Here is a 115343-nt window from a genome sequence, read left to right as displayed (position 1 = left end):
ACCACACGGCTTGTGACTCGCTTCGAAGCGAAAAAAGGAAGTCGAGTTTTGGTGATTCAAGATCTGTATCGCGAGTCGGACGGGGCTTTGGTCTGCTCCTCCAAATTTTTCGGTTTGTTTATGGATCTAAAAAGAATGCGTCCTTATAAGGTTTCGGAGGAAGAAGCCGCGAAACTTTCGTGAAGTTTGCGATCCTTCTCCCGTTTAAAAAAAGAATTCGTCTTTTTTCTTTTCTTGGAACGGATAATGTCGTTCTAAGAAAAGAAGAAGATGAATAACCGGGATCATTCCATTCGATTAGAACCGTCCGTTCTTGAGGATCGTAGAAGATTCTACGATTGGCTCGTTCATCCGGAATTGGTACCGTTTTTATTGGGACCGCCCTTGTTTCCGGATGCGGACATTCCGACTTGGGAGGAATTCTCCGCCGATTATCTGGATTATTTTTTTACCGGTTCGAATCCGGAACTCGGAAGATGTTACAGAATTCTAATGGATGATGTTTGTATCGGACAAATCAATTACGCGTCCGATCTGCCGAGCCCCCGTGTCGCCGAGTTGGACATTTGGATGTCGTCTCCCGAATTCTGCGGTCACGGATACGGCGTCGAAGCGATTCGAATCCTGAGCGGAATTTTGTTAAACGAATTGGGCATGGAAGAGCTTGTAATCCGCCCTTCCGCAAGAAATCCAAGAGCGGTCCGCGCATACGAAAAGGCGGGTTTTCGAAGAATCGAGATCGACCGCGAAACCGCGGCCGTATCGTACGGAAACGGAGATTATTACGACGTCGTCGTTTTGGTCCTGAGAAAAAATCCCTGAACCAATAAAAAAAATATTCCTAATATGGAATATTCTAAAAATCGAATTCCTAAAACGTGAAGCATTGGGATTCGATAAAATTCGTTTTCATTTTCGTCCTTGCACAGAAAGGCCTGGGTCATATCCGTCCTTTCCGGGAGAGGATGGGTGACTACGAGATTTCTTGTAACCGTCGTTTTTTCCGGGCAGAGAAAATTCATCGGATAGTTGTATAAGTAATTTCCGGGTTGGTCGATTGCGACGCCCATGATGGAAAAGAATACGAGAAAGATCGCCTTTGCAGGATCGGGAAATGCGGATCGTAAGGCCGACCTGGCTCCGTAAAATCCAGCGATCAAAAGGATCGCACTCGCCAAACCTTCCACATTCGATAATGCGACAATGAATAGGATCGGCAATAGGATCACGCATGCCAATCCGACAAGAATTATCAGCGCCCATCCGAATGTTCCCAACTTGAGAATTTTTTGTAAAAACGAAGTCGAACCGGTGGTCTCGGCGTTTTCACCTTTTGTGTTTCCGCATTGAATGCAGCGGTCCAGCGTAATCGGGTTTGCGTATCGGCAGTGGTGACAGATCCATTTCATAAAGTGGAATTCATTTTGTCGTTCCGGTTCAATCTGCAAGATTTTTTTCGAGATTTTGAACGAGAAGGGATCGATTCAAACGGAATCTCCTGTCCGCATGCTTCTTTTGCTCGGTCAAAAAATAATTTCGAAATCTTTTCTAATAAAATGTCAAGTTATCATACGAAGGAAATATCGAGCGGGAAGATTGTAAATATCTTATATGATACGAACCCTTTTCCTACTGATATTCCTCTCTTTGATCGTTTCCGCTTGTTCCCAAAAGGAAGAAGAAATTTCGGAACAAGAAGCGCTTTTGCTTCTGCTGGGGCTACCCGATCGCGCTGAAAACTACGATCGAGACGTTCAGATCGTGACTTACAATTCCTCTGTTCCTCCGAGCGACGGTTCGGCTTACACCTGTAACGTCAATTACTCCGCAAACGACGTGAATCATTTCCTGGAACTGGTTCGAGCCCAAATCTCGCAATATCCCCGCGGTTATCTGATTAAGGGGAAGACGGAGCGAATCGTTCTTTGTGCGAATTTGGCGGTGGGCGGCAGAGCTGCGGCGGGTTACGCGGATGTATTGGGAAGCGGCATCTATCTCAACGTGAGTCCCGGTATCGCGAACGGTGCGATGGACGAATCGATCAATCGCGCCATTCACCATGAATTTACGCATAACTTTGATTATGCGGTTCGAGGCTTTTATATGGCCGTTCATTCGGATTGGGCTTCGCTCAATACGGTCGGTTATGCGAGCAATGTCGATTGGTCCTTGCCGAACCTGCTTCAAATCGACAATCCGGTGCCCGGTTATATCACAACATACGCGACATCCAATGTGGGCGAGGATTACGCGGAAATCGGAATGGGATTGATGGGACCGGCGGTTAGTTACGCGCAGATGATCAACGTTTGCAAAACGGATTCGGTTGTTCGAGCCAAGGTGAATCTGATGATCTCCGATATGAAACGGTTTTGGCCGTTTACAGTAGGCGAGAATACGCTTTGGAAACAGAGGGTTACGGGGACTTCCTGCAATTGATTCAGAATAATTTGCTAATAAAGGAGAATTTCGTGAAAGTAAAGATTGTTCTTAGTTTTTTATTCTTATACATTCTCACAGCATGTAATCATAAAAAAGAAGATACGAATACATCCATAGAATTGTTGTTAGCTCCGCTCTTTCTGGATCGAGCGGAAAATTATGACCGGGACGTGCAGATTATTACGCGTACGATGCCGCCCTCGAACCAATGGTATACATTCGATCTAAGTTATTCTGACGCGGATCTAAATGCGTATGTTTCGCTTCTCCGCGCACAAATTGCAAAGTATCCGAGAGGATATTGGATCAAGGCAAGAGCGGAAAAAATCTATTTAGTCAAGTATATCAATGGAATCAGCGGTGGAGGAGCGAAGGGGCTTTCTCTTGCACCGGAAAACAGTATTTATCTTTCAGTAGGGGAAGGCTTAGCTATCTGTGTTAACTGCGAAGAGGATTATATCTCAACGATGCATCACGAGTTGATGCATAACGCCGATTATACACAATTCGGTCCTTACTATTCTTCAAGTGTAGATGATTGGGACAATCTAAATTCGAATGGGTTTCAATACGGGAGCGTTCCCAATTCCGGTGCGGCTGCGGCCGTTTGGACAAATATCATTCATCCGCTCGCGGGTTTTCTCAGTTATTATGGTACTGCAAATAAGTTAGAAGATCGCGCTATTTATGCCGCTGCGATTCTTGGCGGTATACAGCAAAATCAATCCGATACGTTAATCAACTTTTGTAAGGCCGATCCGATTGTTGCCGCAAAGTCCAAAAAAATTATCGCTGATATGAATCGATTTTGGTCCTTTCCCGGGGCCGAGGAAACGTTCTGGAAAAGAAGAATTACGGAAACTGCAAATGCTTGTAATTAGTTAGTAACGCTGAATATCGTCGAAGATTATACGGATGTAGAGACGGGAATTATGAGTGTTTCCGCAAATCATACTTAGTTAATAAAACTTCGTAAAACGGATTCGATTGTAGTCGCCAAGATAAACCTGATGATCTCGACATGAAAACGTTTTGGCCTTTCCCGGAAGAGAGAATCCGCTTTCGAAGCGAAAAGTTTCGGGAACAAGCTTCATTTAGGTTTTGGACCCATTATGCTATAATGGGCGGAACGTATTGTTTATGGAAAATGCATATACCATGTATGATTCAAAATTACTTTTTATCAATACGCCTCTTTGCATTCGTTTCCGGTTGCGGTTACAAAAAAGAGAATTCAACGGAAAAAGATAGAGTTCGATTCGAGATTCTCGTAATCGAAAATAACCGAACGTTCTTGCGGTCCTTACTCCGCGTTTTCAAAACGTGTCTTCGCTTCTGCAATCAATGCGTCCGCTAATTTCGATAATCCCGGACGGATCGTTTTTTTATGACAGAGATAAAATTTACGTTCCACGTACAATTCGGGAATCGGAATCACTTTGAGTTTCGAGTTTAAACTGTAGGACGATAAAAATCCTATTCCCAAATCGGATTCGATGCTTTTGATAACCGACTCCACGCTTCGAAGTTCCATCGCGATTTTCGGTTTGAATTCTTTTCCGAAGGAGCGAATCTTTTTTTCCACCGCCTTTCGGATTGCCGAAGCCGGATGAAAGAATACGAACGATTCTTCTTTGACGTCTTTGAGAATCGGCTTTTTCTTTTGAAAGATCGGATGTGTTTTTAATGCGACGGGGACGATTCTGTCGGAAAGAAATTCTCGGGAAACAAGACCGGGTTCGTCCGCAGGTCCGGTAAGGATTCCGAGATCCACTTCGTTTAACAAAATCGATTCCTTCGTTTCGAGCGAATCTCCTTCCCTTACGGATAAAACGAGATCCGGATGGTCCTTTCGTATTTTTTTGAGGATCGCAGGAAGAATCCAAGCCGACACGGTTCCTCCCGCCGAAAGGGAGAATTCTCCCGAAAGTTCCTTGCCCGGTTCTTTCATCGCGGATTTTAATTCTTCCCAGAGTTCGCGCATTCTTTGCGCGTAGCTAAAGAATACTTCTCCGTCGTATGTGAGCCTAATCTGTCTGGGGCCCCTTTCAAATAAGGAAACGCCCAATTCTTTTTCCAAAAGAAAAATTTGACGGGAAAGCGCGGGTTGCGTCAGACCTAGTTTTCCCGCGGCTCTTTGAAACGTTCCCGCATCCCTGATTTCCAGAAAGTATCGGATCTGTCTGAATTCCATAGATTCTATATCTATAACTTTTTGTTATATTGTCAATCAATCCTATTTATTTGCATTATGCTTCTGCTTCTGTTATCTTCTTTTTATCGGAGGGGATATGGCCGGAAAAACATTATACGATAAAATTTGGGAATCCAGGGTCGTTGCAAAGGACGGAGAAGAGGATATCTTCTTTGTGGACAGGCATCTTCTTCACGAAGTGACTTCTCCCCAAGCGTTTACCGCTTTGAAGGAAAAAGGAAGACCCGTTCGCAGAAGGGAAAGAACTCTTGCGATCATGGATCACAACGTCTCCACGAGAAATCGGAATTGGGACGGCGCGGGAGAAATCTCCAAAAAACAGATGGAACTTCTTTCCAAAAACTGCGCTGAATTCGGAGTCGATCTTTTGGATATCAATCACCCGGATCAGGGAGTGGTTCACGTGGTAGGTCCGGAAATGGGACTTACGTTACCCGGAACCGTAATCGCTTGCGGTGATTCTCACACATCCACACATGGGGCGTTCGGCGCGTTCGCGTTGGGAATCGGAACGAGCGAGATCGAGCACGTTCTCGCGACGCAGACGATCCGTTTGAGGAAGTCGAAAAACCTTTCCGTGCAAGTTACGGGAGAATTGGCCGCCGACGTTACGGCAAAGGATCTGGCTTTATATCTGATCGGAAAGATCGGAACGGACGGAGGACAAGGATATGTGATCGAATATTCGGGAGAAGCGATCTCCAAATTCTCCATGGAAGAACGAATGACTCTTTGTAATCTTTGTATCGAAGCCGGCGCAAGAGCCGGTATGATCGCTCCCGATCAAACCACGTTCGATTATCTTAAAGGGCGGGACTTTTCTCCCAAGGGCGAAGAGTTTATCAAAAAAACGGAATATTGGAAAACCTTAAAGTCCGATCCGGATGCGGTCTTCGATAAGACGATCGTTTTGGACGCGCGGGAAGTTTCTCCGATGGTCACTTGGGGAACCAATCCTGGACAGGTGATTCCCGTTCTTTCCACCGTACCGAATCCGGATTCGTTCGACGATCCGGAAGTCCGAGCCGCGGCGAGAAGATCCTTGGAATACATGGGTTTGAAAGCGGGAGAAGAAATGCGCTCCGTTAAGATCGATAAAGTTTTTATCGGTTCCTGCACGAATGCGCGGATCGAAGACATACGCAAAGCCGCGGCAGTCGCCGAAGGAAGAAAGGTTTCGTCTAACGTTGTCGCGATCGTGGTTCCGGGATCGGGAAGAGTAAAACGTCAAGCGGAGAGGGAAGGTCTGGATAAGATTCTTACCGAAGCCGGTTTTGAATGGAGATTGCCCGGATGTTCGATGTGTCTCGGCATGAACGACGATTATCTGTCGCCGGGAGAACGATGCGCATCCACTTCCAACCGCAACTTCGAAGGAAGACAAGGCAGAGGAGGTCGCACGCATTTGGTAAGTCCCGAAAGCGCCGTGGTCGCGGCCGTGTTGGGAAGATTCGGTACGGTTCAGGAATTACAGGAGGAAAGAGTATGAGTCGCGCTTGGACAAAACACAAAGGAATAGCCGTTCCTTTATATCGCAAGGATATCGATACGGATCAAATTCTTCCGAAACAGTTTATGAAAAAAACCGAGCGAACCGGGTTCGGAGTTCATCTGTTTCACAACTGGAGATATTTGGACGAAGACGGTAAAACTCCGAATCCGGATTTCGTTTTGAATCAAGACAGATACAAGAACGCGTCGGTTTTGATTGCGGGCGAGAATTTCGGATGCGGCTCGAGCAGGGAACACGCGCCTTGGTCTTTGGCGGATTACGGTTTTCGAGTCCTCATTGCGCCTTCATTCGCGGATATCTTTTTCGGAAATTGCGCTAAGAACGGAATCGCTTTGGTAAAACTTTCCATGGAAGAAGTGGAGGAGATTCTGGAATTCGTAACGAATCAGGAAGGAGCGGAAATTTCGGTCGATCTGGACGCGTTAGTCGTCTTTTCCGGCGAAAAGAAATACCGTTTTACGCTTTCTGAATCTCTTTTGAATCGAATCGCCAACGGGTGGGACGATGTCGATCTGACGATGAAACATCTTTCTCGGATCGAAGCCTTTGAATCGAGTCTCGCATAAACGTCGATTGTCGAATCGATATCGAATCCGATCCGCAGTTCTTTCCTCAAAGAAAGATTCTGCGGACGGAAATTCGCGCTGTATCCTGGATCGTTTTCAAACAACTCAGATCTTATTCATTCTTCATTTATATAAAAAACTCCAATTTTAAAAAATAACGAACGGTGTCCGTTTCTGTAATCTACCAAATTATAATTTAAAAAACGAGTTGAGTCCCTCTTTTGCGTAGCGAAAATTTGCTTATCATGAAAGCCAAAGATTTAGCGAAAACACTCGGAGTGGAACTTAAGGGTAACGGGGAATTGGACGTAATCGGAATCGGTGATATTGAAAACCACTCCGACGTTCGACCGGATCGAATCTATTACTTTGAAGCGAAGAAATATCTGACTTCTAATCCCAAGGCGAAACAAGTTCAACTGGCGCTCACCATACCGGCGTTAGCCGAAGAATTTCCTTCCGCATTGATCGTTCCTGAAACTCAGGCAAGATTGAAATTCATCGAAATGCTTTCCCTGTTTGAAAAGAAGCCGAAATTCTCCGCTTCGATTTCGGAGAAGGCGAGCATTCATAAATCCGCAAAGATAGGAAAGAACGTTACGATCATGGACTTTGCCGTGATCCAAGAGAACGTAGAGATCGGAGACAATTGTCAGATTTATCCGAACGTAGTGATCGAAAGCGGCGCGAAGATCGGAGAAGGAACGGTTCTTAAATCCGGCGTCGTGGTTTGTTACGATTGCGTTCTCGGAAAATACAACCTCATTCATTCAAACACGGTAATCGGAGCGGACGGTTTCGGTTTTTACGATAAGGGCGGCGTGCGTTACAAGGTTCCTCAGATCGGAAACTCGGTGATCGGCGATCACGTCGAAATGGGCGCTTGCTGCACCGTGGATCGCGCGACGATCGAAACGACGACCGTGGGAAATTATACGAAGTTCGACGATCACGTTCATATCGCTCACAACTGTAGAGTCGGTAACTATGTTTTTATCGCGGGAGGAACGGTTCTTGCCGGTTCCGTGACTTTGGAAGACGGAGTGATTATGGGCGGTCAAGCCGCGGTCGCCGAAGGGATCACGATGAAGAAAGGATCGATTTTGATGGGAATGTCCGGTCTTACAGAAGACAGCGCCGAAAAAGTAGCTTACTTCGGAATTCCTGCAAAGCCCGCGTTGGAGATGCATCGAATTCATTCCTCCATGGCGAAACTTCCGGAACTCGTCCGCGAACATAGGAACCGAACGAAACCTTAAAAGTTAGGATTGAATCTGCCTTTCCGTTCTTGAGATTGGTAAAAGAGGTTTATTCCTTTTATGCCAACGAACGCCAGCGCTAAATTCTACGTCCTTCTCGTGATCGCCATGATTTCCTGGGGTTTTGCCTGGCCTTCGGCAAAGCTCATCGTCGGCGATCAGCAACCGAACGTAATCATCTTCTGGAGATTTTTAGCGACTGCGATTTCGATTCTTCCCGTCGTGTTGTGGAGAAAGGAATCTCTCCGGCTTCCGAATAAAAAAGTTTGGATCCAGGTTGCGATCGGCGGAATTCTTTACACGATCTACAATCAATTCTTTCTGTTGGGTTTAAAGAACGGACTCGCGGGTGCGGGCGGCGTTCTCGTTACGACGATGAATCCGATCTTTACATACGTTCTCGTTCATACGTTTCAGAAGAAGTTGCCTTCCGGTCGGGAAGGAATCGGACTTTTTCTCGGTCTTGTGGGCGGTTGTATTCTGCTTCGATTGTGGGAATTGGATTTGAATTCTCTCTTTCAATCCGGAAATATTTTCTTTCTTCTTTGCGCGTTCAGCTGGGCGATCCTAAGCATGAACAGTCACAGCACGGGACAAACGATTTCCCCTCTTGTTTATAGCTTTTACGTTTTCGCGATCGGAACGGTCTTGGATTTGTTTTTGGCTCTTCCTTACGGAGTGGAGAAGGCTTTGGAAAGCGGACCGGTTTTTTGGTTTCATATCCTGTATCTTTCCGTGATCTCGACGACGTTCGGAACGACCGTGTATTTTTTCGCTTCGACCAAACTCGGTTCTCGAGTTGCGAGTTCGTTCATCTTTTTGGTTCCGGTCACTGCGTTATTTGGAAGCTGGATCTTTTTAAACGAGGTTCCGAGTTTTACGACGACGATCGGCGGAACGTTCGCGGTCCTCGCGGTGTTTATGTTAAACTCCAATCAAAACGGAGAATCGAAAGAGTCCGGTCATTGATACGGACTTTTTCTAGATCCAAAAGCGCATAACGTAATTTCCGAAGACTTCTTTCTTCGCGTAAAAAACGATCCGGCGGTTTCGGCGAACGTTCAGCCCCAACGGCTTTTGTAGTAATGTTTTCCGGAAGGAGCGATTTCAAAACCTTCCGGATGTTCCACCACGAGGCTGGATTCTTTCAGGTCTTCGAGAAACGGTCTGAGTTGATGCGCGGACTTGGCGGTGTTGAGTTCCAAATCTTCCATCGTCGTCATTCTTCCCGATTGAGAAGCCTGATAGATATCCTGAAAAATCTGAACGGTTAAGGAATTCATATCGATTGCGGGTCCTTCCTGAATCTCGAAGTTCTCAGCGTTTTCTGTCAAAGAATTTTTGTCGAGGTGACGCGAAACAGGCACTTCTGAACGATTCTTGAAAAATTACGACTCACCTTTCGTATTCATTTTTTTAAATATTCCGTCCGATCCCTCGAGAAAAAGAATGGAAAAACGTTCTTTTATAGAGGATAATCACCAGACCATGCGCAAAAAGAATCATATGCCTGAAACAAGAAATCCCGTCGAACTTGTGGAGTTCCTCTCGAAAGAAATGGAGAATCCTTCTTTTGATGAATGGCTTTCCGAACTCGCAGAGAAGGCGATCGAAAACGACAAATTCGTTTGGAGTTTTCTGTATCAAGTGATGCGTGACGCGGATTCGGGCAGACTATCCTGGGGATATCACAAAAGACTTCTTTCGGGAGCGGTTCAGATTCTTTCCAGAGTGGGCGACAGCCGCGCATATCGCGCCATCATCAATTACGTAAAATCCTTGGATCGTCAGATTCCGATCGGAGCGCTGGAACTCATCACCGATCTTCTTCCTTCCTTTGCCGAAGTGGACGCGGATGAAATTTTGAAAATCGCGGCCCATCAGGATTCTTTGAAATCCGCGTTCGGAGTTTTGGCTCTTTTTCAATTGATCGTTCAAGGAAAAATTCCGGAAGAGAAAGTCGAAGAAACCAAAACCTTTCTCAAGAGTTATAAGAACTATGTCTATTATTTGGATTCCGTCATCGAGCAGGCGCTGGATTATCTCGAAGCGGAAGAAGAACCGGACATGCTCTCCTTTTTTAACGAAATCGCCGTTTAAACGGAAGTTTTACGTCGCTTCCACTTCGTATTAGCAAGAAACGACTTTTTTCGAATTGTTTCTTCCTCCCTGTCTTCTTTTCCTTCCCGAAGGTTAGAATTCTTGAAAAAGAATTCGACCTTTGCGCGGTCTCGTTCAGAATTCAAAAAATTATTTCACTCCATTTGAGGTTTGCAATGAATCTTGTTTTTAAAGGAATTCAGTTCATCGGAAGGTTTTCGATCATTCATAGGATCGTAGGAGTCGCTGCGTGCGGTTTCGTGGTATTCGGTTTTGCCGTGCCGGATATGAGGTTTCATTCCGCGAAAAAAAACAAAACGGAATTTACGTTTTCCGAATTCGTTTCCACTCCCGCGGACCAAATTCCGAGATACATAAAGATCAAGGACGGAGTGGTTCCGGCAAACAACTACGTCATCTCCACTAAAAAGAACAGACTGCAGCACATCACGTATCCGGTCGCGACCGTAGATCAATCCGGTTCCAAAAAAGTGAAGGTGATCGTAAAGGACAGCGACGTGACTCAGGAAGAGCTCGACAACGGAACGTATTTTTCTTCGCCTACGTTTGCGATCGAAGGAAGATTCAACGATACTTCTTTGGATAGCGAATCCGAAAAAATTTATAAGGACATGGGTTATACCCTCGACGATCATCTTTACGTCATCGAAAGAGGCAGCGAACCTTTGGGATTTTTTCCGGCTCTCGCTGTCGCGGTCTTTTCTTCCCTTTTGGGACTTTTCATCGCGGGTTCTTTTATTCCGGAATCTCTTTGGAGAAAGTATTTTCCGTAAAATTTCCGACGTCTCGAAAGATCGGCAAAGCCTTGCAAACGGCTTTGAGTGAACGGGAGAATTTCGATTTCTGAAAAACGATTGAAGTGTGGACGCATTCGGATTTAAACTCTTTGAAAGAAGGTTATAATCCATGCAGTCGAAACTTTTCATTCTGTTTTTCGTTTTCGGAATTCTTTTCCCGATCGCGGGCGCGTTCGCAAAAGGGAGCTTTTACGATTTCAAAGTAAAAGATATTAAGGGAAACGACGTTTCTCTTTCCAAATACAAAGGTAAGGTCGTAATGGTGGTTAACGTGGCTTCCAAGTGCGGTTACACGTATCAATACGACAACCTCGAAAAAGTATATAAGAAATACAAGGACCAGGGATTCGTCGTAGTCGGTTTTCCGGCCAACAATTTCGGAAGTCAGGAACCGGGATCGAACCAAGAGATCGAAACGTTCTGCAGAATTCAAAAAGGCGCCAGCTTTGACATGATGTCCAAAATTTCCGTAAAAGGAAAAGACCAACATCCTTTGTATTTATATCTCGTCGAAAATTCTCCGACTCCGGGAGAAGTGGAATGGAACTTTGAAAAAATTCTCATCTCCAAAGACGGAAAGATAGAAGCTCGATACAGATCGGCGGTGGAACCGGACAGTTCCGCAGTGACTCAAAAGATCGAATCCTTGCTGAAATAACGGGGAACCTTTTTGAACGAAAGAATTCTTTTCCGGAGAGTCCGTTTGTCCGCAGTTGAGGCTTCTTTATGGAAAGCTCGGGTTCTGCCGTTGGTCGCATCCCTTTCAATTTTGTTCGGAAGTTTTGTTCCCGTTTTTTCCGAGACCGAACATCGCCCGGAAACAAATCCGTCGCCGACGGAAACGAAACCGACGCCGACAGAAAAAAAAGAAGACGATCCATCGAAAGCGGAGAAACGTTCGGAAGCGGACCCGGATGTATCATCCGAGGCGGCACAAACTCCCAAGCCCGTTTCCATCCTGAAGGGATTGACCAAGATGGCGGTCTCACCCGAAATGATTTTTGATTCATTCAAAAATTATGATGTTTTAATATTTGGCGAGGAGCACGACGACGTTTCCGGTCATAGGATCCGTCTGGATTGGTTTCAAAAAATCGCTTCGACCACGCAGGTGATTCTTTCCTTGGAAATGCTGGAACGGGATCAGCAAAAAACCTTGGACGAATATCTGAACGGTCAGATCGGCGAAAAAGCCTTTTTAAACGCGTTGAAACTTTGGCCGAATCATGTGCGAGACTATCATCCGTATCTTCAATTTGCTAAGGAGAATCGGATTCCGGTTCTTGCGTCCAACGTACCCCGAAAATACGTGAATCTGGTTTCTTCTTCCGGGATCGAAGCCTTGTTTCCGGTGCGTTCCGTATTTCTTCCTCCGAAATATCTGATCCGCAAGTTCGCTCAGGAAGGTTACGAAAACAAGATCCGAAAGATTCTGAGCGAGCATCCCGGAATGGGTTCGGATGAAAATCTGCAACGAAGATTTATCGACGCACAGTATCTCTGGGACGCGGGGATGACGGATTCGATCGCCAACGCACTCCTGACAAAGGGACGGAAGATCGTTCATATCAACGGGCGTTTTCACAGCGACGAAGGTTTCGGCGTTTCCAATCGGCTTCGGGAACTCGGGTTTCGGGTTCTCACGGTTTCGATGTTTCCCCAAAAGGAAGGGGACGAAGTTCCGACGGAGATTCTCAAGGGTTGCGATTACACCGTAATCACGGAAAGGAAAGAAAAAGGGAATTAAGTGCTTGTCCGGATTTGGAAAATCCTCCGACAATTAAGAGGATGATGGAGACCGGGATTCAGACTCTCAGAAGTTCTCGCTTTTTGTGTCCAACCTGCGGGACGACTTCTCGGTTGCCGGAGGGAGTTCCCACGGGTTCCGTCTTCCGGCTGACCTGCTATCAGTGCGGTCATAAAGCTTTGGTGAGAATGGAGGTTCCAAAACCTTCTCCTCCTCCGACGATTCCTCCCCGTGTCGAATCGATTGCGCCTACCAACGAAATTTTACCGCGTCCTCGTCCTGAACCATCGCAAGGTGTGGGAACTCCAACGCCTTCGGTTCCGCAGCGGCCTTTGCCATCGACGCCTCCGCAAAACCGAACTCCGGAACCGGCCGGGCCCGGTCTTTTCGAAAGAATTTCGGATTCTTTTTCTAAACTGCAAGTTTCGCTGAAAGAAAAAGTGTGGGAACTCACACAAAAATTCCAAAACAAACGACCCGATCGAAATCTCCGACCGGATTCTCTTTTTTCGTCGGAAGAACGACAAGCGGAACGGGATCGTTCCGATCAGGATCGCCCGCTTCTCAAACGAGAATCGATCACCTTCGAAGAAAAACCGTTCTTTGCCGTTCGCAGAGAAATTGAAAACGCAAACGAAGCAGAACAGCCTAGGATCAAAACTCTTGCGGAAAGATTGCGGGAGCAGGTTGCGGGCCGTCGACTCAAACTTCCGAACGTAGTTTTACTTTCCGCGGGCGCGGCGGTTTCTCTTTTACTCTTGGGATTGATTCTTTTCTGGGTGGGAGTGATCACAAGAGAAGCGGAACTCAAGGAGATGATCGCACTTTTTTACAATCACCAGCCTTCGGTGATCTACGATCGAGACGGGAAAAAAGTCTCCGAGATCTTCGCAAAAAAGACGAGCAATCTCGAATGGGACGCTTATCCCGAGAATCTGAAAAAGATCGTTCTTCTCGTCGAGGATCGCAAATTCTTCTCTCACAGCGGGATCAATTATTTTTCCGTATTGCGCGCGGTGTTCGTAAATATTACGAGTTTTCGTTTTAAACAGGGAGCTTCCACGATCACGCAGCAGCTCGCGAGAATTCTTCTCGACGACCGCGAAAAAAGTCTCGTCCGAAAAATCAAGGAAGCGCAGCTCGCGTTCGCACTCGAATATTCGTATGAGAAAAAGCAAATATTATTATATTATTTAAACAACGTATACCTCGGTCACGGAGCGTTCGGGTTCGCAAGCGCAGCCGAATTCTATTTTAAAAAGACGCCGGCGGAATTGACCACGGAAGAAATGATCGTGCTTGCTTCTCTCGCTTCCGCCCCGAATCGTTTTTCTCCTCTGAAAAATCCGGATCTTTCAAGACAAAGAGTCAACGCGATCATCCGTTCGTTTCAGGAAGACGAGATTCTCAAGGACAATCCGAAGACGAAACTCGACGAAATCTATTTGTCCTTTCACATGCGGTCCCCGGGCGAAACCGTTTTCGGAAACAGAAGAGACCATTCTCCATACGTGACCGAACACGTTCGTAAGTTTTTGAATTCCTTGTATCCCGATTCGAACATTTACGAAACGGGAGGTTTCTCGATTTATACTACGATCGCGGAACCGGTTCAGGCCGAACTTCCTAAAATCGTAAAGGCTTACGTGGACAACGTTCAAAAGAACGGATTGGTTCGTAAGACGAAACTCACGGACAATAAGAATTCCAGCGAGACCGCTGTGTTTCGCAGATACGTTCAGGATCTTTCGCCCGCGCTCGAACTCTTCATCGATACGGACTCGTTCAGCGGAGCGAACGAATCGGGGCTTCAAGTTGCGTTAGTCGCCGTTGATCCTGCAACCGGAGAAATTCTTCTGATGCACGGCGGTTCCGAGTTTAAAGCGGACAATCAGTTGGATCGAACGACCGCGATGAAGCGGCAAACCGGTTCTTCCATTAAACCGATTTTGTATTCCGCCGCGATCGAAACCGGACTTATCAACGCTTCTTCGAGAATTTTAGACGCGCCTCTGATTTACAGAAATCAAACCGGAAACTGGATGCCGGAAAACATCGGAAACCAATACGACGGGGATATCAGCGTTCGACAAGCCTTGGCAAAATCAAAGAATACCGCCGCAGTTCAGATCGCGGAAAAACTCGGCATCTCGAGAATTCAGGATTTCTTTCAGAAATATTTTTTCCCCGATTCGAAAGTGTTGCAATCCAGATTCAGAGGGGATCTTTCTCTTGCGTTGGGTTCTTTGGAAATTTCTCCGCTGGAAATGGCTCTTGCGTATTCCGCGTTCGCGAACGACGGAACGATCAAACGCCCTTATCTGATTCAAAAAATCACCGATCGTTTCGGCAAGGTCATCTACGAAAGAAAATCCACGGACGAGTTCGGATTAAAAGTCCCGGAAGAAAGGAAGGTATTGTCGTCGCAGGTCGCGGAGATCATGATCGATCTTCTTCATGGAAGCGCAAACTCAGCCGGAGTAAGAAACACGGGATATAAGGGAGAAGTCGCCGGTAAAACGGGAACGACGAACGACAATCGCGACAACTGGTTCGTGGGCGTGAAACCCGGTTTGTCGATGGCGATCTGGCTCGGGTACGACGATCCGAGTTACGGACTCGGCTCATCCGCGTTAGGCGGAACCGTGGCGGCACCTCTTTGGGGAACGATCGCGAAAATTTTCGAAGCCGCCGAGGATTCGGACGACGCAAAACGGAAATATCCGATTTCGGAACACGCGGTCACCGCGACCGTTTGCGAAGAATCCGGCCATCTTCCCGGACCTTCCTGCAAACACACCCGCAAGGAATTGTTCAAAAGCGGAACGGTCCCTTCCGAGGTTTGTCCGCTCAATCACGGATCGGACGCAAAACGGGAAGTCCTTCGCAATGTATTCTAAGTTATTTTACTTTATTACGATATTTTTAACCGTTTCTGCGGCCGTATATCCGGTTTCTTACGAAGACGCGTATGCGATGGAAAAGGAAGATCCTCTTTTTTCGATTCCTCTTTACGAAGAATTGCTCCGCACTTCTCAGAAAGCGGACATTCGAAAGACCGCGTCTTCCCGTCTGTTTTTTCTCTATGAGAAATACCGCAAATACATACCCGCGATTCTCATCATGAGCCGCTCGGGAAAAATCACGGATAAAAAGGGGAGATATCCTTCCATCGTTTCGGAGCTTGCGGGCGGTTTGAACGTAAGTCCTTCCGCGCTCGTATCGGTGATTTCCGCATGCAGCAGGCCGATCCCGAATCCCGATCCGTTCTTTCAGGAAACACCTCCTTCTTCGCCTAAGGAAGAATCCGAAGACACGAATGTCCCGTCGGTTTCTTCCGAAGTCGCTTCATCTCCGGCTCAAACGCAGGAGATGCCGTTTTTGTTTCGGATTCTTTCCAGAAAGGAAAACGCTTCTCTCTATAAGGCGTGTTATGCGGTGAAAATCAAAACGGGGGACTTCGACGGTTGGGAAAAGGTTCACGCCTTCGGCGAGATGAAGAACGTTCTCACGCCCGAAACTTCCTTGGCTTTGAGAATCAGCTACACGCTTCACTCGGGAAAAGGAAGCGCCTATAAACGGATTTATTCGGGTGGAAGACTCAAATCGTTAAGCGAAGAGGGCAAGTCCGATCTATTATATCTCTACGGAAAGTTTTTGCGGAACCTGGGAAAATACGATTCTTCCGCGCGGTATTTTTGGATGAGCGGTTCCTATGCGAGCAAGGAACGGAGCAGGATCGAAACCGCCAAAACTCTTTTGGTTTCCGGTCGGAAACAGGAAGCGTGTTCGTATCTTCAGAAAGGTTTCGTTCCCGGCGACGAATCCGAAGAACTCCTGTCCCGCGTTTGTCTGAAAAATTTCGAGAACAATCATCCGAGTCAGGATTTCTTAAAGGCTGTCCGAATTTTAAACAACGATACGCCCGATCCCGTGTTCGAATATTTTTTAGGAAGAAGCGGCGGTAATAAAACGGAAGAATCCGATCCCGAAGACGGAAACGAATCCGCTTCCACGTACGGAAAAATCCTGGATGAAAAATTATTCTCCGGTGAAAAGAATCCGACCCCGTTTTGGGATTACCGTAAAAAGGAAGGAACCCTTTCCTTATCGTCGACTCCTCAATTTCTCTGTAAGACCGGCCGCTCTATTCTATTTAAGAAAAATCTAATACAACCGCAGAACTGCGTTCCTTATTCCGAACTTTCGGCGGACGCGATCCTATCCGCGTCGTTGTTCACGGCGGATCAGGAAGAATGGAGTTTGCTTCTTGCCAATTCCGCTTACAATCCCGTATTAGGCCGCGCGGTGTTTACGGGAGACGGAACCGAAGAATCGATTCAAGTTTCCGGTTTGATCTATCGCCGATCTTTGAATCGTTTTTTTCTAGAAGGTTATTCCGCGGACGGAAAATACAAACTCTACTCGATCGATTGGAAAAATATGCAGATCAACGTCGCGGAAGGAAACTGAAGAATTCTCCGCTTCGAAAACGTTTTCAAAAGTTTTTTCTGAATCATTCCGGGCGCGCCCCTCGGATTTTTTTGCGAGTCGCGAAAGGATTGCAAAAAACTCGGGTCAGGCCGCTCCAGGCTCCGCTTCGCTCCGGTCGCTACGCGACCAAGCCTTGCGCGTCCTTCGCGCAGAACCTTCCGAATCCGATTCATGTTTTTTAGTTTTATAAGTAATCGTAGGATCTCCTACTTTAAAAGGACATAAAGCCGAATCGTTTTTTCGAAACTGTAGGATCTCATACAAAATCGGAGTAGAACAGACGATCCCCCAAAAAGAATTTTCTCCGAACGGAGACTTTGCCGTGAAATCCGGAGCCGTTGGAGTTCCTACATCTCTAAAAGTCCGGCATAGTTTTCTACCTTTTCAAAAGTAAGAGTTCCCACAGTTTTCATTTTACGATATAATCCTTCGAATGGAAGAATTCAGAATCGTTAAGTTGAAACATATCAAGAACGTTCATATCTTTTTTAAAAGCTTGGATCATTCGTTCTGCAACCATACGCATTTGCAGGATCATTTGATCGAACGAATGAGAACCGCGGATTCTCCGATCGGCACGATGGAAGCGGTGATCGAGTTTATGAGAGAAGGCGATGATATCTGCGGGCCGTGTCTGAGCGCGTTGCATTCGGATAAGAGGGAAGGAGTAGCGGTTTAAGGGGGATTCGCCTCCCCTTCGCTCGGGACTCCTGCCTCACTCGCGTAGGCTCGTCGCAATGCTGCTCGACTTCCTGTCTCGCATCGCTTCCTAAATTCAGTAAGTTGCTCCTTACGGGTCGCAACTTTGGATTTGCCTCTACGCAGTCTCGCATCCATGCTCGACTTGGCTCCGAGGCATCTTTCTCGTGGCTCATCCGTCCTGGATTCGCATCGCGTTTGCGACGTTCCCTATGGGTCACTGCAAACTCTCTCACTCGAAAGCTTCGAATCCTGACGAATGACCCGTAGGGAATGAGTCACTCTTATTCTTAACGATTCAGTCGCAATAGAACGTTGTTGGATTGAAAATAAAAAGAAATGAAATTGGGCAGGGAAGGATTCGCCGTTACGCAATCTCGCATCCATGCTCGATTGGACTCCACGGCGTCTTTCTCGTGCCTCGTCCATCCATGGACTCGGTTCGCGTTTGCGACGTTCCCTATGGGTCACTTGCAAACGCTTTCACTCGCAAGCTTCGAATCCTGACGAATGACCCGTAGGGAATGAGTCACTCTTATTCTTAACGATTCAGTCGCAATAGAACGTTGTTGGATTGAAAATAAAAAGAAATGAAATTGGGCAGGGAAGGATTCGCCGTTACGCAATCTCGCATCCATGCTCGATTGGACTCCACGGCGTCTTTCTCGTGCCTCGTCCATCCATGGACTCGGTTCGCGTTTGCGACGTTCCCTATGGGTCACTTGCAAACGCTTTCACTCGAAAGCTTCGAATCCTTCGATTCGTTTTTGTTTATCGGATTTTATTGTAAAAGAAGAGGAAATGAAATTGGGCAGGGAAGGATTCGAACCTTCGAAGACATAGTCAGCAGATTTACAGTCTGCCCTCGTTGGCCACTTGAGTACCTACCCGAAGAGAAACAGCTGCCTATAGGAATCGAACCCACAACCGTCTGATTACAAATCAGATGCTCTACCAATTGAGCTAAGGCAGCAATTTACTATGGAACCAGTATTTCGAGCTGATTTCCTCGGTCAAATAAAAAATCCCCTTAGGGCATTCGCCGGTTTTTGCGAACTCGTTTTTCAGTTTCTCCGAATTCTTCCCGAAAAATTTGTATCGATGAACGGGCTATGACCGAAAATGGAAGAGATGATTCTAACCCTGATTAACATTGGAATGACTCTTTCGGTTCTCTGTTTTTACACCGGTTATTATTTTCGCTTTAGAAAGAATCTTCTGCACCGGATTTTCAATCTTGCGGGAGCGTCCTTCAACTTAACGACGGCAATTTCCCTTCTCTATGTAAAATATTTGGGAGGAGGTTTGGAGAACGCCGGAATTTTACCCGCGGTCGATCGATGGATCATCGACACACATCGCGCGTTCGCGATTCTCACCTTGGTTTTGATGCTTCTGATGGTCTGGTCGGGAATAACTCGAAAAAAAGAATTCCACAGAAAGCTACACTATATTTTTCTTCCTCTATACACTGTCATTTTCCTTTCCGGGCTGGTTCTGTTTCGTTCCGCGAACTGACCTTCTTTCGGCACCTCGTTTCGAGGTTGGAAATCAGCATCTCATTCGCTTAGGAAGAATATGAACGATATCAAAGAACTCAAGAGTTTTGCTAACGAACTCAGAAAGAGCGTGATCCGAATGGTGACCGCAGCGAATTCCGGTCACCCGGGCGGACCTTTGGGTCTCGCGGATATCTACGCGGTTTTATATAAGAAAATTCTAAACCACAAACCGTCCAATCCGGATTGGGAAGAACGGGATCGTCTGATTCTTTCCAACGGTCACGTGTGTGCGATCCGTTATGCGGCCATGGCTCACTCCGGTTATTTTCCGGTCGAAGAACTCCTGACGTTCCGCAAACTCGGAAGCAAACTGCAAGGTCACCCTTCCACGCGCTATATGAACGGAATCGAAAGCGCTTCCGGTTCTTTGGGACAAGGGCTTTCCGTTTCCGTCGGTCTTGCACTCGGCGCGAGACTGAAAAAACAGAATCATAGAATCTACACTTGTATCTCCGACGGAGAATGCGGGGAAGGTATGACTTGGGAAGCGGCTCAATCCGCGGCGCATTATAAACTCGATAATCTGATCGCGTTTATGGACAAGAACGGAATTCAAATCGACGGTTTTACGAAAGACGTTATGAACCTCGAGCCTCTCAACGAGAAATTTCTTGCCTTCGGTTGGAACGTGTTGGAAGCGGACGGTCACAATATCGAACAGATCATCTCCGCATTCGAGAAGGCGCAGCAACACAAAGGTTCTCCTACGATCATTCTGTTCAATACCGTATTGGGTAAGGGTGTTTCTTTTATGGAGAATAACCCGGGCTGGCACGGAACTCCTCCAAAACCGGAAGAGGAAAAGAAAGCTCTCGAAGAATTATCCGCTCTTACCGTTTAAAAAATCTCTCCCCGCCGTCTTAGCGGGGAGCGTTTCCTTTTTTCGCAATTTTTTTCCAAACTCTTTCATTCGATTTTTTAGTTCTTCGGTCGTACGCCGTAAGACATAGTAATTTACAATTCTCGCTAAGCGCTTCGGTTCTGTCTCTTTCGCGAAAAGGTTTTATAATTCTCATTTCATTTTTTCCGATGACAAATTTCATTCTGAATTGACTCATTTTGTTTTTCGTAAAAAGATAATGTTTATGCCCTCATCCGATTCCTATCATGATTCTCTCTCTTTCCCTCCCGATAAGCTGGAAGAAAAATTCTATCAGCTTGAGTTTGCGGGAAGCGATGAAAAAATCCAAGTGATTCGGGAAATCGCGGACATGGTTCCGTGGCAATTTAAGATCAGCGAGTTCGTGGAAGAGTTTAAAGACCCCACGCTCCGCGTTTTTGCACGTTCTATCTCTTCCGTAGTTCATCTCGAGCGCATCAATTCACGTTATGCGATCCTTGCGAGCAAGGGACATGTGAATGATTATTCCGATTTGGAAGAGGCCGTCTTTCTTCTTTCGAGCGTCGGCGATCCGGACGCGTCCTATTACGAATTCAAAATCTATTTGGATCAACTCGCTCTCCGCGTCGAGGAACTCTGCGATCTCAATCCGGAATACGTTTCGGAAGAATTGAAGGTTCACTTTTTGACGAGAGTTCTTTCTTCGGAGGAGAATTTTCAGGGAAACAACGATCAGTACGACGATCCGAACAATTCTTTCGTTACCCGCATCGTTCGTACGCGCAAAGGAATTCCGATTTCCCTTTCGGCGATCTATTTACTCGTAGCCCGCAGGCTTTCCCTTCCGTTGTACGGGGTGAACATGCCTTTGCACTTCCTTCTTCATTTCGATTCTCCCGATTACGAAACCTTCATCGATCCGTTTCACGGAGGGGTTCTTTTGGACAAGTCCACTTGCATCCGTTTTTTGGAGGCGAACAGTTTTACTCCGAGTGAAAGATATTTCACGAGAGCCAGCACCCTTTCCATCATCAAACGGATGTACCGTAATTTGATCCACATATACCGTAAGGAACAGTTCCGGGATATGGAGGATATTCTCGCGCGTCAGCTGTTGATTCTCGAAAACAAACTCAAAGCCTGAACTACCCGGAAGGTTCTTGCTTGAGCCTGTACCGTTATTTTGAATACTGGCCCCACGGGAAGGGGTAGTGAAAGCGTCCGTATTCAAAGATTCTCTGGTTCGAAAATTCGACAAAAAACTCGAAGCGATCATTCGGGAAGATCTCAAAATTTTGGCCGAGATCAAATCCTATACGATCAAATCCGGGGGAAAACGGATTCGCCCGATTCTTCATTACTGCCTTTGTCAACTTTTAGGTTATCCCGGCAAACATTGGCTGGACGTCGGCGCCATCGCCGAGTTGATCCATGCCGCGAGTCTTTTGCACGACGACGTCGTGGACGAGGCTGAAACGAGAAGGGGACTTCAGAGCGTCGGGTCCAAGTTCGGAAACAAGACCGCGATCCTCGCCGGAGATTATCTTCTCGCGTGCGGAATCGATCATCTGAACGGTCTCGGTTATCCCGAGCTGATGGACATCTTCACGCAGGTCATCAAGGATCTTTCCGTTTCCGAACTCATCCAGATGGAATGGGAAAAAAATCCCAAAATCACTTTAGAAATTTATAATAGAGTCGTTTACGGTAAAACCGCTTCCTTGTTCGGCGCGGTCAGCGCTTCCGCGGGCGTTCTTTCCGAAAAGAACGAAAAGGAAAAGAAGAAGCTTCGGCAATTCGGAATCGATCTCGGTTCCTTCTTTCAGAAAAAAGACGACGCGATCGATTATTTCACTCCCGCGAGTAAAAGCGGCAAGGTTCCTCTCAAGGATTTTTACAACGGTTTGTATACGTATCCGATTCTTCTTTTATTGGAAAAGGCGGATAAGAACGACAAAAAGCTGATTCATTCCCTCTTTGCAAAAGAGGAACGTTCGCAAGGGGACGGAGTCGTGATTTTGAGTCTTCTTTCCCGCTATCAAATCCGAGAGCAGATGGACGCCGAGTTTCAAGCCATCGCAGACAACTTAATGAAATTCTTAAATAGTTTCGAGGAATCCTCCATCCGCAATCTTTTGAAGGAACAGATTCTAAAACTCCTTGAGGAATAGAATAAGTTTGCATTTCGTTCGAGCTTGACGATTCTTGTTCTCTCAATAGGAGAAAGAAGATGTCCGCTCAACTGTATCCGACCCCCGATCCGAATCTGGATCTCGTTCTTGAAAGAATCATCGACGTTCCGCGCGAACTAGTTTGGGCCGCTTGGACCCAACCGAAACATCTCGTCCATTGGTTCACTCCCCATCCTTGGAAAACGATCGACTGCGAAATCGATCTAAGACCCGGAGGAATTTTCCGTTCTACGATGCAATCTCCGGAAGGAGAGAACTTTCCTAATCTCGGTTGTATCCTCGAAGTCATCGAACATCAGAAATTTTCTTGGACCGATGCGCTTCAACCGGGCTTTCGTCCGTCGCCCGATCCGGCGCATCCTTTCGGATTTTTTACGGCGATTCTGACCTTGGAGCCGCACGGAAACGGCGGAACAAAATACAGAGCGACCGCGATTCACGGCAACGTAGTCAACCGCAAGAAGCACGAAGAGATGGGATTTCACGAAGGTTGGGGAACCGTTTTGAATCAGCTCGTAGAGTATATTAAGAAAACGAAATTTTAAAAGACCGCGTTATCGGATTGATTTCCGTTTTCGTTGCAAAAACGTAGAAGTGAATTTTAGCCGATCTCTTAAGATCGGCTTTTCGGTAAAAGGGAAAGGTGGGCTGCAACCTGCAGGCACGCGGCGACGATTCGGATTACTGAGTAGTAGTCGCGCCGCCGCTCGGAATCACGTTCTTCGCGTTACAATGAATGCTTCCCGTAATCGTTACGGACGATCCGGAAGCGGAAGCCGTGGAAACACAGGTTTGGTTATCCTGGGTAAAACACTGTTGCGTGGTCGTTACGGAAGTACAATTCACGTTGTCCGAAGTGTAACACTGATTGAGAATTCCAGTGCTGGTGGAACTGCTGAGAAGTTTTCCGGTCAGGGAAATATCGATCTCCATGTATTGAAGCGTTTGTTGTTGAGCCGCGCCGCTGCTGCTCGCATAAACTGGAATTCCGGAAGATCCCCATTCCACCTTACCTACGTTACCCGTAACCGTTTTCGCGAAAGCCCCGCCGGAATAACTGAAACCCTGTTGCGGATCGACGGATCCTTGATACTGAGCCGAATCGAATTGAAACCGGAGAACAAGGGATTCTCCGGTAGTTTTCATAATCAACTGACTTGTGACCGTATAACGGGTGTTACTTGTACCGCTGGTTCCCGTGGTCCCTGTCGTTCCCGTAGTACCGGTGGTTCCCGTGGAAGTGGTTCCGGGGACGGCGACTCCGCAAGAGGAGATTTTATCGGGATCTACTTCTCCGTTGATGAAAATTACGTTTCCGTCTGCGAGCAAAACCTTGAGGTCGACATTATTTGAATCTTTCGAATTGGCGCAGCTGAAGAGAACCATCGAAGCAAGGACGGATGTAAAGAATAAGGAATAAGAACGTTTCATGGTTTGCCTTTAGAATTCATACTGATCGAAAAGCGGATCGAGGTCAAGGATGAAATCGAAACGCCGCTTTCTGGTTTCGACCTCTTTCCTAAAAGATCGTTCCCCGAACCTCGAATTCTGAAACAAAATTTGAAAGAATGGTTTGACAGTTCGGAAAAATGGAATGAACTCCCCCGGCGATGAAAATCGGCTCTCCTTCAGAAGAATATAAACCCGGAATTCTCGAGCGATGGGGAATCGGGATTTTGAACGATCTCGCGAAAAGAGACAAAAGATCCTTGGGAAGTTGGGATTCCCAGGAATTCGGATCGGGCTCCAAGAGGATCATCCGATGGACGGTGTTCTGGTCGCTTCAGACCGGATTTTGGACGACGTTCGTGATCATTCTCGTCGAGAAATTCTTCCCCGAAAATCCCGAACTTTGGTCCTCCGTCTTTCTGGAAAAATGGACTTGGACGGGGCTCGCGCTTTTGCTCGGAACCGTTTTGGAATTTTATCTTCTCTATCGGATCGGACTTGCCTCCGTATATCAGATGACGCGGCTCGCGGGTTTGGATCTTCAAGAAGATCCGGATTTGATCACGGGAGTCACCAACCTTCTTTCGAGGCTCGCTTTGGAAATTCCCGATCCCGATCTGAAACTTTTGGGAATCGATCCGTATCGGCTCACCAACAAACAAAGTCTTTTTCTCACCACCCTTCTTTACAAAGCCAAAGTGTTTCTTTCCAATCTCGTCGCTAAGATCATCATTCGGAAAATTCTCGCGCGAAATTCCTTTCGAGTTTACGCGGATTTCGTCGCCGCTCCGATTACGGCGCTTTGGGACGCGATCGTACTTTATATTATTCTAAAGGAGTTGAGAACGCGCCTTTTGACTCGGATTATTTCCAAGGAGCTCGTCGAGGAGATTCTTTCAAGAAAGGACAAACTCAGCAAGGAAGCGATGATCGGTTGTATGACCGCGATCGGAAACTCGGTCGTGTTCACGCAGAGGTTTCATCCGAATCTCGAATACATTCTGATCAAACTTCACAAGGCGTTTCAGATAGAGGATTATCATTTTCGTTTGGATGAATGGGAATCCTTCGAAAAAATCCTGAACGGTTTGGATCAAACGGAGAAGGATTTCTGTTTAAAAATTCTGAGTATTACCTGCTGCTTTGACGGTAAGATTTCCTCCTTTGAGAGAAAACATCTTCCTCTCGTTTTCGGCAAGGACGCCGAGGAACGTTTGATTTGGGTGCAAAAATTGGCGGACGCGATCAACGACGGTGATTTGGAAAGTGCGAGAACTCTCGCAAGGCTCGATTGAGAAGATTAGAAAATGGAACCCGTCGTTGGGAATTTGGTTTACAGCCTGTCTAATGATCCTCTAATATTTTTTTTTCGATCTTCTCTTCCGCCGATCGAGGCGAATTTCGTTTCGAAAACGATTGTTTGAATGAGGTAAGAATGCTCGTTGTCATTCAGTGGCTTGAATCCATTTTCGAATCGATTCCGCTTCCGATTCTTGAAATCTGGGGGCGCACCGGATTCTTATTAGGATTCGTTTTTATGATTTCCGCCTTCTCCGGAGTGAGCGTAAGGTTCGGAGAAGGCTGGACCTTAAAACGAGAAAGACAATCCTGGAACACGCAGGCTCTGTTGAGCATTCCTTTCACCTTCGTTTTAATTTTCATTACCGGCTATTTAGGCTCCTTTATCGTTTTGGTTCCCGGGGCGCAGACGTTCGAATCCCTCAAAGATCTTTCCGTTTTTCTTTGCGTGTTGTTGTTCGGTTATCCGGCGCTGATCGCGGTTCCGTTCGCCTACGGTCTTTCCGATCTGATCGAAGGAGTTCCTCCTCATTTTCTTTTCGATTGGCTGGTGGGATACTTTATCAATCCTGCATGTTTTTGGATCGCGTATCGATTGATCGGCAGGAATCCCGATTTTACGAGATGGAAAACCTGGCTTCGTTATCTTCTTTTCGTCGCCGTCTTTATGGTCGTCGAACCGCAGTTATGGGGTTATATCTGTTCCAAACAATTCTCCCCATCGATCTCCTATCGGAACATCACGCCGGCGTTGTTCTTCACCACTTCGATCACTTGGGTCATCGCTCCGTTCGCGATGATGATCGCTCTTCCTTTGGCCCGCAAATACGGAATGTTTTGGGCGGAGATTCCCGGTCATGTCCGCGAATCCGATTTCAACTTTAAAACGTTCCGCTGGGAAAGAAAGGAAAGCCGATTTACGGACGAGACGACCGCAATCGAAGGTTTGCCGATTCGTATGCTTCTCGTCGCTCCGTTTATTCTTTTGGTATTGGTGATGGTCGGTGCGACCGCGTATTTGAATCTCAAAAGTTCCGAGATGGCCGCGGATAAACTTGCGGGAAGGCTGCATCAGGAAATTTCGGAAAACATCAATCTTCAGTTGGATCAGTTTCTCGAAAAAAAAAATCAGGAGAATGAGGTCGTTCGTCTGAGCGGAATCAACGACCTTTTGAAAACGACGAACGTAGCCGCCCATGGAAGAGCGATCATCGTGGATCGTTTCGGACAAGTGATCGGTTCCTCTAAGTCGTATCGAAAGCAGGCGATCACTCCGAGTTTGGACGATGATCCCGTGATTCGAAACGCGATTCAGAAACTGCGGAATCAATTAGGAAATTTGAATGAACTTCACAAGCCGGTTCAGTTTCAGTTCGACGTCGTGACGGCGAAACCCTTGGCGTTGGAAACGTGGATGACGCAGGCGACTCCGTACGAGGACAACAGCGGAAATCTGAATTGGATTCTGATCACCGCGATTCCTTCGGCTTATTATCTGGAAGGGGTTCGGATCGGGAGCAGTCAATCGGCGATGGTGTTCGCGGTGGCGTTGACTTCTTCGCTTTTGATCGCGGCGTTTTTAGCCGGATTCGTCACCGCTCCCATACGGAGAATTTCCAACGCCAGCCGTGCGATGGCAAGGGGAGATTTTGCACAACGAGTCCCCGCGAGCCGCTTGGAGGAATTAGGATCTCTTTCGGTAACCTTCAATCACATGGCCGAACAATTGCAGGAATCATTTCGAAGAACCAAGGCGAGCGAGGAACAGTTCCGCGATCTTGTGGACACGACGCCCGGAATCGTGTGGGAAGCGGACGCCGCCACGTTTACGTTCACGTTCGTGAGTCAGCAAGTCGTGGATATGCTCGGATATCAAACCGAGGAATGGAAACAGCCCGGATTTTGGGCGGAACATCTTCATCCGGACGATCGGGAATGGGCCGTTGAATTCTGCATCAGTTGTACGGGAAGAATGGAAGCCCACGATTTCGAATACAGATTTATGAAGAAGGACGGAAGCGTCGTTTGGCTTCGGGACATCGTGAAGGTGATCGTAAAGAACGATCAACCTAAGTGGCTTCGGGGCGTGATGGTGGACGTCACCGAAAAAAAACAGATCGAAGAAAAACTCGTCGAGCGGAATCAGTTCATCGAATCGATCCTAGACATCACTCCGGATATATTATATATTTATGATATAGAAGAAAAGAAGAACGTATACAGCAATAACGGGATCGAAGTCGTCCTCGGATATACGGTCGCGGAAATACAGTCGATGGGCGACAAACTTCTTCCCACCTTGATGCCTGCGGAGGATTTTCAGAGATACGTAACGGAGATCCTTCCCCGCTACCAAAAGGCGAGCGACAAAGATATTATAGAACATGAATATAGAATGCTTCACAGCGACGGAAAACTTCGCTGGCTCGTGTCGCGCGAACTGATCTATCAAAGAAACCGGAACGGAGGTCCGAAACAGATCTTCGGCATCATCTATGATATTACGAAGAGCAAGGAAGCGGAAGAGACGATTCTCGATCTGAACGCGAATCTGGAACGTAAGATCGATCTTAGAACGAAAGAACTCCGCAAATCCAACGCGGATCTTCGGGACGCCGTTGAAAATCTGAAACGGATCATGAAGGAATTGAAAGGCGCTCAGGATCAGCTTTTGCTTTCCGAAAAACTCGCGGCGATCGGTCAGCTTGCGGCGGGAATGACGCACGAACTCAACACACCGCTCGGAGCGATCACTTCTTCCAACCGCGCTATTTTGGAAATTCTGCGAAAGGATTTAAAGGAGGTTCCGCAGATTCTCGCGGCATTGAACAAAACGGAATCGGAGAGTTTCAATTTCCTCTTGGAGGAAAGTCTCAAAGACGCGATTCAATCCGAAGTTATCCCCGATCGAAGTTTGAAGAAACAATTCAATCAGATGTTTAAGAACGCGGGATTCAAGGATTACGAAGACGTAACCTCTACCGTTCTCGACATCGGTGTGTATCGATTGGGCGAAAGATTGGTCGAACTTCTGCAATCCGAAAAAAGGACGAGCATCTTAGCCGCCGTCGGTTCTCTGTCGACGATCGTTCGATTGAGTAACGTTATATCCGTGGCGAGCGGAAAAGCGTCGCACGTGGTCGAAGCTCTGAAAAATTATTTGAATCCGGGCGGAAGCGATAAGGAAGAGGATATCTTTCCCGTAGATATAAAGTCGGAAATCGAAACGATTCTTACCCTATATCATACAAAGATCAAGTACGGTGTGGAGATCGTGAAGGATTATCGTTCGAACGGACTTTGTCTCGGAAACGGCAACAAGTTGAATCAGGTTTGGATCAATCTCTTAAATAATGGTTTGCAATCCATGAATTACCAAGGGAAGATTGAAATCTGCCTCGAAGAACAAGATTCATGGGTTATAACTTCCTTTACCGATTCGGGAGCCGGAATTCCGGACGAAGTTAAGGACAAGATCTTCGAACCGTTTTTCACCACGAAAAAACAGGGGGAGGGGATCGGATTAGGGTTGGATATCTGTAAAAAGATCATAGAGAAGATGGGCGGTAAAATAGAGTTTGAGAGCGTTCCTGGAAGAACGAAGTTCAGCGTATGGTTGAAGACTGCGCGATAGGAAAATGGAGAAGATCTTTTGAATGATACTGTAAAAAATAACGCGATCCTTTGTGTGGACGACGAGCCGATTATTTTGATCGCGTTAAAGCAGGAATTAAAGAAACAATTCGGGAACGAGTTTCAATACGAGACCGCGATCAACGCGAACGAAGCGTTGGAGGTCGTGGACGAACTCGTAGGAAACGGAATCAACGTGATTCTCATTCTTTCCGATTGGCGTATGCCCGGGATCAAGGGCGACGAATTCTTAATTTTGGTTCATCAAAAATATCCCGATATTCAATCCATATTGATTACGGGTCACGTGGACGAAGCCGCGGTGGAACGGGTCAAAAAAGAAGCGGGTACATACGCGGTTCTTCCGAAACCTTGGGACCCGAAACAGCTCGCGGACGCGGTAAAGGTTTGTTGTAATCGGAATTAATTCGACATCGTTTTGAGCGGAAGAAGCGAACCTTTGAAATTTCAATTGCAGCCTTCCGCAAGTCCAAAGACCTTGTAATCAAAAGACGGCGACTCTTTGGGAGAATCGAATGAAAGTCCACCGATATAACTCTGTTCCGGAAGTAAAGGATATCGGAGACGGAATCTTTAAAACCGAAATTCCCCAGCCTTTTTACGCGCCTAACAACATTTATATTCTTCCCGACGGCGAACCGACCATCATCGATTCAGGCTATATCGAAAATCTCGGGATGCTTCAGCGCGCTCTAAAGACGATCGGACTTTCTCTCAGCAAAATCAAACATATCATCTATACGCACAATCATCTCGATCACATGAGCGCAGCGCTCACGCTTCGTTATTATACGGACGCGAAATTATACGCGATGACCGGGATGGCAGCGGAGATCGGCAACTACGTCGAATTCGTTCAGGTTTTTCAACGAGCGATGAGAAGACTCGTATACAAAGGACATCACGACAACGCGACCAGAGCGACCGAACTCAAACGAGTGGACACGGGTATATTCGAATTTAATGATGCACTGAACAACTCCGAACGGGTCGATCCGTATCTCGACTTCGACGTGGAACTCGTGGAAGGGGACGTCATCCAAGCGGGTGGAAGGGAAATCGGAATTCTCCATACGCCCGGACACAACCGCTGGCACTTAACTCCCTATATACTCGGTGAAAAGATCTACTTTACGGGCGATCTCGTATTGCAGAACATTTCTTCGATTTATGCAGAGATCGACGGGAATTTATACGACTATCATCAATCCTTGGATCGTCTTTCCAAACTTCCGATTCGGAGACTTCTTCCAGCACACGGGGCCGAGCCGGACGATCCGCAAAGGGCGATCAAACTACTTTCAAAAACTTTAAACCTTTTGGAAAGAGGGGTCGTGCGTCGTCTTAAAGAGAACGATCAGGATCTTTCCACATTGGTTCTCGAAGCGATGGGAGAGAAGGTCGCGAACAGCGGGTATTACAACACTGCACTTGCGATTCTTCATTCTTTGATCCGAAAGCTGATCGATCAAGGTCAAGTCCAAGTATTGGAAATCGATCCTCCATATGAAAAATACAGGTGGATCGGCGGCGATTGAGGTTTCCGGATCGTATCATTGAACGGATAATGTTTCGAGATTATCCGCGTCTGTTTGGCTCTTGTATGATTTCTCCGTAAAACGGGGTTTCCTTAATTTTCAGATTGTATCCTTTTATGAAAAGAATTTCAAGATTTACGGTGTCTTCCCGGTTGTATCCTTCCAGAATTTTCAGAGCGTCCGTGTCGTCGTAATCGACGTATTGTTTCCACAGTCGCACTGCTTCGATTCCGGTGATCGCCGCTTCTTCCGGTCTGTGGATCCCCAATGCTTTTTCGCAGCCCTTGAGTCCTCCTTTGATTCCGAGGGATCTTAAGAAAAACATAATATCGATATGATTGTTTCGAAAACGCACGTTGAATTCTTTTTCCAAAAAGGGGACGTCGAAGCCGATTCCGTTGTAGGAAACGAAAATTTGATCCTGTCTCAGATTGTCCAAGAAGAAGTCCAAGTTGAAGCCACGCACATACGAACGGTATTCTTCTCCGTCATAGGTTCCGATAACGGTCGTACGGTCGTCGCTTCCGAGTCCCGTCGTTTCGATATCGAGATACAAAAGTTTTTTGCGGATCTTCGGAAAAAGTCTCCAGTGATGTTTTGCGGAAAGAACGTGGAAGAAATAAAAGAAGTTCTCCCGTTCCAATTCTTTTTTAGAAAATTCTAATGCGTCCAAAATCAGATTGGCGATCGGAATGGATTCGTTCTTGAGATAGGCTTTGAGATCCTTCCAATCGTAGATTCCTTTTTGCCAGAGATTTTTTTCCTCGACGGAATCGATACCCGGAAGATGGCAGAACGTATGCTCCAGCATTCAGACTTTCCTTCGATTTCCGAATATGGACGTTAGACGAAATCCAGTCGCGAGAATGCAGAGAATCCAAATTCCCGCGTTTCCGATCTTCGTATAAACGGTAGAGACGGAGGAATCGAGGCGGATCGAAAACGTTCGGATCGCCGTTTCGTGAAATCCGATCGGATGAATGAGCGCAATCCCCCGAGAATCCCAGACTTCCGTAATTCCCGAAACCGTCGAGCGGATGAGCGGAAGGCCGGTTTCGATCGCCCGTAAACGGACGGTTCCCGAATGTTGGTGCGCTTCCAATTCGGAATCGAACCACGAGTCGTTCGTGATGTTGACGAGAATTTCCGGTTTTTCTCCGGCGTTGAAGTAATCCAAAACGAGTTCGGTGAACATCGCTTCGTAACAAAGCAAAGGAAGAATGGAATACGAATATTCGGAATTTTGAATCTTTTCCAATTGTATCGCTTCGGATGCGAACGAAGATCGGAATCGATTCGGATCGTCCATACGGGAAATATCCTCCGGTTCCGGAGCTGCGATCGGTTTTGTTTTTCGAATCGGATTTCCGATTAACAATCTCGGAGTTTCGCCGGGAACATAACGGGAAGTTTCCCGAAAGACGGAACGTAAAAACGGAAGTTGTTCTTCCAACGGAAGATATTCTCCGAACGCGAGAAGTCTTCTTTTATTATACCGTTCGACGCTCCCGTCCAGATTTTTAAAAAGGGAAATCTGGTTTCTTAGTTTTCCGTGATCCATGTTGAGTTCGTTATAAAGAACGTCGGCTCCGGTCTGTTTGGAAAGATACAGAATCAATCCTTCCATCGTGGAAGAATAGATATGATCTTTTCGGTTCTCTTCCGAATCGATCGTACCGTGAAAAGGGATCGAGGATTCCGGGATCACGATCAAGGAAGGAGGACGTTCCGAGGACATGCTTCCCTGCAAAGACAAGGAAAGAACCTTACTCATCGTCGCGCTTAAAAAAGCGGAATCCGCCTTGAGATCCTTGGTGCCGGGAGAAGTGTCCGGTTGTATGATCACTACGGAAAGTTCCTTCGGTTGCACTTCGTTTAACAACGGAACCGCGTAGCCGATTCTGTAAAGACCGTATGCGTAGATGAAAACGATCCCGATGGCGCCGACGACGGAAATTCTGAATTCTTTCGTATCTCTTTTTCGGATCGTCGATACCAATATTAAAAAAACGGAAGATAGAAAGAGCAAAAGGAAACTCAAACCGTAGACGCCCGCGATCGAAGCGAATTGTTCGAAGACGATCGAACCGGAAACCAAATTTCCCCAATACCAAGGAAAGATCTGATAGGTGAGTATGTCCGCGAGCGCTCCCGCCGCCGGAAATACGAGCAAGACCCAGGGATTCCCGATCGATCCTAATTTAGAAAATCGGAATAGAATATAAAACGGAAAAAACTTGAGATGCGAAATGATTCCGTAGAACAAAAAAAACAGAATCGAAACGACCGGACCCGTTCCCGCGATTCTCGAAACCGCGCCCGGAATCCAAGGAAAGGTGGTGTAATTTAAGATTTGGGAAAGGATCAAAAGCCAAAGCGACGCCTTCCAAAACGGTTCCTTGTCGAGGGAAAGAAATAAAAACAGACAGGAGATCGATGCAAGAATTCCCGCGGTTAAGAATGAAAAAGGGGAAAGTCCCAAAAGGGTTCCGAATCCGACTCCGAGACAAAGCAGGAGCCGGTATTGGATGGAATCTTTCGGGATAAAACTCAGCAGATTCAATTTTGGTTTTTCTTCATCTCCTCTTCGTATTTCAATCTTCTTGAATATTCTTCCGCTTCTTCTTTGCCTAAATTTTTAATCCGAATTTCCATCAGGGCCTTTTCTCTCGCTTCTCCCTTTACGTTCGAATTTTTTTGAGCCCAGTCGGCTTCTTCGTTTTGGGTTTGTTTTTCCTTCTTTTCCCTTTCTTCGATTTCCTTATAAACCGCGTCCATACGATCGGCTCCGTCCTTACCGAAGTATTTTTCGCGAATGCTTCTCGTTTTACTGTTGCGATCGGAGGAACTCATCTTCGTAAGTTCCTTGTCTCGTAAGAACATTTCCGTTTCGTAGGTGTTGTATTTCGGCTCTCTCGTCTTTACGGTATTGTAATATTGCCCGTAGACATTTTTTCGATATTCTTCGTATTTCTGCATCCGTTGATCGCCGTTTAGGGATTCGGTGTCTTTCAGAAAACCGCCGAGGGAATCCCGGTAGGTTTCCTCCGCTTCTTCCATACCGAAGATGAGCTTTGCGTCGTTTTCGGAAAAGAACTCCCTTCGTTTCTTCTTAACGAGTTCGTATTTTTCGGCGCGGGTAAGTTTGTCGGAAAGTTCGAATTCGCGCATCGTCGTTTCGTAACGCAGATAACCGGAAAAAAGTTTCATCAGATATTCCGCGTCTTTGCCGGAGTAATGATCCGCGATGAAGGCTCGGATGATTTCGTTGCACTGTTCGTAGACGACGTTTTCGGGGCACTGTCTGCGCAATCCCCAGAGTTCAGAGACGAGATTGACTTCTCCCGTAGTCGCGTATTGGAGAAGATCGTCGAAGGAAAGCCAGTTTCCGTTTTCATCGAAGATTCTTCTCGAAGTGTCGACGACCGCTTGGTTTAAAACCCATTCGCCGGATTCGTTGCGCTGCAGCGTGAACTCGGCGTCTTCTCCGCTCGAAGAGCCGCCGGGGCCTTTGCCTCCGCTGAAAAAGACGAACCAGACCAATGCGATGACGATCACGCCGATCAAACCGACGACTACGGGGAATGTAATTCTTTCCTGGAGAGATTTCATGGACCTGTGATTCTCAAAAAATTCTTTCTCAAGGCAAACCTTTTTTCGTTTTTTCCGAGGATGCGTTCGGATGAAATGACAATGAAGTGCAACAGAAAAGACCGATTCTTTATTATCCTCAAGGAACCACGGGAGCCGAGAAAATCTTTTCCGGATTTACGAAATTGGAAGTGCGATCGTATCCGATTGAACGGATCGGAGAATTGCCTTCCGAAAATCCGGAAGTTTTGATCGCGAATACTCGGTTGAAAGTGAATGCGGAAAGCGTCCGCAAGTTTCCTTCGGTGAGAATTTTCGCGACCGTAAGTTCCGGCACCGATCACGTGGACTTCAATTCTTTGAAAGAATCCGGTAAGATCTTCCTCAACGCGCCGGGATGCAACGCCGGTTCCGTCGCCGAATACTGTTATGCGGGATTGACGAGCCTGTTTTCCGAATCCGAACTGAAAACCAAAAAGGTAGGAATGATCGGCCACGGAAATACGGGAAAAGAATTTCATAAAATTCTAATATCCAAAGGGATCGACTCCGTTTTTTACGATCCGTTTTATAAGGCCGAGTCCGCGCCTCTCGAAGAAGTTCTGCGGAGTTCCGTGTTGAGTTATCACGTTCCCTTGACCCAGGACGGTTTCGAACCCACGTTCCGGTTCGTTTCCGAAACGCTGATCGATTCCCTGCAGCCGGGAACCGTCTTTATCAACACGAGTCGGGGAGAAATTCTTTCTCCTAAGGCGTTCGAACGATTGATTGCAAGAAATGATATATTCAAAATACTAGATGTGTTTGATCCGGAACCCCCCGCCGAAGAAACGGGCAGGATTCTCGCGGAAACTACCCAATCCGCTTTTACTCCGCATATCGCCGGTTACAGTCAGTTGGGGAGAATCAGCGGAACGTATCGTGTCGCCGAAAAATTATCGATTTTGTATCAAGATCGCCCTTTGCCTCCCTTGGAGTCCTTTTTGCAGACTTCGGGAGAATTTAAAACTTCGACCTTTTTAAAGGAGGAAGACTCGCTCTTGCGCGATTCCTGGCGCAACGGCGACCGAGGATATTTTGAAAGAAGAAGAAATTCCTATCCGATCCGTTTGGATTGGGGTTTGGTTTGAAAGATCGAGTTATGGGGCGCTTCTTTTTCTTTTTGGAAGGGCCGAGTTCGCCGCTATTGTATTCGATCGAAACTCACTTCCTGAATTGCGCCGCGTAGGGCAGCATATATCGTAATGGAATCGAACTTTAGCAGAACGCTTTCAGGGAGGAGGATCTTATTCCTGGTCGTTCGTTTGAGTGCATTGTTTTGATTTCTGGCACGGGATTCTTTGTTCGTTTGTGAATTATGTAGGAACACCCACATTGTTTTTAGAAGAATGATTTCTTTCATTTGGGCTTTAAAATTAAGGGTATCGTTTTTCGGAAATTGCGTACTAAAAAATCGAGTTTTGGCGCAGAAAAGAAGACCGATGGAACTGCTTTGAGCATATGGGAACATTATTGCTCAACTCTGATTTTCAGATTCAGTCGCACCTACAGGAAAACAAAAGTATTGTCGTAAGTATTCTCGTTCAGGAAGAGACGTTGTTCCGGTATCCGCTTCGGCTTCGTAAAAATCTTCCGAAGAGAATTCCCGACCTGTTGAAACGATATGGAAAATTTTTAACTACTTCACGACGTCTGGGGAACAAAGCGGGAAGAACTTTATATCAAACCAGTCCCGGTAAAAAGAAACTAAAAAAGATCAATGTTCGAATCAGTACGGGAAGTTGGGCTTTATTTGGAACCTTAGCGCAAGCTCATGGAGTATCGCGTTGTTTTCTTTTTAATTATCTCTTAACCTTGGAAGATGCTGATGTTGGAGATTCGATCGTATTTACTATGAACGCAGGAGTTCCTACCTTTCACAGAAATTACAGTTACATTCTGCATTTAGATCTATTAAACAATAAAATCTCCCGAATTCTGAATTGCGATCCGCCAAATTCTTTCTTCGCTTTGGACTATCATCATTGGTATCCGTAACGAATTCCGACTCAATTCGATTTTCCAAATTGAATCGGGGCATTGGTCCGGGATTATTACGGAAAATTCCCCGGCGAGGGGGTAGCGAAAGACGCAAACGCGTCTGCAGCGAGGGGGAGACTTCCCCCTGCAAGCTATTCATAGAAAATGAAATACGGAGTTTCATTGAATGTCATTTCAGCTGGCCGAATATCCTCGGTTGTGAGATTCCAGAAATATGAAGCAATTTTTGATCTGGAATGATTTTGCTACGTATCGCGGAGACGGATTTTCAACTCTGCGTCACAGCCATTTTTATATTCAGATAAGTTTACCCGATTCCGGCAGTATTCAATTACGCAATCGCGACGGGGAATGGAAAACATACAACGCGGTTTTTATTCCTTCGGGTGTGAGTCATGAAATGCGGCGCGTGGAAGGCAATCTGACGCTTCTCTTTTTAGATCCGCTGACAACGGGTTATCATCTTTTTTACGAAAGAAGTCTGGCCGCCAATCACTCCGCATTCGAAGTCGGAGATATATTCACGGATCAAAGGAAGGATCAGATCGCGTCCATCGTCCAAACGTCCGATGCGGAAGCGCGCACGCTGCTTCTTGAAATTCTAAACAAAGATTTTCCGATGAGAACGAAAGGAGAATTGGACGCGCGCATTCAAAAAAGTATTTCCAATGTGGAGCTGGACGATTTCTCTCTTGCCCGTTTGGCCTTTGACGCTCGATTGTCCGTCGAACGGTTTCGTCATCTTTTCAGACAGGAAACCGGCGTCCCTTTTTCCGCGTATCGTCTTTGGTTAAAAACGAAGAAGGCCGTCGATCATTTGGGAAGTCGTCCGCACTTGCTCGACGCGGCGCATGAAGGAGGATTCGCGGATCAATCTCATTTTACTCGTATCTTTCGCCGATCGTTCGGAGTGAGTCCTTCGGACTTTACGAAAAAAGAAGAACCGTTTCGCGCCACCTTCTTTTCAAAATAGCCGCTGCGTTCAAGACCATTTTCCCGAAATCTAATATCGTTTTCGATATCGGAGAGAGGGAAATAATGAGTTCAAAAGTCACCGCGAAAAACTTGGCGGAGTTGTATTTCGATACGGCGCAGAAATATGCGGAACAACCCGCATTCGGAACCAGAAATAAAAACAAAGAATTCGTTACGATTACGTTTCGGGAAGTTTATGAAACGGGTGTCGCGCTTGCAACGGGTTTGATCGTCGATTTGGGATTGAAAGCCCGCGAACACGTGGCCGTCTTATCGGAAAATAGACAAGAATGGATTCTTGCGAATTACGGAATCCTATTGAGCGGCGCAGCCGATGTTCCGCGCGGCGCGGACGTAACGGACGGTGATATCCGATATATCGTCTCTCATTCCGACGCAAAGATCGTATTCGTAGAAAACGAATCCCTGTTACGGAAGGTGCAGAATAATCTGAGTCATCTGCCGAACGTAACTCATATCGTCCTTATGGAAGGCGCAGCGGATTCTACCGATAAAAAAACAATCCGAATGACGGACCTGATCGCGAGCGGAAAAAAATTGCGAGCATCCGGCGATCGTAAAGTGGAAGAACGAGTTGCGGCGATTCGACCGGACGATCTATTTACCATCATCTATACTTCCGGTACGACGGGAGAACCGAAAGGCGTCATGTTGACGCACGCCAATATGATCTCGCAATTGCGAAACATTCCGATCGACATCGGCCCTAAGGATCGATTCCTTTCGATTCTACCCGTCTGGCACAGCTTCGAACGGGTGTTTCAGATGGGAACGATCGCGATGGGAGCCGGGCAATATTACACCAATATCCGAAATATTAAGGAAGATTTAACGATCGTAAAACCTACGTTTATGGCGTCGGCGCCTCGATTGTGGGAAAATATCTATCACGGGATTCAATCGAAAATCCAATCGGGATCTGCAATCAAAAGAATCCTGTTTAAAAGCGCCTATGTTTGCGCTTTAAAGGTTCAGAGGGCCGTACATTTTTTTAAAGGGAATCGACTCGATTTAAATGGGCGGAATATTCTACAATCCTTATGGATGGGCGTTCGGTCGGTTCTGGCTCTCATCGTATTCACGATTCCTTATGTACTTCTGGACACGATCGTCCTTAAAAAAATTCGACAGGCAACGGGCGGAAAATTGCGCGGTACGGTTTCCGGCGGCGGATCGCTGCCCCTTCATATCGATGAATTTTTCAATGCGATCGGAATCCCTCTGTTTGAAGGATACGGTTTGACCGAAACTTCTCCCGGCCTTGCCTTTCGTACGCCCGGTCATTTGGTGATTGGAAGCGTGGGGCCGCTTTTTCCAGAAGTGGAAATTCTCTTAAAAGACGTGGAAAGCGGAAAAATATTGTATCCGCCTAAAAAAGGCGTGAAGGGTGAGATTCACGTACGCGGTCCTCAGATCATGAAAGGCTACTATAAACGCCCTGATGTTACCGCCAAGGTTCTCACCAAGGACGGTTGGTTTAACACCGGAGATCTCGGGATGATTACGTACAACAACACGCTCAAGATCGTAGGCAGGACAAAAGAGACCGTCGTTTTACTCAATGGGGAGAATATAGAACCGGTTCCGATTGAAAATAAACTCGCACAATCTCCGTTGATCGATCAGATCATGGTCGTCGGTCAGGATCAAAAATTTTTAGGGGCTTTAGTGTTACCGGTCCTCGACAGATTTCAAGAATACGGAAGGACGTATGAAGAACTCGCAGCGAATCCGATCGTCCGTGAAAAAATCATGCGCGAAGTAAAAGACGCGATGAATTTTGAAAACGGATTTAAGAGTTTTGAAAAGGTGGGAGACATTCGTCTGCTGCCGAAGGCGTTTGAAGTGGGCGACGAACTCTCTGCAAAAATGTCCGTCAAACGTCACGTAATCTCGGAAAAATACAGAGACCTGATCGACTCCATGTATCAGTAATTTTGTTTGCGAAACGGGAACGTAGAAACGGCGGATATCGTCCCGCCGTTTCAGTGAATTCTTTCGATTACGACGAGAATCGATCAAACCTTCGATAATCTTTCGATCGCTTCTGATTCGTTCTCCAGAAAAAATATATCTTTGCCCGAGTTCATCTCGTAGATAAAGTCTCGGAGACTTCCGCTCGCATACTTTGAAAAATCGCCGATAATCGCCAACTTCAACCGGTAATTAATGACCTTTTGAAGAACGCCTCCGGCCAGTCCTGTTCTTAGTTCGAAGAAGTCCTCTATGATATTAATTTTATTCAGGATAAAACGATCACAGCCCGTTTCGTATCGGATCGTCGCCATGAGATCCAATGCGGATTGCACGTCGGTTATAAGTAATTCGTCGCTGTCCACGGAGGCGATTTCGATCTTGTTTCGGATTGTTTTACGTAAATTCATGGCGCTCTTCGAGATTTTATGGAAGTATTTTCGAATCGATCCATTCCACTGAATCGGTTCAATCGATTTAGTTTCAATACGATTCGTTTTTGACGAATCGCCCGTTCCCCAATTGATAAACTGCTCTCCCTTGGCGGGTTGGCAGTTCGGACAAAAGAAGGAATCGTAACCTAATACGTTCGCTCTTCGGATCGTTGTTCCGCACACGGGACAAGGTTCGTTTTTTCGGTTTCGCACCTTCACGTGATCCCGCACCTTGACTTCGAGCGGTGCGCGTTTGTTGCGGATGTATTCGATCGAACTCGTGAGAACTTCCCGGATGCTTTTGTATAAAAGCGATTTCTCTTCGGTAGAAAGCTGATGAACGGGAGTCTTAGGATGGATCTTTGCCGCAAACAGAACCTCGTCCGCATAAGCGTTTCCTAATGCGCTCAATTTGGTTTGATCCATCAGAAACACTCGTGTCTGCTGACGGACTTTTTCCGTAAGCTTGAGAAAGGCTGCTTCAGTGAATTCATCCGAAAGAAGGTTGACTCCCTGATTCTGGTATTTGGGAATTTGAGAGATGTCTTCCGGTTTTAAAAAATACACCTTCCCCATTCTCGTGTCGTCCACGTAATTCAGAATCGGACCGTTCGTAACGATCCGAATACACAGATCCTTCTTCTTGTATTTCGATTCGAGGGAAAATCTTCCGGACAACATCGGGTGGATAATCATATTCCATTTTTCGAATGCGAAATTCAAAAACGGACCGTTTCGTTCTATGGATTGGAACGAAACTCCGGAAAACACTTCTTCCACGGAGCCGCCGGTGAGATTGCGTACGACCACCGGATCGACGATCTCTATCGATTCAACTGTTTTACCGATAAGCTCGGGGATCAAGCGTTCCCGAATGACGACTAAGTCCGGTAGTTCAGGCATAGAGCGATTGGATCCGAATCCGAACTTTCGTCAAGAATCAAAAGGGAGAATTCCTCTTTGTAAACCGAATCGGTCGCAGAGTTCCTTCGTTTTAATGCGAAGTGCGTTTCGATAATGAGCCGGCATTTCGCTACCGTTTGCAAAGAATCTCGAATATTTTTCGACGAGAAGAGGATAATGCCGTTCGAGAGCCTGAAACACCAAAGCCTTGCTATCGGAAGAATCCTGTCCTCCGAACAAGGTTAAGGTTGCCGGGAAGAGATAACGAATTCCCGCGTCTCGAAACGTTCGAAAAAGAAATTCCAAATTCTCGCCCGTATCGCTGATGTGCGGAAGCAAAGGCATCAAACTAACTCCGCTGTAAAATCCCTGTTTCAGGGTTTCTTTCAATGCGGAAAGACGCAGGCTTGGCGTCGTCGCGCCCGGTTCGAAAATTCTCGCAACAATGTCGTCTAACGTGGAAAAGGAGAACGTAAGAAACGATTTCGCGGGAAGTCGATCGCGCAGGTCGATAGGAAGGATCGCGGCTTTTTCGATTTCAAAGAGCAGATCCAGATCCCGTAGAACCAAGTCCGATTTCGTGAGAATATGAACCGGGAATCGATGTTTTAAAATAATCCGAAGTAGTTCCCGAGTGAGTCCGAGTTCTTTTTCGGTTTGCAGATACGGATCGGTCGCAGAGGACAATACGATGATCCCGTATTGATTCTTCTTGGCTCGATTCCAAAGCTGACGATCCAAAACTTCGGCCGCATTCTCCTTAACGGAAAGTTTATCCTCGGTGTTCAAACCGTATTTGCTTCCGCCGATATAACAATACAAACAACGAAAGGAACATCCGCTGTACGGATTGATCGTGTATTCGTCCAAAAACCAAGGATCTCTTCTCTTGGTTTTATTCAGGATCGTTTTAATCCGAATACTTCGAGGCATATTTGGAGGATCGGCTCAAACCGATTTGGATTTTCGTCTTAACGAAAGAAGAGATCGTTTCGTCCGCTTTCAATCTGGATTCGAATTTGCGAACGATGTCCGGATGAAATTTTGCGATCGTTTTGATCGCCCATCCGATTCCTTTTTTGGTATGAAAATCTTTCGTGTCCGCTTTTGTTAAGAGAAGTTGAAACGTTTCTTCTACGTATTTTTTAGCGAGACCTTTTTTCACGGCGTAATGAGAGGCGACTCCGACGGAACGAACGACCCAAGCGTTCTCGTGATTCAGAAGTTTTTTCAACGTCGGTAAGGACTCTTCCGGATTCTTCAAGAGAGAATGACCCATGACTCTTTCCCCGATGATATCGCAGACATACCATTCGTCTCCGAAGATCATATATTCCACCGCCTTCTTCCAGGAAGGTCGGAAGTATTTTTCGGAACGAAGCTGAAGCATCATTCCAGCGATCACGTTTCCTCCCATCGTTTTTCGAGCGATGATCCGATCGAGAAAGGCGATCTGCTCTTTATCGGCGATTCTTCCGTGAAGTTCTTTCGCGGCGAATTCCAACAAAGGAAATTTGATCTTTTTGGTTAAAAGTTCGGACAAGATTTCTTCGGCGAGCGCATTCGTTTTCCCTTTTGAAGATTCGAAACTGCGGTCGAGTAAGGCTTTGATTTCTTTTTTGGAAGTAATGGAATTCATCGAATGAAAACGATCTTGAAATACGAAGATTTATAAGCCGCGGCTTGGTTGACTGTCAATATTCTTTAAGTCCATTCTTATTTTTAACCGCATTCAATTGTTCCGACAAACCGATCCGCACAAAAAGGGTTTGCCCTTCTTGGAAGAAACGATTCGAAGCGAACCGGCGCAGTTTCCGCCGAAGTTTTTGTTCTTGGATAAACGTTTTAAACCGTAAAATTTCCTCAAAAAAGCGTTTGACAATTTGGAGAATTAAATGTGTAGTTGCACATGTGTATTGACATGTATGTAAATACACACTAAAACAAAGGAGGCGTTTATGCTTTCCGTGCTGGAAAAAAAGGAGCTGGAATTTTCTCCCTCCGGTCTTTATCGGATTCGCTTTCAGGATTGCGATCCCTTCGGTCATTTGAACAACGCGCGTTATATGGATTATTTCATGGAGGCGAGGGACGATCATCTCAGAGACTTTTACGATTTCGATCTGTTCGAACACGCTTCGAGAGAAGGAAAGTCTTGGGTAGTGACCCGCGCGCAGACGGCCTATCTGGAACCGGCTAAACAAAACGATCTGGTAAGAATCGTAACTCGTTTGACCGCAAAAAGCGACGGGACCATTCGCAACGAAGATCTAATGTATGACACCGCCGGTAAAAAACTCAAGGCGATGGCTTGGATCGACTTCGCGTTTATCGACTTGAAACGGGGAAGGCCGGTTCGTCACGGAGAAGAACTTTCCCTGTTTTTCGATTCGGTTCTTTATCGCGATTCCGGGCTTGAAAACGGAAATTTTGACGAGCGCGTTCGGGAGATGAGACGTACAATGGCTCCTGGGGTGGAAGCGATCCCCGCTTAAAAGATTCAGAGGTCGTTATGGTCAGAAAATCGGAACAAAGGGTTGCAAAAAAGAATTCCGAAGGGGAATCTTCCAATCCAACAAGGGAAGAATTGCTGACCGTAGGCTTGGGGTGTTTGAACTTCAACTTGAAACGGGCATCCCGAGCCATCGCGCAATACTTCGATCACGTTTTGGACCAAGTCGGTCTGACTTCTCCTCGTTTTAATATTCTCATGACGTTAGGCACAACGGACGGAATGGAACTGGCTCCTATGGCCGAACTCCTCGTGATGGATCGAACGACTTTGCTTCGTAATCTCGAACCTCTGGAAAATTTGGGGTATGTGGAGGACATTCCTTCGGACAACAAGCGAGCGCGTAAAGTGGCGTTGACCGCCGCGGGTTGGGATGCTCTTCGGCTTGCATACCCGATTTGGAAGGAAGCGCACGACCAGGTCGTGTCCAATTTGGGGATTCCCGAATGGAAGACGCTCATCAAGGGTCTTAGAACGGTTGCAAAAAAAAGAATATTCGAAAATCAGAAAGGTTGAATCCTTTCGTTACGCAAGCCACTTTAAAATCACCTTCGTGAAATCGGCTTGAACGGCCGGTTTACTGACGTAATCGTCCATTCCCGCTTCGATACATTTCTCCCGTTCTCCGGTAACGATTCCCGCGGTAAGCGCGATAATCGGGACTCTTCTTCCCATTTCCAATCCGCGGATCGCTTTTGTCGCCTCGTATCCGTTTAAGTCCGGCATTTGGATGTCCATAAAAACGAGATCCGGAATCCAACGCAGATTTTGTTCCACGGCTTCCAGTCCGTTCTTCGCTTCTATAATCTTGGCGGAAGGGAGAATTCTCGCTACGATGCTTTTGGTTAGCAGCATATTGACCGGATTGTCTTCCGCGATCAGGATCTTCGCCAGTTTTTGAAGGGAAGGCGTTTGTTCTCCTTTTTCGTTCGGCTTCGCGGTTACGCTCGGTTTCTGAAGAATTTGACTTCTTCCCAGCAAATCGTAAAGCTGCCGAATATAAATCGGCTTGGTGATGACTTCTTGAATTCCGCTCTTTTGAGATTCTTCGATGGTGTCGGAATCGTCGGAAGCGCTGCTGAGTAGCACGATCGGCTGTTCTTCGGGCGAAATCCTCAATTTTTCGCGGACGATCTGCGCCGTTTCTAATCCGTCCATAAAAGGCATATGATAGTCCATTAGAATTATATCATATCGTTTTCCGGTCGATAACCTTTCGATCACTTCGGTTCCTGACTTCACGCATTCGCAAGGTATATTCCGTAATTGTAACATATCTTCGAGAATTTTTCTGTTGTTGTCGTTGTCGTCCACGACGAGCAGGTTTCGGATGGATTCGGTTTTGGGCCATTCTTCCATTTGATTTGCGATTACTTCCGCGTTAAGATCGAAATAGAATGTGCTCCCTTTTCCTAATTCGCTTTCAAGATAAAGTTTGCTTCCCATCATCGAGAGAAGCTGACTGGAAATCGTAAGTCCGAGGCCTGTTCCGCCGAATCTTCTTGTAGTCGAGGCGTCTTCCTGAGAGAACGCGTCGAAGATACGCTTTCGATTTTCGGGAGCGATTCCGATTCCGGTATCTCTTACCGAGAACCGAAGAACGACGAGATTTTCGGACGTTCGTTCCATCGTTTCTATTTTGAATTCTATCTCGCCTTCTTCCGTGAATTTCACGGCATTACCGATCAGATTTACGATGATCTGTTTCAAACGAACGCTATCCGCACTGACGAGCTTCGGTACCGAAGGAGAAATGTTGACCAGAACCTCCAGATCCTTTTTATGCGCCTGGAATTTGATCATGTTGATGATCTGACTTCCCAGTTCGAGAATGTCGGTGGGCACATAGGCGAGTTCGAGTTTTCCGGCTTCAATTTTAGAAAAATCTAATATATCGTTGATGATCTCGAGCAGGGAGTTTGCCGATTGGAAAACCGTGCTCATATATTGATGTTGGGTCGAATCCAAAGGAGTTCTCAGTAGAAGATCCGAAAAACCTATGATTCCGTTGAGAGGAGTCCGGATCTCGTGGCTCATGTTCGCCAGAAATTCCGACTTGGCTACGTTGGCGCGTTCCGCGATCGCTTTGGATCGTTTTAATTCTTCTCTTTGAAGACAACTTTCCGTGATGTCCTGCGTAAACATCATAATCCCGCCCACGGACCCGTCGAGTTGATACCAAGGCCGTACTTCCCAGCGCAGATATTGATCGTGGTCCCAACCCGCCGGTCTCCATACGTCCTCTTCGTTTTTCAGAATTTCACCTTTTAAACACCGCTGGTGAATCGCCTTCCATTCTTCGGATATGTTCGGAAACACTTCGTAGTGCGATAATCCTATGATCGACTTTCCCCGGAGATGATATTCGACTAACCACCGTTCGCTGACGGCAATGTATTTGATTTCCGTGTCGAACATGGCTACGGCGGCCGGCGCGTGCTCCACAAACGCGAGAAGTCTGGATCGTTCCTTGAAAAGTTCTATCTCCATTTTCTTGCGTTGATCGATGTCGTATAACGCGCCGTAGATTCGTTTACAGACGCCGTTTTCGAATTCCGCGTTCGCCACGGAACGAACCCAGAGTTCGTTGCCCTTTGCCGTCACGAGCTGCATTTCGATGTCGTATGGAGTTCCGTCGTGAACGAGCCGATTGACGGCTTCGGTGACCTTGTTCCGGCTTTCTCCTTCTTTTATGAATTGAAGACCGGTTTGAATCGAGGGGATGTAATCCGGTTCGACCTCGTGCATTTCTTTGGTCACCATCGACCAAGTTCCGAATCCGGTCGTCAAGTCCGCGTCCCACGCTCCGATCCGTACGAGTTTGCTCGTTTGTTCGAGAAGCGCCTTCGCCTGAATCAACTCGCTTTCGAAATTCTTGCTTTCCGTAATATCATGGGTGATCACCATCACCGAATAATCGGGTAGATCCACGGGAAGCGCAGTTACTTTAGTCCAGATTGTCGAACCGTCTTCTCTGATGATTCCAACGGTATCTTTTACGATTGTTCTCTCCTGTTTTGCGCGTTGACTCGGCAGGTCTTTGGTTGCCAAGGGACGTCCGTCCGCGTTTACGTACGTTCTATTTTTATGAAGACCGTTCTTAAGTTCTTCTTTGCTAAGATCGAGAATCTTTTCGAGCATCGGATTGATTTTGACGATATTATTGTTTTTGTCGATCAACGTCACGCCGACCGGAAGCGCTTCGAATAACGTATTCAATTCAATGTCGCTCTTGCGAAGAAGTTCGGTCGTTTCTTTGATCGGGGTTATATCGTTTACGATTACGTAAAAACCGTTGCGGGTTCCGTTTTGTACGTTCGGTATATAGTGCGCAAGAGTATCCTTATACGATTTACCGTCGGGCATAAAGATCTTTCGTTCAAATCTCTGTTCTTCGCCGCGCAATGCGCCTTCGATATACGGAATATTTTCCGAATATAGTTTTTCCCCGAGAAGGTCCTTTAACGTTTTTCCGAGTAAGTCCCGAGGTTTGATTCCGAACCAATGATAATACGCTTCGTTTGAAAACCGATTGATCAGATCCTTATCCCAGTATGCGATCAAAGAGGGAAGACTGTTAAGGATCTCGCTGAGAGGATTTTCTAACGGACCCGAGGGAAGGCCGTTTTTGTCGGAATTGCGATGGGCGGATGCGATTCCACCTAACAATCGAATCGGAATTCCATTCTCGTTCAGAATGAGTTTTAGATGGGAATTGAAATTTCTGATCCCGTCTTTTGCGTCGAAGGAAAGAACGGCATCTTCTTCCGCAGTTCCGCCGTTTATCGACTTCTCCGCGAATGTTCGGAATCTTTGGACGGTTGCGTCGGGAATCAAGACTCGGTGGTTTTTCCATTCTTCGATTTCTGATTGATGGAAACCCATCGTGGAAAGAAATTTCGGATTGTACCAAACGTCACCCGGAGATTCCAAATTGAAAATCCAAAGTCCTTCGATCGCACGGTTTTGCATGAATCGAAAGACATCGAGATCTGCACGGATCCATTGGTAAAGTTCTTGTTCCAAAAGGGATGACATAGGCGCCGAATTCAAGATGTTCTTATCTAGAATGAAGGACTCAATAAATTGATAAAAAAAAATCCAAGTCAAATTAAAATTCAAAATGTCCTGAAATCGCGTTTCAAGGCTGGAACGAATGACGAGTAAAATATCATGGGAACCCGTCCGAACCGTTTCTTTTGGCCCTTTTGTTGTTTTTATGTCAAAATAAAGAAGGTTCGTTCCGGGGAAAACAAAGAAGAATTCCGTCTTACAATCAGGGCTTCGATTCTTAAACAAGGTATTGAAAGCGAGGGCGGAAGGGAATTCGGAATTATATCCGCGAACCGAAACGAAGAATATTCAAAAAATCGAATTTACTTTTTCGAGACCGGAGTCTGACCGATCGACGCGGCCGAACTCGAAGGGATGTGTGCCGCTAAAACGGTCCGGAAAAAAATAATTTTTATTTCAAATCAGGCTTTGCAATCCCGACGCCGTGAATCAAATAGGAGCCCGATTTAAGCCAACAGAATGCGTTTTAAAATACCTAACTTTTTGAAGATTCCGGTTTTTTCGGACACGGAAAAGGATTTTTCCGTGCGGCTCATGTACGGGATCATGCTGACCTGTTTGGCGGTAGCGTTGAGTTATCGGATTTTACATCCGATTTTTGCCGAAAAACCGAAGGCCTTTTACGTCGCGCCGTTTCTTTTTTCGATCGCGGTCATTGTTACGCACCTGATTGCAAAAACAGGAAGAATTCTCCTGGCCTCCCACGTCTTGGTCGCAATCGAATGGGCTGCCGCGTTCACCATAATGTTAAGAGAAGGCGCGTCTCAAACGGTCGTCTTTCCTATTTGTCTGATTTTGATTCTGATCTCCGCGCTCTTGTTAGGAATCAGAGCCGCGTACTTTTATACGTTCTTAACCGTAGCGATCGGAACCACCGTTACTTATCTCATGCAAACCGGAACTCTGAAACCGGTTGAAACCGCTTCCGGTCCGTGGTCCGTCTTGCTCGGAGAAATTTCCGCGTTCATCCTCATCGCCGTTCTGATGAAATATACGTTATCCGGATTTACTACCGTCAAATCGGAGCTTTCCGAAATTCAACGTTATGCGAAATTTGGTGGATGGAGTTTGAACACGAAAACTCTCGAACTCACGCTCACGAAGGAATATCAATATCTTTTGGGTTACGAAGACGCGAAAGAATCCAAGACGATTCCTCTTTCCGTTTATCTGAATACGTATGTCGCGAACGAAGAGGAGAAGACCAAAATTCTTTCCATTCTTTCCGAAAGTTTAAAACAGAGGGAGAATCCGGACTATACCGCGGAGTTCATTTTTCAGATTCGAAGAAGGGACGGAGAACCGCGTTTTTTAGCGGTGAAGGCGAGGTTCCGGGATTCGATAGTAGGATTCGGAACGGCGCAGGACATCACGGAAAAACATCTCGCGGAAGAAGCTCTTCGGCCCACGCAGGAAATCTATTCGAAAGTATTCACTCTGAGCCCGATCGCGACTTCGATCTCCACCGCGGACGAAGGCAAGTATCTCGAAGTCAACGATAGCTTTTTGAAACTCTTCGGTTATACGAGAGAGGAAGTGATCGGCAAGACGAGTTTGGAATTAAAGGTGTGGCCCGATCCGAACGAACGCAGAAAATATCTGGAGAAGATGATTCGGCAAGGGATCGTCGTCGACGAGGAAGTGATTCTTCAAGGAAAGAACGGCAAGGTCGTTCATTCCGAATGTTACAGCGCGTTCGCGGAGATCAACGGAAAACTCTGCGCGATCAATCTCGTAAAAGACCTTTCGGAAAAGAAGGAAGCGGAATCTCTTCGAAGATTGAACCGGGAAATCTCGGATCAAAACGAACTGATCGAAAAACAAAAACAGGAACTCGAAGGAATTCTCCGGGACTTGAAAAAGACTCAGAACCAATTGATCATCTCGGAGAAGATGGCCGCCTTAGGACAGTTAGTCGCCGGGATCGCGCACGAGATCAACAATCCGATCGGAGTCATCAAGGCGGCAAACGATTCGATCCAGAATTATTTCGAGCGTTCCACGGATCGAATGACCCGTGTTTCGGGAATTCTCCGGGACTTAAACAAATCGGTGTTAAACGAACTCTATCTTTTTCTGAAAAAGGGAAAAGAGGATCGGGAGATCGTTTCTCCGAAAGAGGCGCGGGCCAAAATCAAGGAATTGGAAATCAAACTCAAAACGAAAGGATTCGATAATCCGCATTCTTCCGCTCAGGATTTGGTGGAATCCGGATTGGAGAATTCTCCCGAAGAATTTCCGAACCTCTTTTCGGACAAGAACGCGCAAACCCTCCTGCACTTTGCCATCGAGGAAATCCAAGCCGCTCAGAGTTCGAAGTTGATCGATATGTCCGTGAATCGTACTTCCAAGGTCGTTTATGCGCTCCGAAAGTTCACGCACTGGAGCGGTGAAGGAGTCAAAACCTCGGTCGTATTAGCGGAAAGCATAGAAACGGTTCTTACGATCTATCAGAATCAACTCAAAGTGGGAGTGGAGATTCATAGGGAATACGAGGACGTCCCGCCTATTCAAGGTTATGCGGACGACCTGATTCACGTCTGGACGAATCTGGTTTATAACGCCGCTCAAGCGATGTCTTTTAAGGGAAGTTTGACGATCGGAATCGCGCGCAAAGGAGCCAACGAAGTGGAAGTCTCCGTAGCGGATACGGGCCCCGGAATTCCGGCGGCGGTTCAGGAAAGAATTTTCGAACCTTTCTTTACGACCAAGGCTCCGGGGGAAGGATCGGGACTCGGTTTGGACATCGCGAGTCGAATCATCGAAACGCACGGAGGAACGATCCGTTTCGAGACTTCTTCTTCGGGAACTACGTTCTTTGTCCGTCTGCCGATTTCTTGATCGCAGCAAAGAAGAATTCTTACGAACCGAAATTCTATATTGAATGCGCGGCTCCGAAACGTGACGGCCGAATTCTTTTTACAGTGCGAACGAGGAATCGTCTTCTACTTAATCAAGGTCTTATCGCCTTGAAACATTCGATTCTTGTCGCGAACGATCGCGAGAATGTCGTCGATCGCAAACAAATCCCTCGTACCTCGTTTCATTTCGAAAGGCGCCTCGTACAGCAAACCTAAGAATTCGACCGGATTCTGTTTCGTAAAAACGATATCGTCCTGTCTGATCTTTCGGATCACGTTGAGCCGGATCTTTTTCCAACCTTCAAAGCTGAGATGAGTGATTAGAATTTTCTTAACTTCTAAAGTAGAATCGCGCAGAAGAATATAAAGAGAAGCGCCCGAACCGGAAGAGTAGATATGAAATTGAAATTCCTGAACGAATCCTTTCGTCTTCCAGGATTGCTCCCAAAGAATTTCGAAGGATTGATTTTTTTCCGCGGGAACTTCCAAGAGAAGACTTTGGGAAGAATTTCTTTCGGGGCTCAACAAAAGGGAAGAAGTTCGTATGTCCGGAAAATATTCCGCGGGAAGACGGGTCTTCAGATTCTTGGAACTCCATTCCTTCGTTTCAAAATCTTCCACCACAACTTGTTTCCAAATTTCCGCCGAAGATTTTTCTTCCGCGTGCAAGGGAAAGGACAATCGGATCAAAAGAAGTGTCGCGACTAACATAAGATTTTGTTTCCGGGTCCAAGGAACGCGAGAGGAGGATTTTTTTTTCATAGAATCGGTTGACACGCTCCTTCCAAAGGTTTCCACTATCCGAATATCGTCAAAAAACTAATTTATCGAATCACAGGAGTGCAAAATGAAGGGTTCTTCTCTCGTAAGACTCGCAATCGCTTTTTTAATGTCCATGTCCGTGGCGCTCATTGCCCAGGAAGATCTGGACGAAGGCTCCGCGCCTCAAGCAAATACACAAGGACAATCCGGAAGCTCCGCGCCTGCGACTACAACCGCTAAGAACTCCGGTGGGACGTCTCAAGGAGACGAAGTAAAGAACGCAGATCTTTATGTGAACTCCAAAAGCTCTTTTGAAATTTCCGCAAAAGACGATTCCAGCACGGTGGATTATATCGAATACAAAATCGGCGAAGCCGACTATGCGAAATATACTTCTCCGATCACCATTCTCAAAGAAGGCGTAAACCGTCTTACTTACAGAGCGGTCGACAAAGCGGGAAACAAAGAACCTGCTAAGGCTCTCGTAGTCGTCGTGGACAACACCGCTCCGACCGTGAAGATCGCTCCGAGCGAAATTCTTTACAATCTCGAAGGATACAACTTCGGATCTAAAAACGTAACGTATACCATTACCGCAACCGACGCTCTTTCCGGAGTGAAGGAAGTAAAATATTCCATCAACGGCGGAGATTTGAGACCATACGACAATCAGCCGATCAAATTGGAAAAAGCGGGTGTGAATCTGATTAAGTATTCCGCGGTGGACAACTCAGGAAACTCTTCTTCCGAAGCGATTCTCGTTGTGACTTTGGACGACGTAAAACCCGAAGTGGAAATTCAAGGAAACACTCCTCTGGTAATCATCGACGGAAAAACGTATTCCAGAAAAGGAAACTCTTTCACGATCAAAGCCGTGGACGGACAATCCGGAATCAAAAGAATTCTGATCAAAGTGGATAACGCTCCCGACTTCGTTCCTTACGCGGAACCGATTACGATCGACGCTCAAGGCGAACACACGATCGAAGCGAAAGCGATCGATAACGTAGGAAACGAAAGCGAAACGAAACGAGTTAGCTTTTCGGTGGACGTAAATCCTCCGACAACTCAAATTCGTAAGGTGGAAGCCGGATCCAACGGAAGCAAACCTGCTGAGTCCGCTGCTCCCGCACCGGCTCCAGCGCCCGCTCCTACAAAACCATCCACTCCTAAAAAGTAAGAATTTCAATATTCTAACGAATTTGAAAAAGCCCGGATCTTCCGGGCTTTTTTTATTCCCTCGCGACGAGTTGCGGAACCGCAACGGGTATGAATCGGTTTTTCATCTTGGATTTTCTTCTTCCCGTTTGCTGCGAGTTTTGCGGGAGATACGATTTCTTTTCCTCAAAGATCGGAATCTGTAAATCTTGTCACCGAGAACAGGCAACGCTTCCGAGCGATCGACAAAGTCTATGCAAAATTTGTAAAGAACCTTTGACAAACGGAGAATGCGCCTTCTGTTTTTCGAGGAACGTGTTCTTTGAGGAATTGAAATTTCTGCACGACCGAACTCCCTTTTTGGCAAAGGCGATCAACTCGATCAAATTGAGGTCCGCCTATCTTCTTTCCGTTTATCTCTGCCTCGGATTAAAAAAAGAACTGCGATCCTGGAAGAATATAAACTTTACCGGGCTTGTAGCAATGCCTTCGACAAAGACGAAATGGTATTCCCCGAACAAAAAGAGAAGTTTCGAATCCTGCGACTTTGCGATCGGAAGAATCGGGAAAATTCTTTCCATCCCTCGAATCGAACCGATCGAGAAGATCAGTTTGGAAAAACAAGCCGGCAAAAGTTTTGCGGATCGTTTTATTCACGCAAGGCTTGCATTTCGAATCAAAGAAGAGTATAAGGGGAAGTTGAACGGAGACTATCTCGTGATCGACGACGTCTTTACGACGGGTGCGTCCGCAAATGAAATCGCGAGAATTCTGATTGCCAACGGAGCGAGCGCCGTCCGAATTCTGACTTTGATCCGAACGGAAGGAAAGGTTGGGCCCTTGAAAAAAGACATTACAAATGTTTAGCTGTTTGTAGTCTGACCGAAATCGTATGGAGCCGCGCAAAATCATTCATGTGGATATGGATGCGTTTTATGCTTCCGTAGAACAAAGGGATTTCCCGGAATACAAGGGGAAACCTTTGATCGTAGGCGGACCTCCCACAAGCAGATCCGTCGTCGCTGCCGCATCGTATGAGGCGAGAAAATTCGGAGTTCGATCGGCGATGCCCAGTTCGCGAGCGGCGCAACTCGCACCCCAAGCCATCTTCGTATTTCCGCGTTTTGAAGTGTATAAGGAAGTTTCGAGGCAGATCCGCGAAATCTTTTTGGAATACACGGATCGTGTGGAGATGCTTTCCCTCGACGAAGGATATCTGGACGTTACATTCAATAAAAAGAATATACCGTTTGCGGTTACGATCGCAAAGGAAATTCGAGCCGAAATTTTGAAACGCACCAACCTGACCGCCTCCGCCGGAGTCGGAAATTCCAAGTTTATCGCAAAACTCGCTTCCGAAAAAAACAAACCGAACGGACTTTTGGTCGTTCGGCCCGAAGAGGTGATTTCGTTTATCGATCCGCTTCCGGTTGCGAGTTTTCACGGAGTGGGGAAAGTCACGGCTCAAAAGATGGAAGAACTCGGAATCCGCACGGGGAAAGATCTGCGTGAAAGAAACATAGACGAACTTATCCGCCACTTTGGAAAGATGGGAATCTACTATTATAAGATTTCCAGAGGAGAAGACGATCGTGAAGTTCAGTCTTCCCGCGAAAGAAAATCTCTCGGAGCCGAAAATACGTTCGAGTTGGATCGAGTCGATAAGGAGGATTTACTCTATCAGTTGAAACAAGTCTCCGTCGAAGTGGAGCGAAGATTGAAAAAAAGGGATTTTTCCGGAAGGACTTTAACCTTAAAGATCAAATTTCACGACTTCAGTTTAAAAACAAGATCCAAAACCTTACCCGAAGCGATTTATAACGCGGACGAACTCTTTGCGGTCGCGTCGGAACTTTTCGAGGAATTTTTCGAAATCAAGGACGGAAGACAAACCGCGATCAAGGCGATTCGTCTTTTGGGGATCAGTCTTTCTCATCCGAGCGCAGCCGAAGAAGAACCGAGTTTATTTCCAGGATTATAATATTCTAAATTTCGAATGATTCAGTTCGGAACGACCGAAGATCGTTTCGATTGCTTGCATTTGCCGTTCGTGTATCAAAAGGTTTCGATTGTGTCGTTCAGAGTTTGAATCCGACGTTGACCGCAAAGGCGGGTTCGCTGAACCGATACGAACGGGCGGAGGCGTTCAATTCCGTTTGTCTGTATTGAACGTTCGCATTCAAAAAATAAGAATCGGATTCCCATTGCAACCCGGTTCCCGCAAATAAAACCGTTTGTAGAATCGAACCGGAATAAATTCCGCTTTGATAACTTTTTCCGATTCCGAAACCGGTTTGTACAAACCAAAACAAAGAATCGGAAATGGGAACGTAGTATTTTACGCTCGGTAAAAGGGAAAGCGTTTCAATTCGAAACGGACTGCCTGCTTGCCGATCCCGTTTGAAATCGCCGAAATGCGGATCGATCCAAAATCCGATATTTGCAAGTCCCGCAAGGTCTTGATATTCCGGCAAAGAATTGAGATTGGCGCTCGAAAGAATGCCGAGAAACGGAGGCAGACTTCGATCCGGAAAGGAAAACGAGCTTTGTTCCAAACCGAGAGAAAATCCGAGGTTTTTGGTTTTGCGATATTCTCCCGAAACGGAAATCGTTCGGACGTCGACCGTGTATTTTTTTTCAAAGTAGGGGTCGATATTTATGACTGTAGTGAAAAAATCGAAGAGATTGTAACCTCGGCTCACTCCGGGTTTGTCCGTAACCTTCGCATTCCATTCGGAAAATCCGATGGAAAAGTAGAATTTTTTAATATCCTTAAGTTCTTCCTTCGATTGTGGAGGTTCGGATTTTTTGACTTCGGCAACGAGAATTTTTTCGACCGCCTTCAAATCGAATTTTTCCGTTTTACCGGTTTCGTCCTCCACTAAGACGTGATCCTCTCGTAGGGAAGTTTTTACGTTTTCCAACGCTCTTCCGTCCTTCAAAAGAATCGTATCCGCTTCGATGTTTCCCGCGAGCAACGATAGATAAAGACAACAGAGGCCCGGAAAAAGAGCCGTAATTCTTGCGATGGAATTCTTAATCTGCATTTGCTCCGAATTTTTCAAAACGAGATCGACTCTACTTCTTTGGATGAGACGGTTTGTTTTCTGCCTTCGGTTTCGACGACGTATTTGTCCCCGTATTGCGTTACGTTTCCTTTGAGTTCCGTCCCGTCCTTGAGTCGAATCGTTTTGTTTCCTAAGCGCACGGGTTGAGCGGGTTCTTCTTTTTTGGCTTCGGGTTGCCGTTCGGTCGACGCTGGAACTTTAGAAATCGAGAATGTTTTCGATTCCTTTTCGATTTTCGGTGGAAGTTCGGTGTTGAAGGACTTTGAATTTTCCGATCGCTCCGAAAAACGTTCCAAATTTTGAATGCGTTCCTCGCTGAGGGCGGACGGTGTCTTAGCGGATAGATTCGTTTTGAGTTTCGTTTGGATCTTTTTCAAAAGAGAAGAAGTCTTCCGCGGATCAATATTCGTTTGTTCTAATATGAAAAGAGAATCTTCGGAAGAATCGTTCGGAAACGAGAGCGAATCGGTTTCCAAAGAAGCGTTGGAAACCGTCGTTTGCAAAACGTCTTTCCATATTTCCTCGGGAGGCGGTTTTAATTTCGGATCATTTCCATTTTCGAGCATCCCTGTTTCCGATTCCCGAATGGATGTTTCCAAGCGCGCATCGAGCAGGAAGGGGAGTAGATATCGAACTCCCGAACGAATTTCCGCAGCTCCGTCCCAAACGTCGATCTTGGCTCGTCCTTCTTCGTTTTGAATCCACACCTTGGTTCCGGTCAATCGGATCGAGGTTCCGTCGATGTAGAGAGTCGTCTTTCCCCGCGGATTGGAAAGGACTTCGTTTAACAAAAGATTTCCTTTTTGCAAAAACAGGGAAAGTTTATATCCTTCCGTTTTACTTTCTTCGATGGTTTTTGCCAGATTTAAAACTCGAACCTTCGAGTTCGGAAAGATTCGGAAATGAATCTTTCCATCCGTTCCGTCGATCTTTACGTCGCAGAACGAATTTTGATCCGTTTGAATCCAATCGGAAAGAAGTTTTTCTCGATCGCAGTTTCCCGCGACTTCCATCGGGATCGTTTCGGAAGATTGTGTCGTTTTTGCTCTGAAAATCAAAGTCAGAGAAACCGTTAGAAAGACCATCGCGGCCGCGGCTAAAAACGGATTTCTATAATTTGCCTGAAGGAGCCTTGTTTTACCGGATTGTTTCGGGGTTTCGAACAGAAGCTTTTCGAGTCCGAGTTTATGTTCTTTTAAACCGGCTTGCGTTCGAACGTAGTTTTCGTATCTTCGTTTTAGCTCCGGATCGAGAGCGATGATTTCGTTTAATTTCCGATTTTCCTCTTGGGTCGTTTCGCCGAAGAGAAATAAAGACATCAGTTCTTCGAATTCTTCGTGTAGATCTTTTCTTTCCATAATTACAAAGCCACTTTTCTTCTTTCTAATTCTTCTCTGAGCAGATCCAACGCTTTTAACAGTTTTCTGCTGACGGTTCTCGTTGAAATGTTTAACGCCTGTGATGTTTTCTCCAAAGTGAAGTTGTTGATTTCTTTTAACAAAATAATGCTTTTTTCGGGCTCGGGAAGCGAAGAGATGATCTCTCTCAATTCTTCCTCTACGATTTTCGCTTCGACGTTTCGGATAAAGTCGTCTTCCACCTGAAAGGTCTCGATCGGTCCTTCTCCCTGTAATAACAGATCTTTCTTCCGTTTTTTTCGATAGGTGAAATACGTATTTTTTGCGATCGTAGCGGCCCAAGTATAAAAACTTCCTCTTTCGGGAGTGAAGTTAGGAAATGCTTTGTAGAGATTCAAAAAAACTTCTTGAGCGATGTCTTCCACTTCTTCCGGATCCGAAGCGAGAAATCGAATTACCTTATAGATGGAATCCTTGTAGTTTCGATAAAACAGGGAAAAATCGTGATCTTGACTTAACTTCATTTTAACCCGTTGGATACAAATAAGAAACGCGGCGCCGATCGGAAATCGACCGAGGATGATTTCATTTTTTGCATGATGGAAATAGAATACGATTTAGATCGAGGTATAATTTTTTCGGAATCCCCTACTTTATCTTTTGAGAAGAAGAGATTCTTTTCTGTGGCATTTTGATATTGCAAAATGAAATATTTTATAATTTGCATATTGAATATGACATCGATTTTCATTGAGATTTTAAAATAAGAACACAGAAAGGGGCGCAACGCTCCTTTCCGTGTTTTGCTTGCGGGAAAGATAGGATTCTTTCCGAGTTTCATAAGTTCCGAAATGTTCGGACCTCTTTCACTTCGTCTGACTTAAGATCGTCGGTAAGCGAAAGATCAGGTTTCTTCTCGCGGTGTTCGTCAAGTTATCCGATCCGCTGGTTGCGTTCGGTCTGTCCGCCGCGTCCGTTTGCGGAGAAAATACGTTGTCTCCGGCTGTGGAATCCCAGAAGAGTACTTTGTCCACGGAGACGTTGAAGAGAAGGCTTCCGCTCGTTCCTTTTGAAGTGTCGAGATTGACTATAAGAATGTAAGGATCGTTAGTTCCCAAGGAAGCGGCAGAAGCAGGAGTTCTAAATTTCAGTTTTTTCGTCTTATCCGTAGTTGCGATATTACTGATCGGAGCATTCATGAAGTCGTTCGGTCTTGTAAATTGTTCCTGTGATCCGATCCCGTTGATAAAAGAACCGCTTCCTGCATCTACGAAACCTTCAAGAAAATTACATCCCATACGCGGGGCGCTTTTTTCATCGGCGGTTGCGAGATCCTGGAATATAAAACTCGGAGTCGTCATGTAAGACGCGTAACATTCTTTCGTAAAGATAGGAGAAACGACATCGCCTCTTTCCGCATTTCCCCAAACGACACCGGAAGCGCCGGGACTCCCCGCAGGCGGTGCGATTCCTTCGATTTTCGGGTTATTCAACACCAGATCCACATATCGATAGGAATTTTCGGCGACGTCGGCGGATTTGAAATAATACGTAAACGCTCTTGCTACGACTCCGACTCGATCATAGTCTCCTCTTTCACTCTCGGGAATTTGGCGAATTGGAATAGAAATCGGATTCGCTTTTTCGATCTGAGTAATTCCCGCAGGAAAAAATCCGGGACAAGGACCGACGTTCGGCATCGTGAGGTTGAATATTCCAAGCATTCCCGCGATGTCGAAGGAAACAAAATTAGCGTTTTCTAATGTTTCTTTTCCTCTTGCGGGACCGCCTTTCGCGACGGATTTATAGGCTACGATTTTGCAGACTTGAATTCCCACTGCTTCGGGAGTTAAAAACTTATCATTGAATCCATCACCGGCGCCGTCTCCGTAGGTTTGCGGATCTTCCCCGCCCAAATCCGTTAGAAATCCCGAACCTTCTCCGATCGAGTTCGGAAGAGTGAAAAAATGCGATGAATCTTGGGTTCTTGCGGCGAGCAAACCGTTCGTATTGGAAAAATTAAATGTCGCCGTTCCGTTCGGTCCATTTAGAATGGAAGCGGCCAACAACAGCTCCATCGTATCGTCCTTTTTATCCTTTTTACAACTCGTGAACGCGAAAAGAACCGCCATTGCGAACGAAGCGATCGACAGAAGTTTTCCCCGTGATTTATCTTTATTCTGTTTCATCGTATTGAACCTCCAATGAAATCACGAAAGAAATATAGAGAGGTTCAAAAGCGACTGAGACAGGCAGGAAAAAAATTTCTTAACAGTTTTGGCGAGGAATGAGCGATGCGAAATTCTTACTTTTCAGGTTATAACTTTTTTTATTTTTCTGAAATCACTCTTGGATGAAAAAAAATACGACTCGATTGTAGCAACGGGATTCAATTCTCGGATTCGGAACGGTGCAAGCGGTTTGAATCGAAAGAATCGGAAAAACCAGTTCGCTTATTTCCATTTTTCTAATATGCGGAGAATGTCGTTTCCGAATTTTTCAACCTTGGCGGAACCCATTCCTTTGATGAGGGAAAGTTCTTCCGGAGTTTCGGGCATGGCTTTTGCGATCTGAACGATGACCGGATTTTGAAGCACCATAAACTTCTTCCATTTTCTTCTTCTGGCTTCGCGGTCGCGGTAGTTTTTCAATTCCTGGATTACGTTTTTAGCGGGGAGAATTTTCTTTTCTCCGTCTTCGCCGACTTCTTTTTTCTTGCGGGGAGTTTTAACGATTACCGTCGATGCGAGAATGAGTTTCGGATATTTGTCTCCGACGATTCTGACTTTTTTTTCCGCGATCCATTCGTCGAGAGTCTTTAAGATCGCTTCTTCCGGGACGGATCGCAGCGAACCGTATTGGGATAAACGATCCAATTTTTTTCTGAGAATTTCGTTCGATCTCGATCCGCGCAGAACTCCCGCGATCATTCGTTTGCCGAACTTGCCGGGGATTTGTTCGAGAACTTGTTCGATCGTTTGCAATTCTTCGTCCGAAAAATCGTATCGTTCCTTTTCTTCTCTTTTCTGTTTTTTATCCTCTTCGCGTTTGAGGAATTGATCTCTTCCGTTTTCCGAAAAAGAATTCGGAGTTTCTTTTTCCAAACAGATGTCGCATGTTTCACACGCGGAAATTTCCTCTCCGAAATACGAACAAAGGATCTGCTGTCGACACTTGCCGGAAATTGCATATTCTTTTACGAAAGAGAGAAGCGTTTCTCCTCCCTTGCGGTTGCTTTCCTTTCCGATGATAAAACTTTGCGTCACCAGATCGGACGGGTGATAAAAGAGAATACAATCCGAAGACTTTCCGTCCCGTCCCGCTCTTCCGGCTTCCTGATAATAACTTTCCAGAGAAGCGGGGGATTGATAGTGAACCACAAGACGAACATCGGGACTGTCGAGTCCCATTCCGAACGCGTTCGTTGCGACAAGCACGTTCGTCTTCCCCGCGCTGTAACCGTCCTGCGTTTTTTCCCTGCTGGAATCCGTTCTTCCCGCGTGATACTTTCCGACTTTGAATCCGTTCTTCTTTAGAAATTCGTAAACCGATTCCACCTTTTGTCTTGTCGCGCAGTAGATGATCGCTCTTCCGCTCGCGGTTTTTTGAAAGTTCCCTTGGATGAGAAGTTTGAGAAGTTCGCTTTCTCTCGAAGTTTCGTTTTGCGGAAATCGGATCGAGAAGTTGAGATTCTCGCGATAAAAACTTCCTTTGATCAGATTCGGTTCTTTTAAACCGAGAGAATCCGATATGTCTTTGACGACTCGGGACGTCGCTGTGGCGGTTAACGCGATGATCGGGATTTTCTTCGGAAATTTATCCCTCAGTTCGTAAAGTTTGCGGTATTCCGGCCGGAAGTCGTGTCCCCATTGGGAAACGCAATGTGCTTCGTCGACCGCGATTCTTCCCAAAGGAAGTTTGGGAAGAATTTCGAATACTTGTCTGCTCAGCGCTTTTTCGGGGGAAAGATAAAGGATGCGGATTTTGCCCGTGGCGGCGCGGCTCAAGATTCTCAATTGTTCGAGATCGTCCTGTGTCGAGTTGCAGTATTCGGCGGCGATTCCTTTCGCTTTGAGCGAATCGACTTGATCCTTCATCAACGCGATCAACGGGGAAATGACGAGGGTTAGAGTCGATTCGTCGAGAACCGCGGGCAATTGATAGATCAGCGATTTTCCTCCTCCGGTGGGAAGAATGACCAACGTATCGTTCCCGACGAGAACGGATTCGATCGCTTCTCTTTGACCTTTGCGGAAGCGGGACAGCCCCCATACTTCCTTCAAAGAAGATTCTAAATTTTGAATATGATTGTTCTCTGGTGAATTCATCGATAAAATTGCCGTTCACGATGCGATAGCGATTGTAGCGGAAATTCCGTAGGAATTGCAGCGTAAAGCGCGGTCGCGAGTCATTTTTTTAAAATGCGAGCGAATCGCCCGAACGTGTTCCTTTCGCAAGCTCCTGTCATTTACGAACCTTTCGATAGAGGAATCGAGCGGGATGCAAGGATTCCAGTAAGGAGGATTCGACGGGAGCGGGTTCTCCCAGTATCAAGGATGCGAGAATCTCCGCACCTAAAAAAGAACTTAAAATTCCCCGGGAACCCAATCCTCCGAAAACATAGAGGCCCGGGATCGGTTCTAAACGAGGATATTTTTTGGATCGGTTGCGGGGAAGTTCGATCTCTTTGTAGGTTTCGGCAAAAGCTCTCGGATCAAAGACCGGTCCCAGTACGGGAAAACGGTCCGGTGTTTGCGCGCGAAATCCCACTCGTTCGGAAAGAACGGAGTCTTGGTTCCATTTTAAACTCGGATATTTGTTCCGAAGATATTCGAGCAATTGTTCCGTGTCCTTGGAGCGCGGGCGGCGATCCAGATCAAATTCGTCAAAGGTGGAACCCAAGACGTGTTCTCCGTGAATGGACGGAGTAAGGTAGTGTTCTGCGCAGAGAATGTGCTTTATCTCGGAGGAAGTTTTCGTTTCTTTCAAAACGAGAAGTTGTCCGCGGACTTTTTTGATCGGGAAGGGTTCTTCTCCGTCGAATAGGGGGGCGAGCAATTCCCCGATCGAATGAGAATTGCAGAATATTACGGAATCTGCATAAACTTCCCGATCGTTGTTTTGGAGTTTGAGCTTCCAAGAAGAACGTTCCGAATCGCCGGGCGATGTCGGAGTCGACCGAATGACCTCGGTCACCGCCGCTTGTATGAATTCGACGCCGGGTTGTTCCGCGCATTTTTTCGCGATTGCTCCGGGTTGGGTCCAAAATCCTTTCGGGAAAAAAACTCCTTCGCCGATATCCTCGGTCAGTGGTGCGCTTCGTATTTTTGTAGGATCGTCTGTTTCAACGTTTGGTTGGTCTTGGAGTTTTGAAACCCAGGACACGATCTCTTCGGAAAGGCGATGGTTCGCGATTCCGTTCCGGAATCGGTCAGAATTCATTTCTTCCGTAACTCCATGAAAGAGTCCGCAGGGTTTGAATTCATTCTCGTTTGCAAACGAAGAAAGAAATTGAAGCGCGTATCGAAAGGCGCGTAACGTGAATGAGCTGATGGTTCCCGGAATTTTCGTAAGATGAGGATGCGAGATCGCGCTGGGAATTCCCGATGCTTCGTTTGCGATTCCGGACGGATCGATCAAAGTCACTTGGATTCCGCGTTGGGACAAGGAATAGGCGAGAGCCGATCCCGCGATTCCCGCTCCGATGATCGCGGCGGTTTCGATTTTGGTTTTCGGATAATTCCGAACGCACCAAGGTTTTTCTTGCGGAATCAGTTCCGCCGTTCCCGGGTCATTCGGGAGTATATTCGAATGATTGAATGTGTCTTCCTCGATTTTTCCGGTCAACATTTCCCGTTTTCTGCCGAAGCCGGGACGTTTTTCCAAAGTGAAACCGACGGCCGACAAGGAATCCCGCACCATTCTCGCGACCGTAAACGTGGAAACCGTGGTTCCGATCTTACAAACGTTTTTGAGATTTTGCAGAGTTTCGATTTGCCACATCTCCGGGTTTTTGGAAGGGGCGAACCCGTCTAAAAAAATCGCGTCCGCCTTGCCGGAGGTTTCGCGTAACGCATCGGTAACGTCGCCCAGAAACAGGTTAAGATGGATTCTCCCTTTCGAAAAACGAAAGTAATTCATTCCTGGTATCAAGTCTTGATATGAATTCAGAAATTCGTCCGCGATTTCCTTTAATTCCGGAAAAACGGAAAGGGCCTTTGCGATCTCTTCTTTTCGGAGAGGAAATTTTTCGATCGATAGGAAATGGAGACGGAACCGGTCTTCGTGTTCGAGATATTCTTTCCAGGTCGTAAAAAAGTTCAGCCCCGTTCCGAATCCGAGTTCCAAGATGCTAAATGAATTTTGAATATTCGAGTTCTTCCATCTTTCGGGAAGATCGTTTCCCTGAATGAAGACGTGTTCGGTTTCCTTCAATCCGTTTTCGGGTGAAAAGTAAATGTCGTCGAATTCGGAGGATACGGGAGTTAAATTTTCTTTCCAGGAAAGCATTAAATTCTCGGAGGCACGGGTTGCGTTTCTTTCGGAGGAGCGGATTCTTTGGGAGGTTCTCTGTCTTTACGAAGCAAATCGTCCATAGCCGGTCTGGATAACTGGATTTCTTTGCGGACTCCGATCCGAAGCGTGGACATGGTCAGATAAAGATCGTGATACCCTTCCGCATTGGAAGCGGGCACGGTTTGCGTGATCGGGGTCTTCCCGAAGTTCCCTATATTGAACGAGTCCCGATCGTTGTTCGCGATGTTTCCGATGGTCGACGCTTCCAAATACAGATAGACGTTATAGAAGATCGTATCTTCGAAAAAACGGCCGATGTTGTATTCGTATAACAATTTGAACCCGGCGATGGCCCTCGTTTGATTTCTCGCCGTCGAAACTCTATAACCTTTTTCTAATATGTCGAAATCGTAAACGCTGTAGCCGAGGTTGACTCCGATTCCGAAGTTCCAATTTTGCGAAGCTATAAAACCGAGATAAAAGGTCGCGTAAGCCTGGTAATCCATATAGAGATATTCCGCCTTTCTCCCGAACGGATCGGGAAGCGGATACAATCCGAAAAACGTCTGTTCCACCAAATTGGAGGAAATTCTTCCGTCGTCCGGAAAGTTCAAAAGATCTCCTCGGAACGTTCTCGGGGACGTCACAGTAAAACCGTATGCGAAATAATTGAAGATGGCTAAATAACCGGAATAGGGCGCGCCGGGAAGTCTTCTCGGGATGGAACCGATCGTGTAAAATGGAACCGATTTCGGAGGATCGTGATTTACGGGACGGACGTCCCGTTCCGGAACCTTAAGTCCTCCGTTGGAACGAACCCATTCTTCCAAGGGATTGTATTTCGCGAAAAAATTCAATTGGGTGGAATCCACGCCTCCGGTCAAAATGATCGTTTCGAAAAAGGATTCTAAGGTTTTGCAGGAAGAAAGAAATCCGAGACAGAATCCGGCGAGCAAAAGAAAAATCCATCGTTTGCATAGGATTGGTTTGTGTTTCGAGCGGAGAAAGTCCATCGGTCAGGACATTCTTTTCCGATTCTTTCCGATTTCCAAGCCGTAAATGCGGAGGAGGTTCCTTGACCGAAGGGGCTTGCAAAAAAATTCTGGTAGTGAGCCCTTCCATGATCGTTCCGAATTCTAAAATTCCAAAGCCTTACCCCGTTTCCTTGGCGCCGATGATGGATTGGACGGATCGTCATTTTCGATATTTCTTAAGGCTGATATCCAGACATACGTTTCTTTATACGGAGATGATTCACACAGGTGCGATCCTGCGCGGAGATCGGAATCGTTTTTTGTCGTACAGCGCGGAAGAACTTCCTCTTGCGGTTCAGTTGGGCGGCGACGATGCGAACGCTCTCGCAGAATCTTCTAAGATTTGCGAAGACTACGGGTATTCCGAAATCAATCTGAACGTGGGTTGTCCGAGCGATCGGGTTCGGGAAGGAAACTTCGGCGCGTGTTTGATGGAAACTCCCGAACGGGTCGCGGAACTCGTATCCGCGATGGACGCGGCTACATCGATTCCGGTAACGGTGAAATGCAGAATCGGAATTCCCGGCAAAGAATCCTACGAGGATTTGGTCCGATTTATCGATTGTGTCCGCCAAGCGGGCGTAAGGCGATTTATCGTTCACGCGAGAATCGCGATCTTAGGCGGACTTTCTCCCGCGCAAAACCGTCAAGTTCCTCCTCTGCGTTATGCGGATGTTGAAACCTTAAAAAAAGAATTCCCCGATCTTTTGATCGAGATCAACGGAGGAATCCGAACGCTTTCCGAAATGAAAGAACGGCTTCAATGGAATGACGGCGTGATGATCGGACGCGCGGCGTATGAAACTCCATATCTTTTTTCCGAAGTCGATTCCTTGTTTTACGGAGACGACACGCCTTCCTTGAGTAGAAGAGAAGTCGTTGAACGCATGCAGGAATACATCGAAGAAGTGATACTCGAAGGGAAACAGGGCGGAAAGCCGCATCACGCGCTTCGTCACATGCTCGGTTTGTTTCACGGTGAAAAAGGAGCGCGCAGTTTCCGGAGAATTCTCACCGAGAATATGTATTCGAATTACACGAACGATCTTTTGTCGAAAGCGGTGAGAGAGATTCCGAACGACGCGCTTGATTTGATTCCTTCGATCTAAATTTCACTTTACATCCATCCACGCGGGAATAGGTTGATGCCTCCTTCCCTATGAAACCGATTCTCTTCGGATATTTCCTATTATGTCTGATCGCTTCGGATCTATATTCGAACCCGATCGATCCTGAAAAAGTACAACCCCTCAACGAAGGATGGGAATACAAGCACGAAGGAAGGGAGAATTTTCAGATGATTCTTCCCGGAGTCGGTTTGACGAGCCAAGGTTTCGAGATTCCGATCAAAGGAGTTTACCGAGTTCGAGTGGAATATCCGCTAACGTCTCCCACGGGTTCTCAGGGAATTTTTTTGGATCGGATTCAATCCGCGGACAAGGTTTACTTCAACGATAAGCTGATCGGAAAGACGGGAGAAATCGATTCGTATTCCGCCGCTTGGTTTCGAAGCCGTTTGTATAAGATTCCTTTGGAATGGATCGAAAAAGGAAAATCGAATACGATCCGAGTCGAGATCGAATGCAGGGAACTCGGATTTCACTGCGGGATCTTCCGCAGCATACCCAAGTTAGGCGACTTTGACGAACTCAAGGACGCGTTGATTCAGGAAGACGCGCTCCAGCTCGTGTTGATCGTTTTGTTTCTCGGAGTCTTTTTGCAGCAATCGATTTCGTATTCGTTGAACAGACATTCGAGAGCGAGCATCTTTCTTTCCTTGTCCGCGTTTCTGTTCGTCTTCTGGAGAATTCCTCTTCTGCACAAGATGCACTACGCCGAAGTTCCCTTCGGGCTTTTGACGAGATCCTTCTTTTCTTCGCAGAGCGTTTTTCCGGCTTGTATATTATATTTTTTGTATGCGTTGTTCCGTAAAAAGACCGGGACCGCTGCCAAGATCGTGATGAAGTCCAGTCTTGTGATCGGTGCGCTGCATTTGTTCGAACTCGACGGAACACAAAGGGTTCTTCTCGTTTACGCTTGGGAAGGGATTTTAGTGTTCATGGCCGTTCTTCTGATTCCTATGTTTTACGAGGAACTGAGAAAGAAGGTGATGGAAGCCTTGATTATGGTGGGCGGGGTCGGACTTCTCGCGATCTTTGCGATCATCGACGTCGTTCTCGACAATCTTACGGGTAAGAATATGTTCTTATCGCAGTACGGATTTTTCGCCCTTTTGATTTCGGGGGCGGTGAGTATTTCGTATCAGAATGCGAGGGCGCACACGGAACTCAAAAAACTCAACGCCAATCTCGAAGGAAAGGTGGAACAAAGAACCGCCGAACTCAGACGGCAGAATCGGATTCTCCACGAGGAATTGGAAATGGCCGCTAATCTTCAGACGCGTTTGATTCCGCAGCTCGACGGAAGGATTCATCGTCTTTCCGTGAATTCGGTTTATATTCCGGTCGATCAGGTGGGCGGCGACTTCTTGGATTATCATATTCTCAATGAGAAAAAGGTAATGTTCATTCTTTGCGACGTTCTCGGACACGGGGTCGCGTCGGCTTTGGTTTCTTCTATGCTCAAGGTTTCGTTTTTGGAACTCAGCAGAAAACTGGACGAACCTTCCAAGATTCTTTCCGAACTCAACAACCGGATGTTTCAGGTTTTGGAAAAAAATTTCATCTCCGCTCTCGTATGTTTGTACGATCTTGAACGGGACGAGTTCCGGTATTCGATCGCGGGTCATCCTCCTCCCGTTTTGATCCGGGAAGAACCGGCCGAGCCGGAGTTTTTAAAAGGAAGAGGAATGATTCTCGGGATGATGAAAACGATCGAACCCGAAACCTACACGATCGCGTTGAAAACGGGGGATCGATTCTTCTTTTATACGGACGGGGTTACGGAGGCTTTGAGTCCGCAGAGGGAAATTTTCGGAGAGCGCAGACTTTTGGAAGTTTTAAAGAATAATTTCTCCCGAAATCCCCGGAATTTGAACGAAGAAATTCTTTCCACGGTGAAATCTTTTTCCTCTTCTAAGATCCCGGACGACCTGACTTACTTGACTGTGGATATATTGTAGTTTAAACTTTGCCTGATTTTGCCACCGCGCAATTTCTTGGACGATTTCGCTTCAATTCGACTTTGGAAAGAGGAAAATTCTTATGCCGCCTTTTGAGAAGGAAGTCTTTCCCGGTTTATTTACGATCGACTGCGATTATATTTCTCCGGGAGTCGCTTGCGCGTATTTAGTCGTGGAAGGCAAGGAAGCCGCTTTCGTCGAAAACAACACGAACAAAGCCGTTCCCATTCTTCTGGAAGAATTGAAACAAGCCGCTCTTAAACCCGAGGACGTGAAATACATCATCGTAACGCACGTTCATCTTGATCACGCGGGCGGAACCGGACTACTCGCAAAACATTGTCCGAACGCCACCATTCTCGCGCACCCGAAAGCCGCGGTTCATCTCATCAATCCGACGAGGCTCGTTCAAAGTTCGATCCAAGTTTACGGAGAAGAGAACTTTAAAAAGTTATACGGAGAAATTCTTCCCGTACCCGAAGCGCGGGTCAAAAGCCCGGCCGACGGAGAGGAAATCCGGTGGGGAAGAAGAATATTCAAATTTTATTATACAAGAGGACACGCAAATCATCATTTTTGCATATACGATTCCCTGAGTAACGGAATTTTCACCGGAGATTCTTTCGGACTCGGTTATCGGGATTTTGCTTCCGGAAAAAATCCGGTTCTTTATCCTTCGACGACTCCCACCGATTTCGATTCGGAAGAAGCGATGAATACGGTGGACACGATTCTCGCGACCGGCGCGGACAAGGCGTATTTGACGCACTTCGGAGTTTGGAAGGATCTCGAATTGGGCGCGCGTCAGATGAAACAGGGTTTGCACGCGATGCAGAACATTCTTTCCTCCGGAGAACGCTCGGGATTGGAAGGGGAACCGCTTTTGGAATTCTGCACCGGAAGGGTTCGGGCCTATTTGGAACGGGAAATTTCCACGCAAGGAATCGCGTTGGGAGAAAAGGAGGAGATGTTACTCAGCTTCGATTCCAGGATCAACGCACAAGGTTTGGTCTTTCAAATCGAACGGAAAAAACGAAAGAAGGTTTGAAAAAGAATTGTCTTTTAGAATGATTCTAAATAGAATTCAATTTTAGAATCATTCTAAAATTAGAATCGTAAACACAATAGAGAGAGGAACTGGTATGAAACAATCTACAGCCGGAGTTCTATTCGTAGCGCTCTTGGGGATCGTTATGGTGTCTTGCGGGCCTTCCGAAAAGACAAAAAAGTTGATCGATGATTCCAAGAAAATCTTTGGAACCATTCCCGACAAAATGCCCGGGGGAGAAGCCGATACTCCCGAATTGGTTCAGCTCGGTGAAAAGTTATACTTTGAAAAAAGACTCTCTGCCAACGACACGCAGGCTTGTAATTCCTGTCACAACGTTGTCGGGAAAGCGGGTGGAGTGGACAATCTTCCTACTTCTCCCGGAGCGTTTGGGAAGAATGGCGATCGTAATTCTCCCACCGTCTTGAATGCGGGTTTCCATATCGCGCAATTCTGGGACGGAAGAGCGGCCAATCTGAAAGAACAGGCGAAAGGCCCGATCTTGAATCCCGTCGAAATGGCGATGCCGTCCGCTGCGGAAGTGGAAAAGAAAATCTCCGCAATCCCGGAATACAAAGAGCTTTTTGCAAAAGCGTATCCTAAGGATGCAAATCCGATTACTTACGATAATCTGGCGGGCGCGATTGCCGCGTTTGAAAGAACCTTCAAAACAAACGATCGTTTCGACGATTTCCAAAACGGGGATCACAAGGCCCTTTCCGCGGAAGAACAGGAAGGTCTGGAAAAATTCTTAGCTACCGGTTGCACCGCTTGTCATATCGGTCCTCTTTTGGGTGGGAACTCCTTCCGTAAACTCGGTCAGGTCAATCCGTATGAAAATACCGTGGATAAAGGCCGTCAAAACGTTACGAAGAATTCCGCGGACGCTTTCGTTTTCAAGGTTCAATCTTTGCGGAACGTAGCGATTACCGGGCCGTATTTCCACGACGGTAAGGTCGCAACCCTGGAAGAAGCCGTGAAAAAAATGGCGCATCTCCAGCTCGGAAAGAATCTTTCGGATTCCGATACAAAGTCGATCGTAACTTTCTTGAAGGCGTTGACCGATAAGAACCGGTCTAATTAACTGGACTTACAGAATTGAAACCTATTCAGCCGGCGGTTGCTTACGCGATTAGCCGGTCTTTTTTTGTACACGTCGGCTGACCGTTTTTGGGCAATGTGAATCACCGGCGATTGCAAGTAGGAACTCCCCTGTGTTTCCCGTTTTTCCGAAAATTCCGAAGGAGAAATGTAGGAACTCCTTCCGTCTTCTCGGCGATCTTTCCGTTTTGCCTGTCATATGTAGGAACTCCAACGATGTCCGCCGTTCAATTCGTATGAGTTCCCACACGCTTCTTTCTTAGTCCTGACAAACCTTTACCGGAAGAATCCGCATCCGCAAGGAGTTCCCGCAAATCTTCCGGAATCGGAAAGGATGCGAAAATCGGAACGTTGGAACCGCCCGGATTTCCGACGGGAATCCGATTGAATAAAGAACCCAACCAACCGCCTGCAAACCGCAAAAGCTGACCCAAAAATTCCTTCCCGTCCCTTTGACGAACCGCAAACAGCAGCATTCTCCCGTGAGAACCCGTATGCGGAGCCGGATAATATTGTCCGATCAAATGAGCCCGTTCTAAAAACCTCCAGGCTTCCGCGTTGCGTCCGGCCCTGAGATGGGATCGATAAGATTCAATTTCCTGAATGTATGCTTTTTTAAAAGCGGCGGGCATCTTCCAATTCATGTTTTTCCTCGTATTCTAAAGTAGGATTTTAGGATACCGGATCGGAAACGAACCGTCTTGAAGGAAGGGGCTACTCGGGAAGCTTACGGAGTGAGGAGAATGAAAAAGTATCGCATGTCGCTTAACAAAATCAGATTTTAAAACCGGTCGTTTCGGCTCGTAATCTTAGGCAGGATATTCGAAGTCATTCGGTCGTAAAAGCGAGAAAGAGTGATTTAAAGAATGCGAATCATATCGGAAAAGACGGATTTCCAAAAGCCGGGATATTCGCTTTGTTCTCGGATCTTTTCCCATTCTTTCGGAGTATAAACGAATAGATTCCATTCAATCGGAAGGGAAAGAAGTTCCGGAAAAGATTCCGGTCTTTTCAAAAATGGGATTTGTGTTTCTGCAATCAAAATCAAATCCACATCGCTATAAGCGTTTTCCGATCTTCTGGCTACGCTCCCGAAAAGAAAAGCCTGTGAAGATTTTTCACGAACGGTGTTGCAAATCTTTTCGATCAATTCTTCCCGGCTCATTCCGCCCAACGGTTTTCGCTTTGGAAAAACGATCACGCTCACGAGAGGTTTCCTCGCACGAGATAGATCAGTTTTTCCGCAAACTCGACGGCTTCTTTGGCTTGCGATTCTTCAAAGTATTCGAACGGAGCGCCTTCCATAAAAGCGTCCGGATATCGAGTCGGTATATAATATAAATCTAATTTTTGACCGATGGATTCGATCTCTCCGTTTTCTCCCAATTCTTTTGCGATGGTTTTAACGGAATGCGATTTTACCAAATCTGCGCCTCGGAAATAAGCGAGTGCTTTGAGGGCTTTTTCTCCCACTTGCTGACAGACAAAACAAGTTTGCGCAAAAAAACCCGAGTGCAAAGACGCTTTAGCCCACTCCAAATCGCGTTCCGCTTGTGCGAGCCAATCTTTCCATCTCGGGTTTTGCATCGTTATCTTTCCGAAAGAGGAATGTATTTTCTTCCGATTTCTCCGGTGTAGACTTGTTTCGGACGAGCCTTGCTGTAGTTACCGGAAACTCGTTGTTCTCTCCAGTGTGCAAGCCAGCCCGGAAGTTTTCCGATGACCTGCATCGCCGTGAAGAGTTCTTTCGGAATTCCCAAAGAATTGAAAATCACCGCGCTGTAGAACTCCAGGTTCGGATACAACTTCTGGTTGATATAATATTCATCATTTTGCATGTATTCGTCGATCTTGAGCGCGACTTCGGCGATCGGGTTTACCGGATGCTTCTTGTAGAAGTCGTGGAAGAGTTTGCTCGCGATGATCGCTCTTTTGCTCTTTGCGTCATACGCCTTGTGGCCGAAACCGTTGGAAAAGAGTCTTTCCGAATCTCCCTTGAATTTTTCGAAATACTCGGGAACGGTTTTTCTGGATTTGATGATGTCTTCGATCAGACCGACCGCCGCAACCTGACGACCGCCTTCTCTCGAACCCCAGAGCGCGTTGATCGCCGAGGAGATGGAAGCGAACAGGTTCGCCTGAGTGGAACCGATGACCTGAACCGTGGTGTTGGAAACGTTTTGTTCGTGATCCGCATATAAAATCCAAAGCTGATTCAGAATTCGATCGATGTCTTCCGAAGGAACGTAATCCTTTGCTGGAACTGAAAACAACATGTATAAAAAGTTCGTACAATACGGATGTTTATCAAGCGGATATATGAATGGTTCGCCCACGATCTTTTTATAACTGAACGCAGCGATCGTTCTGATCTTTGCGAGAAGTCTTGCGGAATGATCGATCCCTTTGTCCAAGGATTCCTCGTATTCTTCCGGATAATAACTGGAAAGGGAAGTGACCATCACCGAAAGCACCGCGAGAGGATGTCCTTTACCCGGAAATCCGTCGAAGAGGTTGATCATGTCTTCGTGAATCAAAGAATGTTTGGAAAGTTTAAGAGAGAAATCTTTGAGCTGTTGTTCGGTGGGAAGTTTCCCGTAGATCAGAAGATAACTGGTCTCGACGAACGTGGAATGTTGCACGAGATCGGCGACGTCGTAACCGCGGTAGTGAAGTTCTCCCGAATCCGGGTCTCTTCTGGAGATGCGGCTGACTGCGTATGCGGTATTAAAAAAGCCGGGATCGTAGGAAATGAGTCCGGTCTTTTGATGAAGCTCACGGATATCGATGCCCTTTTTTCCGTCGGTTCCGGAGATCAACGGAAACTGGTAGGATTTCTCACCAACTTTGATTTCAATGAATTCACTCATACCGATAAGGAACCTCAGAGAATGGTACGCGTCAATACTTCTAATTTTGCCCGCGTCGATTTTTCCCGTTTCTTCTGGACAAAACTTCCGGGTCGGCTTTCCTTCTCCCAGTTTCCATGAACGTCTCGAACACACCGGATCTATTGTGGCTCGGCCTCCACTTTATCATTCAGCTCGGACCGGGGTATTGTATTCTTCTCTTTTTCACCGAACTCGCAAAACGGAAAAAGGGAGAAGACTTTACGGGGATGTTTCTTCTCGCGCTCATCATGGCTTCCTCCGAATCCCGGATCGGATTGGTGCAGATTCCGGGAACGGCTTCGCACACCTATCTTTGGATTTTCTTTTTTTCCTCTCTGCTCGCGATGGGCCCCGCGCTTCTTCTCGTCGTGGGGAGAATGTTGCAGTTCGCCTTGGAAAAAAGAATTCCACTCAAGAGACATTTTTTCCCCGCGTACGTCGCCCTTGCGGGAGAAGCGGTTTTCTTTGGCGTTCCGTTCGAATCCAAGTCGCAGCTCATTCAGGACGCGTTCGTCAACCGGGGAACCAATCCGATTTCTCTATTGATCGGAATCGGATATCTTCACCTAACGGTGTATTGCGTTTATTCGGTATATCTGTTTTGGAAGGCGTTTCGAGAAATCGACATTCATCTTTCCAGGCTCGCTTCTTCCATTCTTCTCGTGACGATTTCCGCGATTCAGCTTTCGGGAATCGGATTTTATCTGAACGTTCCGAGTCTTTTCGCGTTCGCTTCCGTATTGATGACTCTGGGGAACGGGCTCGTGTTCGTGTTCACCGCGCGTTATCCGAACTTCTTCATATCCTTAAAATCCGAGTTTCAACAAAAGCGGTATGAGAAAACGCAGTTGGGAGGAATCAATCTCGACGCGATCAAATCTCGGCTTACCGAACTCATGGAAGAGGAACGATCGTATCGGGACGAAGAAATTCGGATGCAGGATCTCGCGGAAAAACTTCTCATCACGCCGCATCAGCTTTCCAGAATTCTCAACGAAACGTATGGGAAGAATTTCAACGAATTCATCAACGGCTATCGGGTCGAAGAGGCCAAAAAGATTCTATTGGAAGAACCGGAAAAGACGATTCTTTCCATCGGATTCGAAGTCGGATTTAATACGAAGTCCACGTTCAACGCGCAATTTTTAAAAATCGCGGGGATGACTCCCGCCGAATGGAGAAAAAAAACCTAAAAATCGGTCGGAAATCATAAGATCGGACGATGCCTTGTGTAACATGCGTTACAATTCCTTCCAACAAACCGCAAGAAGTTTGGGAGGAAAGGGAGAATGTCTCGAGAATATTATTCTTCATCGGATCTGGAAGATTTCAAACACGTGCAGAAACTTGCATACGATGCCGTCGAGTGGGTGCGCGAACGGCTCGTGGTCGGTATGACCGAAAAGACCGCGGCTTCTCTCATCGATTCCTATATCCAAGAACGGGGCGGGAAAAATTTCTTTCACTACGGATTCGCTTGGTTCGGAGATAGAACCTGCTTTCGCGGATTTCGCAGACCTCTTACGTTCAAACGGATCGGAGGCGGAGAAGGAATTCTGCCGCACTTCGGATTCTCCTTTCAACCTTCCAACCGAAAACTGAAAGAAGGAATGGCGGTGATCCTCGATGTTGCGCCTAACGTGAAAGGTGTGACCGCCGACGTGGGTTATTCTTTTTCTTTCGGAAAAAATCCCGCGGTCGAACAGGGACGAAGCGATCTCAAAGAATTCCGCTCCTTGATTTTGGAATCCGTCCGCGCGGAAAAGTCGATGGGGGAAATCTACCGCGCCTGCAACGAACTCATTTCCGAACTCGGCTATCAAAACTGTCATACCGTATATCCAAACGGAGTTCTCGGTCATAAGGTGGGAAAGGTTCCCGGTTGGAGCGTTCCCGCAGGAAGAGTTCTCGGATTTCCTCCGCAGACCTTTTTATATCTCGTTCCTCAAATCGTAAAAGGATTCGTCGCACCTTCCTCGAACGCTTCTCCGCTTTGGGGAGAATTCACCAAGTCCCGCGTGGACGCAGGACTTTGGGCCGTGGAACCTCATATCGGAAAAATCTATTCCGGTGCGGACGCAGAAGAAAGTTTCGGAGTGAAGTGGGAAGAGATTTTGGTCGTGAGCGATAGCGATGCGTATTGGTTGGACGAGGATCTTCCGCACGTTCGCTTTTGGGAAGAAGGAACTTCTAAGTCAAAGTCCAAGGTTCCGTTGCTCGCAGGAAATAAGAAGAACGAACCGATGAAAGCGGCAAAGCAGTCGAAAATTTCCGAGACGGCAAAACGCGCAAACGGTAAGGCGAAATCGGCCGCACGGACAAAAACCGCATCTTCTAAAACGAAAACATCGAATCCGTCCAAAAAGGTTCGGGTGGGAGCGGCGTAAACTCCGCCGATCGTTGTTGGAAGGAAAGAATATTCAAATTATTTGATATAGTTTAAAGCCGTAGGATCGGAACGAAAAATAGATTCGAAATAGCGAATGCACCGAACGGGATTGAAGAAGTTATGAAGGAAAAGAACAAGAACAGAGACAACATCGAAAAACCGGATTATCCGGTTCGAAAACCGAAATTTCAATTCTCCGATACCGTGCCGAAACACTGGTGCGGGGACAACGCTTCGTTGACGCACGTGTTGAATGCGTGGACCATTTTGTTTCCGGAAGGGGAAAAATATTTTATCCGAACGATTCAGAAATACGTTCCGGAACTCGAAGAAGGAAGGGTAAAACGAAACGCGATCGCCTTCGTGGGACAAGAAGCGCAGCACGCGGGCGAACACAAAAAGTTCTGGCAGAATCTGAAAAACCAGGGATACAAGTTCGAAGGTTTTATGAACTTCGTGGTTTGGTTCGCGTTCGGTCTTTTGGAAAAACTTTTTTCCAAAAAGATGAATTTGGCGGCGGTCGCAGGACTCGAACATTATACGTCTCTCGTCGCGGATCTCGGATTGCGCAGCGGCCTTTTGAAACCGGCTCATCCGGAAATGAGGCGATTGTTTGAATGGCACGCCGCGGAAGAACTGGAACACAAATCCGCCGCATTCGACGTTTTGAAAGCGATTACGCAAAGTTACTGGATCCGAGTGATCGGAATGGGAATCGCGTCTTCGATCTTTTTCGCGTTTACCTTCGTCGCGGTTTTGATGTTTCTTTGGCAGGACGGAATTCTTTTCAAATTCAAAACCCAAAAAGAACTCTTTCAACTTCTCTTTACGAAGGAAAGGGTTTTGCCTTTGACGATCAAGGCGGCGTTGAAATACTTTCGATTCTCCTTTCATCCAGATGAAGAGGACAATCTCTACTTAGCGAAAGAAATTTTTTCATCACAAGAACACCAATACAGAGAAGCGATATGAGCCGATTGAAAGATAAAACGATGCTGATTACCGGAGCCAACGGAGGTTTCGGAAGGGAATTGACCAAACAACTTTTGGAGAAAGGTGCGAACGTGATTCTTACCGATCTCAAAGCTCCCGGCACGGACGCGGATTTTTATCTGCACCGCAGATGGCTTGAAAACGGAAAGAACGGATTTCATCCCAAAAGCGTGGGAAAGATTCTCGGAAGTTTTTCAGGAGATCTTCAAACGCAGGAAGGTTGTAAGGACGTATATCAGAATACTCTAAAGTTGTCTCCGAGAGGAGTGGACGTGCTGATCAACAACGCGGGTCTTGCGTTCAAGGGCGGGCTTTTGGACGTTCCCGATAAGAATTGGAATCTGATTCTCGACGTGAATTTATACGCGCCGATTCATCTGAGCCGTTTGTTCGTTCCCGCGATGCTCGAAAGAAAACAAGGACAGATCGTAAACCTTTCTTCCGTTGCGGGTCAAGTCGCGCCCGGAGAATTGATCTACTATTCGATTTCCAAATTCGGAATCAGGGCGATGGGCGAAGCGATGGATGCGGATCTCCGAAAGAAAGGAGTCGCCGTTACGAACGTGTATCCGTTCTTTGCGGACACCGGAATCTTGAAGTCGCAACAATTCGGAAAACAACAGGACGTTCCGAAATCGATCGTGGACAGTCCGGCGGATGTCGTAAAGGCGATCGTAAAAGGAATGGAAAAAAGAAAACTCCACGTATTTCCGGGAATCAAATCCAAAACGATCAGCTTTTTCAACCGAATGACTCCGAACATCGTGCACAAGGTTACGAGTTTGAGCGACCGGTTCTAAAAACGAATTTTGTTAAGCGACATGGATCGTTTTTTGTCCGATCGGCAAAGGCGGTCCGCAGCTCACGGGAGAAAAACGATGATTGCTCTGCATCCTTCCAAGTCGGACGCGTCCGTAAAATCGCGAACGGCGCTTCGGTTTAAAACGACATTCGTTTCGAACGGAACTTTGAATCTCTTTCTGAAATACAACGCGACTGCAAAGGAACGGCCGGATCGCGAGACGATTCTTTTCGTTCACGGTTATCCGGACGAACATTCCACTTGGGATCTGCAGTTGAATTCTCTCGGAGAAGAATTCAACGTAGGCGCGTTCGATTTGAGAGGTGCGGGAAATTCGAGTAAACCTTCCCGACAAAAGGCGTACAATGCCCGCGAAATCTTTAAGGATTTCGAAGCGGTCATTCGGTTTTTAGGAAACGGGAAGCCGGTTCATCTCGTCGCTCACGATTGGGGAGCGCTTCTCTCTTGGGCTTTCGTGGGAGATTCGGAATACTCTAAATCGATTCGTTCGTATACGGCGATGGGCGGTCCTCATCCGATTCTCGCGCGAAATCTAATGTTTCGTTATTTCTTCAGTTTCAATCCGAAAAAGGTCTGGTTGTCTCTGAAACAATCGGTCAAATCCTGGTATATCGTATTTTTTCAAATCCCTTGGCTTCCCGGTTTTTTAATGCGACATTTGGCAAAACCGATTTGGAATTATCTTATGTTTGCCGCGGAAATTCCGAAGAACGATCCGATGCGGAATTTCACCAAGGAAGAAATCGTAAAGAGCGCGGTTTATCCGATGAATTTGTATCGAGAATTGATTCGGGGGAAAAAATATCCGACTCCGAAACGCATATCGGTTCCCGCACGCGTTTTGATTCCGCTTCGGGATATGGCGATCAGTCCGGAGTGTTACGATTCCCTTAAGAACGTATGCGATTCTTTGGAACTGTTTTCCGTGGATTCAAATCATTGGATTCAAAAAGAACATCCGATACTTGTAAGCGATAAGATCCGAGACTTCGTAATTTTACATTCCGGTTAAATCGGTTTCCAAGAGCGTCTAACGATTCGGGTTCAAAAGGATTCGAATCGCCCGACGTTGAAAAAACACCGAAAAAAAATAGCCACCAACCGCCCCGTCCCAATCTTAGTATTTTGATATACTAGCTTGGAAATATATTTCAATTCTGATCGCATGAACCCGAATTCCATTCGAGATCTACGGATTTCACTCAAACACGCAGTTTCTATTCTTATCTTTTGTATTTCTCCTCTTCCTATCTTTGCCGAAACCAAGTCGAAAGACGTAGATTTGCAGGAAATCGTTCCCTTTGCGCAAACGAACGTGATTCCGAAAACGGAACCGGTTCCGGTGGATCCTGAGAGCGAGGCGAATAAGGCGGAAGCCAAACGAAGAGTCGATCAGCGTAAAGGAACTTGGAGTTTTCAGTGGGGTTACAACCGCGATTCGTATACGCAGAGCGATATTTCCTTTCACGGTCCGGGTTATAACTTCACTTTGAAGGACGTTGTCGCAAAGGATAAACCCGAAAGATTCAACCCTTCCGTTTATTTGAATCCGAGTCTTTGGGAAATTCCCCAATACAACTTTCGCCTGACGTATTATTTTACGGATAAGTTTTATATCGCCTTCGGCCAGGATCACATGAAGTATGTGATGAGCCGCGGACAAGCGGCCAACATCTACGGTTATATCGATCCGCTTGCGATTCAAAGGGCGCATCTCGGAACTTCGTCCGATTCTTCCGTTTACCTGTATCTGTTTCCGGACGCATATAAGAGGCTGGAAGGATATCACAACGGAGAAACGATCAACATCACTCCCGATTTTCTAAAGTTCGAACATACGGACGGATTAAACTTTCTTTATATGGATGTGGGGATGATACAGCCTCTTTGGGTTTCGTCTAACGGAGAACATGCGATCAGTTTCGTTTCTTCCGTGGGCGGAGGTCCGGTCATTTGCCGAAGCGATATCCGTCTGTTCGGCGAAGGGAAGAATAACCATTTTCACGCATCCGGGTACGGAGTTTCCGGTTACGTCGCGGGAAGAACGGATCTTTATAAATCCGTGTTCTTCGAGTTCGGAGCCAAAGGCGGTTATATCGATCTTCCGAACATATTGACCACGGGACGTTCCAAAGACAGAGCGAGTCAGAATTTCGGATTTTTAGAGCTGGTCGTCTACGGCGGAGTGAATTTTTAAACCGTCTAAAGAAAGAATGTTTTCTTTCCGTTTGATTCCGTTCTTTTCTCTCTGTCTCGGTTTGTTGTTTTACGCCGTATTGCACGGAGAAAAGAAAGAACTAAACGAAGCCGAACTCAAAACTTTTTTCAAACACGCGCACGGGATTGCGATCGATTCCGAAAATAATTTTGCGCTGTATCAAGAAGTGTATCGTTGGTTAGGAACTCCTTATAAGGATTTCGGAACGGACGAAAACGGAATCGATTGTTCCAGTTTTACGAGCAAGATTCTTTCCCGAGTCTATAGCTCCCCCCTCAGCGGACCGAGCTACACGATGTATCCCAAGACGAATCCGATTTCCAAAGAAGAATTGAAGGAAGGAGATCTTGTCTTTTTTACGATTTACGGGGATAGGATCAGTCACGTGGGAGTTTATCTCAAAGACAAGAAGTTCGTCCACGCGTCGGTAAAACGCGGAGTTACGATCAATTCTTTAGAAGAAGCTTATTATCAAAAATATTATACGGCTTCCGGTAGATTGTGATTCGCTTCGAGCTGCGATCCTGAATTTGTAAAGAAGTTATTCTTAATTGTTCCGACAAACTAAAGGACAATGAATGGTTGCAAGAATTATGTTTTTCTGATAATGGAGATTTGCGCCGTGATTTCTTTCCCACCGAGCGCCCCATAGGAAGCTAGGTGTTGAGTTGATCCGCCTCTCCTCCTCCACCCAATTCAGGGTGGGGCGCCCTCTGTATTACGGCGGATCGTAGGAATTACGACAAAATTTTCGGTCGAATGAAAATTCTACAACGCCATAAAAAACGCCTGACCCAACCCGACGATTGCGCCTAACGCGGCCCCGACAAGAATCAAAAGGAGTTCGTCTTCCTTAAAAACGGTTCGTAAAACATCCTCGAAATCGACGGGGGGAAGGGCCTTCATCTTTTGGGAAAGGGTGCTTTCCAAGTCGATGGCTTTTTCCACGTAGTCCTCGATATGAGTCGTAAAGTTTTTGAGGTTATTCATGATCTTTCGTATCACCCGTTCTTTCGTATCGTTGTATTTGTTCGAAGTAAAGGAAAGAGAAAGAGTGGGACGAATCACGGAAGCCATCGTGTCCATCTGTCGTTCGATCGCGTGAACCACGAGGTTGAAGACTTCTTCCGAAGCCCGTCCGAAAAACAATTCCTCGAGAATCTTTTCCGAACTCAGGATTTTGGTCGCGAGCATTTTGGAATATTCGTCCGAAACTTCCCTTTGACGTTTGATAAACAAACCTTGAAAGCTGAAAGGACCGAGCCGAATCGGTTCGAGCGGTCTGAAGATCAAAAGAAGCGCAAGCCAATTGGTAAGATAACCTACGATGATTCCCTGTACCGGAAGCGTCCAAAGCGCCGGATAAACGAGCCAGATTCCCATTTGAATCAAACCCAACACGAAGCCGAAGTAAAAACCGGAAATCTCGATGAACCGAAATTCTTTAGCCCCCACTCTTTGAAACATTTCCACGGTGAGATGAACGTTGTCCCCGGTCATATTACGAATTACTAATCCTCGTATATCAAAGATCCGTTTGGAATCTTTGCGGAGATCCTGAAAAACGGTGGGGATGGTTTCCATCGCCTGTCTTTCGATTTCCTTCATCATGGAATTCTTAACTAGATCCGGGATCAGGTTCCATAGAAGCGGATTGAATTCGTCCGCGACTTCCTTCATCGTTTCCAAAATCGTCTTTTGAATTTCGGGACGAAGATTCTCCTGGATCAATGCGGGATCGACCTTGCAGAACATTTCTTCCACGTCGATGAGATAGCGAGTGACGACATCCACCGCTCTTCCCGCCATCTTCTCCGCTTTTCTCGGAATGATTCCCTGCCAGCCGAGATACGGAGGAATTCCGAAAAACTTCAAAGGATAAAACGTCATCTTCAGCGCGACCCAATTCGTGACCCAACCCACGAAGGCGTACGTAAAGGGCATTAAAAGAAGCGAAATGATTTCGAAGTTCAAGGCGAATTCGTCTTCTTTTTGTTATGCGGAATGTTTGGAAACGAATTTCTGGATCATCTCCGTTACGATTTCCGGTTGTTCCCGATGAACCCAGTGATTGGAATCCAGTTTATGAATCTCTAATTTGTCCACGTAGTCGTACGCGTTTTCGTACACTTCGGGAAGAACAACGAAATCCTTTTGAGGCACGATGAGCTGCACCGGAACCTTGATGTTGGAAGGAGCCGCGATCACCGTTTTACCGAATAATAATTCGCGGAAAAGATTGATGGGCGCCATCGACGCGCTGTAAATGTCGTTGCGGTTGATGTTGCGGAGAGAATCCTTTTTGGGAACTCCGCCGAGATCCATAACCAGCTTGTAGATCAGTTCCCCGAAGTTTTGCCAGATCAATTCAGGCAGAATCGGAATCTGAAAAAACCAGATATACCAGGAACGGAAGCCCTGATCCAAAACCTTTCTCCAGTTGGAGAGGTTGAAACTGAAGATATCGTCTAACATCCGCTTTCCGGCGAGCCAAGGGTGCGGTCCCGAGATCGCGGTAAACGATCTGATATATCCTGAATATTCAGGATCGCTAATAAATAACCATCCGAGAGCCGCGCCCCAATCGTGGCCCACCAAGTGAACCTTCTTTTCCTTGGAAAGAAAACGGATCGCTTCCACTAAATCGGGAAGAATGACCGCATAGTTGTATTCGGATTGTTCCAAAGGTTTGGAGGAACGTCCGAAACCTCTCAGATCGACGGCGCCTAACCGGTATTTGTCTTTCAACGAATCGATTTGAGGTTCCCAGGTCTTATGAGTGTCCGGATAACCGTGAACGAAAAGAATAACGTCTTTCGAATCCGTCTCCGAATAGCTGAGAAAAATTTTTACTTTTTGATTTTCGAGATAAGTGTATTTCAAGAATTCGACTCCAGTGCGCGATCCGGAAAACGGAAAAAACGTCCTGCAATCATCGTCGGCGTCTGCAATTTTTCCAGTCTTTTACGGAATTTCATTTTTGTTCTGATTGGTTTTTCTCCAGGATCCGGTAACTTGGTTTCATGTCAGAAAAACGAACCGAGGAATCCAATTCGTTTAATAATTCCGGAAGTCCGATGGTGATGTTTCGAAACCGGCTTTCGAGAATGTCCAAACATTGGAAAAAGTGGGCGCGCAAACGGAACATAGAATGTTTTCGCATCTATGATCGCGACATACCGCAGGTTCCAGTAAGCGTCGATCTTTACGGACCGTATTGCCAAATCTCCGCATATAAAAACAGCTACGAAATTTCGGACGAGGAAAGGGAAAGGGAGAATGTCGAGATCGGAAAGGTAGTCGCGGAAACTCTCGGTCTCGAAAACGAATCCATTTATTGGAAAAAGAGAGAACCGAAAAAGGGCAAGGAACAATATGAAAAATATTCCGAACAAGCGGAACTCCTCGAAGTAGGGGAGAACGGACTTCGTTTTTTCGTAAACCTATCCGATTACCTCGACACGGGACTTTTTCTGGATCATAGAATCACTCGGGATCTTGTGCGCCAAGAATCGAAAGGAAAGAAGTTTCTAAATCTTTTTTCTTATACGGGAGCGTTTACCGTCTACGCCGCGTCAGGCGGAGCGCTTAAAAGTCTGAGCGTGGATTTATCCAACACTTATCTTGCTTGGGCGGAGGAGAATTTGAAGTTGAACGGGTTTTCCTTGAGCAAACACAAACTCCTTCGGGCGGACGTGATGGAATGGCTCCGCAGCGAAAGAAAGGAACCGGATCGGGAACGATACGATTTGATCGTGGTTGATCCCCCCACGTTCTCCAACAGCAAAAAGATGACCGACGTATTCGACATACAACGGGATCACGTGGAAATATTAAACATTCTTTATAAGGATTTCGCTTTGCCTGGAGCGGTTTTGTATTTTTCCACGAACTTTAGAAAATTCGAATTATCCGAAGCTTCGATCCTTTGGGACAATATCAAAGACATAACCAAGACGACCGTCCCCGATGATTTCAGAAACGAAAAGATCCACTACTGCTGGAGAATGGAAAAGCCGGTTTAGCCCGGCTTCAAACCGAAATGTTTCTGGATTGAAATAAAAATCCCTGCGCCAAAGGAAATCTCATTTCCGCGGCGATCAAAAGATCCTCTTGCGTTTCGATTCCTTCGAGAATACACTGAATGTTCGATTTTCTCGCAAAATCCAAAAGTCCCCAGGCGATGTTCTTATAGGCTTCCTTCGTTTTAAAAAGTGTGAGCCAGCGTTTGTCGAACTTGATAAAATTAGAATATTCCAAAAAATCGAAACAGAAAAGATTCTGTTTCCCGCCGACGTCGTCGAGCGCGATCTGAATATCGGCTTCTTTGAATGAGTTTAAGCAGAATCTCGTATCCGCGATCCGGGTCGAATCCGTGTTTTCGATGATTTCGCAGACTACATTCTTTTGTTTGCTTAAAAATTCGGTCCAATAAGAAGCTTGTGATTGATCCTTGCAAACGTGCGGATCGATATTCAAAAACAATTTCTTCCCTCGGGGCTTATTTGCGACCTGAAATCGTTTTAGATTCTTTTCGAATTCAAAAAACAGATCGGGCCAGTTGTGAAGTTCCTGAAAGGCGAATTCGGGAGAGATTCTCTCGCCTTCGATGTAAAAACGGGCCAACGCTTCGTATGCGAAAACCTTTCCCGTGTCCAGGGAAAGAATCGGCTGATATTCCGTGTGGAAGTTTCCGGTTTCCGAAATTGCGGCGAGCGCATTGATAAGCGACATTCCCGAGGATTGGCGATCGTTTTGATCCGTTTCGGAAAAAATAGGGAGGAATTCTTCCGTGTCGATCTCCGCAAGAATTTCCCGTGCGGTTTCGTGTTTCGCATTCAAAGAGAAAAGATTTCGGGCGATGTGTTCGTCCAAAGCCGGAATCGATTGCGAAAGAACCAAATCAATGTTAGGTGACAAATCCAAAATTTCTTTCATCCGAGACCTCTTTTTTTCCCACGGTAGGCAAGGCCGTGAAAAAGTCAATATAAATGAGACTGAAACTCAATATCATAATTATACAATTCTCCCGTTTTCCAATTTACTCTTTCTCCGGGAAAAAAGATTCTTCCTCAGATCTTTATGAAATTCAAACATCCGATTTGCAAACTTGCGTTCTTACTTTGTATCCAGATTCTTTTTGTCCAGGCCGAGACTTTGCGCGCCGAGCCGAATGATTCCGAATTGTCCGCGATCGCAGGATCGCAGAGGGAACGCAGAAACGAAAAACGTTTTTACATCGGAGGGTTCGGCATCAAAGAACTCTCCTGGTTTCAAGTCGGTTATAATCTCAATGAACGATTCTCCATTTCGCTTTTAGCGCACCAAAGATTTCGTGCGGATCACTTCGATCTGGACCGAACCGGTTATCAACCGGGTGCCGCCGCGTTCTCCTTGCAAAATAAGGAATATACGCTGAACCAATATACGATTGCGTTCGAATGGTTTCCGTTTTCCATTCCGTATTATCTGAGTCTTGGAGTCGGTCAGGAATTTTATTTCCAAAGGGATCGCAAGAACGAGTTCTGGGTTTATACGGATGGAAGCGCGGACGGTAAGAGTTGGACGTATTCGATTTCCAATAAGAGGGCGTATGCGGCTCCGGGCGCGGGCATACGTTATGTGTTCTCTTCGGGGATATTTTTAAACGGAGGTTTTAACGTTCTTCTGTTCGCGAATAATTCCGCGCATGTGCAGCGCGAAGATATTTCCTTTTACAATCAGAAACCGGATCCGGCGATTTTGGAAAGAATTTGGAAGGACGGCAAGGAACAGGAACACGATCGCGCGCGGGGAATCGGCGTTCAGTTGTTTTTGAGCGTCGGGATTTCTCTTTAATGATATTATTAAGCGAAGAATGGAGTATGTCTTTTGAATCCGGATCGATGCGTTTCGATCAAGGATTTACCGAAAGTCTATAACCTACGCCCGGTTCCGTCAGAAGAAGTTCCGGATTGGACGGATCGGCTTCGATTTTTTTCCGCAAACTTGCGACGTGAACCCGAAGCGGTCCCGATTCGTTCTTAGCAAACGGTCCCCAAACGTGACGGATGATCTGCTCTTGGGTCAGAACCTTTCCCGCGTGTTGGATCAAAAAAGATAAAAACGAATATTCGATCGGAGTGAGATGGATCGTGTTCTGCGAAACTTGAACGATCCGATTCGCAAGATCCACGTATAAATTTCCCGAAATAAAAATAGGAGAACCCGCTTCCTGCGTTTTGTTTCGGAGCGCGACTCGAATTCTTGCGAGCAATTCCCCCATACTAAACGGTTTTGTAATATAGTCGTCTGCACCTTCGTCGAGCAGGGAAATCTTTTCCGAATCCGACGAAAGAACGGACAACACGATCACGGGAGTTTCGCTCCAGGTTCGGATTTCTTTGAGTGCGGTGATTCCGTTTCCGTCCGGAAATTGAAGATCGAGTAGGATGACGTCCGGCGATTCGCTTGCGGCTTTGAGAATCGTTTCTTGAATCGTCGCGGACTCGAGGACGTCGTAATGCGAAGCGTTCAGACTGATTCGGATCATTTTGCGGATTCGATCGTCGTCGTCCGCTACGAGAATTTTCGGATTCATGAGATCAGAGGGGTTTTACGGGAATTTCGATACAAAATCTGGCACCTCCCTCGGTCCGATTTTCAGCGATCAAAGTTCCTCCGTGCGTTTCGACGATGGACTTACTGATGGAAAGTCCGAGGCCGCTTCCCACGTGCGATTGATTCTTACTTCTATAAAATTTCTCGAATATTTTTTCAAGTTCTTCCTCGGGAATCCCCGGTCCTTCGTCTTCGACAAGATAGATCGTTTTTTCCTTTTCGGAAATTAGACGAATGGATACCGGAGAGCCCGGAGGAGAAATTTGAACCGCGTTGAATACGATGTTGAAGAGAGCCTGTTCCATAAGAGTGAAGTCCATCCAAATCGGAATCGGATTTTCCGGAAGGTGAATCACACAGCGGCTGTTCTTTACGGTTTGTCTGAGTCTGCGAACCACGACATGAACGAGGTCCGTCGGATCGTGCCAATCCATTCTCAACTTTAAAAAGCCGGATTCGTAACGGCTCATGTCCAACAGATTTCCAAGCAGTAAATTCAGAATCATACTGCTTTCGTTGATTTCGTTTAACAATTCTTTGCGCGCTTCCGAAGAAGAATCGATTTCCGGTTCCAATAACGCGGTGACCGCTCCTCGAATCGCGGATAAGGGTGTTTTCAATTCGTGAGAAAGGGAATTGAATATGATGGTGTACAATCGTTCCGATTGATTGGCGAGATAACGGGTCCGCGTCTCTTCGGATAACAATTCACGTTCCAAGGCGAGCGCGATCTGATTTCCCATCGTAAGCAGGAGGTTTTCCTGATCCAGATTGAGTTTTGAAGGAAGAACGATTCCGATCACTCCGATCACCTTGCCCGGTGCGATCATAGGAAAATACGTTCCCAGGGAAAGGGAAAGCGTATCGGTGAATTTTCCCGCCGAAACCTTATTCTTATAGGTCCAGTTTGCCACCGCTGCTTCCTTTGCGTCCGGAAAGAAATTTCCAGTGCGCGAAGAGTTGGAATCGACGTTTCCCTGATTTTCCAACAGGATCGTTACTTGGGTTTGAAAAACCCGTTTTAAATATTCCGCTCCGATTTCGGAGATCTGCCGTATGTCTCTCGCGTGCCCTAAGTCTTTGGAAAGCTCGTACAAAGTTGTTAAGCGAAGTTCTCTGTTTACGAGAACCTTTTCCTTTTGCCTCAATCGCGACGTCACGTTACCGATGATGATCGAGATAAAAAGAAACGAACCGAACATCAACACGTCTTCGAGTTTTTCTATAAAGAACGTGTACTTAGGCGGAATAAAAAGATAATCCCAAAAAATTCCCGATAACAAGCCCGCGAGAATCGTGGGACCCTTGGAAAAGAAAGCGCCGATGCCCGAAACGAAAAAGAGATATAAAAAAGAAATGGTCCAATAACCCGTAATCGGTTCCAAAAAAAGACTGAGACAAGTCGCGAGAAAAATGAGCGCCAAAGAAGCTACGTATTGTTTTCCGCTGGAAGATGTTCTGAGAAAACGATTGAATAAGGATTCTTCTCCCGAAAAGGAAGTATGATCGTAAGGAACAAGACACAACTCGAAGTTCGCCGTGGTTCGCGCGAGTTTCGACGCCGGAGAATTCCATTTCTTCCACCAAGACATCGGAGGTTTTCCCAAAACGACACGCGTGATATTTTTTTGTTCCGCGATTCTTAGGATTGCGTCTACGGCATCCTCGTCCGCGGAATGGAGAATTTCGCAACCGAGTTCCCTTGCAAAACTCAGATTCTTTTCAAGCAGGCTCAAACTTTCTTTGGAAAGATTTTCCCTCGTTTGATTGTAAAGCGCGAACAGCTCTCCGTTCCTTTCGTAAGCGAGGCGTTTCGCATAACGTAGAATCGAATAGGAATTCGGACTGGCGCTTATCGCGACGAGGATTCTTTCCCGAAACCGCGTGGATTCGGGAGAAGTGTTTACGTGCCTTGCCGTATAATTGAGAGCCGTCTCGCGGAGAAAGGATAGGTTCTCCTTTTTAAAAAAATGATCTCCCGCCACGTTCGCTTTTTCGGGAACGTAAACCTTCCCTTCTTGAAGACGTTTTCTCAGATCGTCCGGCGAAAGATCGATCAATACGATTTCATCGGCGATGTCTAAAACGGAATCCGGAATCGTTTCTCTGATTTTTACCGCAGTCGTTTTTTCGACCGCTTCCACTTGACTTTCCAAATGTTGAACATTCAAAGTCGTGAATACGTTGATGCTGTGATTCAGGATCTCGATCACGTCCTGATACCGTTTGACGTGCCTGCTTCCGGGGATATTGGTGTGCGCGAACTCGTCTACCAGAACCACTTCGGGTTTGCGTTTGAGAATGGAGTCGATATCCATCTCTTCGAAAACGATTCCTCTGTGTTCGATTTTTTTCCGGGGAAGAATTTCCAACCCTTCCAAAAGTTCTTCCGTTTCTTTACGTCCGTGCGTTTCGATATACCCGACGACGACGTCCACTCCTTCCTTTTTCAAAGAGCGAGCGGCGTTTAACATCGCGTAGGTTTTTCCCACGCCTGCGACCATCCCGAAAAAAACTTTCAGTTTTCCGGAAACGGACTTTTGTTCTTCCGCGTGGATCTTACGAAGAAGTTCGTCCGGGTCCAGTCGAGGCGTTTCCGACCAATCGTTCATTCTTTGATTCTTCCAAACTCCTGATCCAATTTCAAGTTCAATCGAAGCACGTTGACCCGTTTCTCTCCGATATAACCTAAGGAAGGTTTTTCGATCGAGGAAGCCAGGATTTCGTTCAATCGGGAGATCTGTTCCGCATTGAGTTTTCTTGCGTTTGCGACTCGATGGATCTGAAAACGCGCGGCTTCCGGGCTGATATGTGGATCCAAGCCCGAACCGGATGCGAATAGAAGATCCGCAGGAACTACTTTTTGATCCGGGTGTTCCTTAAGAAGGAATGCTCTTCGTTCTTCGACGCTCTTTTTGAGATACGCGTTAGTCGCGCTTTGATTCGAGGCGCCTGATGGAACCGTCGCATAATCTACGGCGGAGGGACGAGACCAAAAATATTCCCGCTTCGTAAACTTTTGGCCGATGAGTTCCGAACCGACGAGTTCGTCGCCCTGATATAAGAGACTTCCGTTTGCGTTAAACCGAAATAGTTTTTCTCCGAATCCGGTCACGACGATCGGATAAAATACCCCGGTAATAAAGGTCAATATCAGAAGAGTTCTGAGTGCGATGAAAGACGTTTGTAACATTTGCTTCTCCTTAACCGAGTCCCAAGAACGTTAAAATCAAATCGATCCCTTTGATTCCTAAAAACGGAGTTACGATTCCTCCAAGACCGTAGATCAAAAGGTTGCGTTTTAAAATCGTATCGGCGCCTAATGGACGATAGGCGATTCCTTTGAGTGCGAGAGGGATCAGCGCGGGAATCACTAACGCGTTGAAGATCACGGCGCTTAAGACGGCGCTCTTCTGCGAACCGAGTTGCATTAAGTTTAGAGCGGACAACGGACCGTCTTCTCCCTGAATCGCATAAAAACTTCCGAACAAAGCCGGTAGGATCGCGAAGTATTTCGCGACGTCGTTGGCTATGCTGAACGTTGTCAACGCGCCTCTCGTCATCAAAAGTTGTTTTCCTATTTCGACGATTTCTATGAGTTTGCTCGGATTGCTGTCGAGATCGATCATGTTTCCCGCTTCTCTTGCGGTTTGTGTTCCCGTATTCATCGCAACACCCACGTCGGATTGTGCGAGTGCGGGAGCATCGTTGGTTCCGTCGCCGATCATCGCGACGAGGTAACCCTTGCTTTGTTGTTCTCGGATTTTTTTGAGTTTGGTTTCGGGTGTGGCTTCCGCGAGAAAATCGTCCACTCCGGCTTCCGCTGCGATCGCGGCCGCAGTCAGTTGATTGTCTCCCGTGATCATCACGGTTCTGATTCCCATCTTTCTTAAACTCGCGAATCTTTCTTTGAGACCGCCTTTGACGATGTCCTTGAGCTCGATCACTCCGAGGAGTTTATCGTTTTCCGCGACAAGAATCGGCGTGCTTCCTCTTTGTGCGATCATTCGAATCACGTTCTCCATATCTTCCGAAATTTTTTGGCTAAAGTTGTAAAGATAGATACGGATCGCATCTCCCGCGCCTTTTCGGATTCTGCGCACGACGACTCCTTCTTTTTTAAAATCGACTCCGCTCATCTTTGTGGAAGCGCTGAACGGAATAAATTCTCCTTCCATCTCGCCGAGATTTCTTTCCCGAAAGCCGAACTTCTCTTTTGCTAATACGACAACGGATCTTCCTTCGGGAGTTTCATCTGCGAGAGAGGATAGTTGTGCGACGTCCGCGAGATATTTTTCTTCGACACCTTTCGTAGGGAAGAACGCCCGTGCTTCCCTGTTGCCTAACGTGATCGTTCCGGTTTTATCCAAAAGAAGAATGTCGATATCCCCCGCGGCCTCGATCGCTTTTCCGCTTTTGGAGATCACGTTGAACCGAATGAGACGTTCCATGCCGGATATTCCGATCGCCGAAAGTAGACCAGCGATGGTAGTCGGGATCAAACAAACAAGAAGGGAAATCAAAACGGGAATCGACAGATCCGCTTTTTCTCCTCCTTCCTTTGCAACGAATTCGGCGAAAAAAGGAAGGCTCATGACGGCGATCAAAAAGATAAAAGACAAACCGGAAAGAAGCATCGTCAAAGCGATTTCATTCGGAGTCTTTTGACGTTTGGCGCCTTCCACAAGCGCGATCATCTTATCGAGGAACGTGTTTCCTTGTTCCGCGGTAACACGCATCACGATCCTGTCGCTTAACACTCGAGTTCCTCCGGTAACCGCGCTTCGATCTCCGCCGCTTTCCCGAACGACTGGGGCGGATTCTCCCGTGATTGCGGATTCGTCCACGCTCGCGATCCCTTCTATGATTTCTCCGTCGCCGGGAATCAAGTCGCCCGCTTCGCAGACGACTATATCACCGATTTTTAATGTAGGTCCGGGCACGGTTTGGAGGTCGCCGCCTACGATCTTTTTGGCGACGATATTGGATCGCGTTTTTTTGAGGCTATCCGTTCTTGCTTTTCCTCTTCCTTCCGCAATCGCTTCCGCGAAATTCGCGAACAAAACGGTGAACCAAAGCCAAAGCCCGATCTGCAAGTTGAAGGACGAAAACTTACCTTGAGTTAAACCGTTTATGAAGATCCAAGTAACGAACAAAGCTCCCAGAAACACGATGAACATCACCGGATTTTTCATTTGGGAGCGGAGCCCAAGCTTTTTAAAAGAATGAATGAACGCTTCTTGAAAGACGCCGGACTCGAAAAAAACTTTTGATTTGCGGCTCATCCTGATTCTCCTTAAAACGATTTTCCTTGGAGCATGAGAAAATGTTCCAGGATCGGGCCGATCGTCAATACGGGAAAGAACGTCAACGCGCCCACGATCACGATGACGGAAAGTAAAAGAACGTAAAACGTGATTCCTTCCGTCGAAAACGAACCTTCCGAAACGGCCTCGGATCTTTTTTTGACGGCTACTCCGCCCGCGATCGCAAGAACGGGGAGGATCACTCCGAATCTACCTATCAACATGGAGAGTCCTATCAGAATATTATAATATTTTGTATTTGCATTCAATCCCGCGAACGCGCTTCCGTTGTTTCCCGCGCCCGAGGAAAAGGCATACAGAATTTCCGAAAGTCCGTGCGGGCCGCCGTTGGAAATCGAAGACAACGCTTCCGGCACGTTCAAGGTGATCGCGGTAAAAAGAAGAATCGCCGTCGAAGGCAGAAGAATTCCCAGGATGGACATCTGGATTTCGCGCTTTTCGATTTTTTTACCGAGATACTCGGGGCTTCGGCCGACCATGATCCCGCTCAGAAACACGGTAAGAAGAATGAACAAAACCATTCCGTACATTCCCGCTCCGATTCCTCCGAAGATCACTTCACCCAATTGTATATTCAACATTCCTACTAAACCGCCGATGGGAGAAAAGCTGTCGTGCATCGAGTTGACCGATCCGTTAGACGCCACAGTGGTGGCAGTTTCCCAGATCGAGCTGTTCAAAATTCCGAAGCGGACTTCCTTTCCTTCCCAAAAACCGAAGTCACCGGATAAGGGGTTAATTGACGATTCCGAAAACCAAACCGCTAAAACCCCGATGCAGAAGATCGTGAACATCACGCTGAAAATCACCCAAGCGTGTCTGAGATTCCCCGTGATTCTCCCGTATAAAAAAACGCAGGCTCCGGGTAAAAGGAGAATCGAGATCATCTGAAATAAGTTGGATAAGGGACTCGGATTTTCGAACGGATGCGCGCTGTTGACTCCGAAAAATCCTCCTCCGTTGGTTCCGAGTTGTTTGATTGCGATCTGCGAAGCCGCGGGACCGAAAGGAAGAATCTGCGTTTGTCCCTCCAAGGTCGTTGCGGAAAGGGACGGCGAAAACGTTTGAACGACTCCGTTGCCGATGAGGATCAAGGATAGAATCAACGCAAGAGGGAGAAGAACGTATAACGTGCTTCGGATTAAATCGGTCCAAAAATTCCCGATCCTTGCATCCGCGTTCGAAGAAAGGCCGCGTGCAATCGCGAGAAGGACGCAGAACCCGGCCGCCGCGCTGACAAAGTTCTGCGTCGTCAATCCGACCATTTGCGAAAAGTAACTTATCGTTGATTCCCCGTTATACGATTGCCAGTTCGTGTTCGTGACGAAACTCACCGCCGTGTTGAACGCTAAAAAAGGATCGAGCCCAGAAAGGTTTTGCGGATTGAGGGGAAGAAGGTCCTGAAACGAAAGGATCAGAAACAGGAACAGAAAGCCGAAAAGATGAAAGAGCAACAGAGAAATTGAATATTCTTTCCAGTCCATTTTGCTCTGCGGATCGATTCCGCAGATCCGATAGAGGAACGTTTCGAATCGCAACGTTTCGATGGAAGCGAGTATCTTATATAAATAAAACCCGAGAAGAGGGGAAAGAGCCGCGATGGAAAAAAGAAAGAGAAAAAGCTGAATCCATTCCGTAACCATTGTGTTCTCCTAAAACTTCTCCGGTCTGAAAATCGAATACGCCAAATACACAAGGCAGAGTCCGCCGAGGCTCAACGCCAAGGTTGTTTCTAAATTCATAATATACGTTTCCTTTGGCTTTTTAGTAAACCACGAACGCGGCCGCGAGTCAAGATCGCTCGGGTTAAACCGAAGAAAAGATAGTTAAGAAGTTGTTAAGTCGGTTAGAGAACTTCGACGGACAAAAAGGTGATATCGTCTTGGGCTTGTTGTCCCGAAAGAAAGGATTGAACGTCCGAAAATACGGACTTTACCATTTCCGGAACGGGTTTGGTGGATTCCTTAAGGATCGATTCGAGCAGGCGATCCTCGCCGAATTCCTCCTCGAAAGAGTTGAACTCCTCCACGATTCCGTCCGAAAAGAAAAACAACTTATCCCCTTGGGAAATTTCTAAAAACTGAGAATGATATTTGACCTTGTCCGAAATCCCGATGATCGGTCCGCTTTTCGATAAACGGGTGATCGTGGAACCGGAAAGAAAAAATTGATCCGGATGTCCGGCCGCCGAATAGGAAAGGGTTCCTTCCCCCGTGTCGACGTCCGCGATGAGGCAGCTGAAAAAGGATTTGATCGCGCTGTATTTCGCGATGATCTCCTTGTTGAGTTCGGAAACGACTTCTCCGGGAGGAAGATCGAGATACTTTAGACTTTCGTATTCCGATTTGATCAACATGGTGACTAACGCGGCTTGAACTCCGTGCCCGGTCGCGTCCGCCAAAAAGATTCTCACCTTGCCGGGAGAAATTTCCGCATAGTCGTAGATGTCCCCTCCGACCTCGTTCATCGGAATGTATTTCGTGAGGATATAGATTCCGCCTAACGTGGCTTCGGGTTTCGGGAGAATTCGATCCTGAATTTTTTGCGCGTAGAGAAGATCTTTTTGAATCAGGCTGATCGTATTATTGAGTTCGGAAGTTCTTTCGATGACTTTCTCTTCGAGTTCGGCGTAGAGATTCGCGTTTTCGATCGAAATCGCCGCTTGTCCCGCTATGAGTTCGAGGGTTTGAATCCTGTTTGGCGTGAACACTCCCTTGACCAACTGGTTTTCGAGATAGAGAACCCCTTTGAGGCTTCCCGCGTGAACCAGAGGAATACAGATCACGGATTGTGGACGTTTCTCTTTGATGTATTGATCCGTAAAATCCTTGATCGACGAAGAATCGAACCCGCTCGTAGAGATCATTTTTCCGGTTCTAAATACGTAATTCAGATAAGAAACCGGATATTGGGTTTCGTCCAGCTCGGGAAGATTTTCGACTACGATTCCCGTTTCCCCGCTTTGACCCGCGAGAAAGACCATTAGATTCTTATTATGTAAATGAAAATAAATCGCGCGAGTCGCGCCGGCGGTTTCCATCGCGATCTGAATCAGTTTTTTGAGCAAGTTATCGAGTAAGATTTCTCCGGAAAGAAGATTATACGTTTTTAATATGATTTCCTGATCCAAATCGGGAGCGTTGTTTTGGGCTTTTCTTCCCATCGCTTCGGGAGAAAGGGAAAGATTCAAACGGTTTGCAAAACGATTTTCCAGTTCTTCGGTTTTTACCGACGCTCCCCATCTCGAGTAGAAGTCGATCGCTTGTTGGATATAATGGTTCCCGAGGGAGAAGTTCCCGATTTTATAATGAAACTTTGCCGCGATTTCGCAGGAAAGGGCCTGAAAGGAAACGAAGCCGGATTCCTGAAAGAGTTTGATCGCCTTTTCATAACCCGCGATCGTTTCCGCGACTTTGCCTTTGATTCTTTCCTCTTCGGCGCGTAATAGTTCGAGGAGTCCCATGAAGTTTTCGGGACAATCCTTGCTCCATTTTTCGAAATGAGTCTTCGCTAATTTTAGTTTTTTTGAATATTTGATCCGATCTCCAAAGGAGAATTCGTGAAAATTGGCGAGAATCGTTAATCCGTAAAAGAACCAAAACTCCGCGTAAGGAATCAATCCGAACGCGTTTTGAATGAGTTTTTCGCCTTCCAATCCGGCTGCGAGCGCCTTGTCGAATCTTCCGGTAAAGTAATAGAGTTTTGTGAGATCGTGATAGTAATACGAAAGCGCCGTGTAATTTTTATCTTCCACGATTCTTTTTTCGAACTCTTCGCTTTGAAACTCGGAGTCGTTTAACGAATCGGGAGAAGACGTTCTGCCCGCGAGAGCCTTGATCAACTGGTGTGAACTTTTTGCGATCGTAAACGCAAAGTCGTCCCGAGTCGCGGTGAAATATCTTCCAGCGCTTTCCACGTCGGCGAGAAGTTCTTCGATCGGGGAAGAAGCGAAGATCTTTTTCTGCATCTTTGCCTGAATGCTGAAGCCCGCGTAAAAGATATCCCCGTTCTGCAGGGCTCCGTTGTGAACGTCGTCTAACAATCCTATCTCGAGAGTGATATGCCGCTTCCAGTGACAGAGATAAGCGGAATACACGTATTGAACCTTCCACTTTACGAGATCGAAGGGAATCTTTTCGTTTAGATCCATGGAAAGTCTGGAATAACGGATCGCTTGGTTTAAATCCTTCAGCGCCTGGTTGACGATCATTCCGTAACCGCTGTACGCGATCGGGCTGCTTCTCGAAACTCCCTTGGTCAAAGACGTATTAAACATCTTTAATACGATGAGGGCGAATAGATTCTGATTGTACGTAAACGCCGAAGGACCGAGATCCGCAAATAGATCCATCAACGCCTGATATTCCGGTTCCGAGTTCTCCTTTGCGTGAACCAATTCCGAATCGGATTTACCTTTGGATAAGATCAAAGAGAGAAAAAGTTCCTTGAACAAAGTCAACGTCACCTTCAACGGAGAAGAAGGGATATTGATCTTAAACCGTTTCATCGCGCGCAAACCTGCGAGAACCGCATTCTCCACCTTGTTCATTTTGGAATAAAGCCTGACTTGGATTGCGTCCGCGCGGATGTATTGAAGATCGGGGAGGTTCAACGTTTCCAAGGATTCCAGGAGCTGCATCGTTCGTTCGTAATTGTTCAAAAGATATTCGGTTTCCGCGGTTTCCAAAATCACGTTCGAATACAGTTCCAAATCCTTGATCAGTGCCTCTCCGTCCAAGGAATTCAATGCGGAGTTGAGGTATTGCAGGGAACTTTCGTAGGAACCGGAACTCTTCGCCTGAAGGCCGGCCTTATAGTTCAGAATCGTAAGATTCTTTTTAAGATCGTTTTCTTCGATCGTATCCACGGCTTGGTTCAAGTGATTGGTGATCTGAAAGAGCGTGCGGTTTTTCGGGTTCGGACCGTGCAGCGTTAAAAGGGCGATCCCCACCTTCTTATGGAAATCCTTCCGTTTCCAATCTTCCAATAAACTGTAAGCAGCCTGTTGCACCCGGTCGTGTGAAAATCCGAAGGCTTGTTCGGACGAAACGCTTTCCTCAAACAAGGAATGATCCTGATTGTGCGAAGGCGTCAGAAGACCTTCTCGAACCGCTTCCCAAAGGATTTGATTGAGTTTAGAAGTATCAAAAAAACGTAATTTACTAATAAATCCCGAAGTGAATCTTTCTCCGAGACAGGAGCAAACTCCTAAAAGTTCCTGAACGCCCGGAGAGAGTTCTCGGATCCTTTGGCAGAGAAGGTCGATCACGTTATCCGCAACCGGAAGACGGGAAACTTTTTCCAAATCCCATTTCCAGAGTTTGGATTCGAATTCGTAGGAGATGGAGTTCGTTTTTTCGGCGGCCCGCAGAAGCTGCACGATCGCGAACGGATTTCCTAAGGTTTTTTTATGAAGCGTTGACGCGACGGACTGAATCTGCTCTTCGGGTCCCGGCGCTAAATCCTGAAGAAGACGATAGATGCTGTCCCCGTCCAAAGGATCGATCGTGATCTGATTTCTGGAAACCTTGTTGCTTTCGATCGACTCCAAGACTTTCGAGAAAGGGCTGGAAGCTTCGATCGCTTCGGGGCGAAACGCGAGAATACATAAGAAATTCTTAATTTTAGAATAGATCAAAAACGTTTCGATCAGCTTTAAACTCGCGGGATCGGCCCACTGCAAATCGTCCATGTAAAGAACGAGAGGGCGGCTGAGTTCCGAGATCGCCCGGATAAAGTTGCGTAACGTAAAGTAAAATCGGTTTCTATTTTCATCCGGAGGAAGTTCCGCGAGTTCGGGTTGAGGCCCGATGATGAATTCCAATTCGGGAATTTGGTTCAGAAGAATTCTTCCGTTTGCGCCCGTGTATTGTTGGATCAACCGTTTGAATTCGCGGATTTCCTTTTCCGGTTTGGAAAGAAAGATCGAAACCAAAGCCCGCAAGGAATGGATCAAACCCCCGAACGCGACCGAGGTTTCGTATTGGTCGAATTTTCCCTGAACGACGATTCCGCCCCGTTCGGAAATACTTTTCAAAAAGGAACGGGCGAGCGCCGATTTCCCGGAGCCCGATTCTCCAGTGATAAAAACGAGTCCGGTTTCACCGCGGAAAACCTTATCCAAAGAGGATTCCAAGACCGCCTTTTCCCGATCGCGTCCGTACAACGAAGAAGAATCGAACGTCAATTCAGGGACGTCTCTCGAACCCGGAACGAACGTCGAATCGTTGCCCGCGTTTCGAAGCTCCTGTTGGCAGAGTTCCAAATCGTAGATCAACCCGTTAATGGACGCATAACGTTGTTCCGGATCTTTTTCGAGAAGTTTCGCGATGACGGACGAAACGGACTGCGGTAATTCTTCCCGAATCGTATGAACGGGTGCGGGTCTTCTCGCGAGATGCGCGTGCAGAATTTCGTTTCGATCCTTGGAGGAAAAAGGCAAGGTCCCCGTGATCATCTGATAAAAGATGATTCCCAAGGAATAAAAGTCGGTGCGAAGATCGAGCACACGCGAAAGTCTTCCGGTCAATTCCGGAGGTATGTAAGAAAGAATCTCCGCGGACAAGTCGGGCGTGATCGAAGGAGAAGTGTCCTTACCCGAAAACGTGGCCGATGAAAAGTCCGTGATTCTTGCGACTCCGGTTTCGGGTTGAATCCAGATATTTCCGGGCCGCAGCGCTTGATGAAGAATTCTCTTTTCATGAATTTCTTTCAGCGCGAGAGAGATACTCATGGCAATCTCAAAGAATTTCTCAACAGAATTAACACCGTTTGGAAACATTCTGGAGAGAGGAACGGAGCCGCAGTCCTCAATGACGAGTATCGGAACGTCTTCGTGACGGATCAGTTCGAGGGAATTTTGGATGCGCGGTCCTTTCGCAAAACTTGAAATTCTAAAGTCGTGGTGGATCTTCTGAATCTCTTTGCGAGAGGGATTTTTTTGACGCAGCAATTTGAGAAGAACGTGCTTCCCCGATCTTTGATCCAGAGATCTGTATATCAGAAACTGATGATCTATGGAGAAGGATTCGAACGTTTCAAAGCCGGGGAGTTCCATCTAGGAAGAACTGTGATATTCTCCCTAGGATTAAAATCAAAAAGAAAAAAATTTCGTTTTTGAAATTAAAGGAAACAACTTGCGGCTTCGATCCCGCTCACGACGGTGCTTTCCACGCAGCCTGCGTTTAACACCGAATTTTGAATCCAGTCTCCGGTGATTACGAGATTGGAATATCCGTTGTCCCCCGCGGGAAGTCTGTATTTCGTGGAGCCTTTCACCGATAAGACATATCTTTCCGTGGGTTGAATATTTAATCGGACATATTGCGAGTCGATCCTCTTTGCACCGAGGGTCTTGTCCTGATCAATCAGCAAATTCCAGTTAAAGCCGCTCGCCTTTCCCGTCGGAGTGGAAGCCGGCCAAAGGCCGCGCGCGTCCTGATCGAGAAACTTTACGATTCTCGCTTTCAACTTTTCCATCTCGGCCGGGATGTCCGGGTTCTCTAAAGGATTCTTAGGCGCGATCCCTGCGGGAGAAGGGCCGCAGAAATACGCGATCTGATTCGGAAATAGGGAGTCGGGCCAGGATTCTCGATTGATGAGATGACTCATGTCGCACCAAGTATCGAACGGTTCGACGTACGATCCGAGAATCGGAGGTTCGTTTTTCCAATACTTCCAACCGAGTCCGGCCGTATCGGGGAACATCCAGAGTTGAAACGCGTCCGTCAGACAAGTTGTGATCGCTTCGGTCATCTGTTTCCACTGCGCGTTCTCTTTAAGAATCTGCGGACATACGAAAGGAATCGCTCCGATGGAAATTCCGAACACGAGACGATCGAAATCCTTTCCGTATTCTAGAACGATCTCCTCTCTATCCTTCCAATCGGACCAATAGTTTTCCAGATCTACATTCTCTTTTTTTAATATTTCTCCTTCCACGATCTGATCGTAGAGGGGTTCGCTCGGCCAACAACCCAATCCTTTGACGTCGATCAAGGGAGAATATTCGTCATTCTTTAAATTCACCTGCTTTCCGACGCGCACCGATTGAATGCATGCCTTTCCGTTTGAGGTTCCCGGAATCAGATCCCTCACACGATGAAAGAATTTGATGTGGACCCCTCTTTTTTTCAGGATTTCATACATAGGAGTAAGAATGGTGTCTCCCATTCCCGCCTGCATTCTATACGCGACCGCGCCCTTGTAAGTGAATACCATGCGAAGCGCGCCCTTGAGAGCCGTTCCCGCGGCGAACGTATATTGATCGACTCCTCCGAATACGAGTCCGTAGATCGCTTGCACGATCGCGGAGTTGATCGTGAGTTCGCTCGCTCCGTGATGTCTCAGCCATTCCCTGTAGTCGTAATCGTCGATGCTTTCAAACCCTTTTTCGAAAACCTTATCGACGATCATCCCTTTGATGTTGGTAAGACTGAAGTCCATCAGAATCCAGAAACGTCTCGCTTCCGTGTTGGATTCGATTTTTTTCTCGATTCTTTGCCAAAGCGTTTTCATAAAAAGATCCAGAACCCTGAGAAAACGATCGTGAGGGAAGTCGTTGCTGAGTTTATCCAAAAGATTTTTTAGAACGAGAATGGTTTTCCCGATCAGATCGAGGCCTACGTCTTCGATCGTATCTTCGATCCATTCGAGTATTTGTTTCCAGATGCTTTGATCCTCCGAATGTTCGTTATCGGCGAATATGTATTGCTGATTGTCTTTGTAGTATTGATTCACATAATCGAGAATTAAGGAGGGATACGTTTTCGGATCGGGAAGTTCGACCGATTCTCCTGGAATCTGATCGTTCATCGGAAATTGAATCGGCCAAGGTTGATACGAACCGTTTACGTTTTCCTCCAATACGAAATAGTTCGCGGGTTTGAAGGCTTCTTCCCAAGTCGCCAAAGGCTGGGTGAGAGTTCTTCCTAATTCGCTGTAACATTTTTGGATGAGTTGAAACGCGTGATCGTAAAATCCGAACCAAATATGAAGTCCGTGTTCTTCGATACGATTGTATACGGATTGATTTCTGCCGCTCGCGCATTTTCCGCCGAGTCTCCAGCCCAGCTGATAAACCGTAATATCGTATTTCCGATCCCAACCCGGTTTGGAAGTGATTTCGTAAGCCGTGACGAGCGAACTGAGTCCTCCTCCTAAAATGACAATCTTTTCCTTCTTATCCGCCATAAAGCTACCCGTAATCTCCGTTGTCTGACTTGTTCAATAAAATCGTATATTCTAAACTGTTTATGTGTTTTGATGAATGATTTTTCCGGGAGAAAAATCGAAATCGAAATCGCACCAGATTCCGAACTGGACCGGAACCGAAGTCCCTTTTAAACCGAAGTCGGAGATAAAAGGAAAATACGGATTGTCCAGAAGATCGAGGACGTAGTTCCCTTCCAACAATCCGCCTTTACGGAAATGCGTTACGTTGCTGCTCGCCTCCACGATCGCCTGATAACAAGCCTTAGTCGGATCGGCCGCGTCCCGGAATTGTTTTAGAAAAACCATTCCCAGTTCGGGAGAGAATAAAAAGTCCAGAAGGTTGATCACAAGTCCCATTCCCGGAATCGTAATCTTGGAAGGATCTCCGAAAAGAATCTCCGCAAACTTGCTTCCTATCTTGGAGAATTCATCGTAGGATTCTTTCGTTTGAGAACCTCCGGGAGGACAAGTCAACGTGAACATTCTTTGCGAAATCGCCTGACGGTCCTTGCCTCTCGGAGTGATCGCGTCTACGGAAAAATATTCGGGAGGAACTTGAAGAGAAGGCATTTGAAAATCGCCTTGAATTTTGTGAAAGCCGTAGATCTCTCTTCCCGTCGCCATCGCTGTTGGAATGTCCACAAAAAGATACGGTTGATAAAAACGAATCCGAAGCGGATCTTTTGCGAACAGCGGAATCCAGAAGCCTACGTCTGTTTCTTCCACCCATCCGCAATCGTTTCCGGGAACGAGGTATTGTTGTTTGGCGAAAACTAAAAATAATTTATCGGTGAACGCCGAATAATGGGCCGTTCCGTTTGCGGGTCCGTTCAGATCCCGGTCGACGATCGATTGAATCGCATTCCGATTTCCTTCTATGCAAAAAGAATAAAATTCCACCTGTTTCATCTGATAAGGCGGAGGAAGTTCCTGTTCGCCGCCGCGAACAACGTAATTTGCCATGCACGCTCCTGTTACAATCGGGGTTCAAGGTTTCTTACAATTGTAAAATATTGTAAATAATAAAATTACTAAAAGCGTATGTTTCTTTTGCTCCTTGAATGGGGAAGGCGATTTAAAAAACGGAAAAAAAGAAGGTGTGTGTTTGAATTTTGCGGTTTGATTTCGTCGGGTGGGATTGTGAACGATTGTTTTTGTTTCGGAATCCGCGAGAATTTTAACGAGATATAACCTAACGCGTCTCAGGTGAAATCGGTTTTCGGCCAGTTAATTTATGCCAAAGTTCGATTTCTTCCCGCTTCTTTTCGCGAAAACGGACAAATCGATCTTTTGAATCCTTGTTCCAGATTAGAATTTCATGATTTTCACAAGCGATGACGGATTGCGGCGCTCCGAATTCTTTCTTTAGAATTGCCTCATCCAATCCGGGTAAAACGGCAAAGTTGTATTCTTGCGCGGGAATTCTTAGATACCAACTCCAGGAATTCTGCCAGTATTCCGGATGAAGATCCCCTAAGTAATTATCGGCTCTGATTTCCTTTTTCGAGAAAATTCGAATTCTTCTGGAAGTCCAAAAATCGGAAATTCCTCGGTTTAAGGAAAATCGTTCTTGGTTCGCGTCCAGGCAATCGACCAAAGAATCTTGGTAAGGTTCTCGAACCGAGTTTGTGCGAGCCGAAGCAAAGAAAACGAGACCAAAGAACAGAGTATACAGAAATATGAATATTCCTTTATTATAATTTAATGGGAATTCGGACAGAAATAAAATCAGGATCGGAAACCAAACGAACAATAGAGGAAGAAAATACCGCAATGGAACTCCGTCTTTTTGAAAGATTCCGGAAAGATTTCCGGAAATAAAAATTCCGATTGTGGATACGATCGCACTTAAAATGAGAAATGCAAGAATTCGATTTGCGCTGCGCAGCCGCCGTTTGTTTAGCGAAGAATTGGTTTGAGAATCTACGGTATTCTTTGTTGGATCAACCGAACTCGGACTTGCCACGTTTCGTTTCTGAAACATTCTCCAGAGAAAAAGTGACGGAAGTATTCCGATCCAGAAATAAAACGAAATCGGATTCGTTTTGAGTTGATGCGAGATCGTGGTTGTGATCGGCTCCCAAACGTTCCAGGAAGGAGTTCCCGTGTAATAACCGGTCGGAATAAACACAAAGTCCGATTTCGTTAAGGCTCGATACGCAAACCAACAGATTCCGGTGGAAAGAATGAGAAACAACAAGCGCGCAACAGTTTCCCGATTCCGCTCCGTTTTCCATTCCCACGCCGCGAGTAAAATGCAGGGAATAGAAAAATAAAATACGAATAAAGGATCGGATGCGATCAGAAGAATTTGCAACGCTCCAATGAAGGTCCGCTTCAGGACGAGTTTCCATCCTTCTCGCAAGAAAGGAGTTTCCGATAAACGAAGATTCTTTCTCCATAAACCGAAACAGATAAAAGTAAAGGAAAGGGCGTTCCCGTGTGAGGCAAAACCTAAAATCGGAAAAAAGAACGCGTTGACGGAAACGAGAATTAAAAAAGAAGAATATGCTAAAACGATGATTTTTCTTGTTTTGGTTTGTTCGGTTTGCGATGTATTTTCGGTCTCGAAAGCGAACAAAAGCGCAAACAATAAGAACAAGGCTTGTCCCAAAAACGCAAGATAAACGCTCGCGATTCCGTCGCGCACAAACGTTCGAATCAAAAACGCAATCGCAACGTCCGGAAAGAAATACGGAGAAGGAGTCAAACTCCAACCGCGCAGCGAGTTTCCGTCTTCCATCAAATCCTGTTGCAAGACCATTGGATACAACGTATCCGCGTTGAATGCAAGAGATCGAATTTCGGGGTTTTCGTTCAGCGAAACCGTAAAAACGAAAAGAGCGATTCCAAGCGGAATGATTTCTTTTAGGATTTGCAGTTTCGTTTTCATCGGCTGTGTAAAAACGAAAGCGGCCCGAAAGGAGCCGCTTAGATTCGAATTTTATTGTGCAGTTGGCGTGGAAGCATTTGTCTTTGTTTGGTTTGACGGAGTCGTGGAGGTAGGCGCCGGAGTTACGGCCGGTTCCTTGTCTACGACGGTGATTCCGTTCTTCTTATCCACGGTTCCGCCTTCCACCATGACTTGCAGAGAACGCAGTCCCGGTTTGTTGCTCGCCAGCCATTTTTGAAAATTGGAAATCTTCTGAACGCAATAATGAAATCCTCTGTCCGTCGAAATTTCGGAACCGGGAGACCAAGGAAACAAATCCCTGCGCACCGAGATCGTTCTGACCACAAGGGATTTGTCGTCGACCGGAAGATTCGAAATGGAATTCTTAAATTCCTGAGGATATGCGAAGTATTCTTCCGCGTTGCTGAAATAGATGATTCCCACTTTGTGTCCGACTTTTTTCAACGTGTTTCCGATTCCGGTTAACGTAGTATTTCCGAGAAGGTTTCCGCGAACCGGAAGAATTCTTCCCTCGACCGCGAGTTTGCGGATGTAAGCGTATTGCTCGTCGTCGGTTTGAAACATCTTGTAATCGTATTTTTTGGAAAGCATCAAGTTGGTTCTATGACGTTTTCGGATAAACGGAGAAGCTTGTTTGTAAACCTTCTTGTACACTTCGGGATCGGTCAAAGAAGTCTGAATCAGTTCGAGAGCTTCCTTTTCTCCTTCCTTTCCCCAGAGACGGATAAAATCCTCTTTCTTTTCTCCCTTTTTCAAAAAGAGAATCGTGATCGTATTCGCGTGAACCACGATCTGCGTAAAGTCCATGAGATAAATGAAATCCGATTTCGCCCAAGCCGCGATCGTAAGATTCTGTTCCGATCCGACTCCGACATACGCGTTGCCCACGTTTTGAACGTGAGGAATCAGAAGGTCCAGACGGTCTTCGTTGGAAACGGTCGTGTCGCCTACGTCCCATTTGGTGGGAACGAGGGTTTCTTGCGGGGTTTCTTTGAGAATTTCAAGTTTGGAAACGAGATCCTGTTCGCTCAACGCGGAACGGTTTTGGGTTTCCTTGATCTTTTCCGAGCCGGAGCAAAAGGAAAAACCGAGAACCAAGAACGTAAGAAAAGAATAAATTCTTAAATTAGAAAAATTGAACATGTTATTTGTTTGCATCCTTTGCGCAGCGGAATCCGAAGTGATGGTATTCCGGAAAATTTTCGGGGATATGAGATCTTCTTTTGGAACCTCTTGCGTAACTTGCGGGCCACCACCAAGAACCGCTTTTTAAAACCTTTTTCGTATGACCGGGACAGACTTCTTTTCCGTCGCAAGGTCCTTTCGGATCCTTTCCGCGGCAGGCTTCTCCGCACGCTTTGAAGGAGGGAGAATACCAATCTTGAGTCCATTCCCAGGAATTTCCGGCCATGTCATAGAGTCCGTACACACCTGGCGCTCTCGTTCCCACGTTGGCGGTCGGCATGAGATGAGGCTTGTCCGTTTTTTTAGCGGCGCAGCCTTTGACGTCGCCGACTTCTATGATCGCTCGTTCGCAGGTTGCGGGTTCGTTTCCCCAAGGATATAGATTTCCGTTGGTTCCTCTCGCCGCTTTTTCCCATTCCGCTTCGGTGGGAAGACGTTTGCCCGCCCATTCGCAGAATTCCTTCGCGGTGTACCAGCTGATTCCCGCGGCCGGTTGTTTGGGACCTAAATACGGTTTACCATAACGCGGACCGATGTAATTGCATTTACCGGTCTTTAAACATTCCTGGCATTTACCCGCATTCTTACACTTGTCGAGTTCTTCGTTCGTGACTTCGTATATATCCATATAGAAGTCGCTGACATACACTTTCTCTTCCGGCTTTTCGTCCGCGTCGTGCGTGTTGCTTCCGCGGATGAATTCTCCCGCAGGAATACATTTCATACCCGCGATTTCCTTGCCGCCGCAAGAGGAAGAATCCGCGAGAAGTTTACACATACATCCGATGCAGATGACCGAAAACGCGGCGGTCAAAAGAAGAATGTTCCGAAGTTTCGATTTCATTGAAGGATAGACTGAAAAAGGAAACGGACAAATCAACATAAAAATCTCTGGATTCTTAAAGCGACCCGAGCAAAGTAGCTCCAGTCGTCGAATCGAATGAAAACGCGTTTTGTCTATACGCTCCGAGCCGTCTCGATCGCCTTTCTCGGCGTGTTCGTATCGATTTCCTGTTCCGGTTTTTTTCGAAAGAAGATTCCGAATTCTCCCTTAAACGATCAAAGAAAGATGCTGCTCGTTCGGATCGAACCCGGACGTCTGGGAGAGTTTCGGGAGAAAACCGGAGGAAGATATTCCATCAGTTATCAGGAATCCGATTCCTATTTTTCCGTGATGAGCAAAGAGGACGTGGATCGCGCCGGATTTTCATCGCCCGGAATCACCGTGGTCAAACAATACTTTCCGTTTAAATATTACTCTGGAAACTATCAGGATCTGATCAACGAACGATTCAACGGACTGGACGATTTAAAGAAGGGATATAAGGATAATATATTAAATATTCATTATCTACTCGGGATTGCGAATCATTATTCCAAACTGGCACGCGTGCAGGTGATCGGAAAAACCGCGAGAGGGAGGGAAATTCCCGCGCTGATTTTGACGAACACGAACGTTCCCGATAAGGAAAAGATCTCGGTTCTTTTCAACTGCGCGCATCACGCGAACGAAGTCATATCGATCGAACACTGCTACGATATCGTCTATTCCGTTCTTTCCAAACCGAAGGAATATGATGAAATTCTAAATAAGTTGAAGATCTGGGTCGTTCCGATCGTCAACCCGGACGGTGCCAGACATTTTTGGCACGTTTCCAATCTGATGGGAAGAAAGAACGGTTATCCGGGAGCCGGACCGGTAAACGACAAACTCAATCCGGGCGTGGATATCAATCGGAACTATCCGTTCTTCTGGGGAAAAACGGGAGGAGGGTATTCCTCTCCGAATCCTTCCAATTATTTTTACAGAGGGCCGTCGCCCGGCTCGGAGCCCGAAACGAAGGCGATGATGGATCTCGCCAACAAGGAACGTTTTGCGGCTTCCATCAGTTATCATGCGTATGCGAATTGTCTGTTGATTCCCTATTCCATCGATTCGTTGATGAATCCCGAACCGGATATGGCGGGAGAATTGGGAAGAAAAATCGCCGCTTCGGTCGCGAGCCTCAATCCGGAAAAGGAATTCGAAGCGAGAAAAAACATCTATCCGATCGATGGAGTGGATCAGGATTATTTCTACTTCGCGCACGGAACTCTCGCGTATCTTCTTGAAACCACTCATCTCAATCCGGTTTATAAGGAAGTGGAGAAGGTCAATCTTTCCCTGCGCGAATCCTGGAACATTTTGTTAAACGAAGTCCTCGAAGGAAGAAAGATCTTTTTGAAGATCACGGACGAACTCGGAATTCCTCTCGAAGCGAAGGTGGAAATCGATCGGGTGAAATACTTTCAGGAAGAAGTGCGCGTCTCCAATCCGAACAACGGGTTCTTCTTTCAGTTGTTCCCCGATCGCAAAGAAACCAAGATCAAAGTTTCGAAAGAAGGATATGAACCCGTGGAAATCCGTTCCCGTCCGAATCGAAGTTGGGAACCGCTCAAAATCGTATTGAGGAAGAGCAAAGCCTGATGTTCAACCTGAAACAATTCGGAAACGAAGCGTATCTGATTCTCTGCACCTTGATCTGGGGCGGCACGTTTACGATGACGATCTTCGGGCTCAGAGACACTTCGCCTTCGATCTTCTTGGGTTTGCGTTTCGGAATCGCGAGTTTGATCTTTTTTCCGTTCGCATGGAAAGAATTTAAAAACGGAAAAATTTGGTATCCCGGCGCGTTTCTTCTCGGAATGTTTTTGTATCTCGGGTTCGCGTGTGAGACGGTCGGATTAAAAACTACAACCGCGACCAAGTCCTCTTTTTTAATCGGAACGTTAGTCGTCATTACTCCGTTTTTGGAGGCGGTCTTCAAACGAAGAATGCCCGCAAAGGGAAATCTTTTGGGAGCCTTGGTCGTTTTTATCGGAATCAGTCTTATTTTTTTGGGAGAAGTGGGAAGGGAAGGTTCGTTGCAGATTGCGAGCGGCGATTGGATCACCCTCGGCGGAGCGCTTTTCTTTTCGCTCTACATCATTCAGATGGATCGGATGGGCTCCGATACTCCGATTCGAGTTTCGGTCTTTTATCAATCGTTTGTGGCCGGTTTTTTCGCCCTCTTATCCGTGGTCGTTTTGGACGTAAGCGGAATCGAAGAGGCAAAATTGAATCCGAGTATGAGATTGATCCCGGGAGTTCTTTACAACGCGTTGTTGGCTTCGGTTCTCACGACGTTTCTGCAAACCAAGTATCAGCATCACGTTTCGCCCACGAGGGTCGGAATCATTTTTTCTCTCGAACCCGTTTTTTCTTCGATCATCGCCTATTTGTTATTAGGTGAAACTTCCGGACCGATCCGAGTTACCGGCTGTGCGATCGTATTCGGAGGTTTGATTTTGGCCGAATTGATCGGGAAGGATCGAGAGTAATCGTTCGCTTCTGCGTCATTTTTTCTTTCGGATCTTTTTTATAAACCGCCGTTCCATCGAACGACAGAATCACCCTTTCGTTTACCACATACCCCGGACAAATTGTATTGGGCACATGCAAGTTGTTTTCCTCAATCGTTTGTCGGAACAATTAAGAATTTATGCTTGTTATAAGACGACATTTCGTTCTCGACCGGATTCATGATTCCGTTCGATACAAATCCGCATCGAGTTGGTTTATTAGAAATATTGAATCTTATATGCTTCTTTTTTCTTTCGTTTTAATTTAAAAATAACGTAAAAATCGAAAAAGACTTGTTATAGAATCGGATTTCAATCCGGATGCTTGCTTGCAAAAACGGCAAATCCATTCGAGGACGCAAACATGATTCGTAATTTTATCTATCAAAAGGGAAGATCGGAAAAATTTTGGACGATCGAAGTCTCTTCCGATTCCAAATCGCTGACGACGGTTCAAGGCGTTCGTCACGGCGATTCGAAATCGCAAACGGAATCTTTTGCATCGGAAGAACATTGTCAAAAGAAGGCGGAAAGTTCGATTCAATCCAAACTGAAGGAAGGCTACGAAGAGGTTCCGATCGGAATCAAAAACGTAAATCCTTTCGATTTAAAGATCGTCGCGGACGCCAAAAAATACAAAAGCGAGAAATCGAAAATCGACGTGAATCAATCCGTCGATATGATGAACGAAATTTTAGGATTGGAATTCCTAAAAGATTTAGAAATTTATAATGTTTTAGAAATTCCGGATCGTCTCGGCGACCTGAAAAATCTTACCGACTTTGAGATCCGCGAAAGTAAAAATCTCAAGTCGATTCCGCAATCCCTAGGGCAATTGACCGGATTGACCCGTTTGACGATCGAACGCACATCGATCGAAACCCTTCCCGATTCGATCGGAAATCTGAGTAATCTCACGAATTTATACGTTCAACACAACGAAAAATTAAAAGGACTTCCGGCTGCGCTCGGCTCGTTGAAATCCTTGGAGTTGTTGTGGGCTTCTTACAATCGGGAAGGCGAGGATAAAAAAGGGAAACGTCCATTAGAGATTTCGAATGCGATCGGGAATTTGGCAAAACTCGAAGAACTCAATCTTTGTTCGAACGGACTTTCCGATCTTCCGAAAGAACTAGGGAATCTTAAAAATTTGACCGAGTTGGAACTCAACTTCAACGTGTTTCAAAAAATTCCAGAATGCGTTTTTGAAATGGAGAATCTCGAAGTTCTTCAGATGATTTATTGTCCGATCCGAGAGATTCCGAAGGATTTCGTTAAACTCGAAACTCTTTCCCGTCTCGAATTGGAAGGTCACGAGATCAAAAACGTTCCCGAGGAAATTTTGGACGAAGGAGTGGAGTCCATTCGGGAATTCTTAAGTGATTCCGGAAAAAAAGAATCCAAGTCTTTCGTTTCCAATTCGGAGGAGTTGAAGAAAAGTCTGGAAGAACATAAGGATTCTTTGGATAAGTTTTACCGCGCGGTGAAGGACAAGATGTATCAGGAAAGCACGCGCAAGAAGTTCGCCGAACTGCAAGCGTATCTTTCGGGTGAAATCGACGAGGTTCCCAAAGCGGTCAAGGACGACCTCTATTACTTTCAATCGATCACGAACGTGTTGGCTCCGTTTCGAAATTGGTCCGCGGTGGATCATAGAATCCTCGCCTACATCACGCAAGGCGCTTGGTCCTTCGACAAAAACAACAAAGGATTTTTTGAAACGTTTTATCATTGGCTTGGAAAAGAAGCCGCGTCTCATCCCGAAGATAAGACCTTGTTTGCGGATGTTTTGAATTCCTTGCGGGGACACGGTTTGGAAGAAGGGAAACTTCTCGTGGAACGAAAACATAAGATCGACGATTACGTGTTTACCGCGGATCAAACGATCACTTCGATCGGACGATACGTTCTCGAACACGCAAACGAGCTGATACCGGATCTTTTGAAGGAAGGATTTCCTTCCGAGTTCGTCGAGCTGTTCGTGCGGGAAGACTTCAAAAAAATCGAACCCTATCTCGAAGAAATCACGAAGGTCAAGGAATACGATGGTTCGGACGGAAAAAAGCATGTTCCTTATTCCACGATTCGTATTCTTTCCAAAGCGAAGCCGAGCCTGATGGAACCGATCGTTCTCGATCGAATCGAGGCGATCGATTGTATTTCGTGCAAAGCGGAATTGATGCACGATCTTTATGAAGCGATGCCCGAAAAATATTCCGATAAAGCGATCGATTCCGCAAAACAGACGTTAGTTTATATTTCCAAAAAGAAGAATACGAATCTGGATCGAGGATATCGATTCTCCTGGTCGCTCGCGGATGGGCGCAGATACGAGGACAACACTCCGGAATACATAGAATGGCTTCTGCAAAAATTCGGCTCCCAACTGCAAACGGAGATTTTTCAATATGTGGAAAACACCAAGGTTCTCGATTTAAAAGTAACCGCCGTAGCCGCAAAGTATCTCGGACAGAACGCGATCGACATCGCCGGAGAAGCTTTGGACATGACGATTAAGAACGACGATATCGCGGGACATTTCAGACAGGCGTTCAACATTCTTTCCAATTTGGATTATTCCAAATACTACGATAAAACTTGGGAGATCGCAAAGAGCGAATATAAGAAGGTCAGCGAAACGGCTTGTCTTGCCTTGAGTAAATTGCCGGAAGACGTGGTTCTTCCCAAAGCATTCGAATTATTGAATGAAAAATCCGCTCACGTTCGAGAGGCGGCCGCGCTCGTTTTGAGTTTGCTGAACACTCCGAAGGCGATCCAAGGTTTGAAACCTCTGATCGAAAAAGAGAAGAACGACGATGTGCGCAACATCGCGTTGAAAGCGATGTTGAAATCGCCTGCGACGCTTACGATCCAGGAAGCGAAACAAAGAATCTCCGTTGCAAAAACATTAGGAAAACTGGATAAACCCTTGGCCAAGTGGCTGGACGAATCCAAACTTCCGCCGCTTTCTTGGAAAGATAAGAAGGCTTTGAGTGCGGAGGAAGTGCGTTATCTTTTTTACAGACAAAAAACGGTTTCAGCCGTCGAGATCGATCTCGAACTGCGGGACATTATAGAACACATCGACCGTGCCGGCTGTGAAAAATTTTCCCAAAGTCTGCTTGCGTTGATTCAAAAGAACGGAGGATTCAAAGCCCCTAACCGATTTGCGATCACCGTTCTGGGGATTTTCGGGACCGACTCGATCGTCCCCGCTCTCGAAACCGTGGCGAAAAAAGAAATGAATCTGAATGCTTGTTCTTGTCTCGGATTGATGCACACGATGACGGCAGCGGGTGCGTTGGATCGGATTTTGCAGACGTTCCGGACCAAATATCCGAACGTGCGCGAAGCGGCGGCGCAAGCTTTCGAGTCCATCGCGGAAAAGATGTCCTTAACCTCTTACGAGCTGCAGGATAAGATCATGCCCGATCTAGGGTTTACCGATCTGAGCAAAAAAATAAAGATTAGTAAAGTTGAATATATGCAAAGGATTTCTCCCGAACTCAAGTTCGTTTATCAAAATTCGGACGGAAAGGAAGTCAAAACCCCGAAAATGAACGAAGCCGAAAAAAAGCAGAATAAGGAACAAGCCGCGATTCTCAAGGATGCGGTGAAACAGTTCGGAATCAACCTGGAATATTATCTCGTCGTTCAGAGAAAGTGGGCTTGCGCGGATTGGAAGGATTTCTTTTTAAAAAATCCGATCGCAAACGCATACGCGCGGAATTTCATCTGGGTTCAAACTCTGAAACAAGGCGCAAAACGATTCTACGTTTCGGAAGCTCGAACCCTGGATCAAAACGATCGAACGTTTGAACTCGATCCGAACGCGAAGATTCATCTTTTGCATCCGCTTTCTCTCGATGAAGCGGAAAGAACTCTTTGGACTTCCAAACTCAAGGAAAAGAAGATCGACCCTCCGATCGTTCAGCTTGATCGGGAAACGCATTCCGTCGAGCCGGATGAAAAGAAGAAAACGATTTCCCGCAGATTCGAAGAAAAGTCGATGGTCGGAATTACGTTCAAAAATCGTGCGGAAAAATTCGGTTGGAGAAGGGGATCCGTCGTGGATGCGGGCGAAGTTTCTTCCTATCGAAAATTATTTCCGAACGAAAACGTGGAAGTCTATCTCAAGCTGCAGGGATTGAACGTGCAAAACTACGACTTTGAAGAGCCGGTCACCTTCAAAGAATTCTTTTTCGTTAAACACGGATCGATCGCGACGGGAAGTTACGTTTACGACGAACCGAGAAACGAAGAGGATCATCGATTGATTCCGTTCGAAGAAGTCGATCCGATCGTATATTCCGAAACCTTGTACGATTTGAATCGGATTCTGCAGTCTAAAAACGAAGAATGACGCAAGAACTCGATCTGGAACGAAGATGCAACGAGCTCGTAGGATCGAAAATCGAAACGGTTCGATACTACGGGCAATTTCAAAATTTTGAATCTGCGCACGGTATATCGGAATCGGTCTATCTTTTCTGCGATCAGAATCGCATTTTTCGTTTCGGATACGAGGACGAATTCTTTTTAAAATGGGGATTCGGGATTTCCGTGAAAAAAACGCCCCGCATTCTTTCCAAAGACGAAGAAGAGGAATCGCTGGAGGCGACTTCTCTCTGGAGAGAAAAACAGAAAACGGAAGAACTCCGAATCGAAAGGGTCAAGTTGCACTGGAGATACATATCCGACAGCCGTTTCGTGTTGTGGCATTCCTACAATCGATCCGATTATCCGCAGGACGTAGAACTGATTCTTTCGAACGGAAACAGCGTCTATGTCGGAGTAACAAAATTGTTAAGCGACGGACAATGTAAGCTGTTTACCAATCATCTTTCCGTTTTTTGGGACGCTCAGGAACGGGAAAGAACGTACGAAAAAGTGCAACGTCACTGAAAATACGGCCGCCCCTTGGTAACGATCGCCTCGTTCTCCCTTCAGTTTTGAGGAATTCCCGGATAATTCGCCCTTCTTAAAAACTGAACGAACGACTCGGCGAACTTTTTCGCGAAATCGGCTCTCGTGTTTTCGGCGTTGCGGAGATTGGGACCGGGGGTTTCCATCTGAAACGAATCGATTCTCCCGCTGCTGCCCGAACCGTACGTAGCCGTGTTATAACCTCCCGTAAAATAATGATTGGTGGCGGTCGTCGCAAAATTCCGCAGCTGACGATTGGGGAACGAAGGGAAGCCCTTTTCTTCCAAAAGCGTTCCCACCGCGTCGTTTCCGAGAATCGCTTCTTTCAACGTCATACTTCCGTTTTCAACTAACGAGCGTAAGCTGGATGACCGATGAAGATTGTTCGCGGCCCAGTTGTTTTCATTCGATTCCAATTCGGCCTCCGTCAGATCCAGACCGATTTGAACGATGTTCTCGTCCTGTGCGTGACCGTGAATGTCCACGAGAATCCCTCTCGTAAATTTTCCCGCGATATGATTTCGAGTGAGATTGATAAAACGATGAAAGTCCGCATAAGCTCGGAGGTTCGTTTGAAAGTCCGGATCGTTTTCGTTGTCCACGGCTTGACCTGTGGAACGATTCATATCGATCTTGGAACGATCCAAGTGATTGAGAATCAAATGCGGTTTTTTTCCGAGAAGTTTCTGTAGTTCGTTGCGGATCTTAAGCGCCAAGTCCGCCGTGTTCGAATCATTGCCCAGAGTTCCCATGGTTCGAGTTTTCATTTCCGCGGGTAAGAGCGAACCTCCGTGCGGAGCCGTAATGATGATCGGCAATTCTCCCACTTGAATTTCGGACCAATCGTTGGCGGCTTTTACGGTGTTGCATCCGATTTCGGGAATACAATTCGGATTCCCCGCTGCCGCAACGGCTTCGGCAATCGCGGAAGAAGTCAAAAGAAGGCTCAGATCCAAGTGCGATTTTTCGTGTTTGTGACACGCAACCAAAAGGAAGAATGGAATCGAACCTCTAAGAAAAAGATTTAAAATCGTATTCCATGAATTGAATGTAGTTTGCGGTTTTTTGTGAGATGTCTTCAAGGTGTCCTCTTTATAAAGCAAAGAAGACAACCGTCAAAGCGGGATAATTTTCCGTTTACTGCGGTAATTCATTCAAAAACAGAAAAGTATATTCAATTTATGGAATGAATCTTTAGTTATAAAATTAAATGTTATCCGCTTGCGTCGGTCTCAATAGATATTTCGTAGTATTCTAGTTAGGCGTTTTGAGCGATTTTCACATCGCCTGAAACGCAGGAGTTCCCACATTTTTGTGAAACTCGACATCTCGTTTTTAACTGGCGTTCGAGATTTTGGATAAACCCTTATTTTTATAGGAACGAGTAAGTAATACTCATTCAAATGGCCCATTTTATCCCGCCTACTTATTCTTATACTTATACTCCGATACTCTTCGGAATATAAACTGAATTTTTTAATTTCGAATCCAAAGGCAAAAAGATAGATTTTGCATGTATAATAAAAGTATGCGTTTTCATTTTTTGAACAAAAAAAATTTTCAAAACAATATGAATTCTTTGCGCGTAATTGCATTCCAAAAATATGTTTTTGAGATTCGGCATGGACTTCCCTTACAACGTTTCAATTTTTCTAAATATACGAATGCAATTCTTGGAATCTTTGTTCTATGTCTTTTGAATTGTATTCATCGGCCGAAAAAACCGGAACCCCCATACGCCATATTTCAACAGCTACTCAAACCCAACGTCGGCCCTTCAGACTCTTCGGACAATCCATCTGAATGTCCGGGACCTAATTTGAACTTCACACCGGCGGCGGTAACGGATACAGGACAAAACCAATGCTGGGATGCAACGGGAACCCTCGTGGCTTGTGCGGGCACCGGTCAGGATGGAGAATTCAACAACACACCTAATGTACGATCTTTTAGTGCGCCTACACAACACTGTATATATCCCAACGATTATACAACTCTGGATCAAATACACGGTTTAACTTGGAAAACCTGCGCTCAGGGACGGAGTGGAGCCGATTGTTCCGCAGGAGTGATCACTCCCATTACTTGGAACAACGCAGACGCGGGAGCTGCGGGAAGTTGTGTGGAACTCAATACTCTCAATAATGGTCGCGGCTACGCGGGAAAAACCGACTGGAGAATCCCCACCATCCGGGAACTTAGCTCTCTCATAGATAGTTCTGCGGCCGTCCCTCACATCGATGCGGCGGCGTTTCCGAATACAATTAGTTTAGTCGGATACATATCGAATACGACTCGAGTCCCTTTGCCGGGACAAGTGTTTCAGAGCGAATTTGCACTCGGAATGCATGCAACTAGCGTGGGTAAAAGCGTGCCTCGTTATTTGCGTTGTGTTTCGGGAAATCCGATTCCCGCGCCTTCCTTTGTGGACAATTCTTTTTTACCTCCTCCGGCGGTAGCAACAGATACCATTTTTGATCAGAATACCGGACTTCTTTGGCAAAAGTGCGCAGCTGGGCTTACAGGAGCAGGCTGTGCTGTAGGTGTCGCTAGCACAATCACTTGGACAGCAGCGCTCACCTATTGTGATATTCTTAACTTTGCGGGTCGCAGCGACTGGAGATTGCCAAATGCAAGCGAAATGCTCAGCATCGTTGATTATTCCGCGCCTATGGCTCCGTTTATATTTGGAGTCTTTCCTAATACTCCTGTGGCCGCAATTTCCTTTTGGACTTCCACAACCGGATCAGGAGTGTTGCTTGCCCGTGTATTCGGTTTTTACCCTGCAGGTTCCGGGCAATCGCTCGATGCACTCAAAGGAATGGGGACGACTGGATACGTTCGCTGCGTAACGAATGGACCTTAAGAATTCCTAAGCCGTAAATGAATGATCGAGAAAACATGCTACGATGAAGGTTGAACGCCATTCATAACAAACCAACTTATGAAAATTTTATAGAACAAATTTTATTCAGAATGAAAAGAGGTTACCCCATCAAAATAGATTCAAAAAATAGAATAGAGTCTGTTGAGAACTAGTTTTTCATTTGTATCCGTCTGATTGAAATGGACGTTTGAAGCAATTTTGTTAATCTCCAATCTTGAATTTCAACAACTCTAATGTGCTGGATATACATTAGGGAGAGGCAACTGATAGGAGCGTGCGAATCAAAGCAAAAATGAAAATCACCAGAACATTCAAGTTTTTGAATTTGATTTAATAGACCATGCAGTCCACGAAAATGAGCCGTTCTATGTAAGAAATTGACCCGGAGGCGGGCCGACGTCCGCCGAGACTTAAGTGATTTTTGAAGAAAAAATCCGCAAAAATCTCCCGCTTTTCGGAATAATTTTTACAATAATTGCTTGCCGGCGCACTTCGATTTTATACATTGGTTTTTACGACGCTTTGCCCGTTCGGGTGAAGTTTTCAGCGAACAACTGAAGCAAGTCAAAAGAGCGAGTGGTTTCACTCTCTTCCTTTTGTCTCGTTTTGGGAAACGCGAAAGATCTTTAACAACATATATACTGCGATAGAGAGGTTCTTGAGAGTAGAGGTGCTCTTGAGAACACAAAAATGTAA

Annotated in this window: 90 protein-coding genes, 2 tRNA genes and 1 pseudogene (1 of these 93 running past the window's edge); 52 read left to right on the top strand and 41 right to left on the bottom strand. The window is 46.4% G+C overall.

Annotated features, from left to right (window positions below):
- A protein-coding gene (locus DLM76_RS19790; RefSeq protein ID WP_118966306.1) for an acyl-CoA thioesterase crosses the window boundary here: on the top strand, positions 1-183 show its final stretch. The gene continues 255 nt to the left of window position 1, outside the view; the window shows 183 of its 438 coding nt (coding positions 256-438); its start codon lies beyond the left edge, outside the window; it ends in the stop codon at positions 181-183.
- Positions 184-270: 87 nt separating this feature from the next.
- Complete coding sequence (locus tag DLM76_RS19785) at positions 271-822, top strand: GNAT family N-acetyltransferase (RefSeq protein WP_118966305.1); 552 nt, start codon at positions 271-273, stop codon at positions 820-822.
- Here the strand turns inward: DLM76_RS19785 and DLM76_RS19780 are convergent.
- Positions 783-1409 carry a zinc finger Ran-binding domain-containing protein gene (locus DLM76_RS19780; protein WP_118966304.1) on the bottom strand — a complete coding sequence of 209 codons (627 nt, stop codon included), beginning with the start codon at positions 1407-1409 and terminating at the stop codon, positions 783-785. The two genes, DLM76_RS19785 and DLM76_RS19780, sit on opposite strands and share 40 nt — an antisense overlap.
- Before the next feature lie 202 nt (positions 1410-1611).
- On the opposite strand from DLM76_RS19780, the gene DLM76_RS19775 reads away from it, so the two are divergent.
- Positions 1612-2439: an LIC13305 family lipoprotein gene (locus DLM76_RS19775; protein ID WP_241548317.1), complete on the top strand. Its 828-nt coding sequence runs from the start codon at positions 1612-1614 to the stop codon at positions 2437-2439.
- A gap of 32 nt (positions 2440-2471) precedes the next feature.
- Positions 2472-3323 carry an LIC13305 family lipoprotein gene (locus DLM76_RS19770; RefSeq protein WP_118966328.1) on the top strand — a complete coding sequence of 284 codons (852 nt, stop codon included), beginning with the start codon at positions 2472-2474 and terminating at the stop codon, positions 3321-3323.
- Positions 3324-3745: 422 nt separating this feature from the next.
- On the opposite strand, the gene DLM76_RS19765 is transcribed toward DLM76_RS19770, so the two are convergent.
- Complete coding sequence (locus DLM76_RS19765) at positions 3746-4636, bottom strand: LysR substrate-binding domain-containing protein (protein ID WP_118966303.1); 891 nt, start codon at positions 4634-4636, stop codon at positions 3746-3748.
- A gap of 97 nt (positions 4637-4733) precedes the next feature.
- Between DLM76_RS19765 and leuC the strand changes: the two genes are divergently transcribed.
- The 4 genes from leuC to DLM76_RS19745 all read left to right on the top strand — a co-directional run bounded on the left by leuC (position 4734) and on the right by DLM76_RS19745 (position 8964).
- Positions 4734-6146, top strand: a complete 1413-nt coding sequence (gene leuC, locus DLM76_RS19760; protein WP_118966302.1) for a 3-isopropylmalate dehydratase large subunit — start codon at positions 4734-4736, stop codon at positions 6144-6146.
- The gene (leuD, locus tag DLM76_RS19755; RefSeq protein ID WP_118966301.1) at positions 6143-6736 is read left to right on the top strand and encodes a 3-isopropylmalate dehydratase small subunit; all 594 of its coding nucleotides are present in this window, start codon (positions 6143-6145) and stop codon (positions 6734-6736) included. Before leuC ends, leuD begins: the two co-directional genes overlap by 4 nt.
- A gap of 245 nt (positions 6737-6981) precedes the next feature.
- Positions 6982-7995, top strand: coding sequence for a UDP-3-O-(3-hydroxymyristoyl)glucosamine N-acyltransferase (gene lpxD, locus DLM76_RS19750; RefSeq protein ID WP_118957540.1), 1014 nt, complete (start codon positions 6982-6984; stop codon positions 7993-7995).
- A 60-nt stretch (positions 7996-8055) separates the two neighbouring features.
- A complete protein-coding gene (locus DLM76_RS19745; RefSeq protein WP_118957539.1) occupies positions 8056-8964 on the top strand; it encodes a DMT family transporter in 909 nt (302 codons plus the stop codon).
- Between the two features lie 92 nt (positions 8965-9056).
- Here DLM76_RS19745 and DLM76_RS19740 read toward each other — a convergent pair whose 3' ends face one another.
- Entirely contained in the window at positions 9057-9278 is a 222-nt protein-coding gene (locus tag DLM76_RS19740) for a hypothetical protein (protein WP_118957589.1), read from the bottom strand.
- Positions 9279-9483: 205 nt separating this feature from the next.
- Between DLM76_RS19740 and DLM76_RS19735 the strand changes: the two genes are divergently transcribed.
- The 7 genes and pseudogenes from DLM76_RS19735 (at position 9484) to DLM76_RS19700 (ending at position 17833) form a co-directional block, all read left to right on the top strand.
- Complete coding sequence (locus DLM76_RS19735) at positions 9484-10095, top strand: hypothetical protein (protein ID WP_118957588.1); 612 nt, start codon at positions 9484-9486, stop codon at positions 10093-10095.
- 176 nt (positions 10096-10271) lie between these two features.
- A complete protein-coding gene (locus tag DLM76_RS19730; RefSeq protein ID WP_118957538.1) occupies positions 10272-10889 on the top strand; it encodes a hypothetical protein in 618 nt (205 codons plus the stop codon).
- A gap of 133 nt (positions 10890-11022) precedes the next feature.
- Positions 11023-11571 (top strand): glutathione peroxidase, encoded by a 549-nt coding sequence (locus tag DLM76_RS19725; protein ID WP_118957537.1) that lies wholly within the window; start codon positions 11023-11025, stop codon positions 11569-11571.
- A 45-nt stretch (positions 11572-11616) separates the two neighbouring features.
- Positions 11617-12660, top strand: coding sequence for a ChaN family lipoprotein (locus DLM76_RS19720; protein ID WP_241548316.1), 1044 nt, complete (start codon positions 11617-11619; stop codon positions 12658-12660).
- A gap of 560 nt (positions 12661-13220) precedes the next feature.
- A pseudogene (locus DLM76_RS19715) lies at positions 13221-15560 on the top strand (transglycosylase domain-containing protein); the annotation flags it as partial.
- A complete protein-coding gene (locus DLM76_RS19710) occupies positions 15550-17133 on the top strand; it encodes a hypothetical protein (protein ID WP_118966300.1) in 1584 nt (527 codons plus the stop codon). The pseudogene DLM76_RS19715 and the gene DLM76_RS19710, both read left to right, overlap by 11 nt.
- Before the next feature lie 454 nt (positions 17134-17587).
- The gene (locus DLM76_RS19700) at positions 17588-17833 is read left to right on the top strand and encodes a hypothetical protein (protein ID WP_118957532.1); all 246 of its coding nucleotides are present in this window, start codon (positions 17588-17590) and stop codon (positions 17831-17833) included.
- Between the two features lie 828 nt (positions 17834-18661).
- Here DLM76_RS19700 and DLM76_RS19690 read toward each other — a convergent pair.
- Together DLM76_RS19690 and DLM76_RS19685 are read right to left on the bottom strand one after the other, a co-directional pair.
- Positions 18662-18743: transfer RNA gene (locus DLM76_RS19690), tRNA-Tyr, on the bottom strand.
- 10 nt (positions 18744-18753) lie between these two features.
- A tRNA-Thr gene (locus DLM76_RS19685) sits at positions 18754-18826 on the bottom strand.
- A 158-nt stretch (positions 18827-18984) separates the two neighbouring features.
- Here DLM76_RS19685 and DLM76_RS19680 point away from each other — a divergent pair.
- The 5 genes from DLM76_RS19680 to DLM76_RS19655 all read left to right on the top strand — a co-directional run bounded on the left by DLM76_RS19680 (position 18985) and on the right by DLM76_RS19655 (position 22993).
- Positions 18985-19371 (top strand): hypothetical protein, encoded by a 387-nt coding sequence (locus tag DLM76_RS19680; protein ID WP_118957586.1) that lies wholly within the window; start codon positions 18985-18987, stop codon positions 19369-19371.
- Between the two features lie 60 nt (positions 19372-19431).
- Complete coding sequence (locus tag DLM76_RS19675) at positions 19432-20256, top strand: transketolase (protein WP_118957529.1); 825 nt, start codon at positions 19432-19434, stop codon at positions 20254-20256.
- 208 nt (positions 20257-20464) lie between these two features.
- The gene (locus DLM76_RS19665) at positions 20465-21400 is read left to right on the top strand and encodes a transglutaminase-like domain-containing protein (protein WP_118966298.1); all 936 of its coding nucleotides are present in this window, start codon (positions 20465-20467) and stop codon (positions 21398-21400) included.
- A gap of 67 nt (positions 21401-21467) precedes the next feature.
- On the top strand, positions 21468-22427 hold the full coding sequence (locus DLM76_RS19660; protein WP_118957526.1) for a polyprenyl synthetase family protein: 960 nt from the start codon (positions 21468-21470) through the stop codon (positions 22425-22427).
- 59 nt (positions 22428-22486) lie between these two features.
- Positions 22487-22993: an SRPBCC family protein gene (locus DLM76_RS19655; RefSeq protein ID WP_118966297.1), complete on the top strand. Its 507-nt coding sequence runs from the start codon at positions 22487-22489 to the stop codon at positions 22991-22993.
- Positions 22994-23129: 136 nt separating this feature from the next.
- Here DLM76_RS19655 and DLM76_RS21495 read toward each other — a convergent pair whose 3' ends face one another.
- Complete coding sequence (locus tag DLM76_RS21495; RefSeq protein WP_135582086.1) at positions 23130-23879, bottom strand: LIC10920 family plasminogen-binding lipoprotein; 750 nt, start codon at positions 23877-23879, stop codon at positions 23130-23132.
- A gap of 179 nt (positions 23880-24058) precedes the next feature.
- Here DLM76_RS21495 and DLM76_RS19635 point away from each other — a divergent pair, with 179 nt between their 5' ends.
- The 4 genes from DLM76_RS19635 (at position 24059) to DLM76_RS19620 (ending at position 30388) form a co-directional block, all read left to right on the top strand.
- Positions 24059-25192 (top strand): LBF_2804 family protein, encoded by a 1134-nt coding sequence (locus tag DLM76_RS19635; RefSeq protein ID WP_118957522.1) that lies wholly within the window; start codon positions 24059-24061, stop codon positions 25190-25192.
- Between the two features lie 140 nt (positions 25193-25332).
- Entirely contained in the window at positions 25333-28830 is a 3498-nt protein-coding gene (locus DLM76_RS19630; RefSeq protein ID WP_118966296.1) for a PAS domain-containing protein, read from the top strand.
- A gap of 18 nt (positions 28831-28848) precedes the next feature.
- The gene (locus DLM76_RS19625; RefSeq protein WP_118957520.1) at positions 28849-29256 is read left to right on the top strand and encodes a response regulator; all 408 of its coding nucleotides are present in this window, start codon (positions 28849-28851) and stop codon (positions 29254-29256) included.
- A gap of 109 nt (positions 29257-29365) precedes the next feature.
- A complete protein-coding gene (locus tag DLM76_RS19620) occupies positions 29366-30388 on the top strand; it encodes an MBL fold metallo-hydrolase (RefSeq protein ID WP_118957519.1) in 1023 nt (340 codons plus the stop codon).
- A 40-nt stretch (positions 30389-30428) separates the two neighbouring features.
- On the opposite strand, the gene DLM76_RS19615 is transcribed toward DLM76_RS19620, so the two are convergent.
- The 3 genes from DLM76_RS19615 to DLM76_RS19605 are packed head-to-tail and all read right to left on the bottom strand — an operon-like array spanning position 30429 to position 34000.
- On the bottom strand, positions 30429-31199 hold the full coding sequence (locus tag DLM76_RS19615) for a ribonuclease H-like domain-containing protein (RefSeq protein WP_118957518.1): 771 nt from the start codon (positions 31197-31199) through the stop codon (positions 30429-30431).
- Entirely contained in the window at positions 31200-32945 is a 1746-nt protein-coding gene (locus DLM76_RS19610; protein ID WP_167450807.1) for an apolipoprotein N-acyltransferase, read from the bottom strand.
- Between the two features lie 2 nt (positions 32946-32947).
- Positions 32948-34000 (bottom strand): lipase secretion chaperone, encoded by a 1053-nt coding sequence (locus DLM76_RS19605; protein ID WP_118957517.1) that lies wholly within the window; start codon positions 33998-34000, stop codon positions 32948-32950.
- A gap of 86 nt (positions 34001-34086) precedes the next feature.
- On the opposite strand from DLM76_RS19605, the gene DLM76_RS19600 reads away from it, so the two are divergent.
- The 4 genes from DLM76_RS19600 to DLM76_RS19580 all read left to right on the top strand — a co-directional run bounded on the left by DLM76_RS19600 (position 34087) and on the right by DLM76_RS19580 (position 38950).
- Entirely contained in the window at positions 34087-35109 is a 1023-nt protein-coding gene (locus DLM76_RS19600) for an NAD(P)-dependent oxidoreductase (protein ID WP_118966295.1), read from the top strand.
- A gap of 370 nt (positions 35110-35479) precedes the next feature.
- Complete coding sequence (locus DLM76_RS19590) at positions 35480-36016, top strand: DUF1564 domain-containing protein (RefSeq protein WP_118966293.1); 537 nt, start codon at positions 35480-35482, stop codon at positions 36014-36016.
- Between the two features lie 217 nt (positions 36017-36233).
- Complete coding sequence (locus tag DLM76_RS19585; protein ID WP_118966292.1) at positions 36234-36992, top strand: helix-turn-helix domain-containing protein; 759 nt, start codon at positions 36234-36236, stop codon at positions 36990-36992.
- Positions 36993-37057: 65 nt separating this feature from the next.
- Positions 37058-38950 carry an AMP-dependent synthetase/ligase gene (locus DLM76_RS19580; protein WP_118966291.1) on the top strand — a complete coding sequence of 631 codons (1893 nt, stop codon included), beginning with the start codon at positions 37058-37060 and terminating at the stop codon, positions 38948-38950.
- 83 nt (positions 38951-39033) lie between these two features.
- Here the strand turns inward: DLM76_RS19580 and DLM76_RS21990 are convergent, their stop codons facing one another.
- The 3 genes from DLM76_RS21990 to DLM76_RS19560 are packed head-to-tail and all read right to left on the bottom strand — an operon-like array spanning position 39034 to position 41965.
- Positions 39034-40326, bottom strand: coding sequence for a DUF4180 domain-containing protein (locus DLM76_RS21990; protein ID WP_241548315.1), 1293 nt, complete (start codon positions 40324-40326; stop codon positions 39034-39036).
- Between the two features lie 30 nt (positions 40327-40356).
- Positions 40357-41259: an SPL family radical SAM protein gene (locus tag DLM76_RS19565; RefSeq protein ID WP_118966290.1), complete on the bottom strand. Its 903-nt coding sequence runs from the start codon at positions 41257-41259 to the stop codon at positions 40357-40359.
- Entirely contained in the window at positions 41237-41965 is a 729-nt protein-coding gene (locus tag DLM76_RS19560) for a DNA alkylation repair protein (RefSeq protein WP_118966289.1), read from the bottom strand. The genes DLM76_RS19565 and DLM76_RS19560 overlap by 23 nt, the downstream gene beginning before the upstream one ends.
- A 319-nt stretch (positions 41966-42284) precedes the next feature.
- Between DLM76_RS19560 and DLM76_RS19555 the strand changes: the two genes are divergently transcribed.
- Both DLM76_RS19555 and DLM76_RS19550 read left to right on the top strand, forming a co-directional pair.
- Positions 42285-42821, top strand: a complete 537-nt coding sequence (locus DLM76_RS19555; protein ID WP_118957507.1) for an acyl-CoA thioesterase — start codon at positions 42285-42287, stop codon at positions 42819-42821.
- A 17-nt stretch (positions 42822-42838) separates the two neighbouring features.
- Positions 42839-43354, top strand: a complete 516-nt coding sequence (locus DLM76_RS19550) for a MarR family winged helix-turn-helix transcriptional regulator (RefSeq protein WP_118966288.1) — start codon at positions 42839-42841, stop codon at positions 43352-43354.
- 9 nt (positions 43355-43363) lie between these two features.
- On the opposite strand, the gene DLM76_RS19545 is transcribed toward DLM76_RS19550, so the two are convergent.
- Positions 43364-46810, bottom strand: coding sequence for a PAS domain-containing hybrid sensor histidine kinase/response regulator (locus DLM76_RS19545; RefSeq protein WP_241548314.1), 3447 nt, complete (start codon positions 46808-46810; stop codon positions 43364-43366).
- A 591-nt stretch (positions 46811-47401) separates the two neighbouring features.
- Here DLM76_RS19545 and DLM76_RS19535 point away from each other — a divergent pair.
- Complete coding sequence (locus DLM76_RS19535; RefSeq protein ID WP_118957584.1) at positions 47402-49753, top strand: PAS domain-containing sensor histidine kinase; 2352 nt, start codon at positions 47402-47404, stop codon at positions 49751-49753.
- A gap of 104 nt (positions 49754-49857) precedes the next feature.
- Here DLM76_RS19535 and DLM76_RS19530 read toward each other — a convergent pair whose 3' ends face one another.
- A complete protein-coding gene (locus DLM76_RS19530; RefSeq protein ID WP_118957503.1) occupies positions 49858-50535 on the bottom strand; it encodes a flagellar filament outer layer protein FlaA in 678 nt (225 codons plus the stop codon).
- Positions 50536-50620: 85 nt separating this feature from the next.
- Between DLM76_RS19530 and ompL47 the strand changes: the two genes are divergently transcribed.
- The 3 genes from ompL47 (at position 50621) to dinB (ending at position 53674) form a co-directional block, all read left to right on the top strand.
- On the top strand, positions 50621-51715 hold the full coding sequence (gene ompL47 / locus DLM76_RS19525) for a multi-beta-barrel domain surface protein OmpL47 (RefSeq protein ID WP_118957502.1): 1095 nt from the start codon (positions 50621-50623) through the stop codon (positions 51713-51715).
- Between the two features lie 89 nt (positions 51716-51804).
- On the top strand, positions 51805-52560 hold the full coding sequence (locus tag DLM76_RS19520; RefSeq protein ID WP_118966285.1) for a ComF family protein: 756 nt from the start codon (positions 51805-51807) through the stop codon (positions 52558-52560).
- Between the two features lie 25 nt (positions 52561-52585).
- Positions 52586-53674 (top strand): DNA polymerase IV, encoded by a 1089-nt coding sequence (dinB, locus tag DLM76_RS19515; RefSeq protein WP_118966284.1) that lies wholly within the window; start codon positions 52586-52588, stop codon positions 53672-53674.
- A gap of 97 nt (positions 53675-53771) precedes the next feature.
- On the opposite strand, the gene DLM76_RS19510 is transcribed toward dinB, so the two are convergent.
- The 7 genes from DLM76_RS19510 to DLM76_RS19475 all read right to left on the bottom strand — a co-directional run bounded on the left by DLM76_RS19510 (position 53772) and on the right by DLM76_RS19475 (position 63648).
- Entirely contained in the window at positions 53772-54740 is a 969-nt protein-coding gene (locus DLM76_RS19510) for a hypothetical protein (RefSeq protein WP_118966283.1), read from the bottom strand.
- Between the two features lie 14 nt (positions 54741-54754).
- Positions 54755-56119: an anti-sigma factor family protein gene (locus DLM76_RS19505; RefSeq protein WP_118966282.1), complete on the bottom strand. Its 1365-nt coding sequence runs from the start codon at positions 56117-56119 to the stop codon at positions 54755-54757.
- Between the two features lie 2 nt (positions 56120-56121).
- A complete protein-coding gene (locus DLM76_RS19500; protein ID WP_118966281.1) occupies positions 56122-56643 on the bottom strand; it encodes an RNA polymerase sigma factor in 522 nt (173 codons plus the stop codon).
- Positions 56644-56985: 342 nt separating this feature from the next.
- On the bottom strand, positions 56986-58308 hold the full coding sequence (gene srpA, locus DLM76_RS19490; RefSeq protein WP_118966280.1) for a sigma factor sigX-regulated lipoprotein SrpA: 1323 nt from the start codon (positions 58306-58308) through the stop codon (positions 56986-56988).
- Between the two features lie 264 nt (positions 58309-58572).
- The gene (locus tag DLM76_RS19485; RefSeq protein ID WP_118966279.1) at positions 58573-60447 is read right to left on the bottom strand and encodes a RecQ family ATP-dependent DNA helicase; all 1875 of its coding nucleotides are present in this window, start codon (positions 60445-60447) and stop codon (positions 58573-58575) included.
- A 136-nt stretch (positions 60448-60583) separates the two neighbouring features.
- The gene (mnmC, locus tag DLM76_RS19480; RefSeq protein ID WP_118966278.1) at positions 60584-62629 is read right to left on the bottom strand and encodes a bifunctional tRNA (5-methylaminomethyl-2-thiouridine)(34)-methyltransferase MnmC2/FAD-dependent 5-carboxymethylaminomethyl-2-thiouridine(34) oxidoreductase MnmC1; all 2046 of its coding nucleotides are present in this window, start codon (positions 62627-62629) and stop codon (positions 60584-60586) included.
- Complete coding sequence (locus DLM76_RS19475; RefSeq protein ID WP_158586077.1) at positions 62629-63648, bottom strand: LIC10647 family lipoprotein; 1020 nt, start codon at positions 63646-63648, stop codon at positions 62629-62631. The genes mnmC and DLM76_RS19475 overlap by 1 nt, the downstream gene beginning before the upstream one ends.
- A gap of 107 nt (positions 63649-63755) precedes the next feature.
- Here DLM76_RS19475 and dusA point away from each other — a divergent pair, with 107 nt between their 5' ends.
- The 4 genes from dusA to DLM76_RS19450 all read left to right on the top strand — a co-directional run bounded on the left by dusA (position 63756) and on the right by DLM76_RS19450 (position 68883).
- On the top strand, positions 63756-64778 hold the full coding sequence (dusA, locus tag DLM76_RS19465) for a tRNA dihydrouridine(20/20a) synthase DusA (RefSeq protein WP_118957582.1): 1023 nt from the start codon (positions 63756-63758) through the stop codon (positions 64776-64778).
- Between the two features lie 50 nt (positions 64779-64828).
- Entirely contained in the window at positions 64829-66751 is a 1923-nt protein-coding gene (locus DLM76_RS19460) for a PP2C family protein-serine/threonine phosphatase (RefSeq protein ID WP_118966276.1), read from the top strand.
- Positions 66752-66833: 82 nt separating this feature from the next.
- Positions 66834-67799 (top strand): MBL fold metallo-hydrolase, encoded by a 966-nt coding sequence (locus tag DLM76_RS19455; RefSeq protein ID WP_118966275.1) that lies wholly within the window; start codon positions 66834-66836, stop codon positions 67797-67799.
- Positions 67800-67893: 94 nt separating this feature from the next.
- Entirely contained in the window at positions 67894-68883 is a 990-nt protein-coding gene (locus DLM76_RS19450; RefSeq protein WP_118966274.1) for a cytochrome-c peroxidase, read from the top strand.
- A 244-nt stretch (positions 68884-69127) separates the two neighbouring features.
- On the opposite strand, the gene DLM76_RS19445 is transcribed toward DLM76_RS19450, so the two are convergent.
- The 4 genes from DLM76_RS19445 to DLM76_RS19430 all read right to left on the bottom strand — a co-directional run bounded on the left by DLM76_RS19445 (position 69128) and on the right by DLM76_RS19430 (position 71770).
- On the bottom strand, positions 69128-69544 hold the full coding sequence (locus DLM76_RS19445) for a DUF3703 domain-containing protein (protein ID WP_118966273.1): 417 nt from the start codon (positions 69542-69544) through the stop codon (positions 69128-69130).
- Between the two features lie 215 nt (positions 69545-69759).
- Positions 69760-70107, bottom strand: coding sequence for a nucleotidyltransferase domain-containing protein (locus DLM76_RS19440; protein ID WP_118957487.1), 348 nt, complete (start codon positions 70105-70107; stop codon positions 69760-69762).
- On the bottom strand, positions 70104-70487 hold the full coding sequence (locus DLM76_RS19435; RefSeq protein WP_118966272.1) for a HEPN domain-containing protein: 384 nt from the start codon (positions 70485-70487) through the stop codon (positions 70104-70106). The genes DLM76_RS19440 and DLM76_RS19435 overlap by 4 nt, the downstream gene beginning before the upstream one ends.
- 2 nt (positions 70488-70489) lie before the next feature.
- Positions 70490-71770, bottom strand: coding sequence for a citrate/2-methylcitrate synthase (locus DLM76_RS19430; RefSeq protein ID WP_118957581.1), 1281 nt, complete (start codon positions 71768-71770; stop codon positions 70490-70492).
- A gap of 116 nt (positions 71771-71886) precedes the next feature.
- Between DLM76_RS19430 and DLM76_RS19425 the strand changes: the two genes are divergently transcribed.
- The 7 genes from DLM76_RS19425 to DLM76_RS19395 all read left to right on the top strand — a co-directional run bounded on the left by DLM76_RS19425 (position 71887) and on the right by DLM76_RS19395 (position 78719).
- Positions 71887-72984 (top strand): AraC family transcriptional regulator, encoded by a 1098-nt coding sequence (locus DLM76_RS19425; protein WP_118957485.1) that lies wholly within the window; start codon positions 71887-71889, stop codon positions 72982-72984.
- Between the two features lie 96 nt (positions 72985-73080).
- On the top strand, positions 73081-74178 hold the full coding sequence (locus DLM76_RS19420) for a M24 family metallopeptidase (protein ID WP_241548313.1): 1098 nt from the start codon (positions 73081-73083) through the stop codon (positions 74176-74178).
- Between the two features lie 122 nt (positions 74179-74300).
- Positions 74301-75152: a metal-dependent hydrolase gene (locus DLM76_RS19415; protein ID WP_118966271.1), complete on the top strand. Its 852-nt coding sequence runs from the start codon at positions 74301-74303 to the stop codon at positions 75150-75152.
- Positions 75149-75973 (top strand): SDR family NAD(P)-dependent oxidoreductase, encoded by an 825-nt coding sequence (locus DLM76_RS19410; RefSeq protein WP_118966270.1) that lies wholly within the window; start codon positions 75149-75151, stop codon positions 75971-75973. The genes DLM76_RS19415 and DLM76_RS19410 overlap by 4 nt, the downstream gene beginning before the upstream one ends.
- Positions 75974-76051: 78 nt before the next feature.
- Positions 76052-77008, top strand: a complete 957-nt coding sequence (locus tag DLM76_RS19405) for an alpha/beta fold hydrolase (protein WP_118966324.1) — start codon at positions 76052-76054, stop codon at positions 77006-77008.
- A 153-nt stretch (positions 77009-77161) separates the two neighbouring features.
- Positions 77162-78193 (top strand): hypothetical protein, encoded by a 1032-nt coding sequence (locus DLM76_RS19400; protein ID WP_118957481.1) that lies wholly within the window; start codon positions 77162-77164, stop codon positions 78191-78193.
- A 16-nt stretch (positions 78194-78209) separates the two neighbouring features.
- Entirely contained in the window at positions 78210-78719 is a 510-nt protein-coding gene (locus DLM76_RS19395; RefSeq protein ID WP_118957480.1) for a C40 family peptidase, read from the top strand.
- A 263-nt stretch (positions 78720-78982) separates the two neighbouring features.
- Here the strand turns inward: DLM76_RS19395 and DLM76_RS19390 are convergent, their stop codons facing one another.
- Both DLM76_RS19390 and DLM76_RS19385 read right to left on the bottom strand, forming a co-directional pair.
- Positions 78983-80188: a DUF445 domain-containing protein gene (locus DLM76_RS19390; RefSeq protein ID WP_241548312.1), complete on the bottom strand. Its 1206-nt coding sequence runs from the start codon at positions 80186-80188 to the stop codon at positions 78983-78985.
- A 21-nt stretch (positions 80189-80209) separates the two neighbouring features.
- The gene (locus DLM76_RS19385) at positions 80210-81097 is read right to left on the bottom strand and encodes an alpha/beta fold hydrolase (RefSeq protein WP_118957479.1); all 888 of its coding nucleotides are present in this window, start codon (positions 81095-81097) and stop codon (positions 80210-80212) included.
- A gap of 140 nt (positions 81098-81237) precedes the next feature.
- On the opposite strand from DLM76_RS19385, the gene DLM76_RS19380 reads away from it, so the two are divergent.
- Positions 81238-82239: a class I SAM-dependent methyltransferase gene (locus tag DLM76_RS19380; protein ID WP_118966269.1), complete on the top strand. Its 1002-nt coding sequence runs from the start codon at positions 81238-81240 to the stop codon at positions 82237-82239.
- Between the two features lie 7 nt (positions 82240-82246).
- Here the strand turns inward: DLM76_RS19380 and DLM76_RS19375 are convergent, their stop codons facing one another.
- On the bottom strand, positions 82247-83152 hold the full coding sequence (locus DLM76_RS19375) for an EAL domain-containing protein (protein ID WP_118966268.1): 906 nt from the start codon (positions 83150-83152) through the stop codon (positions 82247-82249).
- Positions 83153-83296: 144 nt separating this feature from the next.
- Here DLM76_RS19375 and DLM76_RS19370 point away from each other — a divergent pair, with 144 nt between their 5' ends.
- Complete coding sequence (locus tag DLM76_RS19370; protein WP_118966267.1) at positions 83297-84052, top strand: TonB-dependent receptor; 756 nt, start codon at positions 83297-83299, stop codon at positions 84050-84052.
- 58 nt (positions 84053-84110) lie between these two features.
- Here DLM76_RS19370 and DLM76_RS19365 read toward each other — a convergent pair whose 3' ends face one another.
- From DLM76_RS19365 to DLM76_RS19310, 12 genes are all read right to left on the bottom strand, one after another.
- Positions 84111-84794 carry a response regulator gene (locus DLM76_RS19365; RefSeq protein ID WP_118966266.1) on the bottom strand — a complete coding sequence of 228 codons (684 nt, stop codon included), beginning with the start codon at positions 84792-84794 and terminating at the stop codon, positions 84111-84113.
- A 4-nt stretch (positions 84795-84798) separates the two neighbouring features.
- Positions 84799-87426 carry an ATP-binding protein gene (locus DLM76_RS19360; protein WP_118966265.1) on the bottom strand — a complete coding sequence of 876 codons (2628 nt, stop codon included), beginning with the start codon at positions 87424-87426 and terminating at the stop codon, positions 84799-84801.
- Positions 87423-88007: a potassium-transporting ATPase subunit KdpC gene (kdpC, locus tag DLM76_RS19355; protein WP_118966264.1), complete on the bottom strand. Its 585-nt coding sequence runs from the start codon at positions 88005-88007 to the stop codon at positions 87423-87425. Before kdpC ends, DLM76_RS19360 begins: the two co-directional genes overlap by 4 nt.
- 10 nt (positions 88008-88017) lie before the next feature.
- The gene (gene kdpB, locus DLM76_RS19350; RefSeq protein WP_118966263.1) at positions 88018-90099 is read right to left on the bottom strand and encodes a potassium-transporting ATPase subunit KdpB; all 2082 of its coding nucleotides are present in this window, start codon (positions 90097-90099) and stop codon (positions 88018-88020) included.
- Positions 90100-90110: 11 nt separating this feature from the next.
- Positions 90111-91784: a potassium-transporting ATPase subunit KdpA gene (gene kdpA / locus DLM76_RS19345; protein WP_118966262.1), complete on the bottom strand. Its 1674-nt coding sequence runs from the start codon at positions 91782-91784 to the stop codon at positions 90111-90113.
- 9 nt (positions 91785-91793) lie between these two features.
- Positions 91794-91883, bottom strand: coding sequence for a potassium-transporting ATPase subunit F (locus DLM76_RS19340; RefSeq protein WP_118957470.1), 90 nt, complete (start codon positions 91881-91883; stop codon positions 91794-91796).
- A gap of 104 nt (positions 91884-91987) precedes the next feature.
- Positions 91988-97198 (bottom strand): trifunctional serine/threonine-protein kinase/ATP-binding protein/SpoIIE family protein phosphatase, encoded by a 5211-nt coding sequence (locus tag DLM76_RS19335; RefSeq protein ID WP_118966261.1) that lies wholly within the window; start codon positions 97196-97198, stop codon positions 91988-91990.
- 65 nt (positions 97199-97263) lie between these two features.
- Complete coding sequence (locus DLM76_RS19330) at positions 97264-99333, bottom strand: NAD(P)-binding protein (RefSeq protein WP_118966260.1); 2070 nt, start codon at positions 99331-99333, stop codon at positions 97264-97266.
- 60 nt (positions 99334-99393) lie between these two features.
- On the bottom strand, positions 99394-100317 hold the full coding sequence (locus tag DLM76_RS19325) for a hypothetical protein (protein ID WP_118966259.1): 924 nt from the start codon (positions 100315-100317) through the stop codon (positions 99394-99396).
- Positions 100318-100546: 229 nt separating this feature from the next.
- On the bottom strand, positions 100547-102247 hold the full coding sequence (locus tag DLM76_RS19320) for a hypothetical protein (protein WP_118966258.1): 1701 nt from the start codon (positions 102245-102247) through the stop codon (positions 100547-100549).
- A gap of 51 nt (positions 102248-102298) precedes the next feature.
- Positions 102299-103411, bottom strand: coding sequence for an LIC_10091 family lipoprotein (locus DLM76_RS19315; protein ID WP_118966322.1), 1113 nt, complete (start codon positions 103409-103411; stop codon positions 102299-102301).
- Between the two features lies 1 nt (position 103412).
- Complete coding sequence (locus tag DLM76_RS19310) at positions 103413-104297, bottom strand: formylglycine-generating enzyme family protein (protein ID WP_118966321.1); 885 nt, start codon at positions 104295-104297, stop codon at positions 103413-103415.
- A gap of 96 nt (positions 104298-104393) precedes the next feature.
- Here DLM76_RS19310 and DLM76_RS19305 point away from each other — a divergent pair, with 96 nt between their 5' ends.
- From DLM76_RS19305 to DLM76_RS19285, 4 genes are all read left to right on the top strand, one after another.
- Positions 104394-105920, top strand: coding sequence for a M14 family zinc carboxypeptidase (locus tag DLM76_RS19305; protein WP_118966257.1), 1527 nt, complete (start codon positions 104394-104396; stop codon positions 105918-105920).
- A complete protein-coding gene (locus DLM76_RS19300) occupies positions 105920-106813 on the top strand; it encodes a DMT family transporter (protein WP_118957464.1) in 894 nt (297 codons plus the stop codon). Before DLM76_RS19305 ends, DLM76_RS19300 begins: the two co-directional genes overlap by 1 nt.
- Before the next feature lie 385 nt (positions 106814-107198).
- Complete coding sequence (locus tag DLM76_RS19290) at positions 107199-111197, top strand: DUF4132 domain-containing protein (protein ID WP_241548311.1); 3999 nt, start codon at positions 107199-107201, stop codon at positions 111195-111197.
- The gene (locus DLM76_RS19285) at positions 111194-111739 is read left to right on the top strand and encodes a hypothetical protein (RefSeq protein ID WP_118957463.1); all 546 of its coding nucleotides are present in this window, start codon (positions 111194-111196) and stop codon (positions 111737-111739) included. The genes DLM76_RS19290 and DLM76_RS19285 overlap by 4 nt, the downstream gene beginning before the upstream one ends.
- 41 nt (positions 111740-111780) lie before the next feature.
- Here DLM76_RS19285 and DLM76_RS19280 read toward each other — a convergent pair whose 3' ends face one another.
- Positions 111781-112842 carry a hypothetical protein gene (locus DLM76_RS19280; RefSeq protein WP_135582127.1) on the bottom strand — a complete coding sequence of 354 codons (1062 nt, stop codon included), beginning with the start codon at positions 112840-112842 and terminating at the stop codon, positions 111781-111783.
- A 488-nt stretch (positions 112843-113330) separates the two neighbouring features.
- On the opposite strand from DLM76_RS19280, the gene DLM76_RS19275 reads away from it, so the two are divergent.
- Positions 113331-114626, top strand: coding sequence for an Lcl C-terminal domain-containing protein (locus tag DLM76_RS19275; RefSeq protein WP_425528944.1), 1296 nt, complete (start codon positions 113331-113333; stop codon positions 114624-114626).
- Positions 114627-115343: the final 717 nt, after the last annotated feature.

The sequence above is a fragment of the Leptospira yasudae genome (genome assembly GCF_003545925.1).
In the GTDB taxonomy this organism is placed as follows: Bacteria; Spirochaetota; Leptospiria; order Leptospirales; family Leptospiraceae; genus Leptospira; species Leptospira yasudae.
This window is presented reverse-complemented; position numbering and strand designations above follow the sequence as displayed.

Coding starts and splice junctions, on each gene's coding strand:
- DLM76_RS19700 (WP_118957532.1), top strand. CDS start 17,588: ATGGAAGAATTCAGAATCGTTAAGTTGAAACATATCAAGAACGTTCAT.
- DLM76_RS19400 (WP_118957481.1), top strand. CDS start 77,162: ATGAACCCGAATTCCATTCGAGATCTACGGATTTCACTCAAACACGCA.
- DLM76_RS19590 (WP_118966293.1), top strand. CDS start 35,480: ATGGGAACATTATTGCTCAACTCTGATTTTCAGATTCAGTCGCACCTA.
- DLM76_RS19785 (WP_118966305.1), top strand. CDS start 271: ATGAATAACCGGGATCATTCCATTCGATTAGAACCGTCCGTTCTTGAG.
- DLM76_RS19775 (WP_241548317.1), top strand. CDS start 1,612: ATGATACGAACCCTTTTCCTACTGATATTCCTCTCTTTGATCGTTTCC.
- DLM76_RS19505 (WP_118966282.1), bottom strand. CDS start 56,119: ATGGAAAGAAAAGATCTACACGAAGAATTCGAAGAACTGATGTCTTTA.
- DLM76_RS19365 (WP_118966266.1), bottom strand. CDS start 84,794: ATGAATCCGAAAATTCTCGTAGCGGACGACGACGATCGAATCCGCAAA.
- DLM76_RS19375 (WP_118966268.1), bottom strand. CDS start 83,152: ATGAAAGAAATTTTGGATTTGTCACCTAACATTGATTTGGTTCTTTCG.
- DLM76_RS19655 (WP_118966297.1), top strand. CDS start 22,487: ATGTCCGCTCAACTGTATCCGACCCCCGATCCGAATCTGGATCTCGTT.
- DLM76_RS19675 (WP_118957529.1), top strand. CDS start 19,432: ATGAACGATATCAAAGAACTCAAGAGTTTTGCTAACGAACTCAGAAAG.
- DLM76_RS19425 (WP_118957485.1), top strand. CDS start 71,887: ATGAACGTCTCGAACACACCGGATCTATTGTGGCTCGGCCTCCACTTT.
- DLM76_RS19370 (WP_118966267.1), top strand. CDS start 83,297: ATGAAATTCAAACATCCGATTTGCAAACTTGCGTTCTTACTTTGTATC.
- DLM76_RS19380 (WP_118966269.1), top strand. CDS start 81,238: ATGTCAGAAAAACGAACCGAGGAATCCAATTCGTTTAATAATTCCGGA.
- DLM76_RS19450 (WP_118966274.1), top strand. CDS start 67,894: ATGAAACAATCTACAGCCGGAGTTCTATTCGTAGCGCTCTTGGGGATC.
- DLM76_RS19740 (WP_118957589.1), bottom strand. CDS start 9,278: ATGAATTCCTTAACCGTTCAGATTTTTCAGGATATCTATCAGGCTTCT.
- DLM76_RS19635 (WP_118957522.1), top strand. CDS start 24,059: ATGAAAATCGGCTCTCCTTCAGAAGAATATAAACCCGGAATTCTCGAG.
- DLM76_RS19360 (WP_118966265.1), bottom strand. CDS start 87,426: ATGAACGATTGGTCGGAAACGCCTCGACTGGACCCGGACGAACTTCTT.
- srpA (WP_118966280.1), bottom strand. CDS start 58,308: ATGAAACAGAATAAAGATAAATCACGGGGAAAACTTCTGTCGATCGCT.
- DLM76_RS19530 (WP_118957503.1), bottom strand. CDS start 50,535: ATGAAAAAAAAATCCTCCTCTCGCGTTCCTTGGACCCGGAAACAAAAT.
- DLM76_RS19310 (WP_118966321.1), bottom strand. CDS start 104,297: ATGAAATCGAAACTTCGGAACATTCTTCTTTTGACCGCCGCGTTTTCG.
- DLM76_RS19405 (WP_118966324.1), top strand. CDS start 76,052: ATGATTGCTCTGCATCCTTCCAAGTCGGACGCGTCCGTAAAATCGCGA.
- dinB (WP_118966284.1), top strand. CDS start 52,586: ATGGAGCCGCGCAAAATCATTCATGTGGATATGGATGCGTTTTATGCT.
- DLM76_RS19520 (WP_118966285.1), top strand. CDS start 51,805: ATGAATCGGTTTTTCATCTTGGATTTTCTTCTTCCCGTTTGCTGCGAG.
- DLM76_RS19745 (WP_118957539.1), top strand. CDS start 8,056: ATGCCAACGAACGCCAGCGCTAAATTCTACGTCCTTCTCGTGATCGCC.
- dusA (WP_118957582.1), top strand. CDS start 63,756: ATGATCGTTCCGAATTCTAAAATTCCAAAGCCTTACCCCGTTTCCTTG.
- mnmC (WP_118966278.1), bottom strand. CDS start 62,629: ATGCTTTCCTGGAAAGAAAATTTAACTCCCGTATCCTCCGAATTCGAC.
- lpxD (WP_118957540.1), top strand. CDS start 6,982: ATGAAAGCCAAAGATTTAGCGAAAACACTCGGAGTGGAACTTAAGGGT.
- DLM76_RS19415 (WP_118966271.1), top strand. CDS start 74,301: ATGAAGGAAAAGAACAAGAACAGAGACAACATCGAAAAACCGGATTAT.
- DLM76_RS19730 (WP_118957538.1), top strand. CDS start 10,272: ATGAATCTTGTTTTTAAAGGAATTCAGTTCATCGGAAGGTTTTCGATC.
- DLM76_RS19330 (WP_118966260.1), bottom strand. CDS start 99,333: ATGGCGGATAAGAAGGAAAAGATTGTCATTTTAGGAGGAGGACTCAGT.
- DLM76_RS19550 (WP_118966288.1), top strand. CDS start 42,839: ATGGTCAGAAAATCGGAACAAAGGGTTGCAAAAAAGAATTCCGAAGGG.
- DLM76_RS19725 (WP_118957537.1), top strand. CDS start 11,023: ATGCAGTCGAAACTTTTCATTCTGTTTTTCGTTTTCGGAATTCTTTTC.
- DLM76_RS19510 (WP_118966283.1), bottom strand. CDS start 54,740: ATGCAGATTAAGAATTCCATCGCAAGAATTACGGCTCTTTTTCCGGGC.
- DLM76_RS19560 (WP_118966289.1), bottom strand. CDS start 41,965: ATGAATTCCATTACTTCCAAAAAAGAAATCAAAGCCTTACTCGACCGC.
- DLM76_RS19735 (WP_118957588.1), top strand. CDS start 9,484: ATGCGCAAAAAGAATCATATGCCTGAAACAAGAAATCCCGTCGAACTT.
- DLM76_RS19630 (WP_118966296.1), top strand. CDS start 25,333: ATGCTCGTTGTCATTCAGTGGCTTGAATCCATTTTCGAATCGATTCCG.
- DLM76_RS19445 (WP_118966273.1), bottom strand. CDS start 69,544: ATGAATTGGAAGATGCCCGCCGCTTTTAAAAAAGCATACATTCAGGAA.
- DLM76_RS19605 (WP_118957517.1), bottom strand. CDS start 34,000: ATGAAATCTCTCCAGGAAAGAATTACATTCCCCGTAGTCGTCGGTTTG.
- DLM76_RS19565 (WP_118966290.1), bottom strand. CDS start 41,259: ATGCCTCGAAGTATTCGGATTAAAACGATCCTGAATAAAACCAAGAGA.
- ompL47 (WP_118957502.1), top strand. CDS start 50,621: ATGAAGGGTTCTTCTCTCGTAAGACTCGCAATCGCTTTTTTAATGTCC.
- DLM76_RS19325 (WP_118966259.1), bottom strand. CDS start 100,317: ATGGCAAATTACGTTGTTCGCGGCGGCGAACAGGAACTTCCTCCGCCT.
- DLM76_RS19710 (WP_118966300.1), top strand. CDS start 15,550: ATGTATTCTAAGTTATTTTACTTTATTACGATATTTTTAACCGTTTCT.
- leuD (WP_118966301.1), top strand. CDS start 6,143: ATGAGTCGCGCTTGGACAAAACACAAAGGAATAGCCGTTCCTTTATAT.
- DLM76_RS21990 (WP_241548315.1), bottom strand. CDS start 40,326: ATGCCTGAACTACCGGACTTAGTCGTCATTCGGGAACGCTTGATCCCC.
- DLM76_RS19435 (WP_118966272.1), bottom strand. CDS start 70,487: ATGCAAAACCCGAGATGGAAAGATTGGCTCGCACAAGCGGAACGCGAT.
- DLM76_RS19430 (WP_118957581.1), bottom strand. CDS start 71,770: ATGAGTGAATTCATTGAAATCAAAGTTGGTGAGAAATCCTACCAGTTT.
- DLM76_RS19340 (WP_118957470.1), bottom strand. CDS start 91,883: ATGAATTTAGAAACAACCTTGGCGTTGAGCCTCGGCGGACTCTGCCTT.
- kdpA (WP_118966262.1), bottom strand. CDS start 91,784: ATGGTTACGGAATGGATTCAGCTTTTTCTCTTTCTTTTTTCCATCGCG.
- DLM76_RS19460 (WP_118966276.1), top strand. CDS start 64,829: ATGAAACCGATTCTCTTCGGATATTTCCTATTATGTCTGATCGCTTCG.
- DLM76_RS19765 (WP_118966303.1), bottom strand. CDS start 4,636: ATGGAATTCAGACAGATCCGATACTTTCTGGAAATCAGGGATGCGGGA.
- DLM76_RS19455 (WP_118966275.1), top strand. CDS start 66,834: ATGCCGCCTTTTGAGAAGGAAGTCTTTCCCGGTTTATTTACGATCGAC.
- DLM76_RS19545 (WP_241548314.1), bottom strand. CDS start 46,810: ATGCAAAACCGTGCGATCGAAGGACTTTGGATTTTCAATTTGGAATCT.
- DLM76_RS19620 (WP_118957519.1), top strand. CDS start 29,366: ATGAAAGTCCACCGATATAACTCTGTTCCGGAAGTAAAGGATATCGGA.
- DLM76_RS19320 (WP_118966258.1), bottom strand. CDS start 102,247: ATGAAAACGAAACTGCAAATCCTAAAAGAAATCATTCCGCTTGGAATC.
- DLM76_RS19395 (WP_118957480.1), top strand. CDS start 78,210: ATGTTTTCTTTCCGTTTGATTCCGTTCTTTTCTCTCTGTCTCGGTTTG.
- DLM76_RS19780 (WP_118966304.1), bottom strand. CDS start 1,409: ATGAAATGGATCTGTCACCACTGCCGATACGCAAACCCGATTACGCTG.
- DLM76_RS19500 (WP_118966281.1), bottom strand. CDS start 56,643: ATGAAGTTAAGTCAAGATCACGATTTTTCCCTGTTTTATCGAAACTAC.
- DLM76_RS19335 (WP_118966261.1), bottom strand. CDS start 97,198: ATGGAACTCCCCGGCTTTGAAACGTTCGAATCCTTCTCCATAGATCAT.
- DLM76_RS19315 (WP_118966322.1), bottom strand. CDS start 103,411: ATGTTCAATTTTTCTAATTTAAGAATTTATTCTTTTCTTACGTTCTTG.
- leuC (WP_118966302.1), top strand. CDS start 4,734: ATGGCCGGAAAAACATTATACGATAAAATTTGGGAATCCAGGGTCGTT.
- DLM76_RS19410 (WP_118966270.1), top strand. CDS start 75,149: ATGAGCCGATTGAAAGATAAAACGATGCTGATTACCGGAGCCAACGGA.
- DLM76_RS19475 (WP_158586077.1), bottom strand. CDS start 63,648: ATGGACTTTCTCCGCTCGAAACACAAACCAATCCTATGCAAACGATGG.
- kdpC (WP_118966264.1), bottom strand. CDS start 88,007: ATGTTACAAACGTCTTTCATCGCACTCAGAACTCTTCTGATATTGACC.
- kdpB (WP_118966263.1), bottom strand. CDS start 90,099: ATGAGCCGCAAATCAAAAGTTTTTTTCGAGTCCGGCGTCTTTCAAGAA.
- DLM76_RS19285 (WP_118957463.1), top strand. CDS start 111,194: ATGACGCAAGAACTCGATCTGGAACGAAGATGCAACGAGCTCGTAGGA.
- DLM76_RS19580 (WP_118966291.1), top strand. CDS start 37,058: ATGAGTTCAAAAGTCACCGCGAAAAACTTGGCGGAGTTGTATTTCGAT.
- DLM76_RS19615 (WP_118957518.1), bottom strand. CDS start 31,199: ATGCTGGAGCATACGTTCTGCCATCTTCCGGGTATCGATTCCGTCGAG.
- DLM76_RS19305 (WP_118966257.1), top strand. CDS start 104,394: ATGAAAACGCGTTTTGTCTATACGCTCCGAGCCGTCTCGATCGCCTTT.
- DLM76_RS19585 (WP_118966292.1), top strand. CDS start 36,234: ATGAAGCAATTTTTGATCTGGAATGATTTTGCTACGTATCGCGGAGAC.
- DLM76_RS19555 (WP_118957507.1), top strand. CDS start 42,285: ATGCTTTCCGTGCTGGAAAAAAAGGAGCTGGAATTTTCTCCCTCCGGT.
- DLM76_RS19485 (WP_118966279.1), bottom strand. CDS start 60,447: ATGAATTCACCAGAGAACAATCATATTCAAAATTTAGAATCTTCTTTG.
- DLM76_RS19275 (WP_425528944.1), top strand. CDS start 113,331: ATGAATTCTTTGCGCGTAATTGCATTCCAAAAATATGTTTTTGAGATT.
- DLM76_RS19290 (WP_241548311.1), top strand. CDS start 107,199: ATGATTCGTAATTTTATCTATCAAAAGGGAAGATCGGAAAAATTTTGG.
- DLM76_RS19420 (WP_241548313.1), top strand. CDS start 73,081: ATGTCTCGAGAATATTATTCTTCATCGGATCTGGAAGATTTCAAACAC.
- DLM76_RS19680 (WP_118957586.1), top strand. CDS start 18,985: ATGATTCTAACCCTGATTAACATTGGAATGACTCTTTCGGTTCTCTGT.
- DLM76_RS21495 (WP_135582086.1), bottom strand. CDS start 23,879: ATGAAACGTTCTTATTCCTTATTCTTTACATCCGTCCTTGCTTCGATG.
- DLM76_RS19300 (WP_118957464.1), top strand. CDS start 105,920: ATGTTCAACCTGAAACAATTCGGAAACGAAGCGTATCTGATTCTCTGC.